The sequence below is a fragment of the Stutzerimonas kunmingensis genome (assembly GCF_002929225.1).
In the GTDB taxonomy this organism is placed as follows: Bacteria; Pseudomonadota; Gammaproteobacteria; order Pseudomonadales; family Pseudomonadaceae; genus Stutzerimonas.
Window position 1 is genome coordinate 57,112 of the sequence record NZ_PISM01000004.1, and the last position, 115,089, is coordinate 172,200.

The following is a 115,089-nucleotide window of genomic DNA, read 5'->3' on the forward strand; positions in this document are numbered from 1 at the left end:
CACACCGAGGATCAAGCGGTAGATCACGAACGGCAGCATGCCGACGCGCTCCAGCAACTTCAGGAAGATGTGGATGCACAGGTAGGCACTCACCGCCGACAGCACCACACCCAGCCCCATCGCCGTCCAGTCAACCGCTACCCCGCCTTCCACCAGGTCGAGTGTGCTCAGCCCGCTGGCAAGCACGATCACCGGGATCGACAGCAGAAAGGAAAAGCGTGCTGCGCCGGAGCGCGACAGGCCCAGCAACAGCCCGGCGGTCATCGTCACGCCCGAGCGCGAGGTGCCGGGAATCAGCGCTAGCGCCTGGGCGCAACCGATCAACAAGATGTCCTTCCAGTTCAGGCTGTGCTCGTCGCGCGGTTGCGTGATTCGCCGGCTGACCACGTCCGACCACCACAGCAGCAGACCGAAGCCGATGGTCGCCCAGGCAATCACCAGCGGCGAGCGCAGCTGGACTTCGATGAAGTCCTTGAACAGCAGCCCAGCGATGCCGACCGGAATCGTTCCAAGGATCACCGCCCAGGCCAGCCGGCTGTCACCGACCCGCTCGCGGCGGGCTAGCGATGCGAACCAGTCGCGGGTCATGCCGAAGACTTCCAGGCGGAAGTACCAGACCACTGCGGCCAGGGTGCCGAGGTGCACCGCCACGTCGAATGCCAGTCCCTGGTCGTCCCAACCCACCAGGTGCGGGAAGAGGATCAGATGAGCCGAGCTCGATACCGGCAAGAACTCGGTTAGTCCCTGCACGATGGCCAGGACGATGATCTGAATTAAATCCATTGTTTGTTTCCTGCGATGTCTTCTGATGCACGCGCGTTGCCAAGGGCAGGCGTGCGTTGAGCGGATGGGTCTGCGCGAGGCGATGCCCCAGGGCCTCCTTCAGAGGCGCTCGACGGCGGATCGTTCCGGTTGGTCGGGCAATTTGCTGGATCGGTCACATTGGCATTGTGGCAGCAGTAAGGGAGCATTGAGCAGTTGAGGGGGGAGGGAGGTACATCGTTTGGCCGTTCCTGGCGGTGCGGCGCTAGAATCACGACCTCGTTCGTCAAGGAGCCGCCTCATGTCCGACCTGCCAACCCTCGCTTTTGCCGGTATCGGCCTGATGGGCCTGCCGATGTGTCGACGCCTGCTGGCGGCGGGGTATCGTCTGGCGGTGTGGAATCGCTCGCCCGAGAAGTGCCAGCCGCTGGTAGAGGTGGGGGCCAGGGCGGTGGCGACGCCCGCCGAGCTCTGTGCCGAGGCCGACATTGTGCTGTTGTGTCTGGCCGACACCGCCGCTGTGCGCGAGGTGCTTTTCGGCAAGGGCGGCATCGCCGAAGGTGGCAAGGCCGGCAAGCTGCTGGTCGATCACTCGAGCCTGGAGCCGACGGCAACCCGCGACATGGCCGCCGAGCTGGAATTTCGCAGTGGCATGCGCTGGGTCGATGCCCCGGTCTCCGGTGGAACGCCGGGCGCGGAAGCCGGCAGCCTGGTGATCATGGCCGGCGGACGCGACGAGGATGTCGAGCGGGTACGGCCGGTGCTGATGAACCTGGGCCAGCGCCTTACCCATATGGGTGGGGTCGGCGCCGGCCAGGTGACGAAGGTCTGCAATCAGATGATCGTCGCCTGCAATGCGCTGGTGATCGCCGAGGTCGTGGCCTTGGCCGAACGTGCCGGAGTCGACGCCAGCCTGCTGGCACCGGCGCTGGCCGGCGGCTTCGCCGATTCCAGGCCGCTGCAGATTCTTGCCCCGCAGATGGCAGCGAGCGAGTTCGAGCCGGTTAAATGGCATGTGCGCACCCTGCTCAAGGATCTGGACACTGCGGTGAAACTGTCCCGTGAGCAGGGTTCGGCGACGCCCTTGAGCGGCCTGGCCGCGCAGCTGATGCGCCTGCACGGCAGCCAGGGCAATCTGGAGCGCGACCCCGCCACGCTGGTGCAGATGTACCGGGAGGGCGGCCAATGAAGATCGCCGCCAATCTATCGCTGCTGTTCACCGAGCTGCCGCTTACCGAACGCATCCTCGCCGCCCGCACCGCCGGTTTCGATGGCGTGGAGATCCAGTTTCCGTACGAAGTGCCGGCCATTCGCCTGAAAGAGCAACTCGAGCGCGCCGGCATGCCGCTGGTGCTGATCAATCTGCCCGCCGGCGATCTGCTGCAGGGCGGACCAGGTCTGGCGGCGGTGCCGGACCGGCAGGAGGCCTTCGACGCGGCTCTGCAGGAGGCGCTGACCTATGCGCTGATGGTTCGACCGGCCAGTGTCAACGTGCTGCCGGGCCGCCTCGCCGAGGGCGTCGACCGCGAGCTGGCGCTGGAGACGCTCGAGCACAACCTGTGGAAGACCGCCGACGCCTTCGACATGCTTGGCATCCGTGTGCTCTGCGAAGCGATCAACCCGCTCGACATGCCAGGCTTTCTGATCAACAGCGCGGCGGATCTGGAGGCTCTGCTGCAGCGCGTCGATCACCCCAACTGCCTGGCGCAACTGGATTTCTACCATATGGCACGCCAGCAGCTGGACCTGCCCAGCTGCATTACCCGGCTGGGCGAGCGCATCGGTCATGTGCAGTTCGCCGACTGCCCGGGCCGCGGCGCGCCTGGTAGTGGTGAGCTGGACTTCGGCGCAGCGCTGCAGGCCTTGCAGGCCAGCGGCTACCAGGGCTGGCTGAGCGCCGAATACAAACCGGGGGAGCAGGGCACCGAAGCCGGCCTGGGCTGGCTGGCCGAGTGGCGCGGGCGCTGAGCCATCGCGGGGCATAAGCGAAGGTGATGTTCGGAGACAGGATCAGGCACAGACTCTAGAGTCATGGTCGAGTCCCGGCTGGTCTGCGGCCGGAATATAAGAACAATCGAGACCGACGTCATGCAGCCTTCTACCCAAGCATCCAACGCCTGGCGCGTGCTGTTTCTGCTCTTTCTGGCGAACCTGTTCAACTTCTTCGATCGCACCATACCGGCGATCATCGCCGAGCCGATCCGCCTGGAGTGGAGCCTCAACGATTTCCAGCTCGGCCTGATCGGCACCGCCTTCACCATCGTCTACGCCATTGCCGGGCTGCCCCTGGGGCGCATGGCGGACCTCGGTTCGCGGCGCAAGATCATGGGCTGGGGGCTCACCGCGTGGAGCGGCCTGACCGCGATTAACGGCCTGGCCTGGAACTTCTGGAGCTTCCTGCTGGTGCGCATGGGCATCGGCATCGGCGAGGCCAGTTACGCGCCCGCCGCCAACTCGCTGATCGGCGACCTGTTTCCGGCGCACAAGCGCTCCCGGGCCATGGGCATCTTCATGCTCGGCCTGCCGTTGGGCCTGTTGCTGGCGTTCTTCACCATCGGTTCCATGGTCGAGGCGTTCGGCAGCTGGCGCGCGCCCTTCTTCATCGCCGCGGTGCCCGGCCTGGTGCTGGCGCTGTTCATCTTTCTGATCAAGGAGCCCAAGCGCGGCGCCGCCGAGACCGTCAAGGTTTCCCAGGAGCCGGTGCAGCAGCCGATCCGCAAGGTGCTGTCGATTCGCACCTTCTGGTGGCTGGTGCTGGCCGGCCTGGCATTCAACTTCGCCACCTATGCCTGCAACGCCTTCATGGTGCCGTTGCTGATGCGTTATCACGGTGTCTCGCTGGTACAGGCGTCGGTCGCCACCGGCGTGATCGTCGGCTTGACCGGCCTGTTCGGGTTGACCCTGGGCGGCTGGGTCGCTGACCGTATCCACCAGCGCTACGCCCGTGGTCGCCTGATCTTCGCCGCTGTGAGCATGTTGATCGCGACCATCGCGACCGGCTATGCGCTGCTGGCCGGCCGCATCGAGGTCGGCATGTTCGTCGCGGTGTTCAGCATTGGCTGGCTGTTCTCCTACAACTTCTATACCTGCGTCTACAAGGCAATTCAGGACGTGGTCGAACCGCGCCTGCGGGCCACGGCCATGGCGCTGTTCTTCGCCGGCCTGTACCTGCTGGGCGGCGGCATGGGGACAGTAGTGGTGGGGCTGCTCTCGGACCACTTCGCCGAAGGGGCGATGCTGGCAGCGGGCGCCAGCGAGATGGCCGAGGCGTTCCGTGCCGAGGGTCTGCACGGGGCGATGTATCTGATACCGGCGTCGCTGCTGCTGACCATGCTGTTCCTGTTCCAGGCATCGCGGACCTTCTGCGCCGATGCCAAGCGCATGACTGCCGGGATGACGGCCGATGCGCCCGGCGCGGAGGCGGTGCCTGCCTGATACATTTGCGTTATGGGGTTTGTGCCCGGACCAGCGATGGCCGGGCATTTTTTTGCCTGGAGAAAGCCATCGAGGGGCTAACCGACGATAGGCCTGCATCGGCGGGCCGCCTCCTTTACACTGCGCGGCCGTTTTTTCAGTACCCGTGGAACACGCCATGCTCAACGCCTCATCCGCCCGCGCCTGCGGCATCGACTTCGGCACCTCGAATTCCACGGTTGGTTGGTGGCGCCCCGGCGTCGATCCGCTGATCGCGCTGGAAGGCGAGCAACCGACCTTGCCGTCGGTGGTGTTCTTCAATCTCGAAGAGCGCAGGCCGGTCTACGGTCGGCAGGCGCTGAGCGAATATCTGGAGGGCTATGAAGGCCGCCTGATGCGTTCGCTCAAGAGCCTGCTCGGCTCCAAGCTGCTGAAAAGCGAAACCACCGTGCTCGGCAGCGCCATGCCGTTCAAGGAAATCCTCGGCCTGTTCCTCGGCACCCTCAAGCAGCGCGCCGAAACGGCTGCCGGCCGGCCATTCGAGGAAGTCGTGCTGGGGCGGCCGGTGTTTTTCGTCGATGACGACCCGCAGGCCGACCGCGAGGCATCGGACACCCTCGCCGCTGCCGCCCGCAAGATCGGCTTCAAGGACGTGTCCTTCCAGTACGAGCCGATCGCTGCGGCCTTCGATTACGAGTCGCGTATCGAACGCGAAGAGCGCGTGCTGATTGTCGATATCGGCGGTGGTACCTCCGACTTCTCGCTGGTGCGGCTGTCGCCCGAGCGTCGGGACGTCGATGATCGACAGGCTGATATTCTCGCCACCGGCGGTGTGCACATCGGCGGTACCGACTTCGACAAGCAGCTGAGCCTGGGCGGGGTGATGCCGCTGTTCGGCTATGGCAGCCGGATGAAGAGCGACGCACCGATGCCGACCAGCACCCACCTCAACCTGGCCACCTGGCACACCATCAATGCGGTCTACGCGCCGGCCTCGCTACGGGCGTTGCAGAGCATGCGCTACGACATCGTCGACCCCACCGGTATCGACCGGCTGTTCCGCCTGATCGAGCAGCGCGCCGGACACTGGCTGGCGATGCAGGTGGAGCAGGGCAAGATCGAGCTGACCGAGGCGGAGCAGTTCGCCATCGACTTCCAGCGTATCGAGCCGCAACTGCAGGTCGAGCTGACCCGCCAGGGCTTCGAAGGCGCCATCGCCGCACTGCTTGACCGCATCGGTGGCAGCATCAATCAGCTGCTGGCGAATGCCGGCGTGCGCCATGATGAGGTCGATACGGTGTTCTTCACCGGTGGCTCGAGCGCCATTCCGGCACTGCGCGACAGCGTTGCCGGGCTGCTGCCCCGTGCACGGCATGTCGAAGGCAATCGCTTCGGCAGCATCGGCAGCGGATTGGCCATCGAGGCGCGCAAGCGCTACGGTTGAAATGAAATCCCGGCGTTGCTGACACAAATCTTCACATTGCCGGGACAACACCCGGCGTGGCGTGCGGGTCTCAATACGGATGCTCCAGCGGAGCGTGTCATTGAGGGATAACGCAAATGGCCTATCGAATACGCCCAGCGCGCAATGCTGCCAAAGAGGTGCGCAAGGCCGCGCTGGGGCGCATCAACAAGGCGATCCAGGCGCTCTGTGTCGAGCCGTCCGAGCGGGCCGAGGGCGTGCACCAGGCGCGCAAGCGCTTCAAGGAATTGCGCGCGCTGCTGCGGCTGGTGCGTGAACCGCTCGGTGCGCATTTCAACGTTGACAATCGTCGGCTGCGCGATGCCGGACGACGCCTGGCCGAGTCACGCGATGCCGCCGCCATGCTGGAAAGCTGGGACGCCCTGGCGCGCACCGATCAGCCACTGTTCGTCAGCGATGCGTTCCGCCAGATCCGTCTGCGCCTGCAGCAGCGCGCCGCGCCGGATGGTGAGGTGCATAGCGGCTTCGACGTGGAAGTGACGCAGGTGCTGGGTGACCTGCGCGCACTGACTCGAGACGTGCAGCACTGGAAATTGCCGGGCAAAGGCTTCGGCTTGCTCGCCGCGGGCTTTCGGCGAACCTATGCCGACGGTGTGCGGGATCTCGCACGTGCGCAAAAGGCGGACTCGGATGAGTTGCTTCACGAATGGCGCAAGCGGGTGAAGGACCACTGGTATCACTGCCAGCTGCTGTCTCCGTGCTGGCCGGATGCGCTGGAAACTCGCGCGGAACAGCTCAAGCAGGTCGCCGACGCGCTGGGTGACGACCATGACCTGGCGGTGATGACTGAGCTGATGCAGGGCGAGCCCGAGCTGTTCGGTACACCAGATACCCGTGAAGCGGTGCAGCGCTGTATCGAACAGCGGCGGGCGCAATTGCAGCAGCGCGCGCTGCGCCTGGGCCGCCGCTTGTATGCCGAACCGCCAAAGGCGCTGGCGGAGCGGGTCGGGGCGTACTGGCGTATCGCACGTAAGGAATCGGAATAATAGGAGCACGCCTCGACGAGGCCATTCTCGGGGAAGCGCGGACCGCCTCGTTCAGGTCGGGAACGAGGGGTCCAACCGCTGGCGCGTTGACCTGAACGGATGGTTTGGACACCGCCTTCAGGACACACGGGCAAAGCGCTGCCGGCTCAGCCGGCGACCAGCACCCGTATTGCCTCCAATCGCAAGGCGGCCTTTTCCAGTGCTGCCAGACCGTCTTCGCGCTGCTGACGCAGGGCTTCGATCTCGCTGTCGCGCACGCTCGGGTTGACTGCCTGCAGGGCTACCAGTCGCGCCAGCTCCTCCTCCAGGCCGGCCTTGAGCTTGCGTTGTGCCTCGGCAACGCGCTCGCTGTGGCGGGGCGCGATCTTGGCTTCGGCGGCGGCGATCTGGGTGGCCAGCACGTCGCGCTGGGCTTGAACGAACTTGTTGGCGCTGGCCCGCGGCACGCTTTCCAGCTGATCGTTGAGCGTATCGAAGGCCACCTTCGAGGCCAGGTCGTTGCCGTTGCCGTCGAGCAGGCAGCGCAGCGCCAGCGGCGGCAGGAAGCGGCTCAGTTGCAGTGCACGCGGCGCCACCACTTCACTGACGAACAGCAACTCGAGCAGTACGGTGCCCGGCTTGAGCGCCTTGTTCTTGATCAGCGCGACCGCGGTGTTGCCCATGGAACCGGACAGCACCAGGTCCATGCCGCCCTGCACCATGGGGTGTTCCCAGGTGAGGAACTGCATGTCTTCGCGGGCCAGGGCCTGTTCGCGGTCGTAGGTGATGGTCACGGCTTCGTCATCGCCCAGCGGGAAGCTGGCATCCAGCATTTTCTCGCTGGGGCGCAGTACCAGGGCGTTTTCCGAGTGGTCTTCGCTGTCGATACCGAACGCGTCGAACAGCTGCTCCATATAGATCGGCAGGGCGAACTGGTCGTCCTGCTCCTCGATGGCTTCGACCAGCGCCTTGCCTTGTTCGCCGCCGCCGGAATTGAGTTCCAGCAGACGGTCGCGACCGCTGTGCAGTTCGGCTTCCAGACGCTCGCGCTCGGCGCGGGCCTCGTCGATCAGCAGCTGATAGGTGTCGTCGTCACCTTCTTCCAGCTGCCCCAGCAGACGCTGTCCGAAGCGGTGCTGCAGGGCGTTGCCGGTCGGGCAGGTGTTGAGGAAGGCGTTCAGTGCCTGGTGATACCACTTGAACAGGCGTTCCTGCGGACTGGTTTCCAGATACGGCACGTGCAGCTGGATGGTGTGCTGCTGGCCGATGCGGTCGAGACGGCCGATGCGCTGCTCGAGAAGGTCCGGGTGCGCCGGCAGATCGAACAGCACCAGATGGTGGCTGAACTGGAAGTTGCGGCCCTCACTGCCGATTTCCGAGCAGATCAGCACCTGCGCGCCGAACTCCTCGTCGGCGAAGTAGGCCGCGGCGCGATCGCGCTCGAGGATGCTCATGCCTTCGTGGAACACCGTGGCCGGAATGCCGGAGCGCACGCGCAGCGCGTCTTCCAGATCCAGGGCGGTCTCGGCATGGGCGCAGATGACCAGCACCTTGTACTTCTTCAGCATCTTCAGGGTGTCGATCAGCCATTCCACGCGCGGATCGAACTGCCACCAGCGGTTGCTCGCCTCGCCGTCGTCCTGCTGGCTCTGGAAGGCCACCTCCGGATACAGCTCGGCATGCTCGCCCAGCGGCAGTTCGAGGTATTCGGCCGGGCAGGGCAGCGGATAGGGATGCAGCTGGCGCTCCGGGAAACCCTGCACGGCGGCACGGGTGTTGCGGAACAGCAGACGGCCGGTGCCGTGACGGTCGAGCAGCTCGCGGATCAGCCGGCTGCTGGCCTCGATGTCGCCATCGGTGGCGGCGGCCAGCAGGGCTTCGCCCTCGGCGCCGAGGAAATCGTGGATAGTCTGGTGTGCCTGCTGCGAGAGCCGGCCCTCGTCGAGCAGCTCCTGCACGGCTTCGGCCACCGGCTGGTAGCTGGAGCTTTCGGCGCGGAAGGCATCGAGGTCATGGAAACGATTCGGATCGAGCAGACGCAGACGGGCGAAGTGGCTGTCCAGGCCGAGCTGTTCCGGAGTTGCAGTCAGCAGCAGCACGCCGGGGATCACTTCGGCCAGCTGTTCGACCAGTTTGTATTCGGCGCTGGCACCTTCCGGGTGCCAGACCAGGTGGTGCGCTTCGTCCACTACCAGCACGTCCCAGCCTGCGGCGAAGGCAGCGTCCTGGGCACGCTCGTCTTCCTTCAGCCATTCCAGCGATACCAGTGCCAGCTGGGTGTCTTCGAACGGGTTGCTGGCATCGCTCTCGATGAAGCGCTCGGCATCGAACAGTGCGACTTCCAGGTTGAAGCGGCGGCGCATCTCCACCAGCCACTGGTGCTGGAGGTTTTCCGGAACCAGGATCAGCACCCGGCTGGCGCGGCCTGAGAGCAGTTGGCGATGGATGATCAGGCCGGCTTCGATGGTCTTGCCCAGGCCCACTTCGTCGGCCAGCAGTACGCGGGGGGCGATGCGGTCAGCGACTTCCTTGGCGATGTGCAGTTGGTGCGCGATGGGCTGCGCACGCACGCCACCGAGGCCCCATAGCGAGGACTGCAGCTGGGCGCTCTGGTGCTGCAGGGTGTGGTAGCGCAGGCTGAACCAGGCGAGCGGGTCGATCTGCCCGGCGAAGAGGCGGTCGCTGGCCAGGCGGAACTGAATGAAGTTCGACAGCTGGGTTTCCGGCAGGGTGCGGGCTTCGTTCTGCGCGGTCAGGCCGTGGTAGACCAGCAGGCCGTCGACGTCGTCGACCTCGCGCACGGTCATCTTCCAGCCTTCGAAATGGGTGATCTCGTCACCGGGCACGAAGCGCACCCGCGTCAGTGGGGCGCTGCGTGTCGCGTACTGGCGCGTTTCGCCGGTCGCCGGATAGAGCACGGTGAGCATCCGCCCATCCTGGGTCAGGATGGTTCCGAGGCCGAGTTCTGCCTCGCTGTCGCTGATCCAGCGTTGCCCCGGTAGATACTGCTGCGCCATGCTGCCTCCCGCTGTGAAAAAGCCGGCTATGGTAACGGAACGTCGCCAGCAGAGCGACGGCCGATGGCGACTGCGTGACGCATGAAGTGTAGCGGTCCTGTTAAAGTTGGCCGGTGCCGCGCCGATTCATCGGTAAAGAGGGGTAACGAGCATGCTGCCACCCATCCCATCAGGCGTATTCCCGGTCAACGCCCAGCAGGACGTGGTCAAGCCGCGCCCGGAGATCGCACCGGTGGCACCCGTGCAGCCGAGCCCGGACGAAAGTGCGGTTACCCTCGACCGACGTCATCCGCAGGAGAGCGCCGAGATGCTGCGCGACGAGCAGCGGCGGCGTCAGCGCCGGGGTTATACCCCGGAGGAACTGGCGACCGGAGAGACTGATGAGCAGGACCAGGCCGAGCTCGAAGAGCTGCCGCGCCAGGGACTCTGGGTTGACGTCGAGGTCTGAGGTGTTCACGAACGACCCGAGCCACGCTTCATCGATCGAGTTGCCGGACGCCGCACTGGACTACTACCCGGGGTGGGTCGACAGCGAAACCGCCGATGCCTGGCTGGAGAAGCTCGTCAGCGCCACGCCCTGGTCGCAGCCCGAAATCCGAATCTATGGCCGCCAGGTTGCAGTACCACGCATGGTCGCCTGGTACGGCGACGCGGACGCCAGGTATCGCTATTCCGGCCTACGACATGATCCGCTGGCCTGGACACCGCTGTTGCGCGACATCCGTGAGCGTCTGCAGCACGAGACCGGTCAGCGCTTCAACGGCGTGTTGCTGAACCTGTATCGCGACGGGCGCGACGCCATGGGCTGGCACAGTGACGATGAGCCCGAGCTGGGCGATTGCCCCACTGTCGCTTCGCTGAGCTTGGGCGCTGAGCGGCGCTTCGATTTGCGGCGCAAGGGCAGTGGGCGGATTCAACACTCGCTCGTCCTCGCTCATGGCTCGCTGCTGGTCATGAGGGGCACGACGCAGCATCATTGGCAACACCAGATTGCGCGGACCAGCAAGGTGCTGCAGCCGCGCGTCAACCTGACCTTCCGCCTGATCGAGACGAGGCCGAGCAAATGAGCAGCGACGAGAAGTTGATCGACTTTAGTGCAGAGCGCGCAAAGCGCATTCACGACCTCAACGACAAGCGCCTCGAGGAGATGCGCAAGACCTTCGAGCAGGTCCTGCCGCTGGGCAAGGCGAAGAAGAAGGGCAAACGCTCTCCGAAGAAGCGCTAATCGCGCCCCCCTTCAACATTGCACAGATCGATTCGCTATTAGCCGCTCGGCTCTCACCACACTTCTGCTGCTGCCCCTGCCGTTTTTCACCTCAAACACCCCTGTTTTCTTGACCTGGATCAGTCGTTGCTCACGGCTGTGCGCGCTGCTTTGTGGCCATTGACCCGGGTCAATTTTTTTAGGGGGGAGCGGGTTTAACTTGAACCCATCGAATAGCGAATCAGGTTTCGGAGGTAGGTCTCATGTTTGTCGATGATGTGGTGCTCGCAGGGGTGGTCACGGTCGGCCTGATGGTCGCCTTCCTCGGAGGCTTCGGATATTTCATCTGGCGGGATGCGCACAAGAAGTAAGCGATTCCCGGCAGATTCAAAGAGCACGCAAGGCATTTAGGCGACCTATGGTCGCCTTTTTTTTTGCGCGCGATTTACCGGCGTGTCTGAGGTTGGACGAATACGATCGTCGTGAACGCCGGTACCTCGAACTCCCCACTGGTGACCTTGGCCTGGCGGCTGATCGGGTCGACCGAACCCTTCAGCACCGGGTGCAACTCGTAGCCGTCCGCGCCCGGCAGGCGAACCGGCCTGTCCGAGGCATTGATCACCACCATCAGCGAGCTGTAGCGACGGTCCAGATCGCGGCCGTCACGCGGACCATCGGCCAGACTGAAGGCGATCACGCCGGGCTGCTGTTCGGGGCCAGTGTTGTGAAACTGTAGGCGCCGTTGCACCTCGCGGGCGCTGTCGAGCTGGAACAGTGCGCTGTCGCTACGGGTTTTCAGCAGCTCGAGGAAACGTCGTTTCGCCGCGACGATGTCGGTGGTGCCCGGTTTGGCCTGCGGGTCGACAATGATCCTGCGAATCAGCGGCCAGTTGTCGCCGTCCTTGTCCGCGCGCGGCAGGCCCTTGTTCCAGTTGTTGTCCTGGTAGCTGAAATCCACCCCGTTGAACCAGTCGCCCGAATCGTAGCTGTCGCGCTGCATGGACTTCGATCGCAGGATGTCCGAGCCGAGATGGATGAACGGCACGCCCTGGCTGAACAGCGGCACCGACAGCGCCACCATGTGCAGGCGCACCCTGTCGGCAACCGACAGGCTGCTGGCCAACTTGTACTGGTTGTTGTCCCACAGCGTCTGGTTGTCGTGCTTGGAGACGTAATTGACGGTTTCCTGCGGGTCCAGCGTATAGCCGGCGGGCTGGCCGTTGTAGTCGATCTCGCTGCCTTTGCGCGTGCTGCCGTCGGCGGTCACGAATTGGAAGTCGCGTAGCCCGCCAGCAATGCCGACGCGGATCAAATCGGTGGCGTGCAGCAGTTGCGCTTTTTCCTGAGCCCCGGCGCCGCTCAGCTCGTTGGGTCGCAGATAGAGCCCGTTGGCGAAGCCCTGGTTGCGGCGAATGCTGTCGCCGCCGTCGAAGGGGCTGCCGCCACGGACTGCATCACGTTGCCGGTCGTTGAAGGTACCGACGCCGGTACCGGCCATGTTCAGCTGGCTGGCATTGATGCCCCGTGCGTTGCCGGCAACCTCGCCGAACTCCCAGCCTTCGCCGTAGAAATAGGTGTCGCGATCGATGCGGCGAACGGCGCGATACGCATCGACGATCTGCTCGCGCATATGGTGCCCCATCAGATCGAAGCGAAAGCCGGCGATCTTGTAGTCGCGTGCCCAGACCTTCAGCGAGTCGATCATCAGCTTGGCCATCATGCGATGCTCGCTGGCGGTGTTCTCGCAGCAGGTCGAGGTTTCCACCGCGCCGGTCGTCGGGTTGCGGCGGTGGTAGTAGCCGGGTACGACCTTGTCCAGAACCGACTTGTCGGCCAGGCCGGAGGCGTTGGTGTGGTTGTAGACCACGTCCATCACGGTGGCCAGGCCGTTGCCGGCCAGGGCCTGCACCATCTGGCGGAACTCGATGATGCGCTGCACGCCTTCGGCATCGCTGGCGTAGCTGCCCTCGGGCGCGGTGAAGTGGAAGGGGTCGTAGCCCCAGTTGAAGTCATCCAGCCCACGCAGGTCGTCGTACAGTGACTGCGCCTGGCCGCTGGCCGGGTCGAAGCCTTCCAGCACCTGGCGGATGCTCGCCGCGCTGCAGTATTGCGCCCAGCGCTCCCGGGCCGCATCCGACAGGTCGCAGAGCTTGGCGAAGGGGTCGTCCAGATTGATCCGCCGAGCGGGGTCTTCGTTGATGGTCGCGATGTCGAACACCGGCAGCAGCTGCACGTGGGTGAGCCCGGCCTTCTGCAGGTCGCGCAGGTGCCGCATGCCGTTGCTGTTCTGGTGGGTAAACGCTGCGTAGGTACCGCGCAGCGCGGCCGGCAGGCTGGTGTCGCTGGCGCTGAAGTCGCGCAGATGGGTTTCGTAGATCACGCTCGCTTCGGGGCGCTCCGGGTGTGGCGGACGCACGGCATCCCAGCCGGCTGGTTTGAGGTCGCCCGCGTTCAGGTCGACGACCTGGGCGTACTGGCTGTTGCGCGACAGGCTCAGGGCGTAGGGATCGCTGACCAACGTCGTCTCGATCCTGCCGCTGCTTGGTCGGTAGGCGGTGACTTCGTACTGGTAGTACTGGCGATCCAGTGAGCGCGGGCCTTCCAGACTCCAGACGCCGAGCCGCTCCCGCATAGACTTTGGATAACCGGGTAGCAGCTGTTTGGCGGCATCGAATACGTGCAGGCGAACCCGCTGTGCGGTCGGTGCCCAGAGCTTGAAGGACACACCTCTGGCATCGAGCGTCGCGCCCAGCTCGCCGTTGTAGGCGAACAGCATGTCGAGGATGCCGGCGGTCTGCACTTCGGTGGCATCGATGACCCGGTCGTCCGCGTCGTAGGCGATTACCACCAGTTGGCTCATCACGGCGCGGCGAATGTCTTTCACACCTGCCGTGATTCGGTAAGCGGGGGCATCGGCCAGGTGCGGGTGCTGCCGCTTGAGGCCATCGCGCAGGCTGGACGGCTGCATCGCCAGGGGCTGCCCGCCGCTGACGGCTCGCGCCTCGCTGTCGATGCGGATGCTGGCGTCGCTGGCATAGCGCAGTTCCAAGCGGCTGGCGCCCGGCGCACCGCCCACCAGTGCGAGCGTGAACGGATCAAGCCAGTGCGCCCGCGCGCCCTTGATCGCCACGGCACTGCCACTCAGCGGCGTGCTGGACAGCTGCGGGTTGCCGCTGACCGTGAAGACACGACGGCCCAGTTCGTCGAAGCGCCAGGTCATGTCGCCACCGCCCAGGTCCTTTTCGTCGCCCTTGTGCATGATCAGATTCAGGCAGCTGGCATTGGCGCTCAGTGGAATGCGGTACAAGGCGCCGTACCGCGGGTCGGTATCCACCGCCGCGAGCGGTTGCGCCCAGCTGGTTTCAGTCGCACTTCCGTTGCAGGCGGGGGTGTTCCATAGATGTGGACCCCAGCCGTTGTAGTCACCATCGGCGCGCTGATAGTAGAGCAGGGCCTCGTCGGGGCCAGGGTCGAGCGGGGTAGCCGAAGCGGATTGCGTGGCCAGCGAGAAGCCGGCAAGGGCGAGCGCCGCCAGGCGCCGATAAGCGATCGAGCGAGTGAGCATGGGTGAGGGTCCCGTTGTTGTTCTTCTTGTACTGCTCGCTGGATGGTCGGCGCGGGGTATCCGATAAGCATCCTCCGTTGGGGAACTGCTCGGGGCGTAGGCCAAGGCCGTAATGGCGTTCTGCTTGTCGCCCGTGCCGGGCAGGAGGGATTGCTGGAAATGCTGAGGGCGCCAAACAGGCGCCCTCAGCTTGCCTCCGTCACGCGACGGGACACTGAACGTGGAAAGGCTCAGCCGATGGTGATCGGCGGCAGCTCCTTCAGTTCGACGGTTTCCTGCTTGCGCGGCGCGAGTACTTCGGCCTCGCCGTCGACCACCTGCTCATCGTTCTGGTTGAACACGCGGGTGGCGATACGCACGCGGTTCTTCGGCAGCTTCTCGAGGATTTCCAGGCGCACGGTCAGGGTGTCACCGATTTTCACCGGACGGGTGAATTTCATGGTCTGGCCGAGATAGATGGTGCCCGGGCCCGGCATGGTGCAAGCCACGGCGGCGCTGATCAGCGCGCCACTGAACATGCCATGGGCGATGCGTTCCTTGAACAGCGTACCGGCCGCGAACTCGGCGTCCAGGTGGACCGGGTTGCGGTCGCCGGACATGGCCGCGAACAGCTGGATGTCCTTTTCCTCTACGTGTTTTTCGAAGCTCGCCTGCTGGCCGACTTCCAGTTCGGCGTAGGGCGTGTTGCTGATGGTGCTCATGGACAGTCCTCAGATGCTGGGGCGGCGCGTCAACTGCTGCGCCTGATCGAATCAGGTTCCGCGCAACCGGCACAGCCCGGTACTTGCGCGCTGGGGCTGCATTCTAGAGGCATGCAGCACGATTGTCCCGAGTGCAGGCCGTCCCGGCAGCGTGACGAAAGATTCACGGCAGTGATTTGTGCGGCTTGGACTGTTGCGTCGCGACGCTGACCTGATAAGTTCGCCAGAGCCCGCTGTGCGCGGGCCAGACACTCTCAGGTAAAGAGGCCAATAACAATGCAGCCTGAATTCTGGAATGACAAACGCCCTGCTGGCGTGCCCAACGACATCGATCTAGGTGCTTACCGCTCGGTCGTCGAAGTGTTCGAGCGAGCCTGCAAGACCCACGCGGACCGCCCCGCATTCAGCAATATGGGTGTCACCCTCAGCTACTCCGATCTGGAGCGCCACTCCGCCGCTTTCGCCGCCTGGCTGCAGCACCACACAGATCTGCAACCCGGCGACCGCATCGCCATTCAGATGCCCAACCTGCTGCAGTATCCCATCGCGGTGTTCGGTGCGCTGCGTGCCGGCCTCATCGTGGTCAATACCAACCCGCTGTACACCGCGCGGGAGATGCGCCACCAGTTCCAGGATTCCGGCGCGCGGGCGCTGGTGTATCTCAATACCTTCGGCCACCACGTGCAGGCGGTGCTGCCCGATACCGCCATCGAGCACCTGATTGAAGTGCGCATCGGCGACATGTTGCCGCCGCTCAAGGGCGCGCTGGTCAATGCGGCGGTCAAGCACCTGAAGAAAATGGTGCCGGATTACAGCCTGCCGCAAGCCGTTTCCTTCAAGGATGTGCTGCGCGACGGCGCACGCCACAGCCACAAGCCCGCGCCGCTGGAGCTCGACCACGTCGCCGTGCTGCAGTACACCGGCGGTACGACCGGTGTGGCCAAGGGCGCGATGCTGACCCACGGCAACCTGGTGGCGAACATGCAGCAGGTGCGGGCCAACATGCAGCAGCTGGACGATCAGGGCCACCCGGTCATCCGTGAAGGTCAGGAAGTGATGATCGCGCCGCTGCCGCTGTATCACATCTACGCCTTCACGGTTAACTGCATGTGCATGACGGTGACCGGCAACCACAACGTGCTGATCACCAACCCGCGGGACATCAACGGCTTCGTCAAGGAACTGCAACGCTGGCAGTTCTCCGCGTTCCTCGGGCTCAACACGCTGTTCGTCGCGCTGATGGCTCACCCGCAGTTCAAGAAGATCGACTTCTCCCGGCTCAAAGGCACCAATTCGGGCGGCACTGCCCTGGTTTCGGCAGTCGCCGAACGCTGGAAGAGCCTGACCGGCTGCACCGTCGTCGAAGGCTACGGCCTGACCGAAACCTCGCCGGTCGTCTGCGCCAATCCCCATGGCGAACATTCGCGCCTCGGCACGGTGGGGCTGCCGGTGCCCGGTACCACGGTCAAGGTAATCGACGACGAAGGCAACGCCTTGCCGCTCGGCGAGCGCGGCGAGCTGTGCATCAAGGGGCCGCAAGTGATGAAGGGCTACTGGCAGCGTCCCGAAGCTACGGCTGAGGTGCTGGACGAGGAGGGCTGGCTGAAGACCGGCGACATCGCGGTGATCGACGAGGACGGGTTCGTCAGCATCGTCGACCGCAAAAAGGACCTGATCATCGTCTCCGGTTTCAACGTCTACCCCAACGAGATCGAGGACGTGGTGATGGCTCACCCGAAGGTCGCCGCCTGCGCCGCTATCGGTGTCGCGGACGAGAAATCCGGCGAGGCGGTCAAGCTGTTCGTCGTGCCCAGCGATCCGACTCTCACCCAGGAAGAACTGCAGGCTTATTGCCGGGAGAATTTCACCGGCTACAAGATGCCGCGGCACTACGTTTTCCGCGATGCATTACCGATGACGCCGGTGGGCAAGATCCTGCGCCGCGAGTTGCGTGAAAGCGCCTGATAACGACAAGCGCAGCCCGCAGAGGGCGGCTCAAATTGAGTGACCGGGACATATGTTCCGGTCACTTTATGTCGAATCAACGCGTTCCTGACTCTGTTCGCTCCTGGGCAAAGCTGCTAACCTCGGGCACGCTTTTAGCCCGATTAGTGGTACAAAAGTTAACAAATCACAACAAAACAGCTGCCATCGCGCAGTAATAAAGCTGTTGCTTAGGAGTGGGGTTCATGACCGATAACTTCTGGAAGGATAAGTATCCTGTTGGTGTCTCCAGCGAGATCAATCCCGACGAGTATCAGAACATCCAGGCTGTGCTCAAGCAGTCTTGCGAGCGTTTCGCCGACAAGCCGGCCTTCAGCAATCTCGGCAAGACCCTGACCTATGGTGAGCTGTACAAGCTGTCCGGCGATTTCGCCGCCTATCTGCAGCAGAACACCGATCTTCAGCCCGGCGACCGTATCGCTGTGCAGCTGCCCAACCTGATCCAGTACCCCATCGTGGTGTTCGGGGCCATGCGCGCCGGCCTCATCGTGGTCAACACCAACCCGCTGTATACCGCGCGGGAAATGGAACACCAGTTCAACGACGCCGGCGCCAAGGCGCTGGTCTGCCTCGCCAACATGGCGCATCTGGCCGAGGAAGTGCTGCCCAAGACCGGCATCAAGCACGTGGTCGTCACCGAAGTCGCCGACATGCTGCCGCCGCTCAAGCGCATGCTGATCAACGCGGTGGTCAAGCATGTGAAGAAGATGGTCCCGGCCTACAGCCTGCCGAAGGCGGTCAAACTCAACGACGCGCTGGCCCTGGGCCGTGGCAAGGCAGTGCGGGACGTATCGCCGAGCAGCGATGAAGTCGCCGTGCTGCAGTACACCGGCGGTACCACCGGCGTCGCCAAGGGCGCGATGCTGACCCACCGCAACATTGTGGCCAACATGCTGCAGTGCAAGGCGCTGATGGGGTCGAACCTCAATGACGGCAGCGAGGTGCTGATCGCCCCTCTGCCGCTCTACCACATCTACGCCTTCACCTTTCACTGCATGGCGATGATGCTCAGCGGCAACCACAACATCCTGATCTCCAATCCGCGCGACCTGCCGGCGATGATCAAGGACCTGTCGAAGTATCGCTTCAGCGGCTTCGTCGGCCTCAACACGCTGTTCGTGGCGCTGTGCAACAGCGAAGACTTCCGCAAGCTGGATTTCTCCACGCTCAAGGTCACCCTGTCGGGCGGCATGGCGCTGCAGCTGGCGACGGCCGAGCGCTGGAAGCAGGTGACGGGTTGCCCCATCTGCGAAGGCTACGGTCTGACCGAAACCAGCCCGGTGGCCTCGGTCAATCCGATCGAGCACATCCAGATCGGCACCATCGGCATTCCGGTTCCTTCGACGCAGTTCAAGGTCATCAATGACGATGGCCAGGATCTGGCGCAAGGCGAGATCGGCGAGCTGTGCATCAAGGGCCCGCAGGTGATGAAGGGTTACTGGCAGCGCCCCGAGGCTACTGCCGAAGTGATCGACGCCGAAGGTTGGTTCAAGTCGGGCGATATCGGTGTGGTTCAGGAAGACGGTTACATCCGCATCGTTGACCGCAAGAAGGACATGATTCTGGTCTCCGGTTTCAACGTCTATCCCAACGAGCTGGAAGACGTGCTTGCCGGTCTGCCAGGGGTATTGCAGTGCGCCGCCATTGGCGTGCCGGACGAGAAGTCCGGTGAGGCGATCAAGCTGTTCGTGGTGGTCAAGCCGGGGGAGAGCCTGACCAAGGAGCAGGTCATGCAGCACATGCACGATAACCTGACCGGCTACAAGCGCCCGAAGTCAGTGGAGTTCCGCGACAGCCTGCCGACCACCAACGTCGGCAAGATCCTGCGTCGTGAGTTGCGTGATGAAGAGTTGCGCAAGCTGGGCCACAAGAAGTAGTACTCGTACCTCGACGAAAAAACCCCGCCTCGGCGGGGTTTTTTCGTTTTTGCGAACAGCGTTCATCGGCAGCGCCCGTCACAGCTTGAATTAGCGCTTGGTAGCGTTCTCCTCGTGATGTAGTCAGTGGCACAATGGCACTAATTAACCGCGTTTTTCATGGGGGATTTCCAGATGCTGTCATCACTACGATTGCGAGTGAAACTGCTCTTGCTTGCCCTTGGCCCGATTCTGCTGCTCGCTGTCCTGCTCAGCGGCGTTGCGGTGATCGAGCTGCAGGATCTGGCTGACCAGCAGGAAACGCAGACCCGCGCCAGTCTCATCCGCGACCGACGCGCCGAACTCGAAAGTTACGTGCAGCTCGCCCGCAATGCGATTGCGCCGATCTATGAGCGCTCCGCCGAAGGCGACCTGCAGGCCCGAGATCAGGCCGTGGCGCTGCTGGAAGGGCTGACCTACGGCCGCGAGGGCTACTTCTGGGGTTACGACGGGCAGTCCGTTCGCGTGTTCCAGGGCGCGACCCGCGAGCGTATCGGTGAGAACTTTTCCGACTTCAAGGACCCGAATGGCGTGTATGCGATTCGTGAACTGGTCAAGGCGGGTCAGAACGGTAGCCACTACGTCGACTACAGTTTCGCCGTGCCGGGCAGCAATGCACTGGTGCCCAAGGTCGGCTATGCCGAGTACCTGCCGAAATGGAACCTGGTATTCGGCACTTCGCTGAACCTGGATGACGTCGAGCGCGATGTCGGTGAGGCTCGGGCAGCCTTCCAGGCGCGCATCGACAGTCTCACGCTGATCATGCTTGGGTCCGCGCTGCTGCTGCTCATCCTCGTTGCCGTGCTCGCGGTGCTGATGAGCAATGCCATTCTGCGGCCGCTGCTGCAGATCAAGCAGAACCTCGACGACATGGCCGAGGGCGATGGCGACCTGACTCATCGCCTGCCGGTTACCAGCCGTGATGAGCTGGGTGAGCTGTCGGCATCGTTCAACCGCTTCGTCGAGAAGATCCACGTGCTGGTGCAACAGGTCGCCGGAACCACCGCGCAGCTGACCGGCCTGGTGGGTGAAGTCGCCAGCCAGGCGCAGCGTTCGGAGCACGCCATGGCCGATCAGCGCAGCGAAACCGACCAGGTGGCCACGGCAATCAACGAGATGTCGGCCGCTGCCCACGAAGTGGCGATGAGCGCCCAGCGTGCCGCCGAAGCCGCGCGCGAAACCGATCAGCAGGGCCTTGCGGCCAAGCAGGTCGTAGACCAGAGCATTCACCAGATTCACGAACTGGTGGGCGAGCTGCGCGGCAGCGGCGAGTCGCTGGAGGGGCTGCAACAGGACGTGAAAGGCATCGTCGGTGTGCTCGACGTGATTCGTGCCATTGCCGAGCAGACCAACCTGCTGGCGCTCAATGCCGCCATCGAGGCAGCCCGTGCCGGCGAGGCGGGGCGTGGCTTCGCGGTGGTGGCTGACGAGGTAAGGGCGCTGGCCAGCCGCACGCAGCAGAGCACCGGCGAGATTCAGGGCATGATCGATCGCCTGCAGAACGCAACTTCGAACACCGTCAGCACCATGCTGCGCGCCGGTGAGAAAGGCGAGAGCACTCGTGATCACGCCAATCAGGCCGGGGAGTCTCTGGATGCCATCTCCGCACTGATCGGCACCATCAATTCGATGAACGCGCAGATCGCCGCCGCCGCCGAAGAGCAGACCGCCGTGGCCGAGGAGATCAACCGCAGCGTGCACCATATCGCCGACGCGGTGGACGGTGTGGCCAGCGATGCCGCCCAGGGCGCGCAAACCGCACGTGAACTCAATGGTCTGGCTGAACAGCTCCAGCGGCTGGTGGGACAGTTCCGCATCTGATCGACAAGCCGCTCTAGGACGGGCCATCGCGAAACCCTGCCATGCAGGGTTTCGTCGTTCATGGGGTAAAGAAAGATCCCGCCAGGTCGACAACCCGAAGGTACTTGCGCAATTGGTGCTTAAGTGGCGCCTGTTTTTTGTCGCAATTTCTCTTGCTACAAGTACCTAAAGGAATCGATCAGAATGCTCTCCAATCTTCGTTTACGAATGAAGCTGCTGTTGCTCACGCTGGGCCCGATTCTACTGCTCTCCATCCTCCTCAGCGGCATCGCCGTCTATGAATTGCGTGCACTGGCCGAACAGCAGGAAGAGCACACCCGCAAGAGCCTCATTCAGGATCGGCGTGCCGAGCTCAAGCATTACGTCGAGCTTGCGCGCAATGCCATCGGGCCGATCCACGAACGCTCCGCCGAAGGCGACATGCAGGCGCGCGATCAGGCGGTGGCCATTCTCGAGCGGATGTCCTATGGCAAGGACGGCTATTTCTGGGGCTATGACTCCCAGGCCGTGCGCATCCTGCAGGGCAACACCAAGGACAAGATCGGCCAGAGCTTCTACGACTACCGTGACCCGAACGGTGTCTACGCCATTCGCGAGCTGGTGCGCGCTGGCCAGGACGGCAGCCACTACGTCGACTACAGCTTCGTGCTCGGTGACAGCAGTGTGCTGGTGCCCAAGGTCGGCTATGCCGAATTCCTGCCCAAATGGAACATGGTCTTCGGCACATCGTTGAACCTGGATGGCGTCGAGCGCGACGTGCAGGCCGCGCGGGCAGAGTTTCAGGAGCGCATCGACGGGCTGGTAGCCATCATGCTGGTTTCGGCGTTCGCGCTGCTGGCGTTGATGGCGCTGCTAGCCGTCTTCATGAGCAATGCCCTGCTCAGTCCGCTGCTGCTGATCAAGCGCAACCTGGATGACATGGCCCAGGGCGACGGCGACCTGACCCAGCGACTACCGATCACCAGCCAGGATGAACTGGGTGAGCTGGCCATGTCGTTCAACCGCTTCGTCGAGAAGATCCATTCGCTGGTACAGCAGGTCGCCGGCACCACCACGCAATTGAGCGGGCTGGTCGGTGCGGTGGCCAGCCAGGCGCAGCGCTCGGAACAGGCCATGGCCGACCAGCGCAGCGAGACCGATCAGGTCGCCACGGCGATCAACGAGATGTCGGCCGCGGCCCACGAGGTCGCGATGAGCGCCCAGCGTGCCGCCGAAGCGGCGCAGCAGACCGATCAGCAGGGCGTTGCGGCCAAACAGGTAGTCGATCAGAGCATCCGCCACATTCACGAACTGGTGGGCGAGCTGCGTGGTAGCGGTGAGTCGCTGGAAGGGCTGCAGCAGGACGTGAAAGGCATCGTTGGTGTGCTTGACGTGATCCGCGCCATCGCCGAGCAGACCAACCTGCTGGCGCTCAATGCGGCCATCGAGGCAGCCCGTGCCGGTGAGGCAGGTCGCGGTTTCGCCGTGGTCGCCGACGAAGTACGTGCCCTTGCCAGCCGTACCCAGCAGAGCACCGGTGAAATCCAGGGCATGATCGACCGTCTGCAGAGCGCCACTTCCAACACCGTCGCCACCATGTTGCGCGCTGGCGAGAAAGGCGAGAGCACCCGTGACCAGGCCAACCAGGCCGGTGAGTCACTGGATGCCATCTCCGCACTGATCGGCACCATCAACTCGATGAACGCGCAGATCGCTGCCGCAGCCGAGGAGCAGACCGCCGTCGCGGAAGAGATCAACCGCAGCGTGCACCACATTGCCGATGCGGTGGACGGCGTGGCCAGCGACGCCGCTCAGGGAGCCCAGACCTCCCGCGAGCTGAATGGACTGACCGTGCAACTGCAGCAGCTGGTCGGTCAGTTCCGAATCTGATTCGACGTTCTCCGGCGGCAGGTGCAACGCCTGTCGCCGTTGCTGAACGGCGCTGTTCGCAGCACCGTTCCGTCAGGCGCCACTGAAGCGCCTCGATGAAGTTCCCTGCAACCCGATCAACGGCGCTACCGGCGGGCGGCTGTCTCAGAACCGAGACGGCGGCCGTTCGGTCTAGCTCCCTATGGCCGCGTCCACTGAAAGCAGTAGGGGACGATGGCGCAAGCCACAGGCGGCCTGCCCATCAATCCGTTGCAAGGATGAGTTACCCATGCACAAAAAAAACAATGCTGTTCGGGTAGTTGCTTCTCTCGCATTACTTACCGGCAGTGTCGCGTTTGCGGCGCCGCAGGTAGACACCCCGCAGTTCAACGACTTCTGGACGCCGGACAAGCCCAACGCGGCGTTGTGTCGTTCGCCCTTGCTGGTCGGCACTCCGGTCGGTTTGCCGCGCTGCATGCAGGCGAGCAACGTCATGAAGCACCTGGAGGCGTTGCAGGACATCGCCACGATGAACGACGGCAATCGTGCGTCCGGTCAGCCCGGTTATCAGGCGTCGATCGACTACGTGCGCAGCCGCCTGCAGCGCGCCGGTTATCGCGTCGAAGTGCAGGCCTTCCCGTTCCTCGCCTTCTATCCCGTCAGCCCCGGCACGCTGAGCGCCGTGGCGCCGCAGCCGGCCCAGTACGTCTGGGAGGAGGATTTTACCTACGCCGATCAGACCGATCCGGGCAATGTCACCGCACCGGTGGTGCCGGTCGACCTGGCTCTCGGCGCTGGCAACACCTCCACCAGCGGCTGTGAGCCCGAGGACTTCGCCGGCTTCCCGGCCGGTGCCATCGCCTTGATGCAGCGCGGCACCTGTCCATTCGGGCAGAAAGCGAGCAATGCCGCGGCGGCCGGTGCGGCTGGCGCCATCATCTTCAACCAGGGGGACACCGAGGACCGCAAGGGGCTGCTGGTCGCAACCCTGGGCGAGGACTACAGCGGCGGCATCCCGGTGATGTTCTCGACCTACGATAACGGCGTGGCCTGGTCGCAGACCTCGGGGCTACAACTGAGCATGAACGTCGACGTGGTGCGCGAGCAGACCGAGACCTACAACCTGCTGGCCGAAACGCGCCGCGGCGATCCGGGCAACGTGGTCATGGTCGGCGCGCACCTGGACTCGGTGTTCGAAGGGGCGGGCATCAACGACAACGGCTCGGGCAGCGCCGCGCTGCTGGAAATGGCGCTGCTGATGAGCAAGGCGCGGCCGGAAAACAAGGTGCGCTTTGCCTGGTGGGGCGCGGAGGAGTCGGGTCTGGTGGGCTCGACCTACTACGTCACGCAGCTACCGGACGAGGAGAAACAGCGCATCAAGGCCTATCTGAACGTCGACATGATCGGTTCGCCGAACTACGCCAACTTCATCTATGACGGCGATGGCTCCGACTTCGGCCTGCAGGGGCCACCCGGCTCGGCCGCCATCGAACGCCTGCTGCGCACCTACTTCCAGCTGCGCAACGCGCCGTCTGAAGGCACCGAGATCGACTTCCGCTCCGACTACGCGCAGTTCTTCGAAGACGGCATCGCCTTCGGCGGACTGTTCACAGGCGCCGAGGACATCAAGACCGAGGAGCAGGCGCAGCGTTACGGCGGCGCAGCCGGCCAGCCGTTCGATCCGTGCTATCACAACGAATGCGACAACCTCGGCAACATCTCCACCGAGGCGCTGGAGTTGCACGGTGACGCGCTGGCCTTCGCCACCAGCTGGCTGTCGCTGTCGACCCGGATGATCGATGACGAGATCGCCGCGGCGACGGAGCAGAGCATCGGCAGCATGCGCATCCAGCAGGTGCAGGAGAAGTCGCGCTGGGGTCACTGGATCCGTTGATCGGCTGAACACCGCGCCGGCATGCCGGCGCGGTCCCTGCACAAACCCTTTCCCTTCGGCCGGCCGGGCAAATCTGCGACAATCGCGCCCTTCTCGAATTGCCCCACGGCTGTCCATGACCGACGCAACGCCCGCTATCGATACCCTGCTGAAGAATCTCGACCAGGCCCTGTTCGCTGATCGCCACCGCCTGCGCCGGCAGCTGCACGAGCTGAGAAAGCAGCCGGACGAGGCCAAACTGGCCCAGTGGCTGGAGCGCTTTCAGGCTTCGGTGGCCAAGGTTGAGGCGCGTCGGCAGAGTGTGCCGCGCATTCGCTACGACGATAGCCTGCCAATCGCTGCCAAGCGCGACGAGATCAAGGCCGCGCTGGAAAAGCACCAGGTGCTGGTGATTGCCGGTGAGACCGGCTCGGGCAAGACCACGCAGCTACCGAAAATCTGCCTGGAGATCGGCCGTGGCGTGCACGGGCTGATCGGCCATACCCAGCCGCGCCGGCTCGCAGCGCGCAGCGTCGCTACGCGGGTGGCAGAGGAAATCGGCACGCCACTCGGTGAACTGGTGGGTTATCAGGTGCGTTTCGAGGATCAGAGCAAGGACAGCTCGCTGATCAAGCTGATGACCGATGGCATCCTGCTGGCCGAGACGCAGCACGACCGCTTCCTCGAGCGTTACGACACCATCATCGTCGACGAGGCCCACGAGCGTTCGCTGAACATCGACTTCCTGCTCGGTTTTCTCAAGACCCTGCTGCCGCGTCGGCCGGATCTGAAGGTCATCATCACCTCGGCGACCATCGACCTGCAGCGCTTTTCGGAGCATTTCGACGGTGCGCCCATCGTCGAGGTGTCCGGGCGTACCTACCCGGTGGAAACCTGGTATCGGCCACTGGCGGCCGAGATCGACGAGGACGGCAACCGGTTGGAGGACGACCTGACCGTCGACCAGGGCATCCTCGCCGCGCTGGACGAGATCGCCGCCCACGAGCAGAGCGTCGGCAAGCGCCCCGGCGATGTGCTGGTGTTCCTGCCCGGTGAACGCGAGATTCGCGACGCGGCCGAGGTGCTGCGCAAGGCCACCTTGAAGTTCACCGAGGTGCTGCCGCTGTATGCGCGGCTGACGCCGGCCGAGCAGCAGAAGATCTTCCAGCCGCGACCGGGGCGCAAGATCGTGCTGGCCACCAACGTCGCCGAGACTTCGCTGACCGTGCCCGGTATCCGCTACGTGATCGATTCCGGTACTGCGCGCATCAGCCGCTACAGCTACCGCGCCAAGGTTCAGCGCCTGCCGATCGAGGCGGTGTCCCAGGCCAGCGCCAACCAACGCAAGGGGCGCTGCGGGCGGGTGGAGCCGGGTATCTGCATTCGGCTTTACAGCGAGGAAGACTTTCTCGGCCGGCCCGAATTCACCGATCCGGAGATCCTGCGCACCAACCTCGCCGCGGTGATCCTGCAGATGCTGCATTTGCGCCTGGGCGACATCCAGGATTTCCCCTTTATCGAGCCGCCGGATGGCAAGGCCATCAGCGATGGCTTCAACCTGTTGCAGGAACTTTCGGCAGTCAACCGCGAGAATCAGCTGACCCCGCTGGGCCGCCAGCTGGCACGCCTGCCGATCGACCCGCGACTGGGTCGCATGCTTCTCGAAGCCGCACGGCAGGGCAGCCTGGCCGAGGTGCTTATTGTCGCCAGCGCACTCTCGGTGCAGGACGTGCGCGAACGTCCGGCCGACCGCCAGCAGGCCGCCGATCAGGCCCATGCGCAGTGGAAGGACCCCGACTCGGACTTCGCCGCGCTGATCAATATCTGGCGCGGTTTTGAGGAGAAGCGCCAGGAGCTGGGCTCCAACCCGCTGCGCAGCTGGTGCCGGAAGAATTTCCTCAACTATCTGCGTCTGCGCGAGTGGCGTGACGCGCATCGCCAGCTGACCCTGATTGCCCGAGAACTCAAGCTTGGTTCGGGCAGGTCGGTGGATGGCTCCGGCCAACCACCGCGTGCCGATAAGGCACGTAGGGTGGAAGACGGCGAAGCCTCTTCCACGCGTCCGGCCGGGGCCAGCGCCCAACCCGCCCCGACCAAGGACACCAAGGTCAACGTCATCCTCCGCCAGCAGGCCGAAGCCAGCGATGAGGCGCAGAAGGCCAAGAGCTACGCGGCGGTGCACAAGGCCATCCTCGCCGGCCTGCTCAGCCAGATCGGCAACAAGACCGAGGAGGGCGACTTCCTCGGCGCGCGCCAGCGGCGCTTCTGGGTGCATCCCGGAAGCAGCATCGGGCGCAAGAAGCCCAACTGGCTGATGGCCGCCGAGCTGGTGGAAACCACCAAGCTGTTCGCGCGCATGGTCGCCAAGATCGAGCCCGACTGGATCGAGCCACTGGCCGGTCACCTGATCAAGAAGAACCACTTCGAGCCGCACTGGGAGAAGAAGCGCGGACAGGTGGTGGCCTACGAGCAGGTGACGCTCTACGGCATGATCGTCGTTGGCCGCCGACCGGTGCATTACGGCCCCATTGATCCGCCAGCAGCGCGAGAGCTGTTCATCCGCGAAGGGCTGGTGCGCGGCGAGATGCACAGCCGCGCCCGCGCGCTCAGCGCCAATCGCGAGCTGCTCGAGCGTCTCGACGAGCTGGAAGCCAAGGCGCGCCGCCGCGACATCCTCGCCGATGAGGAAACGCTGTTCGACTACTACGCTGCGCGGCTGCCGGCGGACATCTACCAGACCGCCAGCTTCGAGAACTGGTACAAGCGCGAAAGCCAGAAAGACCCGCAGCTGCTGATCATGCGCGAGGAAGACGTGCTCGCCCGCGAGGCCAGCGAAGTCACCGCCGCGCAGTACCCGGATTACCTGAACATCGGCGAGCTGCAGTTGCCGCTGGAATACCATTTCGAACCCAACCACCCGCGCGATGGCGTGACCTTGCGCGTGCCGGCGCCGCTGTTGCCGCAATTGCGCAGCGAGCGGCTCGACTGGCTGGTACCGGGGCTGCTGGAAACCAAGGCGGTGGCGCTGGTGCGCAACCTGCCCAAGGCGCTGCGCAAGAACTTCGTACCGGTGCCGGATTTCGTCGGCGCCGCGCTGGCCAAGATCACCTTCAGTGAAGGCGCGCTGCCGGAGGCGCTGGGCCGTGAACTGCTGCGCATGACTGGTGCACGCGTATCGGACGACGCCTGGGCCGAGGCGGCAGCCGGTCTGGAAAGCCATCTGAAGATGAACATCGAGGTGGTCGACGCCCGCGGCAAGTTCCTCGGTGAGGGGCGTGATCTGGCTGAACTCACCGCGCGCTTCGCCGAGGCCAGCCAGGCCGCCCTGGCGCCGCAGCAGCAGAAGGCCGAACAGAAGCCGGTCGAAGCCAAGGGTTTTGCCCAGGTCGCAGAAAAGGCCCAGGCGAAGATGGCCGGGCTGTCGATGACCGTCTATCCGGCGCTGGTGGAAGAGGCAGGGGTGGTCAAGGAAGGCCGTTTCCCGACCCAGGCCGAGGCCGAGTGGCAGCACCGCCGCGCGCTGCAGCGCCTGTTGCTGCAGCAGCTGGCGGAGCCGGCCAAGTACCTGCGCAACAAGCTGCCGGGGCTCACCGAACTGGGCCTGCTCTACCGCGACATGGGCAAGGTCGACGGGCTGGTCGAGGATATCCTCCTGGCGAGCCTGGGCAGCTGCATCCTCGACGGTGAAGCCCAGTTGCCGCGTGATGGCGCAGCCCTGGCGTCACTGGCCGAGCGCAAGCGCGGCGACTGGGCGGCGCATGCCGAGCGTCTGGCGCGCCTGACGCTGGAAATCCTCAAGCACTGGCACGGCCTGCAGAAGCGCTTCAAGGGCAAGATCGACCTGGCCCAGGCGGTGGCGCTGAACGACATCAAGGCGCAGCTGGGCAACCTTGTCTATCCGGGCTTTGTTCGCGAAACGCCTGCCGAGTGGCTGAAGGAGTACCCGCGCTACCTCAAGGCCATCGAGCAACGCTTCGAGAAGATCGGTGCGCAGCTGCAGCGTGATCGCGTCTGGTCCGGCGAGCTGGCCGTCTACTGGGAGCAGTACCAGGCACGCCTGAAGAAGCACCTGCAGGAAGGCAAGCGCGATGCCGAGCTGGCGCTGTATCGCTGGATGCTCGAGGAATATCGCGTCTCGCTCTGGGCACAGCAGCTTGGCACCAGGATGGCGGTTTCGGACAAGCGCCTGAACAAGCAGTGGAGCCAGGTCGAGCCCTGAGGTCGGGGCTGGCACGAATCGTCAATCGCAGGAAGCCCATGGAAACTCGCAACAGGCTGGCGGGCGTCGCCGGCTCGCTCGCCGCATCGACGCTCTTCGCAACGCTGTATTACTACACGTCGCTGCTCGAGCCGCTGAGTGGCCAGCAGATCTACGGCTGGCGCATTCTGCTCACCGCACCCTGCCTGGCGTTGCTACTGCTCGCCATCGGTCGCTGGGGCGAGGTCCGCGAGATCCTCGTGCGCGTACCGGCAGAGGCACGACTGTGGCTAGCGCTGCCGCTGTCTTCGGCGCTGGTCGGTTTGCAGCTGTGGCTGTTCATGTGGGCGCCGATCAACGGCCACGGGCTGGACGTTTCGCTCGGCTACTTTCTGCTGCCGCTGACACTGGTACTTACCGGGCGCCTGGTTTTCGGCGAAACGATCAGTCGCTTGCAACGCCTGGCCTGTCTGCTGGCGGCTGTAGGCGTGGGCAACCAGCTGCTACTGGCTTCGTCACTGTCATGGCCGGTACTCGCCGTTGCCCTGGGTTACCCGTGCTACTTCGTTCTGCGCCGCAAGCTCCGCACCGCCAGTCTTGGCGGGCTCTGGGTGGACCTGGTCATCAGCCTGCCGGTTGCTGCGCTGTTCGTCCTAGGCAGCGGTGACACGTTGAACCTGCTTGCCGGCAATCCCCGCCTGCCATTGCTGATTGCCGGCCTGGGCGCGCTCAGCGCGCTGGCGCTGGGGCTGATGATCAATGCCAGTAAGTACCTCAGCCTGACCCTGTTCGGCCTGCTCAGCTATGTCGAGCCGGTACTGTTGGTGGTCGTGGCGCTGCTGCTTGGCGAGAGCATCGCGCCGGACCAGTGGCTGACCTACGGGGCGATCTGGGCGGCGATTGTGGTGTTGGTCCTCGAAGGATTGCGGGCGCTGCGTCGGGGGCGAGGGTAGCGTTCGGTAGTGATTGATCAGGTGCCGAGGTTTCATCGGGCAGGCGCCGGCTGCTAGGGCAGAAAGCGGCACTGCATGGCCGCCGCTCAAGCCTGTTAGTTGCTAGATCATCTGCTGCACAACCAGCCCGGCGACAATGGCCAGCCCCAGCGCGCCGAGCAGCATGCCAAGGCGCCATGCGGATCTACCTGGCTCACGAGCAGGAGCGGCGGCAACAGGTGCCGCCGCGTGCAGCGGGTTCGGCGTGGCAGGGCGGGGGCGGGAAGGTTTCGGCTGGGGGGCAACCGTGGCGGGCAGGTCGGTGGCGCGGACGAATACGGTAGCGTCTTCGTCGACGACTTCCGGGGTGCTGACCTTGGGCCCGATCACCAGCAGTGTGGTATTGCCCAGCTGGATCTGGTCTCCCGGCTGCAGCACAGCGGTCGTGACCTTCTCGCGGTTCACCAGCAGGCCGTTGGCTGAGGCCAGGTCCTTCACTTCCAGCACATCGCCCTTGAGGTAGAACTCGGCGTGGCGGCGGGACAGTTCCGCATCGCTGAAGCAGAGTTCGCATTTGACCGAGCGGCCGAAGGTCATCGAGCCAGTGATGTGGTACTTGTGGCCCTGGTTCTCGCCCTTGACCACCTGCAACAGCCAGCGCGGGGCGCTCGCCAGCTTGGTGCCGGCCTTGGCCGGATCGACGATCTGCAGTTCCAGCGCGCCCAGGCGCAGGCGGTCGCCGGAACGAATCTGGTAGCGCTCGCCGACCTTCTCGTCATTGACGTAGGTGCCGCCAGGCGTGCCGAGGTCGGTGAGGTAATAGAAGCGGTTTTCCAGCAGCAGTTCGGCGTGAAATGGCGCGACCCCGGTGTCGTTGGCCACCAGCTTGTTGCTGCGGTCCGAACCGAGGGTGAAGCGTTCATCGGCAAGCCAGACCGGACTCTGGCGATTGTCAGCGAAGTGGATCCTGAGCATGGCGCGGTACCTTTTAGCTGCGCGGGCGACGGTCTGAGCCGAACGGCGCTCGGCGAATTATTGGTTGAATATCCGGTTCCACAGGCGCTTGACCGGGTTGGCCGGCGCTTGCGAGGTCTGCGTGTTGGACGGCGCGGCGCGTGAGGTGCTGGCCGTTGTGCGTTTCACCGGGCGCGGGGCCCGGGCCTTGGCAACCCGCTGAGCATGCGCGTCGTGCAGCGCGAGCAGGGGCGCATAGTCCGGGGTGGCTTCCAGCCCCTGCTGGATGTACTCCAGCGCCAGGGCGAACTCGCGGCGCCCGTAGGCTGCTTCGGCTAGCTCGACATACCGCTCGCTGACCTGCACCAGCCCGTTGCGGGCCACCTCGTTTTCCGGCAACCAGCCCAGCACCTGCTGGTAGTAGTGCACCGCGCTGTCTTCGGCGGGTTGCAGCAACTGATCGTTTGCCAGCCGTTGCGCCGCCAGTTCCAGTGCCTGGGCGATGCGCGCATCGAGCACGCGGCGTATGCCGTCGAGGGCCTCGACATTGTCCGAATCCAGGCGCAGGGCCTGGCGGTAGTAGTAGTCGGCATTGTCGAACGCCGGTGCAGTCAGTTGCCCCTCATCCAGGCGTGCCTCGGCGCGCGTGAGGTAGTCGTTGATGCGGCTGTATTGCAGCCATTGATAGCCGCCGGCGGCCAATGCGGCGACTGTCACGATCAGCGCCGCACCGATCACCGCCCAGCGGCCGATGCCACGACGGCGACGGCGGCGTCTGGTCGGCGCCTCGATGAATGCCGCCGGTGCGATGCGGGTCTGGTCCATGTCCGGCTCGGTGAGCGTGTCGATGGCCGCCAGCAGCTCACGGCAATTGCCGAAGCGCTCATCCGGCTGCTTGGCCAGCATGCGGTCGAGCAGTGGCTGGTAGGGCGCGAGCGCCGGCGGCAGTTGCGGCAAGGGCATCTGCAGGTGGTTGAGCACGGTTTGCGGATAGCTGCTGGCGCGGAACGGGTTGGTCCCGGTGAGCATCTCGGCGAGTATCACGCCGAGGCTGTAGATGTCGCTGCGGGCATCGAGTGGCTGGCACTGGGCCTGCTCCGGGCTGCTGTAGGCAGGGCTGCCGACCGCGATGCCGAAGTGGGTGAGCTCGTTATCCAGCTCTACGGCCTTGGCTACGCCGAAGTCGGTGAGCACCACGCTGCCGTCGTCACGGAAGAGGATATTGGCGGGCTTCACGTCTCTATGGACTAGCCCGCCGTCGTGCACCACCGCCAGGCCGCCGGCCAGCTGACGGATGATGTCCAGCGCGCGCGATGGTGAGAAGACGATGCCGCGGTGTTGCGCCAGGTCGCCGCCGCCGAGGTATTCCATGGCCAGGTAGTGCCGGCCATCGGCGATCTGGCCGATGTCGTGGATGGTGATGATCGCCGGGTGGCGCAGCGAGGCGACGATATGGCCTTCCTGGATGAAGCGCTCGGTGAACGCTGCATCTTCCGTGCGCAACAGCACCTTGACGGCCACCTCGCGATCCAGCGACAGCTGGGTGGCCAGATAGACCTCGGCCATTCCGCCTTTTCCGAGCCGCTTGTGCAGGCGATAGCCCGGTATTTCCAGCATCCGATGCATTGTAGAAACTCGCGCTTGCTTACGACTTGAGGGGTTTTAACAGCATGTTGATGAAGCGCCGCCCGCGGGACTCGGCCGCCGGGAGGGGGGCGGTGCGGCCGATGACGATGCAGGAGATGTTGTCGCGGCCGCCATGTTCATTGGCCTGGTCGATCAGCTGTTCCACCAGGTTCTCGAGGGTATCGGCAAAGGTGCAGCTGGCATGGATCTGCGCGTCGGTCAGCTCGTTGGTCAGGCCGTCACTGCATAGCAGCAGCAGCTCGCCGGGCTTGAGGGTGCCGCTGTGGGCACCGACTTCCAGCGGCGCCTCGCGTCCCAGGCAGCGCAGGATGATGTTGCGCCAGGCGTGGCCTTGAGCCTCGGCCGGCGTCAGCTCCCCGGCGTCGATCATCATCTGCACCCAGCTATGGTCCCGCGTAAGCTGCTCGATACCGTTGGAGGTGACCAGATAGGCGCGGCTGTCGCCGACCCAGGTGAGTTCGAAGTCGGCACCCTTGAAATGCGCTGCGACCAGCGTGGTGCCCATGCCGTCGTCCACAGCCGCGTCAAGTACTGCCTGGTTGGCGTGCTGAACCGCTGTCTGCAGCGAATCGCCGCCCTCGATCGCCTGCTGCAGTGCAGACAGTGCCAGGCTGCTTGCAACCTCCCCGCATTGATGCCCACCCATGCCGTCGGCGATGGCCCAGAGCCCCAGCTCCGGCGCGCAGAGCAGTGCATCTTCATTATGGCTGCGCCTGCGCCCTGGCGAGCTTTGCCCGGCGTAGTCCAGCAATGAATCAGAAATGGTAGGTTGCATGCGAGGGCCCTGCGGCACGACGTCGAGCGAGCATGATGCGTGGGGCTCGTAGGGCTGTCATCGACCGGCACCGCGACAAGCGCAAAACTGTTAACTCGCGCAAAGGGCAGCTTTATTTTTCGGCTGTTATCCGCGAATGCTGGTAGCCCGGTATGAGCAAGCGCGTTCACGCAAACCGGCCGGCTAAAAGTTACTACTGCTGGCGCTGCTTCCCTGTAGTCTCGGCTTCCGCTCCTCACTGACACACCTGTCGTCGCTACAACCATCCGTTTCAGTCACGAGGAGCAAACCATGCGCTTGGCCGATTTCATTCTGGAAAACATCGAACCCATCCTTCAGCAGTGGGAAGACTTCGCCAAGACGATGACACCCGCCGCCAACGGCATGGATTCGGTGGCGCTGCGGGACCATGCGGAGCAGATGTTGCTGGCGATCGCCGCCGATCTGCGCACGGCCCAATCGGTGAAGGCGCGGATCGCCAAATCCCATGGGAAGGCGTCGCCTTCACGAGATGCCACTCCCGCGGAAACCCACGCCGACATCCGCTATTCCTCGGGCTTCACGATTGCGCAGGTCATCGCCGAGTACCGGGCATTGCGCACCAGTGTGCTGGTCCTGTGGATGTCGTCCGATGCAGCGTCGAAAGAGCACGAGATTTCCGACATCGTCCGCTTTAACGAAGCGATCGATCAGGCCCTCGCCGAGTCTGTGGTCAGCTATGCGGACGCCGTGGATGCCGCGCGAAATGTCTTTCTCGGCATATTGGGCCACGACCTGCGAAGCCCCCTCGGCGCCATATTGCTGAGTGCTGACGTACTGCTACGCACAGGGGATTTGCCTCCAAAGCCGACCATCAACGTGTCGCGTATCTATACGAGCGTGAAACGCTCCATCAAGATCGTCGGCGACCTGTTGGACTTTACCCGCACGCACTCAGGCGTAGGCATTCCGGTGCGCATGGACAGCGAAGATCTGGCGCACGCGTGTGAAGGCATGGTTGAAGAGGCGAGGGCGTTCAACCCCGACCGACAGATCGTCCTGCAGTCGGAGCCGAGCCTTCCTGGGCAGTTCGATAAATCGCGAATGGAGCAGGTGATTGCCAACCTGATTGGCAACGCCGTCGAGCATGGCGAGGCGGGGACACCGATTACGGTCAGCCTGAAAAGCGATGAGGGGATCGCCGCGCTGACGGTTCACAACGTCGGCCGGCCCATCGCCGAATCGGCAAAAAGCAGCCTCTTCAATCCGATGGTGCGTCACATCCAGAGCGGCAACGCCGAGTACGGTGCGGGCGCGGGGCTCGGCCTTGGACTGTATATCGCATCCGCCATAGTCGATGCTCACCACGGCAGTATCGAGTTCGAGTCGATGGCCGGTAGCGGCACTACGTTCACGGTGCGCATACCCCTGGGCGGCGAGCAGGCTGCATAGTGCAGCCCACCTCAAGCAGCGGCTATCTGCTCAATTCGTACGCGCACATGTTGACTGTTGCCGCCAGATTCAGCGATTCGATGGCGCCACACCCGGGAATCGTGAATGGCTGGGCTTTGAGTGAGGCCAGCTGTTCGCGTGGCACGCCGCGGGCTTCGTTCCCGAACAGGTAGCAATCGAAGGCGCGGAAACTCGCCGATTGCACCGGCTCGCCGCTCATATCCAGGCAGGCGATGCGCTGGAAGCGGGTGTGCAACGAATCCAGCTCCACATCCAGCTCCATCGGCGCATGAAAGATAGCGCCCATGCTCGAACGCACGACCTTGGGGTTGTACGGGTCGACGCTGCCGGGGCTGAGCAGGCAGCGAAAACCACCGAACCACGCCAGCGTGCGCAGGATGGTGCCGAGGTTGCCCGGATCCTGGATTTCATGCAGGTAGATGGCGCGCTCGCCCGCGAGGGGCGCAGCAACCGGCGCGCCTGTCGCTGGCATCGGCACCAGCGCAACGATGCCCTGCGGGGTTTTGGTATCGGCGATCTGCGCCATCTGGCGATCGCTGATCAGGTGGGTCCTGAACGGGCTTTGCCAGTGCTCGTAGGCGCTGGCCACATACAGCTCGCTGCGTTGCAGCAGCGGGTTATGCAAGCCCGCCTTCTGCAGCTCCAGCACCAGATGCTCGCCCTCCACCAGAAAATATCCGAACTCGGCCCGGTACTTTTTCTGGTGCAGCTTTTTGATGTCGTCGAGTTTCATCAGGGCGGCGCTCAGTTGCTCTGCACTTCGGTGTGTTCCACTTCAGCCAGCATCGAGTTGGCCAGCGCCTCGGCGACCTTGATGCCATCCACGCCTGCCGAAAGGATGCCACCGGCGTAACCCGCGCCTTCGCCGGCCGGATACAAGCCGCGCAGGTTGAGGCTCTGCAACGTCTCGTTGTCACGGGTGATGCGCACCGGCGACGAGGTGCGGGTTTCGATGCCGGTAAGCACCGCATCAGCACGATCGAAGCCGCGGATCTGCTTGCCGAACGCCGGCAGCGCCTCGCGGATCGCCTCGATTGCATATTCGGGCAGTGATGGCGCGAGATCGCCCAGGCGCACGCCCGGTTTGTAGGAGGGCTCGACCTCGCCGAACGCGGTAGACGGCACGCCGCGAATGAAGTCGCCGACCAATTGCGCAGGTGCGCAGTAATCGCTGCCACCCAGCTCATAAGCGCGCGATTCCAGGCGCTCCTGCAGCTCCACGCCGGCCAGCGGGTCGCCGGGGAAATCCTGCTCAGGGTTGATGCCTACGACGATGCCGGCATTGGCATTGCGTTCGTTGCGCGAGTACTGGCTCATGCCGTTGGTCACCACGCGGCCCGGCTCGGACGTGGCGGCCACCACGGTGCCGCCCGGGCACATGCAGAAGCTGTAGACCGCACGGCCGTTCTTGGCGTGGTACACCAGCTTGTAGTCCGCAGCACCCAGCTCCGGATGGCCGGCGTACTTGCCCAGCCGGGCTTGGTCGATCATGCCCTGCGGGTGTTCGATGCGGAAACCGATGGCAAACGGCTTGGCCTCGATGAACACGTCCTGGCGATGCAGCATGCGCACGGTATCGCGGGAGCTGTGCCCCAGCGCCAGCACCACATGGCGACTCTTGATCGTCTCGCCGCTGGCCAGCACCACGCCTTCGAGCTGGCCATCGTTGATCACGAGATCGGTCACTTTGCACTCGAAGCGCACTTCGCCGCCGAGGGCGATGATTTCCTCGCGCATGGTCGAGACCACACCGGTAAGACGGAAGGTGCCGATGTGCGGCTTGCTCACATACATGATCTCGGCGGGTGCGCCGGCACGAACGAACTCGTGCACCACCTTGCGCGCGTAGAACTTGGGGTCCTTGATCTGGCTGTAGAGCTTGCCGTCGGAGAACAGCCCGGCGCCGCCCTCGCCGAACTGCACGTTGGATTCCGGCGTCAAGACCTTCTTGCGCCACAGCGCCCAGGTGTCCTTGGTACGGCTGCGCACATCCTTGCCGCGCTCCAGCACGATGGGCTTGAAGCCCATCTGTGCCAGCAGCAGCGCGGCGAACAATCCGCAGGGGCCGAAGCCCACCACCAGCGGGCGCTCGCTCAGATTGGCTGGCGCCTGGCCTACAGGGTAGTAGTTGGTGTCCGGCGCTGGACGCACGTTGTGGTCATCGGCAAAACGCGCCAGGACGGCCGCCTCGTCGCGGGCCTCCAGATCGATGATGTAGATGAACAGAATGACGCTGTTCTTCTTGCGCGCATCGTAGCTGCGCTTGAATACGGTGAAATTCAGCAGATCGGCGTCGCTGATGTTCAGGCGTTTGACGATGGCCTGGCGCAACTCATCGGCGGAATGATCGAGGGGCAGGGACAGCTCGTTGATGCGAATCATGACGGTAATCCTGGCCGGTGACTCCGGCAGAGGAAGAAGAAGGGGCGGGGAGTAGGGCGCGGATTGTACCCGTCGCCGCTCGTGCCTGTCAGGCTGCGCTGATGGCCTTCCACGGCCTCTGTGCTGCGACCAGCGCCCGCGGGGCGGCATTATCGGCTTATAATCGCCGCCACTTTGCGTCCAATGGTTGTGCCTTGCTGCGCCTGTTGGTCCGCGTCTTACCTTGATTCTCCGTGGTTGGCTCTATCATGAAACGATCCAAAAGCAGCCGTCGTTGGCTGGATGAACACGTCAACGATCCCTTCGTCAAACGCGCCCAGAAGGACGGCTTGCGCTCGCGCTCCAGCTACAAGCTGATCGAGCTGAACGAGAAGGACAAGTTGATACGCCCCGGCATGCTGGTCATGGATCTCGGCTCCGCTCCCGGTGGTTGGTCGCAGGTGGCCGGCGGTATCGTCGGTGAAAAGGGTAGGGTGCTGGCGACCGACATTCTGCCGATGGGCGGGCTGGATAACGTCGACTTCGTGCAGGGCGACTTCACCGAAGACGCCGTTTTTCAGCAGATCCTCGACATGCTCGACGGCCGGCAGCCCGATCTGATCGTCTCCGACATCGCGCCGAACATCAGTGGCGTCGCCGCCGCCGACCAGGCCGCTTCGATGTACCTGGTCGAGCTGACCCTCGACATGGTTCGCCAGGTGCTCAAGCCCGGCGGCAACTACGTGGTCAAGGTCTTCCAGGGCGAAGGCTCGGACGACTTCCTCAAGGATGTGCGCAGCTCGTTCGAGAAGGTGTCGATCCGCAAACCGGAAGCATCGCGCCCGCGTTCGCGTGAGGTCTATCTGGTGGCGAAGGGGTTCAAGGGCTAAGGGCACTTTCAGTGCCCTGCCGCGCGTTCCGCTCCCGCTACACCCGAGCTGGCTGATACATCGATGGGCAATCAATGCTGACCTACCTCGTGCGTTATCCCTCGGCAGCGCTGCTGTTTGTCCAGCTGCTCGGCATCCTGCTGTACCCCTTCATGGAAAACACCCCGCTCGGCCGCGCTGCCTTTGGTGCATTCGGCGTTGTGGTGCTGGTCCTGGCGTTGCGCATCGTCAACCGGAGCCCGACGCTGCATTCGCTGGCGTTCCTGATGGCCGCTGCGATCCTCGGACTGACGCTTGCCGTCGAACTGACAGCCATGCCCGGCCTGTACCTGGCGTTGGTCGTGACCGAGTCGATGTTCTACTTCTACGCGGCGGCTGGCCTGATCGGCTACATGATGGAAGACCAGCGCACGACGACGGACGAACTGTTTGCCGTCGGTGCCACCTTCACGCTGCTGGCGTGGGCGTTCGCCTACGCCTATGCGGCCTGCCAGCTCGTTGCCCCGGGCAGTTTCGTCGCTATCCTGCAGCCGGATGAGCCTCGCTCGTGGATGGAACTGCTGTTTCTCAGTGTCACCGTACTCTCCGGTGTTGGCCTCGGTGACATCCTGCCGCTGCGGCCTGTGGCGCGGGCGCTGGTCATGCTCGAGGAAATTGCGGGGCTGATGTATATCGCCCTGGTCGTCTCGCGGGTAATCGGGCTGACCATCCGCCGTTAATGACGCCTCCTGCAACGCCGCCCTTCCGAATGCCCTGTCGCCGAGAGAAACGCCAGGCAAGGCCTTAGCCGATCGCCCGCAAGAACCGTCCAACTCGCTCCAGCACTACGTCCGGCTGCTCGCGATGCGGCACGTGGCCGACGTCGGGCAGCAGCGCCTGTTCGACATGGCCGCCGGCGTGTTGGGCGATCAGTTGCGGGTGGCGTTCGGAGCCGAATTCGTCGTTGTCGCCATGGATGGCCAGTGCCGGGCAGCGGACTCGAGGCAGGGCGTGGGCGAGGGTCCAGGAGGCGAAGTCGGGCGCGAGCCAGGTGTCGATCCACGCGCTGAGTACCCAGTCGCTGCGCTCGCCGTGGTAGCGGCGCAGGCGTTCGCGCTGTGCGGGGGCGGCGAACCAGCTTCTGGCCTGGCGGATGCCTTCCAGCGTGCGGGGTTCGACGAAGGTGACCGCCGACATCGTGATCATCGCCTGGCAGGCTGCGGGATATTGCGCGGCGCAATGCACCGCCATGCTGCCGCCGACGCTGTGACCGACCACCACAAAACGCTCGATACCCAGATGGTCCAGCACTTGGGCGAAGCCATGCGCGGCTTCATCCTCGACGAAGGTCGGCGCAGGCGGAGCGGTCAAGCGGTCGGAGCGACCGAAGCCCAGCCGGTCATAGGCGACCACCGTGCGGCCGGTAGCCTGGGCGAGCGCGGCGGGGAAATCCTTCCACTGTTCGATGCAGCCGAGCGACTCGTGCAGCAGCAGGATCGGTGCGCAGTTCGGGCGCAGCGCGCCGGCGTCGGGGAACCAGCTGCGGACGAACATCTGCCCATGCGTGCTCTGGACCCAGAGGTCTGCCTGGGCGCTGCCGAGCGTTGCGCTATTGGTCATGGAGGGCTTTCCTGAGCGGTGCGGACCACATAGCAGTACTGGTCTTTTACGTAAACGTCAACATGCAGTGACGGATGTATCGACAGTGTGCTGCAGCCTTCGGGCAGGCAATGCAGCCGTAACCCGCACTGGTGCGCGGCACAACGTGCGGGCGTTCTGGAGGCAAATCAGGTCAGCGCAGGGTTGGAGCCTGGCGGCATGGCCCGCTACGGCAGGAGCGCATCAGCTCAGATAACGCTGGAACCAGGCGATGGTGCGTTGCCAGGCCAGCTCAGCCGCCTGCTCGTCGTAGCGCGGGGTGCTGTCGTTGTGAAAGCCATGCTGGGTGCCCGGGTAGATGTAGGCCTCGTAGTGCTTGCCGGCCGCCTTGAGCGCGGCTTCATAGGCGGGCCAGGTTTCATTGACGCGCTCGTCGTGTTTGGCGAACTGGAACAGCAACGGCGCCTGAATTTTCTCCACATCCGCCGGATTGGCCTGACGGCCATAGAACGGCACTGCCGCCGCCAGTTCCGGGTATGCCACCGCGGCGGCATTGGCCACGCCACCGCCATAGCAGAAGCCGGTGATGCCGACCTTTTCGGTGGTGGCTTCGTGGGCCATCAGCCATTCGATGGCGGCGAAGAAGTCGTTCATCAGTTTCTGCGGATCGACTGCGGCCTGCAGTTCGCGGCCCTTGTCGTCGTTGCCGGGATAGCCGCCGACCGAACTCAGCCCGTCCGGTGCGAGGGCGACGAAACCGGCCTTGGCCACGCGCCGTGCGACGTCTTCGATATAGGGGTTGAGGCCGCGATTCTCGTGGACGACAACGATGCCTGGCACCTTGCCCTCGGCCCCGGCCGGACGGACCAGGTAGGCGCGCACCTCACCGTGGCCGTTGGGCGATGGGTAGCTGACGTATTCGGCGATGATGTCCGGATCGGTGAAGGCGACCTGCTGGGCCAACGCATAGTTGGGCGTGAGCGCATCGAGCACCGCCACGGCGGTCATGCTGCACAGCGTGAAGGCCGCGGCGCGGTCGAGGAATTCCCGGCGGCTGAGCTTGCCGTGGACGTAGAAGTCGTAGAGCTCGAGCAGTTCGGGGGCGAAGTCTTTCGCGGTAAGACGTTCCATCGGCGGCTCCGTCGAGTATCGAAAGCGATGCTGGGTGTTTGCGCTGACAGCGGGTGCAGCAGCCAGTGTAGTCAGCCAGGTTGGCGACGCAGCGATTGCTGACGATCTTTACGGCGTTGAGCGCGGCGAGCGCGGGCCGGGTGGCTCGACGGGGGTCAGCTGGCCATCCTTGGCCAGGTGCAGGCGCAGGAAGTCTTCGGCAAGCAGTAGCTGGCCCGAGTAGAGCTCGCTGGCCTCGGCGCGCAGGTGCTCGATGGAGTGGCCGCGATTGGCATTCTTCTGATAGCGCGCGCTGAAGTGGGTCAGCACAAGATTCGGTAGGCCGACCGTTTGCGCAAAGCGCGCCACCGACGCCGCCGTGCTGTGGCCAAAGTCATTGCGCGCGTCGTTGGCCACCGCTTCGGTGTAGGTCGCCTCGTGCACCAGCAACTGGGCGCCGCGGCAGGCCTCGGCAAGCAGTTCGGGACGATCATTGTCGCCGCCGATGACGATGCGTTGCGGCGCACGGCTGAAGCTCAGGTAGTCGTCGCTGCGCAGTATCCGGCCTTCGTGCTCGACATCGAAGCCGCGTGCCAGCTGGCCCCAGAGTGGGCCGCGGGGCACGCCGTCGCGTTCGAGGCGGTCGATGTCCAGCCGCGGATCAGGCCGGGCCTCGGTGAAGCTGTAGCCGTAGCAGGGCACACGGTGGGACAGGGCGGTGGCCTCGATGCGCATGTTCAGGTTGCGCCACTCGCCCAGCGATTCGACCGCGTGAAAGTCGAGGTCGTAGCCCAGCCAGCTCTGGCTCATCTCCAGCGTGGCGCGCACCCAGGTTTCGATGCCCTGCGGCGCGATGATCGTCAGCGCGGCCTTGCGCCCCATCATCCCGGCGCTGGCGAGCAGACCGGGCAGGCCGTAGCAGTGGTCGCCATGTACATGGGTGATGCAGATGGCGCGCAGGTCGTGCAGAGACAGCGGCGTGCGCAACAGCCGGTGCTGGGTGCCTTCGCCGCAGTCAATCAGGTACCAGCTCTTGCCGGTGTCCTCCAGCAAGGCCAGGGCGGTGACATTGCGCGCGCGGGTGGGAGTGCCGGATGAAGTGCCGAGAAATAACAGATCCACGCCGCCGTTCCTTCCTGCCGTTCAACTGATCCGCGAAAGGTTGAGCCTTTGCCGGCGCCGCTGCAATTGCATTTTTGCGACGCCGCGGCCCTGACCAGCTGGCTGGCCGAGCGCCGCGGACCTCGCACTGTCGCAGGGCCGCTTCAGAGGTACTTCAGCCAGGCAATGTCCCTGCGCCGTGCCTTGAGTTCGGCGAACCAGCGCACCGCCGGGAACAGCAGCACCGCTAGCGCCAGGGTGCACAGCCACAGCTGCCACACGGCATCGAAGCCGAAGTGATTGCCGCGGTTCAGACCCCAGATCGCCACGGCGGCGATGTAGAGCAGCTTCAGCACGTACAGGTGCAGCAGGTAGAAGAACATCGGTGCCGCACCGAACACGCTGAGCGGTCGCAGCCAGGTGCGGCCCTGCTTGCGTTCCAAGTAACGCAGCAGCAGCAGGCCGCAACCCAGTGTCAGGCACAGGAACAGCAGCGACGGCGGGTATTTGGTGACGTTGAGCAGGCTCATCAGCGTGCGCAGGCCGTCCTCGCCGACGACCCAGGGCTGTTCGCCGTAGCTGTTGATCAGCCGCAGCAAAACGAAGGTCAGCAGGGCACCTTGAGCCCAGCCGCCCAGGTTGCGCTGGCGTCGCTCGGGGTCGGCGTTCCTGGCGAACCAGGGCCCGACAGCGTAGCCAAGGGCGATCACGCCGATCCACGGCAGCAGCGGATAGGAAGAGCGCAGCCGCAGGTTTTCCGACACCTCGATCCAGCCGCGGTCGTGCAGGATGGCCCAGGGGACGTGCAACGCTGAGTCTGCGGAGAACTGCAGCGGGTCGAGCAGGTTGTGGCTGCCAATGATCGCTAGTCCCAGCACGATCAGCGCAGGGCGCGGCAGCCAAAGCAGCGCCGAGAGCGCCAGCATGCTCAGGCCGATCGCCCAGATCACTTGCAGATAGATAACCTGCGGCGGGAACTGGAACGTCCAGGCGAAGTTGACCAGGGTGAATTCGAGCGCCACCAGGAACAGCCCTCGTTTGAGCAGAAAGCTCGACACTGCACGGCGGTCCTGGTGCTTTTCGCCATAAAGAAAGGCCGACAGGCCGGTCAGGAAGATGAATACCGGTGCGCAGAGATGCGCCAGGGTGCGGCTGAAGAACAACGCCGGCTCGGTGACCGCCACGTCCATCGGGTCGGGCACCTGCATATGCAGCAGGAAGGTTTCGCGGACATGGTCCAGCAGCATGAACAGGATCACCAGGCCGCGCAGCGCGTCGATGGATTGCAGACGCGCCGCGGCTGGCGGAGTGAAATCGGGGGAGGGCATGAGCGGCTCACAGCAGGATGATCGCAATGCAGGCGCAGACTCGCTGCGCCCGCCGAAAGGTGCGATACGTTATAACAAAAGTTGCTGCCTCTCCAGATGCGAATCAACCACGATAGTCGCCGGCGTAAAAGGGCTGAATGCTTCAGCCCTGCTCGCAGTTAACCATCCACGACACGCCGAAGCGGTCGGTGAGCATGCCGAAACGCTCGGCCCAGAAGGTTTTCTCCAGCGGCATGATCACCGTGCCGCCCTCGGCCAGTGCGGCGAACAGCTTTTCGCTTTCGTCCACGCTGGTCGGATGCAGGGAAACCGAGCAACCCTTGATGCCTTCGTACGGCCCGCCGCCACAGGTGTCGGGCAAGGAGTCGGAGGCCATCAGCACACCATCGCCGAGGTTCAGGCAGGCGTGCATGATCCGCTCGCGGTACTCGGCGGGAAACTGCTCGGCATCCGGCGCCTGGGCAAAGGTCATCATTTCCAGCGTGCCGCCCAGCACATCCTTGTAGAAGGTGAACGCTTCGCGGGTGGTGCCGTCGAGGGTGAGGTAGGTGGTGATCTTCATTGCTTGCTCCTTGCGGTCATTGATTGAGTTGCGCGCGCAGGCGGTCTTCCTGCTCGCGCAGTTCGGGGGTGAACTCGGCGCCGAAATCTTCCGCTTCGAATATCTGGCGAATCTCGATTTCCGAATCGCCGATGGCCGACTGCGGGCAACGCTTGACCCAGTCGACGGCCTCCTGCAACGAGGCGGTCTGGAACAGCCAGTAGCCAGCGATCAGCTCGCGGGTTTCGGCGAACGGGCCGTCGGTGACGCTGCACTGGCCGCCGTTGAAACGGAGGCGCGCGCCCTTGTGGCTGGGGTGCAGGCCCTCGCCGCCGAGCAGCACGCCGGCATTGGCCAGGTCTTCGTTGTAGCGGCCCATCGCCGTGAGAACGTCCTCGCTGGGCATCTCGCCGGCTTCGGTTTGTGGGGTGGCCTTGATCATCACCATGAAACGCATCGGTGGACTCCTTCAGTGGAATGGAAAGAGCCTAGACGGGCATACGGCAATTTCCGCCGGCTCCGATCATTGGTCGAACGGGCGCGGTAGGAATCGACAGGTCTTTGAGAAATTCTTTGCTCAGGGCAGCGGATAGGTCAGCAGAAGCAGATGCAGGCTGTTGACCGCACCGTGCAGAAGCACCGCGACCCACAGGCGATCACCGGAGTAATGGAAGGCCAGGCCGTAGCCGAGACCTGCCAGCGTGGCGAGCCCGGCGAAACCGAAGCCGGCCGGAAGGTGCGCGGCGCCGAACAGGGCAGTCGCCAGGCCGATGCCGGCGACCACACCGAAGCGTCCGACCAGTTCACGCTGCAGCAGGCCGCGAAAGATCAGCTCTTCGACCAGGCAGGTGATGCCCAGGTTGATCAGCAGCCAGGGCAGGAACAGCGCCGGCCCTTTCGGTTGCCAGCCCAGCACGCCAGAGGCCAGCGCCAGCAGTGGGACGAGAATCAGGCAGGCGCCTGACGCAAGCAGGGTGAGTCTGATCGAGCGCCAATCCGTTCGTGGCTGGCCCAGCCACCAGGCCAGCAGCAGTGCCGCGACCATCGCCTTGTCCGGGCTGATGCGCAATTGCCAGGGCGAGGCACCGCCCAGATCCTGCGGTGGGCCGAGCGGCAGCGGGCTGAAGCCGGGCAGCAGATGTGCGGCGAGCAACAGGGCGCCGAGCAGCGTACCGAACAGCCACGGCGAGTTGGGGATGTGCGGCTGAGCGACAAGCCAGCCAGCGAATAGCAGAACGGCCAGCGCGCCAACCGGCTCAATCATGCCGAGGGCCAGGCCGAGTGATAGCGCGACGACCGGAATGCAGTAGTGCAGCCTGCGAATCACACTATTGCAGCCGATAACGCGCGAGCTCCTTTGGCGTGAGCACGCGCATGCGCCACGGTTCGATCAGCTGCATGTCGTCCGCCAGCCGCGTATTGACGCCCATGTCCCGCAAGTAGATGCGTGGTGCGCGGTGTGGTCGCTGGCTGATGGACTGCGCCGACTCACCATTGGCGACGTAGGGCCGATGCAGGCCGACATAGCCGCGCACGGTGCGCTGCCGTCCCGCCGCCAGCAGGTAGATGCAACTGCCCTGGCAGACCGCGGTCGCCGGCACCAGGGCGTCGAAGCCCGTCTCGCGCAGCAGATAGCCCATGCGCATGGCTTCCGCTGCGCTGCCGCCGATGTTGTCGAGGATCAGCAGCTTGCGCGCGTGTTTGCCAGGGTGGGCCATGATGCCCTTGAGCAGCGCCTCGTAGTCACCCGGCGCAATCTGTTCGGTAACGCGCGCGACCAGCACCAGGCCCTGATCTTCATGTTCCAGCGGCAGCACCTCGACCTTGGCGTGGGCAGTGCAGGCGAACAGCGCCAGTGCGCAGAGGGTGACGAAGCGAAGCATCGAGCGGGCAGTCCTGAAATGGGAGGTGGCGAAGATACCCGCAGCGCCGGCTTTCGCCTACTGCGACCTTCGCCCCTCGCTCGGGCCTGGATAGCGTGTCAGCGTGCGGCGTCTTCGGCGGACAATGCGCGAATCATCGCCGTCGTCAGATACAGCCGCGGCGCGATGCTCGACAGCTCGATGTACTCATCTTCCGAATGCAGCCCGGCGCCGACCACACCCATGGTTTCCAGCACGGCCGGCTTGTCGCTGTCCGGCACGTAGGCGTAGCCGGCGTCGGTGCCGAAGCGCATGGCGATCCGCTCGATACGCTGGTCGATCTCGCCGTACAGGCGCTGCGCGGTCTCGGCCAGGCGCTCCGATGCGGGATTCTTCGCCAGTGGTGGACGGCCCTTGTCGACGCGCAGCTCGACGCGGGTGTCGTCGATCAGCTTGTTCTCGATGATCTTCTGCGCATCGGCGAGCACGCGTTGGGTCTCGCTGATATCGGAGTAGCGCATGTCTGCTTCGGCGGTCGCCTTGTTCGGGATGATGTTGCGCTTCTCACCGCCGGCGATCATGGTCCAGCTGACCGTGGTGCCCTTGTCCGGATCGCCCAGGTCCTTGAGCTGCACCAGCTGGTGCGCCAGTTCCAGCACGGCGTTGCGACCTTCCTCAGGTGCGGAACCGGCGTGGGAGGATTTGCCCTTCACCTCCAGCATCACCGCATTGATGCCATTGGTGGCGGTGGTCACCGCATCGCGATCCGGCGGCTCGTAGGAGAAGACGTAATCATGCTTGCGGGCCAGTTCGGCGATGATCTTCTTCGAGCCCGCCGAACCCATTTCCTCATCCGGATTGAACAGCACGGTGATCGTGCCGTAGGCGTCGAACTGCTGCGCCTTGAGCAGCTCCAGCGCATGCAGAATCATCGCCACGCCACCCTTGGCATCGGCCACGCCGGGGCCGTAGGCGCGCTTCTCGTCCATGCGGAACGGGCGCTCCGCGGCGGTGCCTTCGGCGAACACTGTGTCGTAATGCACCATCAGCAGGAAGTCCTTGCTGCCGCTGCCTTTGAGGGTGCCGACGATGTTGTCGCCGGCCGATGGCGCGGCCGGGCTGGTGCTGACCTCGGCACCCAGTGCCTGCAAGCGTTCGACCAGCATCTGGCTGACCGTGGTCAGGCCCTCGGCCTGGCCAGTGCCGGTATCCACCGCCACCAGCTGTTTGACGGTGTCGATATAGGCGCTCTGTTCGGCCTTGGCCTGCTCGAGCAACTCGGCAGGTTTGATTTCGGCTGCCATGGCAGACAGTGAAGACAGGCATAGCGCGACTGCAACTGCAATCGGGGCGACGGCGCGTACGTGCATCGGAATAACCTCGGATCGCGGGGGTGATGAGCTTGAGAGCGCGGCCAGGCCCGCAACGTTCCGAAGCATCGCCGCACGGGTCGCAGCCGCGCGGAGAATGCTAATGTCTGCCTTTTCCACTTGCCGGAGAACTCCAGGTGTCCCTGACCACGCCCTACGATCCGCAGAACATCTTCGCCCAGATCATTCGCGGCGATGCGCCTTGTTACAAGCTCTACGAGGATGACGACGTACTGGCCTTCCTCGACCTGTTCCCGCAGTCCTTCGGCCACACGCTGGTGATTCCCAAGCGCTCGGCGGCCTGCAACATCCTCGATGTGGATACCGACGCGCTGGCCAAGGTCATGGCCGTGGTGCAGAAGCTCACCCGTGTGATCGTCGACGAGCTGCAGCCGGATGGCGTGCAGGTCGCGCAGTTCAATGGCGCGCCGGCGGGGCAGACGGTGTTCCACATCCACGTGCATATCGTGCCGCGCTACTCGGGCGAGGGACTCGGCATTCATGCCGCCGGCAAGGCCGATCCGGCCGATCTGGAAAAGCTCCAGGCGCGCTTGCAGCAGCGCATCGCCGAGCAGGGCTGAGCCAGGCTAGGATGTCGTGGCGGGGTCAAGCCCGCTGCGACCATCGCAGCAGCCAACAGGCACCAAAGTACAATTCGTGCCCGGCAGGGGGCTTCGTACCCTGCGGGCATGATGCTTTCATTGCCCTTCCTCACCCCGTTCGTTCTGCGCGCTCGCCGCGCGCTGTTGGCGCTTGTATTGCTGCCCCTGTGGGCACAGGCGCAGGAGCTGCCGGTGCTGACCCTCAGCGTGCTGCAGTTCGGCACGCCGCACTGGGAGCTTGAGCATCTCAAGCGCCAGGGACTGGACCGTGCCAACGGTTTCGAGCTGAAGGTGCGACTGGTGGCCGATGTGCCGGCCTCGCGACTGGCATTGACCAGCGGCAGCGTCGACGGTGCGGTGAGCGATCTGCTCTGGGCGCAGGCGCGCTACCAGGCCGGCACGGCCTACCGCTACGTACCCTTTTCCTCCCAGATCGGTGAGGTGCTGGTGCCCGAAGGCAGCGCCATCCGCACGCTGGCCGACCTGCGCGGCAAGCGCATCGGTGTCGCTGGCGGGCCGGACGGGCTGGGCTGGCAGTTGCTGCAGCATGCCGCGGCCCAGGACGGAATCGATCTGTCCAAACAGGCGACTGTTCAATACGCCGCACCGCCCCTGCTCAGCCAGGCGCTGCGCCGCGGTCAGGTGGATGCGCTGCTGACCTTCTGGCATTTCTCCGCGCGCATGCGTGGCGAAGGTGGTGTGCAGGTGGCGTTCAGTCTCGATGATCTGCTCCGATCATTGGAGCTTGATCCGCACCTGCCGGTGCTCGGCTATCTGTTTCCCGAATCCTGGGCCGTCGAGCATGAGGCGCTGCTGCAGCGCTTCGCCATGGCGTTGGGCCAGACCAAGCACGAGCTCGCCAGCGAGCCGGCGCACTGGCAGGCGCTGCGGTCGCTGATGCGTGCCGACGAGGATGGCGTGTTCGCCGCGCTGCGTGACAGTTTCCTCGCCGGCATTCCGCAGCCGCTGGATGAGCGGCGTATCGCCGACCTGCAACGACTGTTGACCCTCACCGGCGCCGATCCGGCGAAACTGATGCCGGCCGCGTCATTCCAGAGCACGCCATGAACGGCTCGCGCTGGGCCTGCTGGATCGCCCTGCCATGCGCGGTGGCACTCTGGACGCTGATTGCGCTGGTCGTGCAGACGCCGCTGCTGCCGAGTCCGGCCGCCGTGCTCGACACCTTCTGGCGGGCCACGCAGAGCGGTGAACTGCCCGAACATCTGCTGGTTACCCTGCGTCGCGTGCTGTTCGCCTTCGTGCTGGCGATGGCACTGGGCACGCTGCTAGGCGTGTGGATGGGCCGCTCGCGGCTGGCCAATGCCGTGCTCGATCCGCTGCTGGTGCTGTTTCTCAACCTGCCGGCGCTGGTCACCATCATCCTGCTCTACGTCTGGTTCGGTCTGGTCGAAGCTGCGGCGGTACTGGCGGTGGTGATCAACAAGGTGCCGAACGTGGCCGTCACCGTGCGCGAGGGCGCACGCAGTATCGATCCCAAGCTGGAACAGATGGCGCTGGTCTACCGTTTCACGCGCTGGCAGCGGATCAGGCATGTCTGGCTGCCGCAGCTGTTTCCCTACCTGATGGCCGCCACTCGCGGCGGGCTAGCGCTGATCTGGAAGATCGTGCTGGTGGTCGAGCTGCTCGGTCGCTCGGATGGCATCGGCTTTCAGCTGCATATGGCCTTTCAGGTGTTCGACGTGGCGAGCATCCTCGCCTACAGCCTGGCCTTCATCGCCGTGGTCCAGCTGATCGAACTGGCGCTGTTGCAGCCGTTGGAGCGTCGCGCATCGTCCTGGCGCGAAGCGGGTGTGCGCCATGCTTGAGCTGCGCCTGGATGGCCGTCACCCCGTGCTGGGCGTGATCGATGCGCAGGTGCGCGAAGGCGATCGCATCTGTCTGCTCGGGCCATCCGGTGTCGGCAAGACGACGCTGCTCAACGGCATCGCCGGGCTCGATCCGCAGCTGCGGCCGATGATCGAGCAGCGCGCCGGGTTGCGCGTCGGCTACCTGTTTCAGGAGCATCGCCTGCTGCCCTGGCGCACGGTGCGACAGAACCTGGCGCTGGTCGGCGCGAGCGCGGCGGACATCGATCGGCTGCTGGCCGAGGTCGGGCTGAGTGGCGCGGCCGATAGCCTGCCGGATCAGCTCTCGCTGGGCATGGCGCGCAGGGCGGCCCTGGCGCGCTGCCTGGCGATCAAGCCGGATCTGTTGCTACTCGACGAACCCTTCGCCTCGCTGGATGCCGAGCGCGCCGCCGAACTGCGCGCCCTGATCGCCCGCCTGCTGGATCAGAACCCGGGCATGGCGATGATCTGCGTGACCCACGATCCGCGCGATGCCGACGATCTGGCCAATCGCCTGTGGTACCTGAGCGGCGTCCCGGCGACATTGCGCTGCGATGAGCCGCCCGGCAGCCCCGTCGATCTCAGCGAACTGAGCGAGCGCCAGCGCCGCGCCTGAGCGGCATTCAGCCGGCCAGCAGCTGCGTCAGCGCATGCAGCGCCAGACCGACCAGCCCGCCGACCAGGGTGCCGTTGATGCGAATGTACTGCAGGTCCTTGCCGACGCTCTGTTCCAACTGCTCGACCAGCTCACGGCTTTCCCAGTTTTCCACTCGCTGCGCGATATAGGCGCCGATCTGCCCGCGGTAGCGCTCCAGCAGGCCGGGTGCGGCGGCCAGCAGTTGCTCGTTGATCCAGTTGCGCATGGAATCGTCGGCGGCGAGGCCGTCGCCGAGGCCGCGACAGAGGCTGACGATGCGTCGGCCGATGCGTGAGTCGTCGCTGGCCAGGTCGCTCTCCAGCCAGGCCGTGAGTTCCTGCCAGAGATTGCCGAAATAGGCGCTGGTGGCGGGGTGCTCCAAGAGCTGCGCGAGAATGCGCTCGACCTCCAGGGCGTATTGCGGGTCCTGCTCCAGGCGCTCGATGTATTCACTGACGTGTTCGTCGAAGCGCTGGCGGATCAGGTGCTCCGGGTCGGCGGCGATCTCGGCGATCAGCGCTGACAGGCCGTCGACGAACTTGTTCGCCGACCAGCCGCTCACCGGCCGGCTCAGGCCGAGATAGCGCAGGGTGCGGATTTCCCGGCTGATGGCGTCGGCGACCAGCGCGCGGGTTTCTTCGTCCTGCATGATCGAATCGAGGCGGATCAGCAGCTCGTCGAGCATCGCCTGATGCCGGCCCTGGCCGGTCAGCACGCGCAAGGCCTGGGCCAGAGGGGCGGAGAGGTCGAACTTGCGCAGCCGAGTGGTCACCTTGGCTTCGACGAAGGCACGCACGCGTTCGTCATGCAGCGCGGCGATGCCGAAATGCGCGATGCCGGTGAGCCGGCGGCCGACCGCTTCGGCGTTGCTCGAATGACGCAACCAGCCGGCCAGGCGCGAGGCGATGTCGAGTTCCTGCAGCTTGGCCAGCACCAGCGGCGTGGCGAGGAAATGCGTGGTGATGAAGCTGGACAGGTTCTGCCCGATGCGCGCCTTGCTGCGCGGGATGATCGCCGTGTGCGGGATCGGCAGGCCCAGCGGGTGGCGGAACAATGCGGTGACGGCGAACCAGTCGGCGATCGCGCCGATCATGGCGGCTTCGGCGAACGAGGCGACGTAGCCCCAGGCCGGGTGGCTGGCTTCGAAGCGTGTCGCGACGATGTAGAGTAGGGCGGCCAGTAGCAACAGAAGGCTGGCGACCAGCTTCATGCGCGAAACCGGTGACTGCCAGGCGCTGATCATGGAACGCATGCAGGTCCTCGTCGTGTGGGCGAATGGAGTCTCTAGGGGGTAGACAGCGAAGCAGGGCGATGAGGTCGGCGCTTGAATGAAACGCATGATGATGCGGATCGTCAGGCGGTTGGGCTAGCTGGGCTGAAACTTGCCTGCAGGATGGATTCGTACGGCAGCCTGGACCAGGCCGGTGCTGCTGCTTGAGACGGCACGGCTGCGCCGAGGTCCACCCGACGGACTCTGCTGAATCGCCGGGTGGATGTCGCTTCGCGCATCCACCGGAACACGCCCGGTGGATGTAATCGCCGGAGGTGGATCAGACCTCGTCGTCCTCTTCCTCGCGGATCAGCACGTACTGGCCTTCGGCATCGTTCAGGCAGTCCCAGACGTAGAACATCGATACCTGGCCCGGGCTTTCCGTGACGGCGGCGTAGTCGCCGGGCACGGCAGTGAAGTAGACGCCGGAGTCGGGCGCTGCCTGGCAGGCGATGCGGGCGACGACGAAGGCTTCCGGCGCGGTGCCGTCGAAGTAGTCGTCACGGTCCTTGGCATCCCATTCGGCTGGCGCTTCAAAGGGGCCGCTGATGACGATGCGCGCGTCACCAAGATCCTGCTCTTCCGCTTCCTCGTCGTATTCGTCGGGGCGGTACAGGGTGCATTCCAGGGCTTCCGGGTTTTCGAGAATGGCCGCGCGGGATTGTGGGGTGAGTGTCTGCATGGAATCTCCGACTGCGGTTGGGTGTGAGTGGGCAGTGTGGTGGAGCCGCCCGGGCAGTGCAATCGGTTGCATGGTCGCGCCCGCCGATAGTGGCACGGGATCGGTCGGGCAATCCTGCGGCGGCGCCACGGCAACCTTCGGACCGCCGGTGTCGTGCGGTTCGAACGTCGCGTGGTTTGTCGCCTCCAATCGATATCAGCCATCCACCCGCGACAGCCGAGGCAACCATGAAGGCAGATGACCAGCAGGCAGGCGATGAGCCTGATGTGACCATGACCGATGGAGGCGAAAAGAACGCCGGCGAAGACCCGGACTACGACGACCAGCCTTCGCCGCTGGACGATCCTGACGAGCCTGAGACGCTGCCGGACGATCCGGACATCCAGGGAGAAGACGGTTCCGGCGAGCCGAGCTGACCCATCCGCCCACGACAATCGCCGCCCCAGAGGAGTCACCATGAACATTTATCAGGTCAGGCCCACCGAAATGGGCTGGGAGCTGGAAGACCAGCAAACCCAGAAAACCGTGCTGCGAACCCTCACCAAGGACGAGATGTACAGCGCGCTGGATGCCTACATGGACGGCCGCGCCGCGTCGGTCGAGGTATTCGGTCGCGATGGCGAGCTGGAGGAGGCGCGTCCCTATCCGGGGAGCCATCACCTGTAGACATAGCCGCCTGTTTGGTAAGTTCAGTCGGGCAATTTCGGCGCCCATGGCCCCGATACGGTGTTGCCGCTCCTTGCCATAGCCCGCTATGACTCGCCGCAGCGCCTTGTCTCGGAGCCCTGTTCATCCGAACTTGCCTCAACCAACTCACTACACAGACCACTAGGGCAATTTCCTTCAATACCATGCCCTGTCGGGCCCATAGCCTGCCCACCATCTTCCACTGGTAAGCAGAGTACTCATGGACCCCTATCTCTCGATGGCCGCGTTCGCCCTGGCCTCGTCGATCACTCCTGGCCCGGTCAACCTGGTCGCGCTCAACTGTGGCGCGCGTTTCGGCTTTCGCGCCAGTGCTCGGCACATCACCGGCGCAACTGTCGGTTTCACCCTGTTGCTGTTGCTGATCGGCCTCGGGCTTTACGAGCTGCTCGAGCGGGCGCCGATTCTAATGCGTGGCATCCAGTGGGGCGGGGTCGCCTTCCTGCTCTATATGGCCTGGAGGCTTGCAGTCGATGATGGCCGTCTGGAACCCGCTGCGGCCGGCAATGGCCCGTCGCTGCTCGACGGCGCGCTGATGCAATGGCTCAATCCAAAGGCCTGGCTGGCGTCAGTGGCGGGCATGGGGCTGTTCGCGGCAAATGGCGATGTGCTGCGGGTCTGGCTGTTCGCCGGCCTGTATTTCGTCATCTGTTATGGCTCGATTGCCTGCTGGGCCGGAGCTGGCGCCTTTCTCAGCCGCTATCTGCAGGAGCCGGGGCGGGTGCGCTGGCTCAATCGAACGATGGCACTGTTGCTGGCAGGCAGTGCGTTCTATCTAGTGGCGGGCTGAGCCCGGCGCGATGCGATCCCGGTACTGCCCGGGCGTCGCCGCCAGCTGACGTTTGAAGGTGCGCTGGAAGTGCGCCTGGTCCGCAAAACCGGCGGCCAGCGCCACCTCGGCGAGGTCATGACCCTGGCGCAGCCAGTGCTGGCTGCGCTGGATGCGACGGTTGAGCAGATAGACATGCGGGGTCATGCCGTAGTGCTGCCTGAAGGTGCGGATCAGATAGGACGGCGACAGCGCGGCTGCCTGGCAGATGTCTTCCAGACGCAGCGCCTGGGTACAGTGTTCGGCAATGTAGTCGGCCGCCCGTCGCAGCTGTTCGACAGGCTCTGCGCCCGGGCTGGCGGCTGCCGGGGCAAGGGTCTGCTGCAGCAGCGTGAAGTACTCGACCGCCGCGCTCTGCCGCTGCAGCGTGTCCGCCTGCGGGTCGAGCAGGGTGGCGTACAGCCTGGTCAGCCCGGTGAACAACGCCGGGTCGAGGCTCTGGATCGGCGTGTAGGGAATGAAGCGGCCGTCGGCGCTGACGCCCAGTTCATGCTGCAGCACGCCCAGCCAGCCTGTGTCGACGTAGAACATCAGGTACGACCAGGGTTGGCCGTCGATGGGGTTGCAGGCATGCACCGTTTGCGGATTGATGATCACCACGGCGCCGCGGGCGATCCGCTGGCGTGCCGTGCCGTTGAAGTAGGTGCTGGCGCCGGCGGTGATTGCGCCGATGGAAAAGGTCTCGTGACAGTGCGGCGCATAACAGACCCTGCGCCCATCGGCGACCGCCCGCGCCTCGAGGAAGGGCAGGGCGGCGTCGCGCCAGAAGCGTGGCTGGCTGTCGTCCGGATTGTTCACGTTGTGCCTGCCGTCATCGATACGAAACTGTAGTCAGACTCTAGCAATCATTCGGCGCTCTGGCATGCTCGACGACCAGGTTCGCCATTTCAGTCCCGGCCAAGGAGTTTCCATGCGTCTGACCCTCGCTTTCACTGCACTGCTGTCGCTGGCTGGCTGTTCATCCTGGCAGCCCGATGCCGAGGACATCGAACCGGTGCCGGCCGAGCGGGTGCTGGCCTACCAAGAGCCCCTGGAGAACGCCGGTGAGGTGGTGGTGACGCGGGATTTCGGCTTGCGTGGCGGCGGCTGCTACATCGCCGTGCTGATCGATCGTGAGCTGGCGGCGCGCATCCACGTCGGCGAGGTGGTGCGTTTTCAGGTGCCGGCCGGTGCGCGGATCGTCAGCATCGGCACCGATCCGCTGGACGACACGCTGTGTGGCAAGCTCAGCCTGCGCCGCGAGAAACTGGCGCAGGTGCAGGCGGGGCAGACGCTGGAATATCGCGTCATCAGCGACAACCGCATTGGCTTCGATATCGTGCCGGTCGAGCCCTGATGCGGCGGATTACTTGATCACCGTCCGCGCAGTCTTCAGATAGTCCGCGCCGTAGCTGTTGACTTCGTCGGCGCTCTCGGCTTCCGAGGCGATGTGGATTTCCTCCAGGGTGTCGTTCAGCCCGTCCATTTCCTCGACGATTTTCTCCAGCGCCGCTTTCAGCGTGTAGGTCAGTTCGTGGATCTGCGCCATGTTCTCCGGTGTCTGCTCCTGCGCCAGGGCCTGGTCGAGGCGGGTGTTGTATTCGGAGAATTGCTTCACCGCCTCGGCCAAGTTGCTAGGTGGCGGTGCCTCGGCGAAGGCATGGCTGGCGACGATGGTGGTCAGCGCCAGAGCGGCGGTCCGGATAAGCGTCTTCACGACAGGTCCCTTGCTGAATTTGGTCGGGCGCGAAGGTATCACCTGCGGGTGCTGACGCTGTGTAGTAGCGCACAGTCTGCGCTGCGCCATTAGTCGCATGTCTTATCGCATGACCGTCGGGGCAGTGAAGTTCAACGGCGGTGCAGGCGAGGCTACTGCCGCGGCGGTGAACCGACTTTGCTGCGCAATGTGTTGCCCGGCCGCTCTGGCATGCAGCTTGCGATGATTTTTCATTAAAGGGCGACCACGCTTGGCCGATATGATCTCGCGTGCTGGCATTTCGCCTGTGCTCGGCAGGCGTCTGTAGACCCAACAACAAGATCACGCTCCCGCTTCCTCTTCCGCGATTCGCGTCCTGCAACAGGACCACGCGGCACGTCCCTCGCCCGACGCGCCGGTTCGACCGTTATGCCTCACTTTTGCCAATTTGCCGCTCCTCACGAACGGCACGCCATATGGAAAAGAACGAATGATGCAGCAACTGACAATCCGTGCCCGCCTGCTGATTCTGGTCGGGGCCATGCTTGCGGCCTGCCTGGTGATCGGGCTGACCGGGCTCAATGCCCAGCAGCGCAGCGTCGCCGGGCTGAACACCGTGTACCTGGATCGCGTCGTGCCGCTGCGTGACCTCAAGCTGATCGTCGACCTGTACGCGGTGAAGATCGTCGATACCACCCACAAGACTCGCAGCGGCATGCTCAGCTATGGCCAGGCGCGTGACGAGGTGCGCAACGCCCGCGCCGAGATCAACCGTCTCTGGAGTGCGTACCTGAACACCCGACTGGTTGACGCCGAGCGACTGATCGCGACGCGCATCGAAACCCTGATGAAGGCCGCGGACGAACCACTCGATGCGCTCGAGCGTACGCTGGACCGGCACAGCGAAAAGCGGCTGGCGGCGTTCGTCATCAACGATCTGTATCCGCTGATCGATCCCATATCCGAAGGCTTTACCCAGCTGATCGAGCTGCAACTGGGCGAGGCCAAGGCCGAGTACGAACAGGCGCAGGCGCTCTATCAGCGTAATCGCCTGTTGAACATCGGCCTGTTGCTGGCGCTGCTGGTTGGCGGCGGTCTGTTCGCCACGGTGATGTTGCGCAGCATCAGCCGGCCGCTGGAGGAGTTGAAGCAGGCCGCGGCATCGGTGGCAGCGGGTGATTTGAGTCGCACCATCGAGTGTCGCGGCAAGGACGAAATCACCGAGGTGCAGCAGTCGATCCGTCAGATGCAGCGCACCCTGCGCGATACGCTGCAGGACATCCAGGGCTCGGCGACCCAGCTGGCGTCGGCTGCCGAGGAGCTGCACGCGGTCACCCAGCACACCGCCCAGGGCATCCATCAGCAGAACGAGGAAGTGCAGATGGCCGCCACCGCGGTCACCGAGATGTCCGCCGCGGTGGACGAAGTGGCCGGCAACGCCAACCGCACCTCCGATGCTTCGCGCGATGCCGAGACGGTCGCCGACGACGGCCGCCGCCAGGTGACTGCCACGCGGCAGACCATCGACCAGCTGAGCGACAAGCTGCAGCAGACCGCGGCCACCGTGACCCACCTGGCCCAAGAGGCTGCGAGCATCGGGCAGGTGGTGGATGTGATTCGCGCGATCGCCGACCAGACCAATCTGCTCGCGCTCAACGCCGCCATCGAGGCCGCGCGGGCCGGCGAAGCTGGACGTGGATTCGCGGTGGTCGCGGACGAGGTGCGTAACCTCGCGCAGCGCACGCAGAGCTCGACCCAGGAGATTGAACGCATGATCGGCGCGATCCAGAGCGCTACCGAGCAATCGGTGCGAGACATGCAGCAGAGCAGTGAATTCGCTACGCGCAGCCAGACCATGGCCGGCGAAGCGGATCAGGCGCTGGGGCTGATCGCCGAGCGCGTCGGGCAGATCAACGAGATGAACCTGGTGATCGCCAGCGCCGCCGAGGAGCAGGCACAGGTCGCGCGGGAGGTGGATCGCAACCTGGTGGCCATCCGTGACATCTCAGAGCAGAGCGCCACCGGCGCGCAGCAGACCTCGGTGGCCAGCGACGAGCTGGCGCGCCTGGCGACGCAGCTCAACCAGCTGGTCGGGCGCTTCCGTCTGTAAGCGAAGAGATGGGCTGACGCGGTCGGGACATGCATTGTCGCAATCCGACCGCGAACCCGGCTGCACGAATGCATTCCTATGTACGGAGTTTCCCGATTCGTACCGAACAGGAGTCGCGCGTGAAAACAGCCGTGTCCGCCCTGGCGCTTGCCGCCGGTCTAACCCTGAGCCTGCCGCTGCTGGCCGAAAGCCGAACCGCCTACGGCCCGCAGCTGGAAGGCTTCAGCTATCCGCACCCGCTCAAGCACTACCGTTTCGAGTCCCAGGGCAAGGCGCTGGAAATGGCCTTCATGGACGTCGAGCCGCAGGGCAAGGCGAACGGCCGCACGGCGCTGTTGCTGCATGGCAAGAACTTCTGCGGGGCGACCTGGGAGCGCACCATCGAGGTGCTCAGCCAGGCCGGTTACCGGGTCATCGCTCCCGATCAGGTCGGTTTCTGCAGCTCGAGCAAGCCCGAGGGTTACCAGTTCAGCTTCTCCCAGCTGGCGCACAACACCCAGGCGCTGCTGGAGCAGGAAGACATCGAGCAGGTCACTGTGATCGGCCATTCCATGGGTGGCATGCTGGCGGCGCGACTGGCGCTGAACTACCCACAGCGAGTCGAGCAGCTGGTGCTGGTCAACCCCATCGGTCTGGAAGACTGGCAGGCTGAAGGCGTGCCGTACGCCTCGATCGATCAGCTCTACCAGTCGGAACTCAAGACCGACTTCGACAGCATCAAGGCCTACCAGCAGAAGTTCTACTACAACGGCAGCTGGAAGCCGGAGTACGAGCGTTGGGTCGGCATGCTCGCCGGAATGTATGCCGGGGACGGCAAGGAACAGGTCGCCTGGAACCAGGCACAGACCTCGGAGATGGTCTTCACCCAGCCGGTGATCCATGAGTTTTCGCGGATCAGGACGCCGACCTTGCTGCTGATCGGCGGGCTGGATCGTACCGCGCCGGGCGCCAACCGTGCGCCGGAGGATGTCGCCAAGCGCCTGGGCAACTATCCCGAGCTGGGTCGCCAGGCTGCCGCGATGATTCCGGATGCGACGCTGGTGGCCTTCCCTGATCTTGGGCATTCACCTCAGGTCGAGGCACCAGAAGAATTCCACCGTGCGCTGCTCGAGAGGCTGGAGGCGCAGCGCTAATACGTGTCAGCCGCGCTCCGCTGCTTTCACCAGGGGCGGCTGCGCGGCACCCAGGCGTTGCCCGCCCGATTCCAGCAGCGCCTGCAGCGCCCGGCCATAGGCGCCGAGCGCCACGCGCAGGCTGTTGTTGTGGGTGGCGCCCTCGACCAGCAGCAATTGCTTGGGTTGGCGCGCAGCCTGATACAGCTGCTCGCTGAAGCGCGGCGGCACATAGCGGTCATCAGTGCCGTGCACCACCAGCAGTGGCATGCCGATCTGGTCGATCTTCTCCAGCGAATCGAACTTCTGCGACAGCAGCCAGCGCACCGGCAGCGTGGTGTCGGACACGGCTGTCGCCACGTCGGCCAGCGAGGTGAAGGTCGACTCGATGATCAGCGCGCGCGCCCCGGCCGGTACGCTGTCGCGCTCGGCCTGCTGCCCGAGTTCGGCGGCCAGGTCGACAGCCACCGCGCCGCCGAGGGAATGCCCGTAGATGAAGCGCTTGCCGGCGTCCGGCTGCAGCGTCTTCAGGCGCTCCCAGCCGATGCGCGCGTCGGCATAGACGCTGCGTTCCGACGGCAGGTCGCCAAGGCTCTGGCCGAAGCCGCGGTAGTCGATGGCCAGCACCGAGAAGCCCAGCGCGCGCAGCTGTTCCAGACGAAAAAGGTGGCCGGTGAGGTTCCAGCGCGCGCCGTGCAGGTAGAGCAGGGCGGGCGCATCGGCGTTGGCGGCCGGCCACCACCAGGCATGAATGTTCTGCTCGTCACCGAACGCGGAATCGGTCAGCTGCAGCTCCTCTACGCCACGCGGCAGGCCGCTGAACCAGGACGCGGTGCCCGGTTCGATACGGAACACCAGCTCGCGCTCTTTCTGTTCGAGCACCGAACAGCCGACCGGAAGACCGACGGTGAACAGGGTAATCAGCAGCAGGCAGAGCCGCCGGGCTTTGCTGCGGAACAGGAAGAAATGCTGCAAGGTCAGGGTCTCGAAATCGGGAATCGTAGATAGGACCCGCTTGCCGAATGATCTGCAAGGCGGGCCATCGCTTCACTGATTACTGCATGTTGCGCGCCATTGTCGTCACGAGCGGACGGCCGGCTTCGGCCTCAGGAGCAGCAGGTCGCCTGCCCGGCATCGGCGTCCTGTACCGCGCGCTCGATCTTCCAGGCCCAGGCGAACACCAGCAGACCGCCAACGGCGGTAGCCGCGCCGATATAGCCGGTGGATGTCCAGCCGAAACCGGCGGTGATCGCCAGCCCGCCCAGCCACGGACCAAGGGCGTTGGCGATGTTGAAGGCGGCATGATTGGACGCCGCGGCGAGGGTCTGCGCATCCGCGGCGACATCCATCAGGTGGGTCTGCAGCGCGGGCGACAGCGACACCATGGTGCCCACCGCGAATACCGCCGGAAAGATCGTCCACACCGAGTGCGCTGCCAGCGGGAATACCAGCAGCACAGCGCGCTCCACAGTAGCAGCCAGGCGACCGCTTTGAAGCGCAGCCGATCGAACAGCCAGCCGCCGACCAGATTGCCGACGATGCCGCCAAGGCCGAACGCGGCGAGGGCAAACGGAATCCAGCCGGCGCTAACGCCGGTGACGTTCAGCAACGTCGGCGCCATGTAGCTGAACACACAGAACATGCCGGCGAAGCCGATCGAGCTGATCGCCAGCGCCAGCCAGACCTGTGGCCGATTGAAGGCGCGGATTTCGTGCAGCGGGCTGTTGCGCGGTTCGTTGCGGTTCGCCGGCAGGAACAGCGCCACCAGCAGCACCGTCAGCAGGGCGATGGCACCGACCAGGGCGAACGCATAGCGCCAGCTCGCCCATTGCCCGAGCCAGGTGGCCAGCGGGTTGCCGATCAGGATTGCCACGGTCAGCCCCATCAGCACGCGGGCGACGGCCTGGGCGCGTTTGTCCGGCGGCACCATGGAAGCAGCCACCAGCATCGCCACGCCGAAATAGGCACCGTGGGGCAGGCCGGTGACGAAGCGAAAGATCATCAGCGTCGAGTAATCCGGCGCCAGGGCGCTGGCGAAGTTGCCCAAGGCGAAGAAACCCATCAGCAACAGCAGAAGGTGCCGGCGGAACAGCCGTGAGCCGAGGATCGCCAGTAACGGTGCGCCCACCACCACGCCCAGGGCGTAGGTGCTGATCACGTTGCCGACCTGGGGTTCGCTGATGCCCAGCCCCTCGGCCACGTCAGGCATCAGGCCCATGATGGCGAACTCACCGGTGCCGATGGCGAAGCCACCCATGGCCAGCGCCAGCTCGAGCAGCAGCACGGCGCGGGCGGAAAGGGGCGGAGTCGCTGCGGTGGCTGGCGCCGTCATGGTTACCTCGTTGCGTCGAAAAGGGGCGGCATTATTCACGCTGGTTCGCGCAGGTAAAGCCCTACCGCCAAAGAAGGAGATGCACTGGGTGTTTGGGAGTGCGTCGGCGCGCCGGAGTTCGCCCGGCGCGGACGGAAATTCACGGGGCCTGCCGCAGCCAACAGGCCCATCCGGATGGATGGTCGACTGGCGCCGCTTTCCTGGCTCTCGTTCTTGATCGTGGTCACGGTGACCGCCCGGTCGGCTCCGTATTTTGCGCGGCAACTCCCGCGCGCTCGGTTGCCACCCTCAGTCTGGCTTTAGCCAGGCGCCGCGTCCGGAGTGCCACGACGTCGAGCGGCGCCGTGCAGTGCCACGTCACGTCACGTCAGGACATGTCCCATGAAATTGCTGTTTTCCCCCGCCGAACTGTTGATGAACCGGCTCAGCTATCCGATCAAATTCGGTGTGCTGGGGCTGCTGGTCTTCCTTGCCTTCGCCAGCCTGATGCTGACCCTCGCCGGCCAGCTCAACCGCACCATCGAGCGAGCGGAGAGCGAGCTGGTCGCCACAGCGCTGGCGCGCCCCTGGTCGAGCCTGATTGAGCTGACCCAGCAGCATCGCGGCGTGTCCGCCATGCTGCTCGGCGGCAACACGGACATGGCGGATCGGCGCTCCGCCCTGCAAACCCGTGTCGATACCGCACTGGTCGAGATGAGCCAGGCACTGGCCGAGGACAAGCGCGGCACGCGCGAGTGGCAGGCGATCGGTCGAGACTGGGATGGCATCAAGCGGGCCGTGCAGAGCTGGTCCCAGCCGCAAAGCTATGACGCGCACACCGCGCTGATCGCCCAACTACTGGACTTCCAGACCCAGGTGGCGGACGCCTACGGGCTGACCTTCGATCCCGAGCCGCAGACCTATTACCTGATGACCACCGCGGTTAGCCGCATGCCGTTTCTGATCGAGCGGCTGGGCCGCCTGCGCGGTAGTGCGTCGGCGATACTGGCCAGGGGCGAGATGAGCGAGCCGCAACGCACTGCGCTGATTGTGCTGACCGAGCAAATCAAGTCGGCGACCCAGGACATGGAGCGCAGTATCGACAAGGTGGTTGCCGAGCGGCCGGAACTCCAGCCGCCGTTGAGCCGCGCCGTCGCCACCATGCGCGAACGTGGCCAGGTGATCGATGCGGTGGTGCAGGACATGGTGGTGCGTGCTGACTTCAGCAGCACCTCGTCAGCGCAGTTCTTCGACATGACCACCGAGGCGATCAGCATCGGCTATGCGCAGATGCGCGACGTGCTGCTGCCAAGCCTGGACGGCCTGCTCGAACAGCGTATCGAGGACGCCCGACAGGTGCTGCTCGGCAACCTGACCGTGCTGCTGGTGGTGCTGGCGGTGATCGGCTATCTCTCGGTGGGTGCCTATCTGTCGGTGATGGCCAGCATCCGCAGCCTGCGCGCCGGCAGCGGGCGGCTCGCCGCTGGCGATCTGACAACCCATATCGATCTGGCTGCGCGCGACGAGCTGCGCTTCGTCGCCGGCAGCTTCAACGACATGGCTGACGCCATGCGCGGGCTGATCGGCAGCATCAAGAACAACTCCGACCATGTCGCCGACTCGGCGCGCAGCCTGGTTACCGCCTCGGGGCAGATCCATGTCGCCTCGCAGTGCCAGAGCGACGCCGCATCGAGCATGGCGGCGGCGGTCGAAGAAATGACCGTCGGCATCGAGAGCATCGCGCGCAACGCGGGCGAGGCCGATGCACTGGCGCATCGCTCTGGCGAACTGTCGCGTCAGGGCGGTGAGATCGTCGCCGCGGTGGTCGATGAAATCAGCCAGATCGCCGTATCGGTGGGCGACTCGGCGCGTACTGTGGCCGAGCTGGGCGAACGCTCCGGGCAGATATCGGCCATCGTCGGGGTGATCGGTGACATCGCCGCACAGACCAATCTGCTGGCGCTGAATGCGGCGATCGAAGCGGCGCGGGCCGGTGACCAGGGGCGCGGCTTCGCCGTGGTGGCCGATGAGGTGCGCAAGCTGGCCGAGCGTACCGCCAATTCCACCAAGGAGATCGCGCAGATGGTTGCGGCCATCCAGCAAGGCACAGAGGGCGCGGTACATGGCATGGAGCAGGGTGTGGTGCGAGTCAATGAGGGCGTCGCACGCGCGCAGCGGGCCGGCGAGGCCATGGGTGGCATTCGCGAGGCGGCCAATCAGGTGCTGTCCACCGTGGCGGAGATCTCCAATGCCTTGCGCGAGCAGAGCGCGGCGTCCGCCGAGATCGCCCAGCAGGTGACCACCATTGCGCGCATGGCCGAGGAGAACGGTGAGGCGGTAGGCAGCAATCACCACACTGCCAGCCGCCTCAGCGACCTTGCTGGCACCCTGCTGGACAACGTCAGCCGCTTCAAGGCGAGTTGAGCACGTGTGCAGCGACGGCGCCACGTGGCGCCGTCGGCCTTAACGCCAGGCGGTCACAGCAGCTCTATGCCGAAGGGGCGCATGAGCAGCGCGAACAGCCCGAAACAGACGACCGTGATGCCTGCGCTGGCCAGCAGTGCCAGCCAGAACCCCAGCCGTGGCAGCAGCAGCGGAAACGCCAGGAACATCGGCAGGGTCGGTAGGACATACCAGAAGGTATGCCAGGCGTGGTTGGCGATTTTCTCCGGCGATTGCTTCTCCAGGTACAGCCAGATCAGCGTGAGGAGGGTGATGAGCGGCAGCGCGGCAATGAAGCCGCCGAGCTTGTCGCTACGCTTGGCCACCTCCGATACCAGCACGACCATGGCAGCGGTCAGCGCGTATTTGGTGATGATCCAGGACATGGGTTTCTCCCGTACGAGCCGCAGCCCTGGCCGAGTTTGGCCAGTGCTGCGGTGGTTACGCCGAAAACGAAACTCAGAACACCTGTTCGATGGTGATGTATTCGCCATCGGTGCGCAGGGTGAGTTTCACCGTCTCGTTGGTGCGGTTTCGCCAGAACCAGCCGTGCTTGCCGTCGAACGCGGCGACCAGTTCACCCTGCAGCTCAGGCGCATTCTTGCCCTTGCCATAGCCATGGTAGAAGCCCTTCGGTGCCTTGTAGGGATCGCCGTGGGTGTCGTAGTTGAGGCGCCCGCCATTGGCCGTCCAGTGGAAGTTCGCCTTGGCGCCTTCCTTCATTTCCAGCTTGATCTCGGTGGCCTGGTTGGGCTTGAGTGTCAGGTTCACCTCGTGCTGCTGGGTGGCGACTTTTGGTGGCTCCGGTTGCGCAGGCGTTGGCGCCGCCGCCGGGGCTGGCTCGGCCTGTGCCGCCACCGGTTCATCCTTGTCCGGCGTAGTTGCGGCAGGTTCGGCTGGAGCGGCTTCGGCCGGCGGCTGCGCTTCGGTCGCGGCTTCCTCGGCCAGGGTCTGCTTCAGTTCGCCCATCTGGGTCAGGCCCAGCAGTCGGCCGGCACCGGTCGGATCGATGGCGTACTCGGCGGGCATCACCACGGTTACCAGCAGCACGCCGGCGGCGATCAGGGCGATGAGGGTGGAGCGCAGCAGCTGGCCGCTGCTGGGCAGCTCGCTCAGGTCGGGATGTTGGTTGTTGTACATGGGGCAAATTCCTTACGAAGACAGGGCCAGGCCGGTGAGCTGGTAGCCCATCAGCAGGAAACCGGCGCTCATCATGGCGACGTTGGCGGTGTAGGCGTGGCGCCAGAAGCCGGCGGTGCGCCGCCAGTAGCCCATGGCAATGAGGATGGCGCTCAGCGCCAGCAGCTGGCCGACCTCGACGCCGACGTTGAAGGCGATCAGGTTGGCGATCAGGCCATCGGCGGCAATCTCGTATTCGAGAATCTTGGTCGCCAGGCCGAAGCCATGGATCAGGCCGAACACCAGCGTCGCGGCGCGGGTATCGGGCTGATAGCCGAACCAGCGTTGAAAGGCGCCGAGGTTGTCCAGTGCCTTGTAGACGACCGAGAAACCGATGATGGCGTCGATCAGATAGGCGCTGACGCTGATCTCCATCAGCACGCCGAGCAGCAGGGTGACCGAGTGGCCCACTGCGAACAGGGTGACGTAGAGCCCGACGTCCTTGAGTCGGTAGAGGAAGAAGATCACCCCGAAGAGGAACAGCAGGTGGTCGTAGCCGGTGATCATGTGCTTGGCGCCCATGTAAATGAACGGCAGCAGCATCACGCCGGAGCTTTCCTGGATGAAGCCCTTGTCGCCTTCGGCCACACCATGGGCGAGTGCGTCGGGCACGAGGAAGAACAGCAGCATGCCGAAAACCGGCAGCAGCGAGTGGCGCAGGCGTGCGTAAAACGCAGCGAGCCCGCGCAGGGATTGCGAATGCATGGAATGGTCCTGAGCTGGTGAATAGAGGTCGCCTGAGGCGACCGCGGTCGCAGCAGGATCAGGCGCGAGGTGGACGCTCGATGCGTGACACCGGCCCTTCTGGCAGCGCGCGCCGTGGCCAGGCTGGCAGGTCGGTGCGCTCGGGCTGCGCAGACAGGCTGAGCAGAAGCATGGGATGGGGTGTTTCGTGGATGTGATCGCCAAGCACATGCACGTGTTGCAGCTGGCACAGCGTGCAGTTGCCGGGCCGCCATTCATGGCTGGGAGCGTGATGATGGTGATCGTCGTGCCAGTGGGCGCCAGCACCATGCTGAGCCGCGCCGTTCAGCCACGACAGCGCATGGCCGCCCCAGCCCATCAGCATGGCGATGAGCAGTGCGGATACCAGCGGGGTCTTGAGGCGTTGGCGGATCATCAGCGATCTCGTGTTGCAGGCGTCGCACGCAAAGCAGGGTATGCCGTTTCGCCTGACACCGCGCGCTGCGCATCGTCAGGTCGACGCGATTCTGGCAGCCATCGTCGGATCTGTCTGCGTGTACTGCCATTGCTCAATGGGCTAATTTTCCTTCCGCCTTGGTAGTAGTCGGAGCGCCCGCGGACGCTGGGCACCGGTGCCACTGTGGCTGCTCATAGCGGCCAGATCCAGAGAATCGCCGGTACGGCGCAGAGCACCACCAGAATCGACAGCGGCAGGCCCAGCCGCCAGTAGTCGCCGAAGCGGTAGCCGCCCGGTGCCATCACCAGCGTGTTTGACTGATGCCCGATGGGCGTCAGGAAGGCACAGGAGGCACCGATCGCCACGGCCATCAGGAACGGATCAGCCGAGACGTCCATCCCACGTGCCAGGCTGATCGCCACGGGTGCGGCGAGCACTGCCGCCGCGGCGTTGTTGACCACGTTGGAGATCAGCATCACTGCCACCATCAGCAGCGCCAGTGTCGCCGCCGCTGGCAACGACTGGCCCAGTCCCAGCAGGGTTTCGGCAATCAGCTGCGAGCCTCCGCTGCTTTCCAGCGCCTCACCGACCGGTAACATCGCCGCGACCAGCACGATGACCGGCATGTCGATGCTGTCGTAGATGCCGCCCACGGGAATCAGCCCGACCAGGATCATCACCAGCGCGCCGGTGACCAGCGCGGTGGCTGCCGGCACCAGGCCGAAGGCAATACAGGCCAGCGTGATGGCGAAGATGGCACTGGCCAGCAGCACGTTACGCGGTGTGGTGATGCTCAGCCCGCGGGACGCCAGCGGCAGGCATCCCAGGCTGTTCAGGCTCGACTGCAGCGCGTCCTCGCGGGCTTGCAACAGCAGGATGTCGCCGCTAGCAAAGCGAATCTTGCCGAGGCGCTGGCGCAGCCGCTGCCCCTGGCGGGCTACGGCCAGCACGTTGACGCCGTGGCGCTCGCGCAGGTCGAGGCCGCTGGCGGTCGTGCCCACCAGTATCGAGCCGGGGGAGACGATGGCTTCGGCCAGGGTCAGCTCACCGTGCCGGCTCTTGTGATTCTTCTCGGTCTTCTCGTCCTCGACCGCCTGCTCGGCGGCCTCCTGCTCTTTCTGTGCTTTCTCCTCCTGCTCGTCGACATGGGCCGCCAGCGCAACGCCGGTGACGTCGAGCAGCGCCTTGAGGCTGTCCGAGTCGGCCTCCACCAGCAGGATGTCGCCCTCGCGCAGCACCTCGTAGGTCGAGGGCATGCGCTGACGCTCATCGCCGCGCACCAGGGCGATCACCTGCACATCGGCTTCGTCCTCCACCGCATTGATCAGCGCGTGCAGCGTGCGTCCGGCGTATTTGCAGCTTTCCGGTACCCGCACTTCGGTGAGGTAGGCGCTGATCTCGAACAAATCGCCGTTGCCTTCCTGTTCCTGTCGCCGCGGCACCAGCCGCCAGCCGAGCAGGGCGATAAACAGCACGCCGGCGACGGTCACCGCAGCGCCCACCGGGAGAAAGGCGAACATGCCGAACGGTGCCTCGCCAGCCTCGGCGCGATAACCGGCGATGATCAGGTTCGGCGGGGTGCCGATCAGCGTCAGAGTGCCGCCGAGCAACGAGCCGAACGCCAGTGGCATCAGCAGATACGACGGTGAGCGCCCGCTCTGGCGCGACATCCAGATCGCCACCGGCATGAACAGCGCCAGCGCGCCGACGTTGTTCATGAAGCCCGAGCTGAGCGCGACGATTCCGGTCAGTGCGGCGACCTGCGCCCATGGGCGTTCGCCGACCTGCATCAGCCGCCGTGCTACGGAATCCACCACGCCGGCGTTGAGCAGGCCGCGGCTGAGGACCAGCACCGCGGCCACCGAGATCACGGCGGGATGGCCGATGCCGGAGAACACCTCGTCCGCCGGCACGACGCCGGTCAGTGCGCAGGCGAGCAGCGCGCCGAGGGCGACCAGGTCGTAGCGCCAGCGATTCCAGACGAACAGCACCAGCGTTGCCGCCAGTACGCCAAAGACGATCAGCTGTTCGCCGGTCATGAACTTTTCTCCAAGCCGCCAGGAACCCGCAGCGCGTCGGCGCCTTGGTTCGGGGCGGTAATGCCAGTGGAAACCAGGATGAGGTATTGCGCTGCAGGCCACCAGGCTGCAGTGGTAATGCGGCTGTCATAAACAGACTGCGGTCGCTGCGCAAAGGTGCCGGCAGGTTATGGCAAAAATGTGCGCTGCGGGGCAAGGTGGCGGCACAACAATTCGAAAGGTCCTTGCCATGCCCGAGTCCGTTGCCCTGCACTGCACTGATGGTTTCACCCTCGCCGCGCAGCTGTGGCGGCCGGCAGGCGCCGAGCGCGGCGCGGTGATCATCAGCTGCGCCACCGGGGTGCTTTCGCGCTATTACGCACGCTACGCGAGCTTTCTCACTGAGCACGGTTTTACTGCACTGACCTACGACTTTCGCGGCATCGGCGGCTCACGACCGCAGCGCCTGCGCGGCATGCAGATGCGCTGGCGCGACTGGGGCGAGTATGACTTCGATGCCGCGGTGCGCTATATGCGTGAGCGTGATCCGCACGGGCTGCTGGTTGCAGTGGGGCATAGCGCCGGTGGCTTCATGCCGGGCTTTGCCGAAGCCGCCAGCGGGGTGGACCGCTACCTCAACGTGGCCGGGCAGTACGCCTACTGGCGCGACTACGCCGCTGATCAGCGCCTGCGTATGTACGCCAAATGGCACCTGTTCATGCCCGCGGTTACCCGGCTGTCTGGCTATTTTCCCGGCCGGCGCTTCGGCTGGCTGGAGGATCTGCCGGCGGGCGTCGCGCTGGAATGGTCCCGGCGCGGCGCGCGCCTGGAAGACAGCTACCCGCCTGACGAACACGAACTGCTGTTTAGCCGCTTCGCCGCGATTCGCGCGCCGATCCTCGCGGTCAGCACCAGTGACGACGAGTTCGCCACGCCGGCCGCCATGCGCCGCGGGCTGGGCTACTTTCGCAACAGTCCGCGCCAGCTGGTGCAGCTCAACCCGCGTGCGCTGGGCTTCGAGCGCATCGGCCATTTCGGCCTGTTCCATGATCGGCATCGCAACGGTTTCTGGCGCGAGACGCTGGAGTGGATCGCCGAGGGCCGCAATCCCTGGCTGGCCGATGCGGTCATCGAGGCGGGTGCAGCGCCGAACAGCGACGCAGCCATTCCCTTCGGCGCGCCGTCGGGCTATAAGCCTGGCCCATGAACAAGACCGCCCTTCAGCAGCAGATCATCGCCACCCTCGAAGCCGACCGCGAGGTCGCCAGGACCGTGCTCGCCGCGACCCACGAGGCCGCCACCCATGCCGAGAGCAAGGCCGAGAACAAGTACGACACCCGTGGCCTGGAAGCGGCCTACCTCGCCGACGGGCAAAGACGACGTCTGCACGAGATCGAGACAGCGCTGGCCGCCTACCGCAACCTGCATCCGACCATCGGCTCGGACGAGTACGTGCGGGTCGGAGCGCTGCTTTGCCTGGAGCACGATGGCGTCGAACGCTGGTTCTTCCTCGGCCCGGATGCCGCGGGGCTGAAATTGCAGCATGAAGGCCGGGAGATTCTGGTGATCTCGCCGCGTTCGCCGCTGGGGCACGGGCTGCTGGGGCGCCGGATCGGTGACGAAGTGGAGCTGCGGGTCAACGGCCAGCCGCAGTGCTACGAGGTGCTGGAGATTCACTAGGGCAGCTGCTTGTTTCGGGCTGGTCTGGGGTAGGCGCGATTCGCGGTCAAGAACGCTCCCACGCTGCGCCTACCGAGTCTGGAAACGTAACCACCCGCTAGCTGTGGCTCAGTCTGCGGTTGCCGGCTTGCGTCGGCGAGCCAGTTTGCGTGGTGCGGCGCTGCGTTTCTTCTTCCATGGTTTTCCGCCGCGGCCGGTGGCCATCGGCGGGCCGCTGATGGTCATGCGCAGCCCGGCGCAGCGTTCGACCAGCTTGCTCATCCACGCCGACTGTTTGGCGACGAATTCTTCCAGCGGCATCTCGCCGCTCTGCACCATGTCCAGCGCCTGCTCCCAGATCGCCGTAGTCCCGGGATCGGCGATCGGCCGCGGCACGGCATCGATCAGGCTGAACGCCGCTGGTGTCGCCGCCAGCGCCTTGCCCTGGCGAACCAGATAGCCGCGGTCGAGCAGGCCCTGGATGATGCCCGCGCGGGTCGCCTCGGTGCCGATGCCGGTGGTGTCCTTGAGTTTCTGTTTCAGCCGCGGGTCGTCCACCAGCTTGGCGACGTTCTTCATGGCCTTGATCAGGTCGCCTTCGGTAAAGGGCTTAGGCGGCTGGGTCTGCTGGTCCTTGAGGTTGATCTCGCCCACCGCGTAATCCTGGTCCTGCTGCAATGCCGGCAGGCTTTGCGGTGCTGGCGCTTCGCGACTCCCGCGTGTCGGTGCCAGTGCTTCGGGCATGGCGCGTTTCCAGCCCGGTTCAACGATGCGCTTGCCCACCGCCCGCAGCGCCTGGCCGGCGCAGTCGAAGTCAGCCTGGGTGCGGTCGTACTCGTGGTTGGGCAGGAACTGCGCCAGGTAGCGCGCGCGGATCAACTCATACACCGCGCGCGGGCGCCCGGCCAGGCGTTCCAGACCACGCGTCGCGGCGGTGGGGATGATGCCGTGGTGGGCGCCGACCTTGGCGTCGTTCCAGGCCCGCGAGCGGCGCGACAGGTCCAGATGCGGCTGCAGCGCCGCGAGCGTCGGGTCGGCTTGAGTCAGCGCAGCGACGATGGCCCGCGCCTCGCCGTGCTGGCTCAGCGGCAGGTAGCCGCAATCGCTGCGCGGGTAGGTGATCAGCTTGTGGGTTTCGTACAGCGCCTGGGCGATGTCGAGGGTTTCCTGGGCACCGAGCCCGAGCTTCTTCGAGCAGACTTCCTGCAGCGTGCCGAGATCGAACGGCAAGGGTGCGGCCTCGCGCTGGCGCTCGGTCTTGAGCTTCAGCAGACGGGCGCTGGCGGCGTTGCGCATGGCGTCCGCAGCCTGCTGCGCACGAGCCTGATCGAGGCAGCGGCCCTGGTCATCGCAATGGTCGTCAGGCGCCTGCCACTGCGCGGTGAACGCGGTGCCATCGGCGAGCAGCTGCACGTCGATGGCCCAGAACGGCACCGGTATGAAGTCGGCAATGCTGCGGTCGCGGTCCACTACCAGACGCAGCGTTGGCGTCTGCACCCGGCCCACCGGCAGCACGCCCTGGTAGCCGGACTGGCGGCCGAGCAGGGTGAACAGCCGGCTCATGTTCATGCCGATCAGCCAGTCGGCACGCGAGCGGCCGAGGGCGGCATGGTAGAGATTGAAAGTCTCGGCGCCGGGCTTGAGCGCGGCCAGCGCCTTGCGGATCGAGGCATCGTCCAGGGCCGACAGCCACAGCCGGCGGATCGGCCCGCGATAGCGGCAATGCTCGACCAGCTCGCGGGCGATCATCTCGCCTTCGCGGTCGGCGTCGGTGGCGATCACCAGTTCGCTGCATTCGCCGAGCAGGCGCTTGACCGCCTTGAACTGGCTGGCGGTCTTCGGCTTGACCAGCATCTTCCAGCGCGCCGGCACGATCGGCAGGTCGGCCAGCACCCAGCGCTTGTAGCGCGGGTCATAGGCATCCGGCGGGGCGGTTTCCAGCAGATGGCCGATGCACCAGGTCACCGTCACCCCGGCGCCCTGCAGGCAACCGTCGCCACGCCGGTTGGCGCCGAGCACCTTGGCGATGTCGCGGGCCTGGGAAGGTTTTTCGCAGAGATAGAGTTGCATGGAGGCTGTGACGGCAGCGGTCGATGGCGCGAAGCATGTGCACAAACGGCGCTTCAGGCAATCTTTATCTGTATGTGCATACAGTTGTTGTGCGCCGATACCGGTCGTTCTTGAGCATGATCAAGTCTGGCGGCGGCGAGGAGGCTTAGCCTGTGGCCACTGCAACAACGCCAGAAAAGGCACGCGCAATGGCCAAGAAATTTCCCCTCGAACCTTCCCACCCCGAACGTGTGTGCTGGGGCTGCGACCGCTATTGCCCGGCAACTTCGATGGCCTGCGGCAACGGCGCGGGCCGCACCCAGCATCCGGCGGAAATGTTCGGTGAGGACTGGTATCTGGACGAATGCTGGGGCATCGACCCGGAGCTGATCGCCAAGACCCGCAAGGAGTCGTCGAGCTGATGTTGCGCGGAGTCCTGCGCTAGGCGCGGTCGGCGAAACGCTGCACCACCACACTGCCAATGATGTCGCCCTCGACGTTGACTGCCGTGCGCACCGTGTCCAGCAAGCGGTCGATCGGCAGCAGGATCGCCACCGCCTCGGCCGGCAGGCCGACCGCCTGCAACACCATCACCATGGTCACCATGCCGGCGCTGGGAATCCCCGGCGCGCCGGTCGAGGCGATCATCGCCGTGAAGAACACCACCGCCTGCTGCGCCAGGCTCAACTCGATACCCATCAGGTTGGCGACGAACAGCGCAGCTGCCGCTTCGTAGAGTGCTGTGCCGTCCATGTTCATGGTCGCGCCCAGCGGCAGCACGAAGCCGGCGATGCCCGGGCGCACCTTGAGGTTGTCCTCCGCGCAACGCAGGGAGATCGGCAATGTCGCCGCACTGGAGCTGGTGGCAAACGCCGTGATCAGCGCCTCGCGGGTTCCACGGAAAAACCACAGCGGCGATTTGCCGGTCGTGAGGAAGAGAATGCCTGGCAGCACCACGATGCCGTGAAACAGCGTGGTGGCGAACACCAGCACGATGAAGCCGCCGACGGCGCTGAGCAGCGCCACATCCTGCTCGGCCACCAGCTTGATCAGCAGCGCGAGGATGCCCAGCGGCGCCAGGCGCATGATCCAGCTGATGATGCGCATCATCAGCTCGAGAAATTCCTGCAGCACCACGAGGATATTGCGGTAGCGGTCGCCCCCGGCCACCAGCGCGATGCCGATGAACATGGCGAACACCACGACGGCCAGGATGCTGCCGTTGGCCAGCGCGGCGAAGGGGTTCTGGAACAGGTTGGCGAAGAAGTGCAGGAAGAACTCCGGCAGCGTCAGCTGACGCGCCTCGAAGTCGTTCATCGCCTCGGCGAACAGATCCAGCGACAGCCCCGCGCCCGGCTTGAAGATGTTCGCCGCGACCAGCGCCACCAGCATCGCCGCACTGGTTGTGAGGGTGAAGTAGACCAGGGCGCCGCCCCACACCCGGTGCACCTGATGGTGCGCCTGCAGATTGGCCACGCCGACCACGATGGAGGTGAAGATCAGCGGGATCAGCACCATCTTCAGCAGGCCGATGAAGATGCTCCCGGCCAGGGTGCTTGCATAGAGCACGCCCTCGCGTACGGGCGCGTCGGTCGGCAGTGTGCCGGTCAGCCAGCCGATGGCCACGCCCAGGCAGGCCGCGACAAGAATCTGCAGGTTGAGACTGGGCAAAGGGGTGGCTCCTCGGATCGGTAGCGGTGGCGCTAAGCAAAAGAATGAACGCGGCGGCAAAAGTTCGCATCGCGCGGGGCGCAATCATACAGACGCAACGCAACCGACGTGCCAATGACCTGGCGTCGGCCGGCCGCTGACAAAAGCCACGCAGCTGCGTTTTCATGACCGGGCAGGTAGAAGAGGCGCGAGTCATGAGCGATCAGGACATCGAACAACGCATCGCCCGCGACATCGCCAGATGGCAGCGCGGCGTGCAGGAAAAAGGCGAACCGCTGGTGGTGGACGAAGGCTGGCTGCAGACGCCACCGGGCCTGCGCTTGCCGTTCTCGGTGCTGAAGAGCGCCGGGGTGCCGCCCCGGGAAGTGGAATTGCTGGCGCAGCGTGCCGCGTTGCGCGAACGGCTGGAGGCCTGCAGCGATACGCAGCAGTGCGCGCGGCTGGAGCGCGAGCTGAGCGAGCTGGAGCAGCACATTGCCTTCCGGCTGGAGGCGTTGCAGCGCCTGGGCCGCGGTTGAGCGCTGGTGACTGGTGTTCGCACGGCGCTGGAGTAGCATGCGCATTCGGTCAATTCCTAAGGGGAGAAGCACGTGGCTACAGCACGAATCGGATTTCTGCCGGCGGCGTTGATCGCCGCGGCAGTGGCCTTCGCCGGCTGGTCGGTGGGGCAGGGCGTGGAGCGTTTCCGCATGGCCGACCGCACTGTGACGGTCAAGGGCCTGGCGGAGATGGACGTGAAGAGCGACTTTGCGGTTTGGACGCTGGGCTTTCGCCGTGGTGGCGATCAGTTCGCCGAAGTGCAGAAGGGGCTGAGCGAGGATCGCCAGCTGGTGCTGGATTTCCTCCGCGAGCAGGGCTTCACCGACGCGGAGATCGAAGTGCGACCGTTGCAGGTCCAGGATCTGCTGGCGCGTGAATGGGCTTCGCGCGATGTGGCGCTGCGCTTCAATGGCCAGGGTCAGGTGCTGGTCAAGTCAGAGCGCGTCGACGCGGTGGGCAAGGCGGCCAATGCCATCGATCCGCTGATCTTGGCCGGTGTTCAGCTGGATACCGAGATGAACGGCTTCGCCGGGCCGCGCTATCAGTTGCGTGGCTTCAATGAGCTCAAGCCGCAGTTGCTGGAAGCCGCCACCAGCAATGCCCGTGAGCAGGCGACGCGTTTTGCCGAGGATGCCGGTGCCACGCTGGGGCGCTTGAAGAATGCCAACCAGGGTGTGATTCGGGTTATCGATGACGATGGCAGTGATATGGACAGTGGGCGGACCGTGGGGAAACGGCTGCGGGTGGTGAGTACGTTTGAGTACACGTTGGATTGATATTGAGCTGAGTCCCTGAATGACGCGCCAACCGCCTGCCAAGGCGGATCAATCGCACTGCCCAGGCGCTTTCAAGCCCGGTAGCCAAGACAGTGAGCCGAATAAGCTCGCTAATCGGCTCACAGACGAGCAGCCCTCATGAATGACCCGCTCTGGATCTGGCAGCAGCCAATCAGAAGTGCGCAATGCCGGCTCGTAGAAATTGGGTCGAGGCCTGCATCGCTGCGGCTGCTCTTGAACCAGTAAGGAAGTCGTCCAGTCTTCTTCCTGCCAAGCTGTGGCCAAAGTCTCGAAAGCCACCGCCACGCGCCATCTGAGCGATCTTGTCGAGAAGGGCTGCCTTGCCCGACTGCCCGCTGGCGAGCGCAGCACGCGCTACCAGATACAGCAGCCGGCACACCCTTAAGGCTGACCCCGCAGAGACAAAGGGGCGTACGGAGGTGCGCGACACTGTCGTGCCATTACGCCAAGTTTCGCTACTATCCGGTTAATTCAGAATCACCCAGGGATAGGAAATGGACTTCACCCCCATCATCGCGCAGGCCTGGGGCATGTTGGCTTGGTTCATCCCGGCCGCCCTTCTGATTAGCCTGCTCAAGTCGCCTTGGGCCAAGGGCCATATTGGTGAACTGCTGGTGCGGCTGTTTGCCCATTGGCAGTTGGACAAGCAGACCTACCGCCGCCTGCACAATGTCACCTTGAACACGCCAGACGGCACCACGCAGATAGACCACGTTTTTCTTTCGCCGTACGGCATTTTCGTACTGGAAACGAAGAACATGAGTGGCTGGATCTTCGGTAGCGAAAAGCAGGCGCAGTGGACGCAGAAGCTCTACAAACGCACGTTCAAGTTCCAGAACCCGTTACGCCAGAACTACAAGCACCTCAAGGCCCTGGAAGCCACCCTTGGCGTTAGCCCCGAGCACCTGCACTCGGTCATCACCTTTGTCGGCGGCAGCACCTTCAAAACCGAAGTGCCTGCCAACGTGACCCAGGGCATCGGCTTTATCCGCTACATCAGGTCATTCCAGCAGCCGGTATTCAGCGAGGCTGAGGTCGTCGCCATGCTGCATGCCCTGCAAACCGACCGCCGAGCGGCAACCCTCGCCACCCACCGTGAGCATGTGCAAAACCTCAGGCGCCGTAGCGATCCAACCGCAGAACGACAATGCCCGAAATGCGGCAGTGCGCTGCTGATCCGCACCGTGAGGTCGGGGGCAAAAGCAGGGCAGCAATTTTGGGGATGCTCAGCGTTTCCCAAGTGCCGGACGATGCAGAGTCTTTGAAATGCAGAAAGGCTTGAAGCGTAGTTCTGTGCCCAGCTACTCGTTTTTAAGATGCCCAGCTGTCGCTGACGGTCTCGGCATCAGAGCCAGGGCTTGCTGGTTGTTTGGTTGTTTTTGCACGAACCAACAGGCGATACCGACCGCCCCTTGCGCGGCGACCCTCGGAGCAACGATGGAATGAGGGAAGTCTCGCGTAGCGAGACCCGGATGGCAGGGGCAAGACTTTTTGGTTGCTTTTGGCGGGGCCGGCCATCCGGGCGGCTGCCAAAAGGAACTCGCCCAGCAGGGCGAAACCAAGCTCTCAAGAAACTCACCAACCGGCCTGGTTCCGCATAGTCAACTCGCCCGACAAATCAATGCCCCGGCTGCCAAGGTTGCCCCAGCGACACCGGCGCATACAGCCGCGTGCGGATCGCATCCCGCGACAGCAGCACCAGCACCAGAATGGTCGCCACATACGGCAGCATCGCCAGCAGGTTGCCGGGGATCGCCAGGCCGAGGCCCTGCGCCACCAGGTGCAGGATGCTGGCCAGGCCAAACAGGTAGGCGCCGAGCAGGACGCGGCTCACCCGCCAGCTGGCGAAGACCACCAGGGCCAGGGCGATCCAGCCGCGGCCTGCGGTCATGTTTTCCGCCCACATCGGCGTGTACGCCAGCGACATGTAGCCGCCGGCAAGCCCAGCCATTCCGCCGCCGAACATCACCGCCAGGGTGCGCACGCGCAGTACCGGCAGGCCCATGGCGCTGGCGGCGTTGGGGTTTTCGCCGACGGCCTGGATGATCAGGCCGATGCGGCTTTTCAGCAGCACCCAGGCCACCAACGCAAACAGCCCGAAGGACAGGTACACCAGCAGGTCCTGGGCGAACAGCATGCGGCCGATCACTGGAATTTCGCTGAGCAGCGGAATTGCGATCGGCTCGAAGCCGGCCAGCGGCTTGCCGACCCAGCTGGCACCGACGAAGGACGACAGGCCGACGCCGAAGATGGTCAGCGCCAGGCCGGTGGCTACCTGATTGGCGTTGAAGCCCAGGGCCACCATGGCGAACAGCAGCGAGAGCAGCACACCGGCCAGGCAGGCGAACAGCACGCCGAGCCAGAGGTTGCCGCTGGCGAAGGCGACGATGAAGCCGATCACCGCGCCGAAGAGCATCATGCCCTCCTGGCCGAGGTTGAGTACGCCGGTTTTCTCGCACACCAGCTCGCCGAGGGCGACCAGCAGCAGCGGCGTGCCGGTGCGGATCATGGCGTAGAAGATATTGGTCAGCAGATCCATGTCCATCGGTCAGGCCTCGAACTTCAAGCGGCGGGCAGTGGGTGAAAAGGGCAGTAGCGCAGCGCGGACGATCATGTGGCCGGCTCCTCTTTGGCGCTGACAAGCGCTGGTTTGCGCGCCCACAGCTTCAGGCGCGGGCGGTAGAGGATCAGTACGTCGCAGGCGAGCAGGAAGAACAGCACCATGCCCTGGAACAGCTGAGTGATGGATTGCGGCAGGTTGGCGGCCATCTGCGCGTTCTCGCCACCGAGGTAGAGCAGCGCCATCAGCAGACTGGCGAAGACGATACCGATGGGGTTCAGGCGACCGAGGAAGGCCACGGTGATCGCCGCGTAGCCATAGCCCGGTGAAACTTGCGGCACCAGTTGGCCGATTGGCCCGGTGACTTCGGCGACACCGGCCAGCCCGGCCAGGCCGCCGCTAATCAGCAGAGCGATCCATACCAGTTTCTTGTCGCGGAAACCGACAAAGCCGGCGGCGCGCTTGTCCAGGCCGAGCACCTTGATCTGGAAGCCAAGAAAACTCTTCTGCAGCAGCACCCAGACCACCACCAGTGCCAGTAGCGCGAAGTAGAAACCGCCATGCACGCGCAGCCCTTCGATCAGTTCGGGCAGCCGGATGGCGTCGCCGAACATCGCCGACTCGGGGAAGTTGAAGCCTTCCGGGTCCTTCAGCGGGCCGTGCACGGCGAACAGCAGCAGGTTCAGCGCAATGTAGTTGAGCATGATGCTGGTGAGGATTTCGTTGGCGTTGAACGCCGTCTTCAGCCAGGCGCAGAGCCCGGCCCAGGCGGCACCGCCAAGGGTGCCGAGCAGCAGCGTCAGTACCAGTGCCCAGCGCGAATCCCAGTCGATGATGTTGACCGCCAGCGCGCTGCCGGCCAGGGCGCCGATGAGCAGCTGGCCTTCGGCGCCAATGTTCCAGATGCGTGCGTTGTAGACCACCGCCAGGCCGAGGGCGCAAAGCAGGATCGGCAGCGCCTTGACCAGCAGTTCGGAGACGCCGTAGAGATCGCCGAGCGGGTCGATCAGCAGCACCTTGAGGGTTTCCAGCGGCGGATGGCCGAGCAGCGCGAACAGCAGCGCGCCGCTCAGCAGCGTCAGCAGTGCCGCCAGCAATGGCGAGAACCAGAGCATGGCCCGTGAGGCCTCGCCGCGGGGTTGCAGGGATAACAGCATGATGGATTCTCGTCAGGCGGCAGAGGTGGAAACAGGGGTGTCGCTGGTATCGAACTGGCCGGCCATCCAGCGGCCGACTTCGACCGGGCAGGTGCTGGCAGTAGCGCGCTGTGGCGACAGCCTGCCGTCGCTCAGGGCGGCGATGCGGTCGCTGATCTGGAACAGCTCCTCCAGGTCTTCGGAGATCACCAGGATCGCCGCGCCGGCATCGCGCAGTTCGATCAGCGCGCGGTGGATCGCCGCGGCCGCGCCGACATCCACGCCCCAGGTCGGGTGCGCGGCGATCAGCAGCTTCGGCTGCTGCAGGATCTCGCGCCCGAGGATGAATTTCTGCAGGTTGCCGCCGGACAGGCTTGCCGCCGGGGTTTGTGCATCCGGCGTCTTCACGGCGAAGCGCTGGATGACCTGTTCGGCGAAGGCGCGCACCTTGCCGCGGCGGATCATGCCCTGCTCGACCATGCCGGTCTGTTGATAGGCGGTGAGCAGGCCGTTGTCGGCCAGGCTCATGCTCGGCACCGCGCCGTGACCGAGGCGTTCGGCCGGCACGAAGGCCATGCCGTGGCGACGGCGGGCGTCGGGGCGCAGGTGGGCGACGTCGTCACCGAGAAAGCGGATGTGCATGGCCTCTGCGGCAGGCAGGCGCTGTTCGCCACTGAGCAGGGCGAGCAGTTCGTCCTGGCCGTTGCCGGCGACCCCGGCGATGCCGACGATCTCGCCGGCGCGTACCTCCAGGTCCACCTCTTCGAGGGACACGCCGAACGGATCGGCGTTGTGCCAGGACAGCCGCTCGACCCGCAGGAACGGCGCGCGGCCCTCGCTCTTCGGGTATTCGGCTTCCAGCCCCTCGGCATCGCCGACCATCAGCCGCGCCAGTTCCAGGTCCGAGCAATCGGCCGGCACGCACTCGCCGGACACGCGGCCGGCGCGCAGCACCGTGGCGCTCTGGCACAGCGCGCGCACCTCGTTGAGCTTGTGGCTGATGAACAGGATGCTGCAGCCCTCGGCCGCCAGCCGGCGTAGGGTCACGAACAGCTCGTCGGCCTCCTGCGGGGTGAGCACCGAGGTCGGTTCGTCGAGAATCAGCAGGCGGATGTCCTGCATCAGGCAACGGATGATCTCCACCCGCTGACGCTCGCCGATAGACAGGCTGTGCACCAGCCGTTGCGGCTCCAGCGGCATGCCGTAGCGCTGCGAGACCTCGCGGATCTTCGGCTCCAGCTGCTTCGGCGTGCCGGCCCTGGCGCCCAGCGCCAGGGCGATGTTTTCCGCCACAGAGAGCGTCTCGAACAGCGAGAAGTGCTGGAACACCATGCCGATGCCGCGTTCGCGGGCCTGGGCCGGGTCGCGCATGGTCACCCGTTCGCCCTGCCAGTGGATTTCGCCGGCGTCCGGCTGGGTCACGCCGTAGATGATCTTCATCAGGGTGCTCTTGCCGGCGCCGTTCTCGCCGAGCAGGGCGTGGATCTCGCCCGGCTGGATCGACAGGTCGATACGGTCGTTGGCCAGGCAGCCTGGGTACTGTTTGGTGATGCCGCAGAGCTGGAGGCGCGCGGTCTGGGATTCGGGCATGGAGGCGTCCGCTGGGTTTTTCATGACCAGGGTGTAGCAAAAAGCTGGCCAGGCAGTCAGGAATTGAGATGCGACGCGGCCACGGCAGCTGCGCCACCGGTTGGCCATGCGACGATGTTAGCCGGTGCATCGCTTTGGTGCTTCACTCGGTGACATCGTCGTGTCGATGCACTGCCATGGGGCGGGACGACCGCGGACCGGATGGGCTGCTAAGCTAACCGTCCTTTTCCGCTCCCACCGGTTTGCCTGCAATGAACCAGATGGACCTTCATTCCGCCGAGGAAACGATTGCCCAGCGTGCCGCCCTGGCGCGGCTGATCGATGGCCTCTTGCGCGACGACGGCATGCATCCCACCGCGATTGACGACCTCTATCTGATCCGCTGCAGCGCGCCGAGCGAACTGGTGCACGGGCTGCACAAGCCGGCGCTGTGCATCATCGTGCAGGGCAGCAAGGAGGTGCGCCTGGGCGACGAGCTGTACACCTACGATGCGCTGCACTACCTGGTGGTATCGGTCACCGTGCCGGTGGCCGGTCGCGTGCTGGAGGCCTCGTCCGGCGAGCCGTACCTGTGCATTCGCCTGGATATCGACCCGGCAATGGTCGCCACCCTGGTGGCCGAAAGCGCGCCGTTGAGCCAGCCCGTGGAAGGGCCGGCGCGCGGGGTCTATCTGGACCGCATCGATGCGCCGTTGCTGGATGCCACGCTACGTCTGGTGCGACTGCTCGCCAGCCCGCAGGACATCCCGGTGCTGGCGCCGCTGGCCATGCGCGAGATCTTCTACCGCCTGCTTTGCGGTCGCCAGGGCCGCCACCTGCACGAGATCGCAGTGCGCGACAGCCAGGGCCATCGCGTCACCCGCGCCATCGAATGGCTGAACCGCAACTACGTCGAGCCGCTGCGTATCGAGGAACTGGCGCAGCGGGTCAACCTCAGCAGCTCGACGCTGCATCACCGTTTCAAGGCGCTCACCGCGATGAGCCCGCTGCAATACCAGAAGCAGCTGCGCCTGCAGGAGGCGCGGCGGCTGCTGATCGCCGAGGGGCTCGACGTTTCCAGCGCCGGCTACCGGGTCGGCTACGAAAGCCCCTCGCAGTTCAGTCGCGAGTACAGCCGCCTGTTCGGCGCCTCGCCGGTGAAGGATCTGGCCCGGCTGCGCAGCACGGCGTAACTCAGCGCGGCGCCGGGTCCGGCACCTCGCGCAATGCCTGAGCGGCATCGATGGCGCGGGGAAAGCCGGCGGTCACGGTCGTCAGGTAGACCACCTCCTTCAGCTCCTCACGGGTGACGCCCAGGCGCAACGCGTAGCCGGCGTGGACTTTCATGTACTGCAGATTGCCCTGAGCGGCGAAGGCGGCGATCACTGCCAGTTGGCGGGTGCGATCATCCAGCTCGTTGCGTCCCCAGACATCGCCCAATGCGTACTGGGTGATGCCCTCGGCGAGAAAGGGATAGTCCTCGCGCAGCGCTTCGAGTACCGGTTGCCCGGCACCGCCGGACAAGTGATCCATCACCTCGACGCCACGTTCGTGCCGCTCGTTGCCGGCGGCTTCCAGCGAGGCGAAGGTCAGCGAGCCGAACACGGCCAGGCAGGCCGCGGCCAGGGTGTTGCCTGTACGAAGGGTCATGGCGGCGTCCTCAGTAGGGGCTGGCGGTGGGGCGCACCACCAGCTCGCTGACGTCGACATCGGCCGGCTGGTCGATGGCATAGGCGATGGCGCGGGCGATGGCTTCGGCCGGAATGGCGATGCGGCGGAAGTCGTCCATGGCCGAGCGGGCGCTGTCATCGGAAATGCTTTCGGCCAGTTCCGATTCGGTGACGCCCGGGGACACCAGGGTCACGCGGATATCGCCACCGACCTCCTGGCGCAGGCCTTCGGAGATGGCCCGCACCGCGTACTTGGTGGCGCAGTACACCGCTGCGGTCGGGCTCACCGCGTAGGCGCCGATGGAGGCGATGTTGACGAACTGGCCGGCGCGCTGGCGCTGCATCAGCGGCAGGCCGGCGGCGATGCCGTGCAGCACGCCACGGATGTTGACGTCGATCATGCGGTCCCACTCGTCCACCTTCAGTGCGTCCAGCGGTGAAAGCGGCATCACCCCGGCGTTGTTGACGATTACATCGACGCGGCCGAAGCGCTGTTCGGCGAAGTCGACGAAGGCCTGGGTGCTCTCGCGACTGGTCACGTCCAGCGCGCGGCAGGCGGCGATGCCACCGCGTTCGCCGATCTCGGCGACGAGCTTTTCCAGCCGTTCGAGGCGTCGCGCGCCCAGCACGACGGTTGCGCCCTGGGCTGCCAGCAGGCGCGCCGTGGATTCGCCGATGCCGCTGCTGGCGCCGGTGATAAGTACGATTTTGCCGGTGATGTTCGACATGGGGTTGTCCTCCGCAGGTGGATTCGGGCGACGTCGTTGACGCCGTGATTCGAATACTGCGAGGGACGACGGTGGTCGCGTTATGGCGATCCTGCCGGGCGCTTGCCTGATTCTGGCGGGACCTACCAGATGCCTTCGTGCAGGGCAGCAGCCTCGTCTTCCAACAGCGGCCCGACGACTTCGACCTTGCGCTGGCCGGCCTCGAAGACGATGCGGCAAGGCAGGTCCAGCGTCGGGTTCTCCGGATGGTTGCCGGTGATGTCCTTCAGGCTCCGCTCGGAAAGGCCATAGACCACGCGACCCAAGCCGACCCAGTAGGCGGCCCCGGCGCACATGGCGCAGGGTTCGGCGGAGGTGTACATGCTGCAGCGCGAGAGGAATTCCGGCGTGTAGCGGGTCGAGGCACGGGTCATCAGCACGCGCTCGGCGTGGCCGGTCATGTCGTGGTCGGGCATGTAGGCGTTGCCCTGTTCCAGCAGCACCTCACCGTCCGGCCCGACCAGAATGGCGCCGAACGGGTGGGTGCCGTTTTCCAGTGCGCGGCGGGCGACGTCGAAGCTTTTGCGCAGCAGGGCGAGATCGTCGAGAGACATGGCGTTATCCAGACTGAGATTAAGAAGTGGTGGGCTTCAATGCCCACCCTTGGGCAGGCTCCAGGGAAAGCAGACCTTCTGCAGCAACCCGATCAGGTGGAATAGCACCAGGCTGATTACCACCAGCATCATCAGCGCAGCGAAGGCTTGCGGCACCTGGAACATCGAGGTGGAAAAGTTGATGAAGTAGCCCAGGCCTTTTTCCGCAGCGACAAACTCGGCGACCACCGCACCGATCACCGCCAGGGTGATGGAGATGCGCAGCGCCGAAAACAGGTGCGGAATCGCATAGGGCAGGCGGATGTTGCGGTACTCACGGGCCTTCGATGCGCCCAGTGAACGCGACAGTTCCACCAGCTCCTCCGGTGTCGCCAGCAAGCCAGTGACGCAGGACACCACGATGGGAAAGAAGGCGATGAGGAAGGTGATGAACACACGCGGCAGATCGCCGGCGCCCATCACCACCACAATGATCGGCGCTACCGCGACGATGGGCGTGGACTGCACGATCACCAGCAGCGGATACAGTGTGCGCGACATCACCCGTGAAGAGGCCAGAGCGATGGCCAGCGGGATGCCGATCAGAATCGACAGGCCGTAACCCATCAGCGTCACCCGCAGGGTGGCGAAAATATGCTCGGCCCAGGTGCCGAGACCGACCTTCTGCGTCGCCGCGAAGATGGCACTGGGCGAGGGCAACACGAAGCTCGGCAGCTTGAGCAGGCGGCAGGCCGCTTCCCAGACCAGCAATAGCACGAGCAGGGCGAGCCAGGGCGCGAAGCGGTCGGCCTGCGCCTTCATGCGCAGTGCCTTGGGCTTAATGGTCGGCATGGCGCGAGAAGACTTTGCGGCGGATATGGTTGGCGAGCTCATTGAAACGGGGCTCCGTGAGGGTTTCCATGGACCGCGGGCGCGGCAGATCGACATCGATGATTTCCTGCACGCGGCCGGGGCGCGCCGACATCACCAGGATGCGGTCGGCCAGCAGCAGCGCTTCGGGAATCGAGTGGGTGATGAACAGCACCGTCTTCGGACGCTGGGTCCAGATGTTCAGCAGCTCCAGACTCAGCTCGTCGCGGGTCAGGGCATCGAGGGCCGAGAACGGCTCGTCCATCAGCAGGATTTCCGGGTCATGCAGCAGCGCGCGGGCAATCGCCGCGCGCTGCTGCATGCCGCCGGAGAGTTCGTCCGGACGCTTGTTACCGAAGTCCTTCAGTCCCACCAGTTCCAGCAGCTCCTCGCCGCGGGTGATTTCCTGCGCGGTGACGCGGCCGTACTTGTGCCGCATGGGAAAGGTCAGGTTGTCGCGGATGTTCAGCCAGGGCAGCAGGGTCGGTCGCTGGAAGACGATGCCGATCTCGTCACGCGGGCCGTCCACCGGACTGCCGTAGATGCTGACCTGGCCGTGAGTTGGCCGTACCAGCCCGGCGAGGATGCGCAGCAGCGTGGACTTGCCGCAGCCCGAGGGGCCGAGCACCGCGATGAACTCGTGGCGGCCGATGTCGAAACTGGCGTTGTCCAGCGCCACCACCTCGCTGCCATCGGAGGAGGTGAAGACCTGGCTGACCCGGTCGAAGCTGATGTTGGGGCGCGGTGTGGCGGGCAGGGCGGCGGCGTTCATGGCATCACTCGCTCAGGCTGGTGTCGATGGCGCTGGCCGGGTCGAGGCTGTCGATCTGCATGCCCTGCGCCTTGGCGACCCATTCCCAGGTAGTGGCCAGGCGCTTGGCGTCGAAACCGGTGCCCTCTGCGGCACTGATCTCGTTCTGCATCAGCGGTACCGAGGCGGCGAATTGCTCCTCGGCCTGCTGCTCGTCGACCTCGGCGACCAGCTTCTTCAGCGCGGCGGCCGCTGCAGCCGGGTCGGCGATGGCGTTCTTCTGTGCCTGCTGGTAGGCCTTGACGAATTTCTTCGCGACCTCGGGATGGCTCTGCACGAAGCGCTGCGACGCTACCAGCGACAGGCCGTAGCCTTCGAAGCCGTATTCCGACCAGGGGATGGTCTTCAGCGTCTTGTCCGCTTCGCCGAGGGCACGGACGAAGCCAGGCGCGACGGTCAGCCAGTTGATGGTGGCGTCCACCTTGCCGGTGGCGAGCATCGGCGCCAGTGCGCCGGGGTCTAGCTTGAGCAGCTTGACGCTGTTCGGGTCGATGCCGTTGCGCTCCAGCAGCAGCGGCCAGACCACGTTGGAGGCGGAGAAGGTCGGCGTGGCCACGGTCTTGCCGACGATGTCCTTGAAGCTGTTGATGCCCGAGCCTTCGGTGGTGAAGAAGGCGTCCGGTTGCTTGTTGTAGATCGGCGCGACGGCGACCACCGGCACCTCGCCCTGGGCCTTGGCCTGCAGCAGCGAGGCCAGGCCGGCCGAGCCGAAGTCCGCGCTGTTGGTGGCCAGCTTGGTCACCACGTCGCTACCACCGCGGGCACTGGCGATTTCCACTTCGATGCCTTCTGCGGCGAACAGGCCCTGTTCGACACCTAGGTAGATCGCCGCCTTGTCGCCGGCTGGCAACCAGTCGTTGAGCCAGCGCACCTTGTCGGCGGCCAGGGCGGATTGGCTGAACAGCGCGAGCAGGGCGCTGGCGAGCAGGGTTTTCTTGAACATGGTGAAGCTCCTTGAAGGTTCGGCGTGATAAGCGCGATGCAATAAACGGGTCAGTGCACCGGATGTGGATGGCGAGCGAAGAAATCCAGCAGGGCGGCGAGCAGCAGGTCGGGCATGGCCAATTGCGGCGCATGGCCGCAATCGAGCACCACCCGCTCGGCGCCAGGCACCAGCTGCTGCATGCGCTGTTGCACCCGTGGCAGCACTGATCGATCACGCGCGGCTTCGATATACAAGCGCGGCAGACGTCCGAAACGCTCGGCGCTCCACTGCGCGGCGATGTCGCGACCGCCGTCGGGCTGCACCGTCAGGCGGCGCGCGGCACTGATCGCGGCCTGTGCCGGTGCATCGTGAAAGAACACCGCACAGGCGGCATCGCTGGGTACGCGACTGCCGCCGGGCACCGCTTCGAGATAGGGCCCGATGCCGCTGACCTCGGGAAAGTCGCGGGCGAGTTCGGCACAGAGTTCGCCGAAGCCCATGCCGCTGGGCAGCATCATGCCGGCGACATAGGCGACCCCGGCGATGCGCTCGGCATAAGCCTCGGCCACGGCGGTGGCGGTGACGCCGCCGCCGGAATGCGCCACCAGCTGAATCGGGCCAGGCAGCGTCTCGATCAGCGCTCCAATGTGCTCGACGTAGCGCTGCAGCGAGACATCGGCGAGCGGCGTGGCGTCGCTACCATTGCCTGGTAGATCGACCGCGTGCGGTCGGTGCCCGGCGCTGCGCAGGCCTTCGAGCAGCGAATCCCAGACCCAGCTACCGGCCCAGGCCCCGTGGATGAGGACGATGTCAGCCATAGGTCCTCCGGTACATCTCGCGGTGGTGTTCCTCCACTGTCACGGCGGGGTAGCGCGGCGCCTCGCCGGGCGCGAGGCAGGTCGGCAGGCACTCGACCAGATGGTCCGGGTTGCCGCTGAAGAAGAACGGCACGCTGTAGCGCTCGCGTCCGGAAATGTTGACCACCCGGTGTAGCGTCGAACGGTACTGATCGTTGGTCCAGCGGGCGATCATGTCGCCCAGGTTGACCACATAGGTGCCGGGCACGGGCGCTGCGTGAATCCAGCTCATGCTGTGGCGATCCCAGACCTGCAGGCCGGGGTTCTCGTCCTGCAAAAGCAGCGTCAGCCCGCCGAAATCGGTATGCGCGCCGCAGCCCTTCTCGCCGGGCGCGGCATTGGCCGGCTGTGGCGGATAGTGCAGCAGGCGCAGGGTGCTCATGGAGTCGCGGCAGAAGCCGGCGAAATGTTCCTCCGGCAGTTGCAGCGAGAGCGCGATGGCGCCCATCAGCCGTGCCGCGAGGGCGTTCATCGCATCGCGATAGCGCTCCATGGTCGGGCGAAAGTCCGCAAGCTCGGTTGGCCACTGGTTGGCACCGTGGTTGAAGCGACCGGCCAGTACCCGCGGGTCGTCCTCGGCCAACTCCTCGCCGATATAGAAGCCTTCCTTGAGATCGGCCGGCGCACCGGCTTCCAGCACCTGACCGCGCAACGGCTCATAGCCGCGATTGGCCTTCGAGAACACCTTGTCCAGCGCACGCTTGCCTGCTTCCGGCTGGGAAAAGAAGACCCGCGCCTGCTCGAACACCGCCTGTTGTAGCGCCGGGTCGACGCCGTGGTTGGCGACGCAGAAGAAGCCGACCTCGCGACAGGCCGCGCCGATGCGTTCGGCCACGGCAGTGCGCTCGGCAAGGTCGGGAGAAAACAGCCCGGCGATATCGATCAGCGGCAGCGCGGCGGCTTCGAGATGGCGGGCACAAAGGGACTGGTTCATGGCTCGATCCTGCTCTGCCGACGCGAAATGGCGGTCGGCGAGCGCAGTATCTGGCGGGTCATGCTGTGCGCAAAAGCAGAGAATATCGAGCAAGCCGATGCCGTTTCGGCAGCACCTTCCGGTGCTTCAAAATGAGGCGGAAGGTGTTTCTGAAAGGTGCACTGCGAGCGGCCGGCGTTGTGTAGTTTTCAAATCTGACGCAGAAATTATGCGGCGTTCGCGCACCATATAGGTGCGGTTATCCCGCCGCAGAAAAGGCAATTATTTTTTCGGGCAAACAGGAAGGCGTCAGTCATGAGCGCCTTCCGCCTCGCTCTAGGGTGTATTGACCGCGTCGAGAAGGGCCTCGGCCAGGGTCTGGCTGGTGAAGGGTTTGGCTAGCACACGCAGCCCGTGCTCGGCAGCGAGACGCTCGGTGTAGCCTGTCGCGAGGATGATGGGCAGTTCGGGATACAGGCCTTGGGCTTCCGCCGCAAGACCAACCCCGTCCAGCCGTCCGGGCATGACGATATCCGAAAGAAGCACATCGATAGGCGGGCGCGTGCCATCGGCGAGCCTGGCCAGGGCTGAATCCGCGTCCTGCGCCTCGTCGACCAAATAGCCCAGTTCCTCAAGCATCGACATCACCACCTCGCGCACCTCGGCGTCGTCGTCGACCAAGAGCACCCGTGTGGTTCGGTTGGCACGTTCCGGTGCCTTCTCTACCGGGCCAGCCGGTTCGCTGCGGTGTTCGACGCGTGGCAGCAGGAGGCGGACGCGCGTGCCCCTGCCGACTTCGCTGTCGATCGCTACCGCGCCGCCTGATTGGTGCGCGAAGCCATAGACCTGCGCCAGACCGAGGCCCGTTCCCTCGCCGATGGCCTTGGTTGTGAAGAAAGGCTCGAATGCCCGCGCCTGGACCTCCTTGCTCATTCCACAACCTGTGTCGAGGACGTCGACGGCGAGATAGGTCCTTGTCCCCAGGCTTGGCAGGGCGATGTCTCCATGCGCCACGTCGTGCAGGCTGATGCTCAACGGACCGCCGTCTGGCATGGCGTCCCGTGCATTGATCGCCAGGTTGAGGATGGCCAGCTCGCATTGCACCGGGTCCAGCGCCGCCGGCCAGGGGCGGTCCGGCAAGTCGAGCTGTAGAACGACGTTATTGGGCAACGCGCCGGTCAGCAGTTCGTGCATGCCGAGAATCAATGCGCGCAAGTCGACCTGCTCGACATCTCCGGTGCGGTTTCGACTGAAGGTCATCAGGTGCCGCGTAAGGCGGGTAGCCCGTTGAGCCGAACGCTGGCATGCCTCGATGGCGCGCTTGGCTCGGGGGTTTGGGCTCAGCATGTCGGCCAGCTGCAAGCCGACGGTCATGCTTTGCAGAAGGTTATTGAACTCGTGCGATATACCCGCGGTGAGGTTGCCCAGCGCTTCAAGTTTCTGGCCCTGCAGCAGCGCCCGATGCGAGCGTTCGGCCTGGGCGACGGCTTCCTCGACCCGCTCTGCCATTTCCTGGCTCGAGCGGTGAATGGTCTTGCTGGCCTGGGCAAGTACCTGCGCGGTCCGGTCGGTCTCGTCCATGCCGGTCCGAGGTGCCTCGAAGACTTCCCCTCGGGCCAAGGCGCCGGCTGCCTGGTCCAGTTGAGTCAAGGGGCGGGTGATGGTGCGGCCGAGCGCAATGGCCAGTCCGATCGCCAGCGCGAGCACCAGCAGGATGCCGATGGCCGCGGTTCCGATGGGTTTCAATACGCTTGCGAGCAGGTCCTCACGGGGAATGCCGATCAGTACCGTCCAGCCTGAACTTTCACCACGGCTGATAAAAGAAACCACGCGTTGATTGTCGCGGGTGACGGAAATCAGCTTGCCTTGGCGAGTCGCTAGCCCGCGTAAATCGGCGACGAAGTTGTCGTCCGCGGCTTCACCTACATGTCTGCTGGGGTCCCGGGTGCGCGCAACGATAGTGTGTGTCTGGTCCAAAACGGCACCAAGCCAGCGCTCGGGAAGCTCCTGAGCTTGCAGCAGGGCTTCGATGCGGCTGACCGGAAACTTCATGGTCAGGTAGTAGACGACTCGGCCGTCACGCATCACCGGGCGGTGAATGGCGACGCTGTGCACGCGCGTCAACGGGTCGCGAAACATCGGACTGACGTCTAGCAGCGGGGTGTTCTCGAAGCCTGGCAGGCTCGGTGGCATCGGCAACGGCGCGCCAAAAGGGTAGTCCGTATCAGCCAGGGGCACGCCGTTCGGGTCGAATATGCTTACGCCGGTGGCTATCGGTTGAACGGTCTGCTGTAGACGTTCATGAAACGCACGCAGATCGCCACTCACCAGTGTTGGCGAGGCGGCCAGCGTCGTGACCACTGCGCCGAAGCGATCAAGTTCGCGCTCAACGGCAAGACTTACGCCGCGAGTGGTCTCGTACATACTTTGGTCGATCTGCTGTGACTGCGCTCGGTAAACCGAATAGGTTGCAAACAGCGCGAAGGCCAGCGCCGGTGCGATGACGGCGATGACCAGCCAGATGAGACGGGCGCGTATCGACACGAAGCAAGTTCCTGATCGGAGCAAGAGTCAATGCGGGTTCGGCATCATGTATGAGCCCGTTGCTTTCGTCGGGCCTAGTCAGAAGACCGCAGGCGCGCCGGCTTGTTACGACGTTACAGACCAATGACGGCATCGAACCAACCGAACTTCAGCGGGAACACCTGCGCGTCGCCTCGGCTGAAGGTGGGCTGACGGATTGGCCGACCCGCCTGGAACGCCCCGTAAGGAAGGGGTGGATCAGTGAACTTCCACACCATCGATAGCGGTGCGCAACGAGATTGCCAGTTCTTCCAGCCGGTAGGGCTTGGCCAATACGTGCACGCCTTCTGCGGCGGCAGATTGCTGTGCGGCTTCGGCGTAGCCGCTGGTAAGCAGCACGGGAACACCGAGGGCGCGGGTGCGGATCTCTCGGGCCAGTTCAACACCGTTCATGCCGCCCGGCATCATCACGTCGGAGAATACGATGTCCACCTGACAGCCGTTCTGCAGCGCGCCCAGCGCGTCTGTGGCACTGGCGGCATGGGTGACGCGATAGCCGAGATGTTCGAGCATCTCGCCGACCAGGGCCGCGACTTCTTCATCATCGTCCACCAGCAGTACGGTACCGGCCGAGGCGTCGGGGCTGTCGTCTTCGACAGGCCGTTCGCCGTCGGGCTGATCGGGCACACGCGCCGAACGTGGCAGCAGCATGATCACGCTGGTTCCGCGATCGCATTCGCTTTCGATCCACACGGTGCCGCCGGACTGCCGCGCGAAGCCGTAGACCTGTGCCAGCCCGAGCCCTGAGCCTTTGCCTATCTCCTTGGTGGTGAAGAAGGGGTCGAATACGCGGGTGCGAACCTCCTCGGGAATGCCGGTGCCCGAGTCGGTCACCGTGAGGCGGACAAAATCGCCGGTGATGCCCAGCACCGTTTCGCCAGGTGCATTGCTGGCTTCGATCAGGATCGAGCCGCCGTCGGGCATGGCGTCGCGGGCATTCACGGCCAGGTTGAGGACGACCAGCTCCAGCTCGCCAGGGTCCACTTCGACCGGCCAGAGATCCGGCTCGAACTGCACTTCCACGTGCACGTCGCCGCTCAGGCTGCGGTCGAGCAGCTCGCGCATGCGGCCGATGCGCAGCACCAGGTCGACCGACTCGGGTTCCAGTGACTGGCGGCGGGAGAAGGCGAGCAGTTGCCGGGTGAGGGCGGTTCCGCGTTGCGCGGCCTGGCGCATGCCATCCATCAACCGCTCGCGGCGTGCAGGGTCGGCGCGGCGGTTGAGCATGTCGAGGCCGCCGGAAATCACCATCAGCAGGTTGTTGAAGTCGTGGGCGATGCCGCCGGTGAGCTGGCCGATGGCTTCGATCTTCTGCGCCTGGCGCAGGGTTTCTTCGATCTGCGCGCGCTCGGCCATCTGTGTGCGCAATTCCTGGTTGGCCTTTTCCAGTTCGCTGGTGCGCTCGACGACCAGCGCTTCGAGTTGATTCGAGGCGCGCTCACGGGCTTCGAGCAAGGCTCTGACTTCGTACTGGCGATGCCGCCCGCGCAGGGCGGCTTTCACCGCGCTGGTAAGGGTGATGCTCTGTACCGGGCGTTCCAGCAGGGAAACGTTGCGCAGCGCCGCCACCATGCGCTGACGCCATGCGGCGACTGCCGGCTGTTGATGCTTGCTGGTGAGGACCACGAATGGAAAGTCGGACCACGCCGGTTGCTGATCGACCCAGGTGGCCAGTGCTTGGAGGTCCTGACCGAAGAGGCCTTCTTCGGCGATGAAAACGGCGTCGGCATCGGTTTCGGCGCGACGTAGCACCTCATCGACACTGTGGCAGACAACGGCGTCCATGCCGCTGCGGCTGAGCAGTTCGGCCGAGGCGGGACCGTCCCGGCCGATGGGGGCATAGACGACTACGATGGGGCCTTCTCGTTTAGTGGGCGTCGTCATGCTCGTCTGTCAGTAGCTGAGTCGCATCACCGGTGTATTCCGGTGTGCCCGATAGGATGCCGCTGAAGTGGCTGAGCGGCGGCCCGACCTCGAGGCCGGCGCTACTGAGGCGGTACTCACGGACGGTGTTTTCATGCCGTCCGCTGCGCTTTTTCACCACTGACAACGCCCGGCGAACGACGCCGGCATGCTCGAAGTAGCGCTGCATGATAACCGCATCGCTGAGATAGCTGATATCCACAGGCGTATCCATTGGGCCGACCAGGCCATGCTGGGCGAGCACCATGATGCTGATCACGCCTTTCTGGCCCAGATAACTCAACAGCTCGTGCATCTGCAGAATCAGGAATCGGCCATCAGGCATCGCGTGCAGATAGCCGTTGAGGCTGTCCAGAATCACCAGGCCGGCCCCCCGCACCTCTACGCCCTGGCGGACCGCGGCGGTGAACTCGCCGGGCGACAGCTCGGCCGGGTCGACCTGTTGCAGATGCAGCAGCCCCTGTTCGATCCACGGTTCCATGGGCAGCCCCAGCGCCCGCCCGCGCGCCAGCAGTGTGGCGATGTTTTCGTCAAAGACGAAGAAGGCGACCTGCTCGCCGCGTTTGCACGCCGCGACCGCATAGCTCAAGGCCAGCGAGGATTTGCCCACGCCGGCCGCGCCGACCAGCAGCGCGTTGGTGCCGCGTTCCAGGCCGCCACCCAGCATCTTGTCCAGTGCCGGATTACCGGACGAGGCCAGCTCACCGGAGAAGGACGAGTGGTGCTCGGCGGCGATGAGCCGGGGATAGATGCGCAGGCCGCCCTTGCGGATGGCGAAGTCGTGGTAGCCGCCGCGAAACTGGATGCCACGCATCTTGATCACTCGCAGACGCCTGCGCTCGGCACCGTAGTCGATTGCCACCTGCTCCAGCATGACCACGCCGTGGGAGATGGAATGCAGTTGCAGGTCGCCCACTTCCGAAGTCTGGTCGTCGAGCAGGATCACCGTGCAGTTGCGGGTGGTGAAGAAATGCTTGAGCGCCAACACCTGCCGCCGGTAGCGCAGAGGGCTTTGCGCCAGCAGGCGCATTTCCGAGAGGCTGTCGAAGATCACGCGACTCGGATTGGTTTCGGTGACCCGATCGAACACCTGCTGCGTGGTTTCACTCAGCTCCATCTCCACGGGGTGCAGCACCGTCAGTTCGAGGTCCGGGTCCAGGCTGGTTTCCGGCGTGACCAGCTCGAACACATCGATACCGTCGAGGGACCACCCGTGCCGCTTGGCGACCAGCTCCAGTTCGTCCTTGGTTTCCGAGAGGGTGACATAGAGAACGCGCTCGCCCTGGCGGACCCCTTCGAGCAGGAACTGCAGCGCAATGGTGGTCTTGCCCGAGCCCGGGCTACCTTCGTACAGGTACATGCGGTTGGGGTCGAGGCCGCCGCCGAGAATGTCATCCAGCCCCTCGCTGCCAGTGGAAATGCGAGGGGGTTCATCGTCTGGTTGGAAGGAAAGATTAGTGAAATCGGTCATTCCGTTCTCCTTAACGCAGGCGCCGCTGCGTGCTTCGTTCCCACTCCTGCATGTCCATATCGGGACGGAGGCGGAGGGGAACAGGCCCGTTATTCGCCTGGTGGGCAGGTCGGGCTGAATGCCGCTCGAATCGTCGCCTGATGCGCTTCTGATGTGCCGAAAATTGCGCGTTTGGCGGTCGACGTTCGAGGGGCGCAGTCATTTAATCCGACTCGCCAGCCGCCTGCCCGTTCCGCATGAGTGTGCTCGGCACCTCCGCTGCAGCGCGCTCTCCAGGCGGCGCGACCATCTGCTGCGCGGTCCCCCCGGCCGCTTCGCTCGTTGCCCTTGAGCTACTTCGAACCCCTCCGCTGCGCAACAGACTGCAACCATTGAACCTTGGATCATGGGCCGGGCTGCCCCATGATCAGCCTTTGCCTTCGCGGGTCGCCTGCATGTCTCGATTCTCTCGTCCGTCGGCTTCGGCACTGGGTCGCTTTCTGCAACTGGGCGGCACTGGCGCGCGCATTGCCGGCAACCTGCTGGTGCAGCGCATCACGCCAGGCAAGGCGCGTATCGACTGGGTGCCGGTCGGTGAACTGCTCGGTGATGCGCTTGGGCAGATGAAGGGCCCGGTGCTGAAGCTCGGTCAGCAGGCCTCGCAATGGCAGGACCTGCTGCCCGAACCGATCAGCGCGGCGCTGGCGCGCTTGCAGAACCAGGTGCCCTCGCTGCCATTCGATGCGCTGGAAGCCAATCTGCAGCGCCTCTATGACGGCAAGCTGTACGAACTGTTCGAGTCCATCGACCCGGAGCCCGCGGCGGCGGCCTCGCTGGGCCAGGTCCACCGCGCTCGGGATAGGCAGGGCAGGGCGCTGATCATGAAGGTCCAGTACCCCGGCATCCGCGCCATCTGCGATGCCGATCTGCGCCAACTACGCCGCTTGATGCCGCTCGGGCGACTGTTCGGCACGCCGCCCGCGCGTCTCGATGCGGTGTATATCGAGCTGCAACGGGCCATTGCCGAGGAACTCGACTACGAGGCCGAGCGCGCCAACCTCGAAGCCTTCCGCGAGCACTTCAGCAACTGGCCGGGCATCCGCATTCCCTTTGCCGCGGGCGAACTCTGCCGGCCCGGTGTGCTGGTGCTGGAAGACCTGCCGGGCCGCTCCATGGCCGAGGTCGAACAGGCCCCGGCGGAGGTGCGCCAGCGCCTGGCCGAAACCCTCTGCGAATGGCTGGCCGAGCAGGCATTCGGTCTGCAACGGCTGCATACCGATCCGCATCCCGGCAACCTCGCCTGGACCGAGTCCGGCGAGCTGGTGGTCTACGATTTCGGCAGCGTACTGCGCCTGGAACCGCGTTTGCTGGCGGGCTACGTACAGATATTCGAAGCACTGCGCAGCGTTTCCAGCGAGGCGTTGGAGCCGGGATTCCAAGCCCTGGGCGGGCGCCAACCGGGGAGCACGCCGCCGCACGGCCTGTATCGACGCATCCACCTGATGTTGCACCCGCTACTGCAACCCGGCGCGCAGTGGGACTTCCGCGAGGCGGCGCTGCATCAACGGCTGTCCGAGCTGTTCCCCCTGATGATGTCCGCACTCGGCAGCCTGCAACCGGCTTCCGGCACCTTGCTGATCAACCGCACCCTGGAAGGCCATTACTGGAACCTCTACCGGCTCGGCGCTTGCTTGCCCATCGCCGACCTGCTCGCCGAACATATCGAACGCTGGCGCAGCGAAGCCGACGCCCGTCGACCGTAAATCTGGAGATCGTCATGCCGTTGGATTCATTCCCCGAAGGGTTTCGTGCGCTGGTCATCGGCGCATCCGGTGGCATCGGCGCCGCACTGGTCGATGCCTTGCGCAGCGATCCGCACTGCGCATCGGTCATTGCGCTGAGTCGCTCGTCCGAGCCGGCGCTCGACCTGACCGATCCCTCCAGCATCGAACAAGCCGCGGCCAGCGTGGCGGGGCAGGGGCCGTTTCATCTGATCATCAACGCCGCCGGCGTGCTGCACGGTGCCGACTTCATGCCGGAGAAGCGCCTGGCCGATCTCGACCAGGCGCAGCTGCTCGCCACCTTCCAGATCAACACCTTCGGCCCGGCCATCCTGCTGCGTCACTTCAGCGGGCTGCTCGACCGCCAGCGCGGCGTGCTCGCCATGCTCTCGGCCAAGGTCGGCAGCATCGGCGATAACCGCCTCGGCGGCTGGTACAGCTACCGCGCCTCCAAGGCCGCGCTGAACATGCTGATCAAGACTGCTTCCATCGAGGTGCGCCGTAGCCAACCGAATGCGGTGCTGCTGGCGCTGCACCCGGGCACGGTGAACTCACGGCTGTCGCAGCCCTTTCGGGGCGAAGAGATCGGCCGTCCCGCCAGCGATGCCGCGCGGGATCTGTTGCGGGTAATCGATGGGCTGGGGCCTGAGGCCAGTGGTGGGTTTTATGCGTATAGCGGGGATGAGTTGCCCTGGTAGGGGTAGCCGCTGGGGCGGATGCTCGCGGATAGCCAGCAGCCCGGTGCACCAGCTAGCGTTGAGCGATCCATGATCTCTCATTGGAAGCGTCGATGCAGATCCGGAAAGATGTCTTGGGCGAACCAGGAGGGTAGCCCGGGTTCGACCGTTCGCGACTTCGGCGTACGGCTGACCACGATGCCGGCCTTGATCAATCGTGAAAGCTCGTCGATGGCAGGTCGTGACGAAAGCCCGGTGAATGTCTTGAACTCACTACGCGGCAACGAACCCTGCAGCAGAAGCGCCAATACAGCTGGTGCGCTTTCCTGGCGTATGCCCACATCGAGCAGTTTCTCATTCGTCTTGAATGCTCTGATGACCCGCTCCCGAAGCTTGTCGCGGTTTAAGGCTTCGGTCATGTAATCCACTTGGTCGTGACACACGTCGAGCATGAACTCGATGAATGCGAAGTAGTGCTTCTGGGACATCTGGCCTCGACCGTCGTAGTCACCTTCCCGGGGCCTGTCGGCCATGGCCAAGGTTCTATAGTAGTCCTCGTGCCGGCGGGCGAGGCCACGTGACAAAGACCAAAGATGAGGTTGCAGGCCAAGCTGTACGAGCTGCAGGTGCGTGATCATTCGAGCCACACGGCCGTTGCCATCCAAGAACGGGTGTACCCACGCTAAGCGGTGATGATTAGCGAGCGTAGCAATCAGACGGCGCCTAGGGTCCTGGCTAGCTCCATAGAACCTCTGAAGATGTTCCAGCATTGCCTGGACGGCAGCAGCAGCGGGGGCGGCATGGTTTCCAACGACTACCTCGTCTGCTGGCTGGCTACGCAATTTGCCAGGTACCAGCACTCTGCCATCTGACAGGCGACGGCTGTTTTCATCTGTCCCGTCAAACAGGCGAAAATGCACCGCGCTGATCAACTCGGGTGAGAACATGGCGTGGAACTCCGGAGCCTTGAGGCGCAGGGCACGCTCGAACACGCGTTGGACTTCCATATGCTTGACCGCAAGATCCTTAAGGAGCTGGCGCTCTCTCTTGGGAGCGTTCTGCGCCTTCTGCATCGCCGCGGGCTCGGTGTACTGCCCTTCTATCAGGTTCGAATAGTAGGTGTTGGTGATGAGCAATAGCTTGCCCAAACGAGCAGCAGTTTCGGGGGCAACTCGGCCAGCAAGAAATGCTACCTTTGCTGGCAGCGAATCCGCCTTCTCGATGATGGAACTCGGCAGCTGTTCCGGGAGCACAGGATCAAGCCAGGTCTTGGATGTAATGAGCGTCATGACGATGACATTTCGCTTCGGTCAGGAAATTCGGCAAGTCTAGCACTCATCGCTGCACATTTTTTTTCACAAATATCCAGTCTGCATGCCCCGCCAATATTGAGGCTTGGCTTTTTCAATCAAGCTCCGCCTGCATATTTATAAGCACATTTCGAAAGCACCAGTCATCTCTCAGCCCGGCGCGGCATTCTCCCCAGGCCGATATGCACCTACGCCTCGTCCCCATTGTCTATGTTGATGATTACCGCCCAGGCCATCGCCGGGGCGGCGGTGACCACAAGAATAAGGATGAGCACGATGCGTTTGCTTCAGATCAGCAGGTTGACCCTTGGCGTGGCGATCGTCGCTACGGGCCACATTGCCCACGGCGCGCTTCTGGAAGGCGGGGCGGTCGCCGCACCCGACGAGTACAGCGCCAACGTGGCCGCCCAGGTGCTCAAGGCCGGCGGCAATGCGGTGGATGCCGCGGTGGCGACCGCCTTCACCCTGGCCGTCACCTACCCCGAGGCGGGCAACATCGGCGGTGGTGGCTTCATGACGCTGTATATCGAGGGCAAACCGTATTTCCTGGACTACCGGGAAGTCGCGCCCAAGGCCTCCAGCAAGACCATGTACCTCGACGACAAGGGCGAGGTGATCGAGAACCTGAGCCTGGTCGGCGCCAAGGCGTCCGGCGTGCCCGGCACCGTGTTGGGCATGTGGGAGGCACACCAGCGCTTCGGCAAGCTGCCCTGGAGCGAGCTCATCACCCCGGCGGTCGGCTATGCCCGTGCAGGCTTCACAGTGGCCGACCAGCAATTCCAGTACCGCGAGGACGCCATCGGGCTGTTCAACGGCACGACCAACTTCGAGGATTACTTCGGCAGCATGCGGCCCGGTTCCACCTTCCGCCAGCCGGAGCTTGCCGAGACGCTGGAGCGCATCGCCGACAAGGGGCCTGACGACTTCTACAGAGGTCAGACCGCCGACTTGCTGGTTGCGCAGATGAAGCGTGACGACGGGCTCATCACCAAGGAGGACCTGGCCGACTACCGCGTCAAATGGCGCGAGCCGATGCGTGTCGACTGGCACGGCAACAGCCTCTACACCGCGCCACTGCCCAGCTCCGGCGGCATCGCCCTGGCGCAGCTGATCGGCATGAAGGAGCAGCGCGCCGCCGACTACAAGGGTGTCGAACTCAACTCGGCACGTTACATCCACCTGCTGGCGGAGATCGAAAAGCGCGTGTTTGCCGACCGTGCCGACTACCTCGGCGACCCGGACTACTCCGACGTACCGGTCACGAAGCTGACATCGACTGATTACCTGAAGCAGCGCGCGGCCGAGGTCAATCCAACTGCCATCTCCGAGACCGAGAAGGTGCGCCCGGGCCTTGAGCCAAGGCAGACGACTCACTTTTCCATCGTCGATGCCGATGGCAACGCGGTCAGCAACACCTACACCCTCAACCTGGATTACGGCAGCGGTGTGGTGGTCAAGGGCGCCGGCTTCCTGCTCAACAACGAAATGGACGACTTCAGTGCCAAGCCGGGCGTCGCCAATGCCTTCGGCGTGGTCGGTAGCGACGCCAATGCCATCGAGCCAGGCAAGCGCATGCTGTCGTCGATGAGCCCGAGCATCGTCACGCGTGACGGCAAGGTCAGCCTGGTACTCGGTACACCGGGCGGTTCGCGCATCTTTACCTCGATCTTCCAGGTGCTGAACAACGTCTACGACTTCGACATGCCGCTGGAAAAAGCCGTGGCCGCGCAACGCGTGCACCATCAGCTGCTGCCGAAGGACACTATCTACTACGACGCCCATGCACCGCTGACCGGCAAGGTGGCCGACGAGCTGAAAGCCATGGGCTACACGCTGGAGGATCAGGGCTGGTTGATGGGTGATATCCAGGCGATACGCGTCGATGGCACGCGCCTGCAGACCGGCTCAGACCCGCGCGGTCGTGGAGTGGGGATGGTCGTCAAGCCTTGATGGGCGAGGAAGGCCGCGGGTAGGAGAGCGCAGCCGCGTTTTGACACGTCATGCGCCGCAGGACCGCGGCGCATCGATGTTCAGCCTTTCGATGTGCCTATCCATCGGGTCATGCGGCGTCAAGCGTGCCCTCAGAGGGCAAACGGGCATATCGCTTGTCCTGCTCACCCGTTGGAAATTCCAAAGGCCTATGTCGAGTCTGCTGCTCCTACCCCTCAGTCAGCGCCTGCAACCGCTCTAGCTATTTGGTTTGAACGTCATTCGCCGTCTGGCTGTCCGACTTCGGGACAGGGGTTCCGTGGCCCTGGCGCTTTATTTTGTTGCGAAGTTTGTGCAGCTAGGCGCGCATTCCGAGGCAGTTCGGCATGGCGGTCAGCGTGCTCCGCCGGGCCGTTTTCCGAGTGGAACTTCCTAAGCCGCGCGACCCCGATCCATTGGTTCATAAGGAGTCGAGATGCCTACAAATCCCCCCAACGGATTGACCCGACGCAAGCTGCTCACTGCATCGGCCGCTACCGTGGCGGCCGGAGTCGCCGCGACCGCGAAGGCCGTTACCGTCAACGGCGTACCGCAGTGGCTGCCCTTCGACCATAACGGCCCGCTGCATTACGAGGCCAAGGGCTGGCAGTTCTTTACTCTTGAGGAGGCCCGGGAGGTGGAGGCGATCGTCGAGCGCCTGATCCCTGCCGACGATCTTTCAGTCAGCGGCAAGGAGGCGGGTTGCGCGGTGTTCATCGACCGCCAGCTGGCCGGCCACTATGGCCGCTATGAGCGGCTCTATCAGCATGGTCCGTTTGTGCCTGGCGTCGAACCGCCCTCGGACTTGGTGCCTGCCGAGCGCTACCGGGTCGGTATCGAACAGCTGGGCAGGCATTGCCAGGCGACGTTCGGCAAGCGTTTCAGCGAGCTGGAAGGTGACCAGCGCGATGACGTGCTCAGGAAGATGGAGAGTGGCGATATCGCCTTCGAAGGCATCGAGTCAGAGGTGTTCTTCGAACAGATTCTGCAAAACGCCATGGAGGGATTCTTCGCCGACCCGATCTACGGCGGCAATCGCGACATGGTCAGCTGGAAGATGCTCGGCTTCCCCGGTGCCCGTTACGACTATCGCCCCTACATCGACCGGCATAACGAGAAGCTGGATCTGGTACCGCTGTCGATCATCGGCAGTTCCTCATGGAGTCGCAAGGGATGAAGGATATGACCAAAAAACTGCCTTCAACCGACGTCGTGGTGGTAGGGCTCGGCTGGGCCGGGTCGATCATCGCCAAGGAACTCGCCGATGAGGGCCTGACGATCATGGGGTTCGAGCGGGGTGCCTGGCGTGATACCGCCAGCGACTTCAATATCGCCTCGGTGACCGACGAGCTGCGCTACGTGATTCGCCAGGAGCTCATGCTGCGCACCCGCCAGAACACCTGCACGATGCGCAACAAGCCAAGCGAAACCGCGCTGCCGATGCGTACCTGGGGCTCCTTTCACCCCGGCAACGGCACCGGTGGAGCGGGTAACCACTGGGCTGGCATCACCTTTCGCTTTCAGCCGGAAGAGTTTCGCCTCCGGAGCCATCTGGTCGAGCGTTACGGCGAGGCGTCCATCGAAGGGCTGGCCCTGCAGGACTGGGGCACCACCTGGGAAGAAATGGAGCCGCACTACGATGCCTTCGAGCGTGTGGCCGGCGTGTCCGGCAAGGCCGGCAACATAGGAGGCAAGGTCGTCGATGGTGGCAATCCGTTTGAGGGCGCGCGGTCCAGGGAGTACCCCAACCCGCCGACCAAGCAGACCTTCGCGCCCGTGCTGTTCGCCGATGCCGCACGTGACATGGGCTACACGCCGTTCCCGGTGCCTTCGGCGTTGGCTTCGCAGGCCTATACCAACCAATACGGCGTAACGATGGGGCCGTGCACCTTCTGCGGGTTCTGCACCAACTACGGCTGCGCCAACTATTCCAAGGCAAGCGCCATCGTCAACGTGCTGCCATCGCTAGCACGCATGCCCAATTTCACCGCCAAGACCCATTGCGAAGTGCTGGAGGTAACGAAGGACAGCACCGGCAAGCGCGCCACTGGCATCGTCTATGTGGATGCCAACGGCGACCGATGGGAACAGCCGGCGGATATCGTCGTGGTCGCCGCGTTCACCTTCGAAAACGTACGCCTGATGCTGCTCTCCGGCATCGGCCAGCCCTACGACCCGCTGAGCAACACCGGTACCACCGGGCGCAACTACGCCTACCAGACGGCCAACAGCGTGCAGCTGTTCTTCGACGACAAGAACTTCAATCCCTTCATCGGTGGCGGCGCCATCGGCATGGGCATCGATAACTTCAACAACGACAATTTCGACCATTCCGGGCTGGGCTTCGTCGGCGGCGGCAGCACGCGGGTGACGCCCATTGGCGCAGCGCCCATCAATTCCCGTCCGGTACCGCCTGGCACGCCCAAGTGGGGCTCGGAGTGGAAGAAGACGACGGTGCAGTACTACGCCAACAGCATGTCCATCGGTTGCGAAGCGAGCAACTACAGCACCCGCAACAACTACCTGTCGCTGGACCCGAACTACACCGATCCGCACGGCCGACCTCTGCTACGGATTACCTTCGATTTCACTGACAACGACCTGCGCATGGCGCAGTACGTCACCGACAAAACGGCCGAGATCGCCAGGGCGCTGAATCCGAAAATGATAGTCGCCAGCCCGCGCAAAGGGCCGTGGTCCAACACGTCCTATCAGTCCTCCCACGTGGTCGGTGGTTTCGTCATGGGGGCTGATCCTTCTACCAGTTCGGTAAACAAGCACCTGCAGGTCTGGGATGTGCCGAACCTGTTCGTGGTCGGCGCATCGGCCTTTCCGCAGAACCCCGGCTACAACCCAACGGGCACCGTCGGCGCACTGGCATTCAAGGCAGCGCATGCGATCCGCACCTACTACCTCAAACGTCCCGGGGAGATGATCAGCGTATGAAGCCTCTCCTGAACACCGGCCTCGCGTTGCTCGTCGCGACGAGCGTCAGCGCCTACGCCGTCACCGCTCCGGACGCCTACGAACTCGTGGAAAAAGGTCGCTACATCGCCACGCTCGGTGATTGCACGGCCTGCCACACATTGCCCGGCAAGCCGCTTTTCTCCGGTGGCGTGGCGATCGAAACGCCGTTCGGCGAACTGGTGGGCGCCAACATAACCCCTGATCCGGCAACCGGTATCGGCCGCTGGACCTTCGAAGACTTCCAGAACACCATGGCCCGCGGCCACGGGCGCAACGGCAAGCAGCTCTATCCGGCCATGCCCTATGCCGCGTATACGAAGGTCACGCGCGAGGACAACCTGGCGCTCTGGGCCTACCTGCGCACCGTGCAGCCGGCGCAGAACGAGGTGGAAACGAACCAGCTGCCGTTTCCTTTCAACGTGCGCCTGAGCATGAAGGCGTGGAACTGGCTCAACTTCACCGAGGGCGAATTCGAACCCGACGCGGACAAAAGCGAACAATGGAACCGCGGCGCCTACCTGGTGCAGGGGCTTGGGCATTGCGGCAGTTGCCACACGCCGAAAAACCTCATCGGCGGCGACAAGAGTGATGGCTCGCTCAAAGGCGGGGAGTTGCAGGGCTGGATGGCGCCGAATATCTCCAACACGGCGCATGTTGGCCTGGGTGAATGGACCGAGGACGACATCGTGCAGTACCTCAAGACCGGTGCCAACCGCTACGACATCGCGTCCGGGCCAATGGCCGAGGCGGTGGAGAATTCCACACAGTACTGGCGTGACGAGGACCTGAGGGCTGTGGCGGTCTATCTCAAGGACCTCGACCACGAGCACGAAAAGCCCGAACCGCTGGACCCCAACGACCCGATCATGACAGCTGGCCGCGGGCTCTATGAAGTCCGCTGCTCGGCCTGCCATACCCCCGACGGCGAAGGCATTCCGACGTTATTTCCCAAGCTGGCCAATGCGCCGCTGGTCAATGCGCGCGACGCGGTATCAATGATTCGCGTGGTACTTGCCGGCAATCGCGCCGGCAGTACGGACGCGGCACCTACCGGCCCGGCCATGCCGTCGTTCGCCTGGAATCTCTCGGATGAGAACATCGCCGACGTGCTCACTTATGTGCGCAACAGCTGGGGCAATGCGGCCCCGGCAGTCAGCGCCGATGAGGTGCGCAAGCAGCGCGAGGCGCTGCAAAGCCAGTGAACGTGTCGCTGGAGGTGTGCCGATGCTGGCGCGAGTATCAACGCCGCACAGTGCGGCGTTGAAACAGGAGGGTTACTGCGGGCGGTAGATGGCGCACAGCTTGTTGCCGTCAGGGTCGCGGACGTAGCTGAGGTGCAACGCGCCGAGGCTGGTTTCGCGCAGGCCCGGCGGGTCCTCGCAAGTCGTGCCGCCATGGGCGACGCCTACATCGTGAAACGCCTTGACCTGCTCCGCCGAGCTGCACTTGAAGCCAATCGTGCCGCCGTTGCCGACGGTCGCTTCCTCACCGTTGATGGGCTCGGTGACACCGAACAGGCTGCCGTCGTGGCGGTAGAACAGGCGGGTATGCCCGGACGGCGCCACATTGCGCAGCGGCTCGCCTGCGCCGAGTACGCCGAGCACGGCATCGTAAAACCGCTTCGACCGTTCAATATCATTCGAACCGACCATTACATGGTTGAGCATGGGGGCCTCGCTATGTGGTTTGGAGTTGTGCGGGTATTGAGCAGGCACTCTAGCATTGGGATGGAAAGGGTGGGCGATGGTGGGTTGGGCGATGAGCGCTGATGTTCGCACGGCCGTCAGCGACTGCTGTCGGCCAAAAAATGGACATCCAGAGTAGCAAAAGTAAGTCTGCCCAATTTGAGCTTTCCCAAATTCGCTAACAACAGCTGGGACCACCTATACCCTAGAGTATCTGTAGACACCTTTGATATTTTCAGCGAGATAAGAGCCTGTGGAGTCGGCTGCCATCAATCCATGGTAAAGAACCTGCGGAACATCAAAGTATTGGTACAGCGCACCATTTTTAAATTCGACCTCTAGAGTTTGGCTGTCTTCGTCGTATCCAACAGACTCTACATTCGAGGATGACACCGGCTCTCTATCCATAAACTCTCCGTCAAGGTTTAACTTTATTAATCGTGGGGTTTTGAGCACGCCAAGTTTCTACAAGCTCCTTATAGTTTGGGTCACTCTCCATCTTGAGCCCCCAACCGCCTGGAGCAAATGATTCATCTGCAGGTAGCTCATCGTAAACAATTGGATCCTGACTATCAGGACGTCGGTTTTTGGGCGGCGGTTGAATAAATGTTCTCATCGGAAGTTTAACTGCCTCTCCCAAGATGATCGCTTCGCCAGTTCGTAGAATAGGTAGCATGCCAGTTAAGCCATCCAAGTTATCAGAAAGAGCGGATGTTATGTGTGCACGATCCGTAGAGTTTGTGAGCCGGAGGGCGAAAAATGTACCGCACTGAGAGAGGATTGTGGGGGCGATTTCCGATGGCCGCTGGCTAACTATCATGGCACCGATGCCATATTTCCTCCCTTCCTTAACGATCCGCTGAACTATTTTAGAGGCCATTCCTTTGAAGTTGTCATTCAAATAAATGTGCGCCTCCTCCATCACAATGAGAAGTGGCCTATGTCTGCCGCCCTGAGATAAATTTCTGGCCCAAAATAGAGCCTCATAAAGTATCCTAAGCACAGCTCCAATTGTGGTTTGCAAAATATCTGCGGGAACGCCTGATAGATCCAAGATGGTAGTTGTCTTACCGCCAATCCAACTTTCTAGCAAACCATCCAGATCAGCTGAAATTTTACCGTCCTCCCCCGGACTCCACTCTCCAGGTTTGAAGATGAAGTCATAGCGGGGTATGCGTAATTTGGTTCCAAGTAGAAGGATGTTTTTGCCAATATTTAAAGCGCCGGGCAAATAGTGTATTTTTTCTTCGTTTGCCTCGGTAACCACATTCTTAAAAATTGGAGGTATTCCAGCGGAAGGATCACCCTTCAGTTCGTTACCGGCTGCGTCTAGCTCATATGCCAAATTGTCTATCGGTTTTCCGGGGCGCCCCTTGTAATAGGTGGCGAACGTCTCAACGAATAAGTCATACCACAAATGATGGATGCTAAATGGAATTGGAGAGTCAACACTTACCGTGTCAACTGAAGCTCCATCCTTCGGATATTTTGCCAGAGAATTTACCTTAAGCTGGTGAACCCTCTCCATTACTACATTTTTTTCTTTTTCGGTATTAAACTCGCCGAAACTTATTTCGCAAAGTTCATCGAAATTTAGCGCCCAAAAAGGAATCTGTAGTTCGCGCTCTGAAAGCTTCGATGACTTAAATGAGTTGATTTTGAATATATCTGCTTTTTCTCTCAAGGTAGAGCCATATTCTCCGTGAAGGTCAAGCATTATTATTCTGGATGATTCATATTTCTCGGGATCAGAAAGTGCGTTCATTATGCTTGCTACTGTTGTGGACTTCCCTGACCCAGTAGTGCCCACTATTGCGGAGTGGCGAGTGACTAGCTTATTTATATCAACAAGCGCAGGTATCGATTCGGCGTTAGAAATATGTCCCAATTTAACAAAGTAGGGGCGATCTGGTTGCCCATATATCGTCTTCAACTCTTTCTCAGAAACAATGTGAACCTGATCGCCGATTGTTGGGTACTGAGACAGGCCGCGTTGAAATGAGCCATTTCGTTCCCCCTCGCCAACCAGTTGCACTTTCATCCAGCGATTATTTTGCTCTTCGCTATTGATTTTATTCTCAGGGGCTGCGCTTGCACCAACCTGGCTGATAATTCCAAATAGATCTGAGAAGCCAATAGGTATTCTGATGAAACTCCCAATTTGTCCGACCCTGTAACCTTGACCGTCAATATAAATAAATCCAGTGAGAGAGTGTTTGGATAGCGAAATGCTTACTGTCGTTCCATTCACATCTTGAACATCGCCCAAGTATGTTTCTTTGCTGGCCATCATTGAACCCCAGGCGACCCAATAATTCGCCTTAGAAAGTTCGTAAATTGCGCAAAATCACCGAGCTTTACGAGGTGCTGCGTTTTTATTGCCGGATCTTCAGGCCTCACAGTTGTTAAGAAAGCACGAATATTAGTATCCGTGTCATCACCATCATAACGCGGGCACCATTCCCCCTCATTTGTGCCAATGATTGCTCTATCAAATGTCCAAACATTTAGATTGTGCTGATTTCGAGAAAGCTTATACGCTTCAGGGTATCTTTCTGTCGAGGTTCCACCAGTCAGATCAATATTAAAGCTGTTATGCATTAGCCCAAGGACCATTGCTGTTGGATTGGATTTTAATGCATTCACTATTGTGTCGTTTAAATGGCCATCATTGAAAGAATACCCGGACATTATCAGAAGCGATGACTTCTTTCTGATGAATCTGTTTAATTGGTCGATAAGTGCGAGGTATGGCATTTTTCGACTTTCTTCATACTTCAGATGCGATGGATAAATTAAGTGGGAGGCGTCTTCTTTTACTTCAGATGAGCGATAAACTCTTTTTTGTTCAGCCAAAGTTTCTTTGTACCAATTAATGGAGCCATGAATTTTCCATAGTCGCGTCCAGTGCACTGGGATCAAGTTTTCTTCCAGCGCTCTTAAGTCAAAGAATGATCTTCTCGCCCCTACAAATCCATCAAAATATTCAACCTCGAGATCTTCAAGCGCTTGCTCCATGAGTAAATCATAATTTGTTGTGAATATTTCAATCGGAGTTTTTCTGTCGATTGACCTTATCCACTTACAAAGATGATGGTATGGCGTGTTTTGGTTTGGTAGTAATACATTTATTTTGGTGACAATTGTTTTGCATATTTTAATTTCGAGTTGCAAGAGATCCTGCTCACTCAAACCTCTAACGCTTCCACCCTTTGACACTGCCAACAGGCTACGCAAAAAACTTAGCGTATCTTCAATATTATTAGGGTTCCTACCTGCCTTTACCAGTTCGCCTAATAGCAATTGAAATTTTGCATCATCACTCAGCTGCAGATTTATATGTTCGGTTAAATTAGCTACGTCAGGAATTAGCGGCCAGCCACCCTCTGGCATGGGTACAGAGAGTGGACATCCAGCTGACAGAAAAAAACCAATTGACTCATTGTCTTGGGAGAGCGACTGGCGGAGGTATTTTAAGTGCCTAATTGGATCGTGATCAATTTCCATACAGTTCAAAATCCTTTGTTTTTTTATCGTTACTATGTACCAAAAGCCGATTTTTCCGAGGGCTTATGGTTTAAAATAAATTTCATATCGCAACAAAAAATAGCAGCCGACGTGGACGGGCACAAGGGACCAAAGTGGCTAAATGCTATTGTGGGCTATTAAGCCTCATTGACTAGCGTGAATAATGATTCATGTAATTGTAATCTTTTGAAATATATGGTTATTTCGCTATTTGTCTTGCAAACGATGAATCCCGAGAATTTGGTCGCCGCACTTTAAATCGCCCCTGGCATCGTAGGCACCTCTCAAGCCGGAGTGATCGAACTATCAGAGGAGAATCCGTCCGTTTCTGGTCGATTCTGTTGAAAAAGTAGGTTCAGCGGCAGCCGGCCGGTCGGATGTGCCTGCTGTCGAAGTGGCTGGAAGCCACTTCAAGTTGCCTTTCGGCGTTTCACTGAGCTTCCTTGCCCAGGTCTGAGATCGCCGTCGGTGAAGGCGCCAAGGCCTCGCTGAGCGCCTTCGATCACCTGATCCGGTCGTCCGCGCCGGCCTGAATCGAAGCGCAAAAAGAAGGGGAGCAGCCGCGAGGTTGCTCCCCTTTTTCGTTTCTGGCGCTCGGCGGGACGCTCAGGCAGAAGCGAACGCCTGCCGGCGCGCCGGGTCTCAGGACGTACATGCCGAGCAGTCCATGGAGCTGTCCACAACGATGATGAATGCGCAAACGCTGCAGAGCTCACGCCGGGTCGTGCTGACCTATGCCAACCGACCACGCGAGCCGCAGCACGAGAAGGTCGTCCACGCGGCCTTGGCCGAACGCCTGGCGACCTTGCTGGGGACGAGTTACGGCGGTGAGTACGATCCAACGCGTCGCTATGACGCCCATCCCTACCTGATACCGTCGGGCACCGTCGTCGGCCTCCGCGAAGCCCAGGAGCTGGGGCTGAACGAGGAGGGTGACCTGTTTGGTGGTGTCGTGCCGCAGGCCTTTGTCGAAACCAAAGCGATCACCCACCCGCTGGTGCGTCCGGACGCCGTGGCGCCGGTCGGCTGGTCGCGGGACTTCAGTACCCAGGTCAAGGGCAGCGTGCTGGCCGGCTACAGCGCCTTCAGCATCGAGGATGCGCGTGACGCCGGGCGGCGCCTTTTGCACGAAGGTCCGGTGCGGATCAAGCCGGTACGCGCCACGGGTGGCCGCGGGCAGCAGCGCGTCGATGATGCCGATACCCTCGATGAGGCCTTGTTTGCGCTCGATGAAAAGGAGCTGGCCCAGTACGGCCTGGTCCTAGAGGCGCATCTGGATCGCGTCATCACCTTCAGTGTCGGCCAGGTACGTGTCGGGGGCCGTCTGGCCAGTTACTACGGTACGCAGCGCCTGACTCGGGACAACGCGGGCAACGAGGTGTATGGCGGCTCGGATCTAGTGGTCGTCGATGGCGACTTCGAGGCGCTGATGGCCCTTGATCTGCCGGAGACGACACGTCTGGCCGTGCGTCAGGCGCAGGTCTACGACGAGGCAGCCTCGGCCTGTTATCGGCATTTCTTCGCCTCGCGACGCAACTACGACATCGCTCAGGGCGTCGATGGCCGGGGCCGGTCACGTTCCGGCGTGCTCGAGCAATCCTGGCGTATCGGCGGTGCCAGCAGCGCTGAAGTGGCTGCCCTGGAAGTCTTCAGGCAAGGCACTTCGGCGCGCGCGGTGAAGGCGTCTTCGCTGGAGTTCTATGGGCGCGAGCAGAGCGTGCCGGCCGGTGCGCAAGTTCTGTATCGGGACGAGGACGCCGATGTGGGTTTCATCACCAAGTGTGTAACGGTGGAGGACTATGGCGACGCATAGCGAGATGGTGAACATCCTGGTAGGTGATGAGCATATCGCCGGGACCTTCCTCTCACCGCCGGAGAAGATGCCAGGCGTGCTGTTCGTGCACGGTTGGGGCGGCAGCCAGCAGCGTGACCTGAACCGCGCGCGCGGTATCGCCGGGCTTGGTTGCGTCTGCCTGTCGTTCGATCTGCGCGGCCATGCGCAGACCCGCGCGCAACAGGAAACCGTGACGCGGGAGCAGAACCTCAATGATTTGCTCGCCGCTTACGATCTGCTGGCCCAGCACCCGCATATCGACCCCTCCGCGATTGCAGTGGTCGGCACCAGCTATGGCGGCTACCTCGCAGCGATTCTCACCGCGCTGCGTCCGGTGAAGTGGCTGGCCCTGCGCGTGCCGGCGCTGTACCGCGACGAGGAGTGGCAGGTGCCCAAGCGGCAGCTCGATCGCGACGTCCTCAACCAGCTGCGCAGCCGGCGCGTGCTACCGGACGAGAACCGCGCGTTGGCCGCCTGCGCGGCGTTTCGCGGCGACGTGCTGATCGTCGAATCCGAGCACGATACCTTCGTCCCGCACGAAACCATCATGAGCTATCGTGCCGCCTTCCACGGCACCCACTCCCTCACCCATCGCATCATCGACGGTGCCGACCATGCGCTGAGCAACGAGCGCTGCCAGGAGGCCTACACCTCGATTCTGGTGAACTGGGCGACCGAGATGATCATCGGCGCGCGTCTCGACGAAAAATCTCCTGAGGGCTTCAAGGCGGTCGACGAGTAGCAGGTCAGCACTCGCCTCCAACGGCCCTTGGGGCACGCAGCGGAGAGCACTGCGTCAGTCCGCTCACTCGGGATGTGTCGGTGGCGGCGTGGGGCCGACGAAACGACTCCAGCGGCGGTCGAGCACCTGCTGCTTGAGCACTTCGATGACGTCGACCAGCAGTTCTTCCAGCGCCAGGTCGGTATTTTCGTCCTGGTAGACCCAGGCATCGAAGAACTCGTCGGCGAGATTGCCGGCCAGTGCCTGGAACTGCGGGCCACGCATGCCTTCCACGGCGCCCTGCAGCAGCCGCGCGGCGATGTCGCTGAGTGCATCGTCGAGCGTGCTGGCCAGGCGGTTGCCCAGTGGCAGGCGCCGCAGATTGTGCATCTCGGGATTGTTCTGCAGCGCCTGGTGAATCAGTTGGCTGACATAACCTTCGATGGCGCCGCGATTGTCGCGGTAGCCGGTCTCCAGCATGTCCTGCAGGCGCCGCGAGATGTCGTTGAGCAAGCGCTGTTTGCGCGGCCGCACCACTTCCTGCAGCAGCCGGCGCGAAAGGTCGTCGCTGGCGCCGATCTCCTGCTGCAGGCGGCCGAACAGGCGCACCATCACCCGGTCGGAAAGCTCCTCGATCAGCAGGTAGTAATAACGGCTGAAAAGGCCGTAGATGGCCCAGCCGCGCATGTCGATCAGCCCCAGGCGCTGCAGGCGGATCAGTAGCGCGCCGACACGCAGTACGCGCAACCAGCGCAGCCCGGCCAGGGGAATGCAGCCGAGCACGTCATACCAGTGCGCGAACGGGTAGTAGTACCAGCGTGCATAGCGGCGCTCGAACAGTGCCACGGTCCAGCCGAGCAGCACGTCGAGGACGAAGATCGCGACGAAGCCCAGGTCGATGTACTGGAAGTTGGCGTGGACACTCTGCTGGTAACGCGCGTGCAGCTCTGGCGCGAGGTCCGCCAGCACTGCGCTGACAGGCTGCAGGGCGAACAGGCTGTCGAACAGAATCAGCGACAGGTTGATGCACACCAACAGGACGATGAAAACTTCCCAGACGGCGTGCAGCTGGTCGCGACGGCGGGCCTGTCGCGCCACGACCGGCTCAGTCATCCGCGGCAGGTGAAGCAGCGGCTGGCTGCCAGAGTATTTCACCACAACCCTGGCGCCGAGCGATCAGGCGGGCGGCGACGAACAGCGCATCGGAGAGCCGGTTCAGATAGGCCAGCAGCACCGGGCGTACCGTTTCGCTGGCATTGAGCTGCTGACAACGACGCTCGGCAGTGCGCGTCATGCTGCGGCACAGGTGGGCGAGGGCGATCAGCCGGGAACCGCCTGGCAGGATGAATTCCTTCAGCGGCCCGAGCTCCTGGTTCCAGCGATCGATGGCCTGTTCCAGCCGCTCGATTTCGTTGTCCTGCAGCGCCTGGTAGTCGGGCATCGCCAGCTCGCCGCCGAGGTCGAACAAGCGGTGCTGGCAAGGCGCGAAAACGCTGATCAGCTCGTCGAGCGCTGGCCATTGCACCTGCGCATCGGCCAGTTCGGCCAGCAGCAGGCCGAGCTGACTGTTGAGGGTGTCGACCTCGCCCATGGCCTCCACGCGAGGATGGTCCTTGGCAACCCGACGGCCGTCGCCGAGGCCGGTTTCGCCGCTATCGCCGGTGCGGGTGTAGATTTTCGACAGTCGATTGCCCATGTATCGGTTCCTTGGTTCAGGTCGCCATCTGCTCGCCAGGCGAGTTCAGTGGCAACCGCAGGGTGAATGTGGTGCCGTGGCCTGCGTGGCACTGCTCCTCCATCTGCCCCTGATGGTTGTTGGTGATGATGAAATACGAGACGGAAAGACCCAGCCCGGTTCCCTGGCCGACTTCCTTGGTGGTGAAGAATGGCTCGAAGATGCGCTTGCGCACATTCTCCGGGATGCCACCACCGTTGTCCTCGACGTGGATTTCCGCCCACGGCGGATTCAGGCGCGTGCGCAGGATGATCTGTCCCGGCTCGTCGCTCTGATGGGTATGAATGGCCTGAGCGGCGTTCTTCAGCAGGTTGAGCAAGACCTGCTCCAGCTCGTTGCCGATGCACGGTACGCGGTCTATCCGCGGGTCGAAGTCACGGACAATATCGATGGCCTTGAAATCGAAACCGTCGATCAGTGCGAAGTCGTTGCCGGCGATCTCCAGTGCCTGATCGATCAGAACGGGCAACTGGCAGTCCGCCAGCTGACGGTTGCTCATGCGGCTGAAGCTGAGCATGTGGCTGACGATCTTCGCCGCTCGCGAGCCGGCCTGCTGGATACCATCGAGCAGCTGCGGCACTTCGCGGCGCTGTAGGTACTGGTTGACCGCTTCCAGGCGCACGCCGGTTTCCTCTGCGGCCTCGCGATTGCGCTCGAGCTCGGGCGAGATCCGGCGGCGGATGTTCTGTGCGTTGTGCAGGATGGCGCCGAGAGGATTGTTGATCTCGTGGGCCATGCCGGCCGCGAGGCTGCCCACCGAGAGCATTTTCTCCGACTGCACCATCATTTCTTCCATGTTGATGCGCTGGGTGATGTCGTCGATGCGGATCACCACACCGCGGCCACCTGCGCCGGTCAGCGGGTAGCAGGTCAGCGCATAGTGGTGCGGCTCGTCGTTGCGCATCCAGGTGACCCGCTCGATCTTCGCCACCACGTGCTGTTCCGAAGTGCGCCGGATCTGCGCGAGAAACGGCTTGAGCGGCTCGAAAGCGACGAACACCGGCTGGTTGAGGGCGTCATCCAGCGGCGTTCCGGAGAGGGCGCTGGCTTCGTGGTTCCATTGAGTAACGTAGAGCTGTTCGTCGAGTGCGATCAGCGCCGAGGGCATCGAATCGATGATGCTGTTGAGGTACTTCTGAAAGCCGGTCAGCTTCTGCTCGATCTTGCTGCGCACCTGCACTTCCAGCTCTAGCTTGCGGTTGGAGTGGCGGGTTTCCTCGGCCAGGCCCTGGGCATGATCGAATGCCTCCTGGGCATCGTCACGGGCGCGCTTGAGCTGCTGCTCGCGGGCCTCCATGCGCGACAGCATGGTGTTGAAGGCATCGGCCAACCGGCCGATCTCGTCCTGGTTGCCGGGCTTGGCGCGCAGGGAATAGTCCTCCTCGCGGGTGACCTGGCGTGACAATGCTTCGAGTTCGCGAATCGGGCGGGTGATGAGTTGACGGATCTGCCGGGCGACCAACACCCAGAGCAGCAGGCTGGCGACGAGAATGGCCAGGCTGGCGGTCAGCGTACCGGTGTAGAAGGCGCCGGGCAGCTCGCTGCTGGCGACCATCAGCAGATGCCCGGCACTACCATCGGCTTGCGGCAGCCTGACCAGCAGGTTGGCGCGAATCTCGCTGGCACGCCAATGCTCGACATCGCTGAGCTGTTCGGGCAGACGCAATCGGTCGCCTTGCTGGAGTTGCGCGAGGCTGTTGCCGTCGCGGTCGTAGATCATCGCGGCTCGCAGCGGCGCATAGCCGTCCAGGCGTTTGAGCAGCTTGCTGGCGGCTTCTGGCGAAGACAGCGCCCGCGCGCTCAGTTCTTCGGTAGCGAACAGCTCGCCGAGGGTGTGCATGGCCTGCGGCGCAACGCTCTGCCGTGAAATCCAGTAGGCCGCGCTGATGAACGTCAGGTTGGAAACCAGCAGAACGGCGGCAAGCAGGACGAGCAGGGCCAGCAGCAGTTTGCGACCGACCGGAAGGTTTTCGAGGCGCTGACGCAGGATCATTGGCGGGACACGGCATAGCAGAGAGTTTCTGCAGGGTAGCCGCGGCTCAGTCCGTGGGCAATCCGCGCTGGCTCAGGTGTTCACGCAGGTGGCGGTGCAGCTCGTGCAGCCGGGGTAGCGCGAGCCCCAGCGAGTCGGCGCTGCGGCAGGCATGGCCGAGCAGGTAGGCGATCTCGGTGCGCCGGCCCAGTCGAACGTCCTGATACATCGATGAATAGTTGGCCGCGGTGGCGTCGATCACCCGCAGTACCTCGCCTTGCAGATCGCTGGCCGCGGCTGGCTGACCGCTGGCTTCGAGCAGATCGACGAGTTCTTGGCAAAGCCCGGAGAGCTGCTCGCGATGCTGCAGCAGCTCGCCATTACGGCAATCGTGGAGCACCGTCAGCGGATTGATCGCACAGTTCAGTGCCAGCTTGCGCCAGAGCCGCGCCAGGATGTCCCTGGACCAGGTTTGCGGGATGCCCGCTCTGTTCAGTTCGTCCAGCCAGGCCGGTGCACTGCCGCCGTTCGAATCGCCCAGCCAGTTCTGCCCACGGCCGGCGAACACGACATGGAAATCGTCTTGTCGATAGGCCCCTTCGGTACTCGACACGAAGATGCAACGCGCCTGCGGCCAGCGTTCGGCGATGGCCTGCTGGCTGCCGAGGCCGTTCTGCAACAGGAGTATTTCGCAGCCAGAGGAGAGGCGGGACGCCACCTGAGCGACCGCGGCTTCGGCGTCGTAGGCCTTGCATGCAACCAGCAGGCGCTGGATTGGTTCGCTCGCATCAGGCAGTTCTGCCGGGATGGCGTAGAGCCGAGATAGATCTTCGGCAGTCAGCGTGAGTCCTCCGGCGCGCTGGTAATCGGCGAGGCGCTGGGCAGAGCGCAGGATTATCCGTACTGTTGCGTCCGCTCCAGCCAGGCGGGCCGCCCAGAGGCTGCCAAGTGCGCCTGCGCCGAGGACGTGCCAGCTCACCCTCAGGCCGACTGCTTCAGGCGCAACGGCACGATGCGGCCGGTGCTGTAGGCGCTCGGCAGCAGGGCGGCCGCGCGCTCGATGATGGTTTCAGGCGCGATCGGCAGCGCATCGGTGTCGAGGCTGATCAGACTGATTCCCGCCTTGATGGATACGAAACCCTCGCTGGTCTTCAGCGCCCTGAGGTTCAGGCCTTCATGCAGGCGCTTGAAGCTGCTTGGCGAGCACCCCTTGAGATCGTTGACCAGGGCCAGCAGGCCGAACTGGCTTTCATTGATTCGGCACACGACATCCAGCGGGCGGACGAGCTGCTGCAGGCGTGTGCCGATGGCGCTGAGGATTTCCGCGTAGACCGCATCGCCATAGCGCTCGCGCAGCGCATCGGCGTCGGGCAGGCCGATCTGCAGGTAGTACAGCGCCGTGCCGCGGTTCTCCATCTGGCGCAGGCTGGCCGCCAGGCGCTGGTGCATGTAGCGGGCGTTGCCGAGATGGGTCTGCGGGTCCTGCAGGCTCTGCCCTTCGAGGCTCGCGACATTCTCTGCGAGCTGGTGATTCTCCTGCTTGAGCCGTTGCAGCGAGCCGCATAGACGGTCGGCGGCGAAGATGCGCGGCAACAGCTGCTCGTTCATCGCCGACTTGCTGATGAAATCGTCAACGCCGTGGTCGAACGCCTGCCCCAGGGCGTTCTCGCTGTCACGGCCGGTGAGCAGGATGATGTAGCTGTAGTGCCCGCTCTGGGCGTCGCGCTGGCGAATCTGGCCGGTCAGCTCGAGGCCGTCCATTTCCGGCATCAGCCAGTCCGCCAGCAGGACATGCGCGGGGCGTTGCGAATGCTGCACCAGTGCGTCGGCGGCGCTGCTGGCGAAGCGGATATCCTGGTAGCCGGCCTTGCTCAGCGCGCGACCGATCATGACGCTGGAGAATTTGGCGTCATCGACGACGAGAATGCTCAGGAGAGGGTTGGGCATGGCAAGCTCAATCTATTGAAGGGGGACGTCCTGTCACTCCTTGCCGTAGGGCGGGCGCTGACACGTCGAATCGTTATAATGACCGCGCTTTCTTAACCGTCAAGACATACGCGCTCGGCTCATGCGGCCGGTCGCGCTATACAGTGGAGGAATCCCCATGCCCTCGTTCGACGTGGTGTCCGAACTGGACAAGCACGAAGTCACCAACGCGGTCGATAACGCGATCAAGGAACTGGATCGTCGTTACGATCTGCGCGGCAAAGGCAGCTTCGAGCATAAGGATCTGACCGTGCAGCTGACGGCGGACGCCGAGTTCCAATTGGAGCAGATGCTCGAGATCCTCAAGTTGAGCCTGGTCAAACGCAAGATCGATATCCAGTGCCTGGAGATCAAGGACGCCTACGCTTCCGGCAAGAGCACCAAGCAGGAAGTGGTGCTGCGCGAGGGCA

100 protein-coding genes and 3 pseudogenes (2 of these 103 cut by a window edge) are annotated in these 115,089 nt (G+C 63.9%); 48 read left to right on the forward strand and 55 right to left on the reverse strand.

What is annotated here, in order from left to right:
• On the reverse strand, positions 1-783 hold the 5' portion of the coding sequence (locus tag CW305_RS01345; protein ID WP_104096903.1) for an undecaprenyl-diphosphate phosphatase. Its footprint begins 30 nt before the window's first position; the window shows 783 of its 813 coding nt (coding positions 1-783); the start codon lies at positions 781-783; its stop codon lies beyond the left edge, outside the window.
• Positions 784-1,063: 280 nt separating this feature from the next.
• On the opposite strand from CW305_RS01345, the gene CW305_RS01350 reads away from it, so the two are divergent.
• The 5 genes from CW305_RS01350 to CW305_RS01370 all read left to right on the forward strand — a co-directional run bounded on the left by CW305_RS01350 (position 1,064) and on the right by CW305_RS01370 (position 6,645).
• Complete coding sequence (locus tag CW305_RS01350) at positions 1,064-1,951, forward strand: NAD(P)-dependent oxidoreductase (RefSeq protein WP_104096904.1); 888 nt, start codon at positions 1,064-1,066, stop codon at positions 1,949-1,951.
• The gene (locus CW305_RS01355) at positions 1,948-2,730 is read left to right on the forward strand and encodes a hydroxypyruvate isomerase family protein (protein WP_023444479.1); all 783 of its coding nucleotides are present in this window, start codon (positions 1,948-1,950) and stop codon (positions 2,728-2,730) included. The genes CW305_RS01350 and CW305_RS01355 overlap by 4 nt, the downstream gene beginning before the upstream one ends.
• 120 nt (positions 2,731-2,850) lie before the next feature.
• The gene (locus CW305_RS01360) at positions 2,851-4,197 is read left to right on the forward strand and encodes a spinster family MFS transporter (RefSeq protein WP_104096905.1); all 1,347 of its coding nucleotides are present in this window, start codon (positions 2,851-2,853) and stop codon (positions 4,195-4,197) included.
• Between the two features lie 157 nt (positions 4,198-4,354).
• Positions 4,355-5,620, forward strand: coding sequence for an Hsp70 family protein (locus CW305_RS01365; RefSeq protein ID WP_104096906.1), 1,266 nt, complete (start codon positions 4,355-4,357; stop codon positions 5,618-5,620).
• Between the two features lie 116 nt (positions 5,621-5,736).
• A complete protein-coding gene (locus CW305_RS01370) occupies positions 5,737-6,645 on the forward strand; it encodes a CHAD domain-containing protein (protein WP_104096907.1) in 909 nt (302 codons plus the stop codon).
• Positions 6,646-6,791: 146 nt separating this feature from the next.
• On the opposite strand, the gene rapA is transcribed toward CW305_RS01370, so the two are convergent.
• Positions 6,792-9,641 (reverse strand): RNA polymerase-associated protein RapA, encoded by a 2,850-nt coding sequence (rapA, locus tag CW305_RS01375; protein ID WP_046620658.1) that lies wholly within the window; start codon positions 9,639-9,641, stop codon positions 6,792-6,794.
• A gap of 151 nt (positions 9,642-9,792) precedes the next feature.
• Here rapA and CW305_RS01380 point away from each other — a divergent pair, with 151 nt between their 5' ends.
• From CW305_RS01380 to ccoM, 4 genes are all read left to right on the forward strand, one after another.
• Entirely contained in the window at positions 9,793-10,089 is a 297-nt protein-coding gene (locus tag CW305_RS01380) for an aspartate-semialdehyde dehydrogenase (protein ID WP_090521698.1), read from the forward strand.
• Position 10,090: 1 nt separating this feature from the next.
• A complete protein-coding gene (locus CW305_RS01385) occupies positions 10,091-10,708 on the forward strand; it encodes an alpha-ketoglutarate-dependent dioxygenase AlkB family protein (RefSeq protein WP_104096908.1) in 618 nt (205 codons plus the stop codon).
• Positions 10,705-10,866, forward strand: coding sequence for a hypothetical protein (locus tag CW305_RS23320; protein WP_014821192.1), 162 nt, complete (start codon positions 10,705-10,707; stop codon positions 10,864-10,866). Before CW305_RS01385 ends, CW305_RS23320 begins: the two co-directional genes overlap by 4 nt.
• A 242-nt stretch (positions 10,867-11,108) precedes the next feature.
• Positions 11,109-11,216 (forward strand): cytochrome c oxidase subunit CcoM, encoded by a 108-nt coding sequence (gene ccoM / locus CW305_RS23850; RefSeq protein ID WP_023444473.1) that lies wholly within the window; start codon positions 11,109-11,111, stop codon positions 11,214-11,216.
• Between the two features lie 74 nt (positions 11,217-11,290).
• On the opposite strand, the gene pulA is transcribed toward ccoM, so the two are convergent.
• Positions 11,291-14,410 carry a pullulanase-type alpha-1,6-glucosidase gene (pulA, locus tag CW305_RS01390; RefSeq protein ID WP_104096909.1) on the reverse strand — a complete coding sequence of 1,040 codons (3,120 nt, stop codon included), beginning with the start codon at positions 14,408-14,410 and terminating at the stop codon, positions 11,291-11,293.
• Positions 14,411-14,640: 230 nt separating this feature from the next.
• Positions 14,641-15,111, reverse strand: coding sequence for a MaoC family dehydratase (locus tag CW305_RS01395; RefSeq protein ID WP_014821189.1), 471 nt, complete (start codon positions 15,109-15,111; stop codon positions 14,641-14,643).
• 276 nt (positions 15,112-15,387) lie between these two features.
• Between CW305_RS01395 and fadD2 the strand changes: the two genes are divergently transcribed.
• The 7 genes from fadD2 to rarD all read left to right on the forward strand — a co-directional run bounded on the left by fadD2 (position 15,388) and on the right by rarD (position 29,724).
• Complete coding sequence (gene fadD2 / locus CW305_RS01400) at positions 15,388-17,076, forward strand: long-chain-fatty-acid--CoA ligase FadD2 (protein ID WP_104096910.1); 1,689 nt, start codon at positions 15,388-15,390, stop codon at positions 17,074-17,076.
• Between the two features lie 224 nt (positions 17,077-17,300).
• Positions 17,301-18,992 (forward strand): long-chain-fatty-acid--CoA ligase FadD1, encoded by a 1,692-nt coding sequence (gene fadD1, locus CW305_RS01405; RefSeq protein ID WP_104096911.1) that lies wholly within the window; start codon positions 17,301-17,303, stop codon positions 18,990-18,992.
• Between the two features lie 174 nt (positions 18,993-19,166).
• Complete coding sequence (locus tag CW305_RS01410; RefSeq protein WP_101274673.1) at positions 19,167-20,852, forward strand: methyl-accepting chemotaxis protein; 1,686 nt, start codon at positions 19,167-19,169, stop codon at positions 20,850-20,852.
• A 183-nt stretch (positions 20,853-21,035) separates the two neighbouring features.
• Complete coding sequence (locus CW305_RS01415) at positions 21,036-22,721, forward strand: methyl-accepting chemotaxis protein (protein ID WP_014821185.1); 1,686 nt, start codon at positions 21,036-21,038, stop codon at positions 22,719-22,721.
• Between the two features lie 268 nt (positions 22,722-22,989).
• Positions 22,990-24,594, forward strand: a complete 1,605-nt coding sequence (locus tag CW305_RS01420; RefSeq protein ID WP_104096912.1) for a M28 family metallopeptidase — start codon at positions 22,990-22,992, stop codon at positions 24,592-24,594.
• Between the two features lie 115 nt (positions 24,595-24,709).
• A complete protein-coding gene (gene hrpA, locus CW305_RS01425; protein WP_104096913.1) occupies positions 24,710-28,792 on the forward strand; it encodes an ATP-dependent RNA helicase HrpA in 4,083 nt (1,360 codons plus the stop codon).
• Positions 28,793-28,830: 38 nt separating this feature from the next.
• Complete coding sequence (rarD, locus tag CW305_RS01430) at positions 28,831-29,724, forward strand: EamA family transporter RarD (RefSeq protein ID WP_104096914.1); 894 nt, start codon at positions 28,831-28,833, stop codon at positions 29,722-29,724.
• 102 nt (positions 29,725-29,826) lie between these two features.
• Here the strand turns inward: rarD and CW305_RS01435 are convergent, their stop codons facing one another.
• Genes CW305_RS01435 through CW305_RS01445 form a run of 3 tightly spaced genes read right to left on the reverse strand, consistent with a single transcriptional unit; the run spans position 29,827 to position 33,079 of the window.
• Complete coding sequence (locus CW305_RS01435; RefSeq protein ID WP_104096915.1) at positions 29,827-30,678, reverse strand: FHA domain-containing protein; 852 nt, start codon at positions 30,676-30,678, stop codon at positions 29,827-29,829.
• A 57-nt stretch (positions 30,679-30,735) separates the two neighbouring features.
• Positions 30,736-32,283 carry a serine/threonine-protein kinase gene (locus CW305_RS01440; protein ID WP_104096916.1) on the reverse strand — a complete coding sequence of 516 codons (1,548 nt, stop codon included), beginning with the start codon at positions 32,281-32,283 and terminating at the stop codon, positions 30,736-30,738.
• 19 nt (positions 32,284-32,302) lie between these two features.
• The gene (locus CW305_RS01445) at positions 32,303-33,079 is read right to left on the reverse strand and encodes a PP2C family protein-serine/threonine phosphatase (RefSeq protein WP_104096917.1); all 777 of its coding nucleotides are present in this window, start codon (positions 33,077-33,079) and stop codon (positions 32,303-32,305) included.
• Positions 33,080-33,370: 291 nt separating this feature from the next.
• Here CW305_RS01445 and CW305_RS01450 point away from each other — a divergent pair, with 291 nt between their 5' ends.
• On the forward strand, positions 33,371-34,510 hold the full coding sequence (locus CW305_RS01450; protein WP_014821177.1) for a sensor histidine kinase: 1,140 nt from the start codon (positions 33,371-33,373) through the stop codon (positions 34,508-34,510).
• 22 nt (positions 34,511-34,532) lie between these two features.
• Here CW305_RS01450 and CW305_RS01455 read toward each other — a convergent pair whose 3' ends face one another.
• Entirely contained in the window at positions 34,533-35,264 is a 732-nt protein-coding gene (locus CW305_RS01455; RefSeq protein WP_104096918.1) for a TrmH family RNA methyltransferase, read from the reverse strand.
• Between the two features lie 11 nt (positions 35,265-35,275).
• On the reverse strand, positions 35,276-36,913 hold the full coding sequence (locus CW305_RS01460) for an NAD(P)/FAD-dependent oxidoreductase (protein ID WP_104096919.1): 1,638 nt from the start codon (positions 36,911-36,913) through the stop codon (positions 35,276-35,278).
• A 248-nt stretch (positions 36,914-37,161) separates the two neighbouring features.
• Between CW305_RS01460 and rlmE the strand changes: the two genes are divergently transcribed.
• On the forward strand, positions 37,162-37,782 hold the full coding sequence (rlmE, locus tag CW305_RS01465) for a 23S rRNA (uridine(2552)-2'-O)-methyltransferase RlmE (protein ID WP_003300908.1): 621 nt from the start codon (positions 37,162-37,164) through the stop codon (positions 37,780-37,782).
• Between the two features lie 74 nt (positions 37,783-37,856).
• Complete coding sequence (locus tag CW305_RS01470) at positions 37,857-38,501, forward strand: ion channel (protein ID WP_042926566.1); 645 nt, start codon at positions 37,857-37,859, stop codon at positions 38,499-38,501.
• A gap of 64 nt (positions 38,502-38,565) precedes the next feature.
• Here CW305_RS01470 and CW305_RS01475 read toward each other — a convergent pair whose 3' ends face one another.
• The 9 genes from CW305_RS01475 to CW305_RS01515 all read right to left on the reverse strand — a co-directional run bounded on the left by CW305_RS01475 (position 38,566) and on the right by CW305_RS01515 (position 46,672).
• Positions 38,566-39,381, reverse strand: a complete 816-nt coding sequence (locus CW305_RS01475; protein WP_104096920.1) for an alpha/beta fold hydrolase — start codon at positions 39,379-39,381, stop codon at positions 38,566-38,568.
• A gap of 222 nt (positions 39,382-39,603) precedes the next feature.
• The gene (yghX, locus tag CW305_RS01480; RefSeq protein ID WP_104096921.1) at positions 39,604-40,491 is read right to left on the reverse strand and encodes a YghX family hydrolase; all 888 of its coding nucleotides are present in this window, start codon (positions 40,489-40,491) and stop codon (positions 39,604-39,606) included.
• A gap of 108 nt (positions 40,492-40,599) precedes the next feature.
• A complete protein-coding gene (locus CW305_RS01485; protein ID WP_104096922.1) occupies positions 40,600-41,592 on the reverse strand; it encodes a ribonuclease Z in 993 nt (330 codons plus the stop codon).
• 143 nt (positions 41,593-41,735) lie between these two features.
• Positions 41,736-42,899, reverse strand: a complete 1,164-nt coding sequence (locus tag CW305_RS01490; protein WP_104096923.1) for an acetyltransferase domain-containing protein — start codon at positions 42,897-42,899, stop codon at positions 41,736-41,738.
• A gap of 142 nt (positions 42,900-43,041) precedes the next feature.
• Positions 43,042-43,461, reverse strand: coding sequence for a VOC family protein (locus CW305_RS01495; protein WP_041013269.1), 420 nt, complete (start codon positions 43,459-43,461; stop codon positions 43,042-43,044).
• A 16-nt stretch (positions 43,462-43,477) separates the two neighbouring features.
• Positions 43,478-43,897: a YciI family protein gene (locus CW305_RS01500; protein WP_044313759.1), complete on the reverse strand. Its 420-nt coding sequence runs from the start codon at positions 43,895-43,897 to the stop codon at positions 43,478-43,480.
• A gap of 120 nt (positions 43,898-44,017) precedes the next feature.
• A complete protein-coding gene (locus CW305_RS01505) occupies positions 44,018-44,767 on the reverse strand; it encodes a CPBP family intramembrane glutamic endopeptidase (protein ID WP_044313760.1) in 750 nt (249 codons plus the stop codon).
• Position 44,768: 1 nt separating this feature from the next.
• On the reverse strand, positions 44,769-45,323 hold the full coding sequence (locus CW305_RS01510; protein WP_014821166.1) for a COG3904 family protein: 555 nt from the start codon (positions 45,321-45,323) through the stop codon (positions 44,769-44,771).
• Between the two features lie 98 nt (positions 45,324-45,421).
• Positions 45,422-46,672: a M20/M25/M40 family metallo-hydrolase gene (locus tag CW305_RS01515; RefSeq protein ID WP_104096924.1), complete on the reverse strand. Its 1,251-nt coding sequence runs from the start codon at positions 46,670-46,672 to the stop codon at positions 45,422-45,424.
• A 137-nt stretch (positions 46,673-46,809) separates the two neighbouring features.
• On the opposite strand from CW305_RS01515, the gene CW305_RS01520 reads away from it, so the two are divergent.
• From CW305_RS01520 to CW305_RS01535, 4 genes are all read left to right on the forward strand, one after another.
• Positions 46,810-47,253, forward strand: a complete 444-nt coding sequence (locus CW305_RS01520; protein WP_104096925.1) for an HIT family protein — start codon at positions 46,810-46,812, stop codon at positions 47,251-47,253.
• Between the two features lie 108 nt (positions 47,254-47,361).
• Positions 47,362-48,342, forward strand: coding sequence for an ABC transporter substrate-binding protein (locus CW305_RS01525; RefSeq protein WP_181063841.1), 981 nt, complete (start codon positions 47,362-47,364; stop codon positions 48,340-48,342).
• Positions 48,339-49,100, forward strand: coding sequence for an ABC transporter permease (locus CW305_RS01530; protein WP_041013276.1), 762 nt, complete (start codon positions 48,339-48,341; stop codon positions 49,098-49,100). Before CW305_RS01525 ends, CW305_RS01530 begins: the two co-directional genes overlap by 4 nt.
• Positions 49,093-49,737, forward strand: coding sequence for an ABC transporter ATP-binding protein (locus CW305_RS01535; protein WP_104096926.1), 645 nt, complete (start codon positions 49,093-49,095; stop codon positions 49,735-49,737). Before CW305_RS01530 ends, CW305_RS01535 begins: the two co-directional genes overlap by 8 nt.
• Before the next feature lie 7 nt (positions 49,738-49,744).
• On the opposite strand, the gene CW305_RS01540 is transcribed toward CW305_RS01535, so the two are convergent.
• Both CW305_RS01540 and CW305_RS01545 read right to left on the reverse strand, forming a co-directional pair.
• Complete coding sequence (locus tag CW305_RS01540) at positions 49,745-51,010, reverse strand: DUF445 domain-containing protein (protein WP_104096927.1); 1,266 nt, start codon at positions 51,008-51,010, stop codon at positions 49,745-49,747.
• Positions 51,011-51,308: 298 nt separating this feature from the next.
• Entirely contained in the window at positions 51,309-51,710 is a 402-nt protein-coding gene (locus tag CW305_RS01545; protein WP_014821159.1) for a hypothetical protein, read from the reverse strand.
• A 227-nt stretch (positions 51,711-51,937) separates the two neighbouring features.
• Between CW305_RS01545 and CW305_RS01550 the strand changes: the two genes are divergently transcribed.
• From CW305_RS01550 to CW305_RS01560, 3 genes are all read left to right on the forward strand, one after another.
• A complete protein-coding gene (locus tag CW305_RS01550; RefSeq protein WP_014821158.1) occupies positions 51,938-52,126 on the forward strand; it encodes a hypothetical protein in 189 nt (62 codons plus the stop codon).
• A 40-nt stretch (positions 52,127-52,166) separates the two neighbouring features.
• Positions 52,167-52,376: a hypothetical protein gene (locus CW305_RS01555; RefSeq protein ID WP_014821157.1), complete on the forward strand. Its 210-nt coding sequence runs from the start codon at positions 52,167-52,169 to the stop codon at positions 52,374-52,376.
• A gap of 241 nt (positions 52,377-52,617) precedes the next feature.
• Positions 52,618-53,205 (forward strand): LysE family translocator, encoded by a 588-nt coding sequence (locus CW305_RS01560; protein WP_046620720.1) that lies wholly within the window; start codon positions 52,618-52,620, stop codon positions 53,203-53,205.
• Here the strand turns inward: CW305_RS01560 and CW305_RS01565 are convergent.
• Positions 53,191-54,042 carry an AraC family transcriptional regulator gene (locus CW305_RS01565; RefSeq protein WP_104096928.1) on the reverse strand — a complete coding sequence of 284 codons (852 nt, stop codon included), beginning with the start codon at positions 54,040-54,042 and terminating at the stop codon, positions 53,191-53,193. The genes CW305_RS01560 and CW305_RS01565 overlap by 15 nt on opposite strands.
• 112 nt (positions 54,043-54,154) lie before the next feature.
• Here CW305_RS01565 and CW305_RS01570 point away from each other — a divergent pair, with 112 nt between their 5' ends.
• Positions 54,155-54,580 (forward strand): hypothetical protein, encoded by a 426-nt coding sequence (locus tag CW305_RS01570; protein ID WP_003283889.1) that lies wholly within the window; start codon positions 54,155-54,157, stop codon positions 54,578-54,580.
• A gap of 9 nt (positions 54,581-54,589) precedes the next feature.
• Here the strand turns inward: CW305_RS01570 and CW305_RS01575 are convergent, their stop codons facing one another.
• Positions 54,590-54,940: a DUF6746 family protein gene (locus tag CW305_RS01575; protein WP_104096929.1), complete on the reverse strand. Its 351-nt coding sequence runs from the start codon at positions 54,938-54,940 to the stop codon at positions 54,590-54,592.
• Between the two features lie 469 nt (positions 54,941-55,409).
• Between CW305_RS01575 and CW305_RS01580 the strand changes: the two genes are divergently transcribed.
• Together CW305_RS01580 and CW305_RS01585 are read left to right on the forward strand one after the other, a co-directional pair.
• Positions 55,410-57,029: a methyl-accepting chemotaxis protein gene (locus tag CW305_RS01580; RefSeq protein WP_104096930.1), complete on the forward strand. Its 1,620-nt coding sequence runs from the start codon at positions 55,410-55,412 to the stop codon at positions 57,027-57,029.
• 119 nt (positions 57,030-57,148) lie between these two features.
• The gene (locus tag CW305_RS01585; protein WP_104096931.1) at positions 57,149-58,162 is read left to right on the forward strand and encodes an alpha/beta fold hydrolase; all 1,014 of its coding nucleotides are present in this window, start codon (positions 57,149-57,151) and stop codon (positions 58,160-58,162) included.
• A 6-nt stretch (positions 58,163-58,168) separates the two neighbouring features.
• On the opposite strand, the gene CW305_RS01590 is transcribed toward CW305_RS01585, so the two are convergent.
• Together CW305_RS01590 and CW305_RS01595 are read right to left on the reverse strand one after the other, a co-directional pair.
• Positions 58,169-59,116, reverse strand: a complete 948-nt coding sequence (locus CW305_RS01590) for an alpha/beta hydrolase (protein WP_104096932.1) — start codon at positions 59,114-59,116, stop codon at positions 58,169-58,171.
• A gap of 131 nt (positions 59,117-59,247) precedes the next feature.
• Positions 59,248-60,473: pseudogene (locus CW305_RS01595) on the reverse strand (MFS transporter).
• Between the two features lie 381 nt (positions 60,474-60,854).
• On the opposite strand from CW305_RS01595, the gene CW305_RS01600 reads away from it, so the two are divergent.
• A complete protein-coding gene (locus CW305_RS01600; protein WP_104096933.1) occupies positions 60,855-62,876 on the forward strand; it encodes a methyl-accepting chemotaxis protein in 2,022 nt (673 codons plus the stop codon).
• Positions 62,877-62,929: 53 nt separating this feature from the next.
• Here the strand turns inward: CW305_RS01600 and CW305_RS01605 are convergent, their stop codons facing one another.
• The 5 genes from CW305_RS01605 to CW305_RS01625 form a co-directional block, all read right to left on the reverse strand.
• Complete coding sequence (locus tag CW305_RS01605; protein ID WP_014821149.1) at positions 62,930-63,280, reverse strand: DUF3147 family protein; 351 nt, start codon at positions 63,278-63,280, stop codon at positions 62,930-62,932.
• 73 nt (positions 63,281-63,353) lie between these two features.
• A complete protein-coding gene (locus tag CW305_RS01610; RefSeq protein WP_104096934.1) occupies positions 63,354-64,034 on the reverse strand; it encodes a transmembrane anchor protein in 681 nt (226 codons plus the stop codon).
• Between the two features lie 12 nt (positions 64,035-64,046).
• A complete protein-coding gene (locus tag CW305_RS01615; protein WP_104096935.1) occupies positions 64,047-64,778 on the reverse strand; it encodes a HupE/UreJ family protein in 732 nt (243 codons plus the stop codon).
• A gap of 58 nt (positions 64,779-64,836) precedes the next feature.
• Positions 64,837-65,193: a hypothetical protein gene (locus tag CW305_RS01620; RefSeq protein WP_104096936.1), complete on the reverse strand. Its 357-nt coding sequence runs from the start codon at positions 65,191-65,193 to the stop codon at positions 64,837-64,839.
• A 212-nt stretch (positions 65,194-65,405) separates the two neighbouring features.
• Positions 65,406-67,253 (reverse strand): SLC13 family permease, encoded by a 1,848-nt coding sequence (locus CW305_RS01625; RefSeq protein WP_104096937.1) that lies wholly within the window; start codon positions 67,251-67,253, stop codon positions 65,406-65,408.
• A 229-nt stretch (positions 67,254-67,482) separates the two neighbouring features.
• Here CW305_RS01625 and CW305_RS01630 point away from each other — a divergent pair, with 229 nt between their 5' ends.
• Positions 67,483-68,439: an alpha/beta hydrolase family protein gene (locus CW305_RS01630; protein ID WP_104096938.1), complete on the forward strand. Its 957-nt coding sequence runs from the start codon at positions 67,483-67,485 to the stop codon at positions 68,437-68,439.
• A complete protein-coding gene (locus tag CW305_RS01635) occupies positions 68,436-68,912 on the forward strand; it encodes a GreA/GreB family elongation factor (protein ID WP_023444431.1) in 477 nt (158 codons plus the stop codon). The genes CW305_RS01630 and CW305_RS01635 overlap by 4 nt, the downstream gene beginning before the upstream one ends.
• A gap of 108 nt (positions 68,913-69,020) precedes the next feature.
• Here CW305_RS01635 and CW305_RS01640 read toward each other — a convergent pair whose 3' ends face one another.
• The gene (locus tag CW305_RS01640; RefSeq protein WP_104096939.1) at positions 69,021-70,961 is read right to left on the reverse strand and encodes a DNA topoisomerase III; all 1,941 of its coding nucleotides are present in this window, start codon (positions 70,959-70,961) and stop codon (positions 69,021-69,023) included.
• 188 nt (positions 70,962-71,149) lie between these two features.
• Between CW305_RS01640 and CW305_RS01645 the strand changes: the two genes are divergently transcribed.
• The gene (locus CW305_RS01645; RefSeq protein WP_003300856.1) at positions 71,150-71,362 is read left to right on the forward strand and encodes a DUF3079 domain-containing protein; all 213 of its coding nucleotides are present in this window, start codon (positions 71,150-71,152) and stop codon (positions 71,360-71,362) included.
• Positions 71,363-71,381: 19 nt separating this feature from the next.
• Here the strand turns inward: CW305_RS01645 and CW305_RS01650 are convergent, their stop codons facing one another.
• Entirely contained in the window at positions 71,382-72,611 is a 1,230-nt protein-coding gene (locus CW305_RS01650; RefSeq protein ID WP_042926552.1) for a dicarboxylate/amino acid:cation symporter, read from the reverse strand.
• A 194-nt stretch (positions 72,612-72,805) separates the two neighbouring features.
• Here CW305_RS01650 and CW305_RS01655 point away from each other — a divergent pair, with 194 nt between their 5' ends.
• From CW305_RS01655 to CW305_RS01670, 4 genes and pseudogenes are all read left to right on the forward strand, one after another.
• Positions 72,806-73,129 (forward strand): hypothetical protein, encoded by a 324-nt coding sequence (locus CW305_RS01655; RefSeq protein ID WP_101274699.1) that lies wholly within the window; start codon positions 72,806-72,808, stop codon positions 73,127-73,129.
• 72 nt (positions 73,130-73,201) lie between these two features.
• On the forward strand, positions 73,202-73,927 hold the full coding sequence (locus CW305_RS01660) for an SIMPL domain-containing protein (RefSeq protein WP_041013295.1): 726 nt from the start codon (positions 73,202-73,204) through the stop codon (positions 73,925-73,927).
• Between the two features lie 268 nt (positions 73,928-74,195).
• A pseudogene (locus tag CW305_RS23630) lies at positions 74,196-74,333 on the forward strand (DUF4172 domain-containing protein); the annotation flags it as partial.
• A 109-nt stretch (positions 74,334-74,442) separates the two neighbouring features.
• On the forward strand, positions 74,443-75,213 hold the full coding sequence (locus CW305_RS01670) for a nuclease-related domain-containing protein (protein WP_014821138.1): 771 nt from the start codon (positions 74,443-74,445) through the stop codon (positions 75,211-75,213).
• 353 nt (positions 75,214-75,566) lie between these two features.
• On the opposite strand, the gene CW305_RS01675 is transcribed toward CW305_RS01670, so the two are convergent.
• The 3 genes from CW305_RS01675 to CW305_RS01685 form a co-directional block, all read right to left on the reverse strand.
• Positions 75,567-76,493 (reverse strand): ABC transporter permease, encoded by a 927-nt coding sequence (locus CW305_RS01675; protein ID WP_014821137.1) that lies wholly within the window; start codon positions 76,491-76,493, stop codon positions 75,567-75,569.
• Positions 76,494-76,558: 65 nt separating this feature from the next.
• Positions 76,559-77,665 (reverse strand): ABC transporter permease, encoded by a 1,107-nt coding sequence (locus tag CW305_RS01680; RefSeq protein ID WP_104096940.1) that lies wholly within the window; start codon positions 77,663-77,665, stop codon positions 76,559-76,561.
• A gap of 12 nt (positions 77,666-77,677) precedes the next feature.
• Positions 77,678-79,234, reverse strand: a complete 1,557-nt coding sequence (locus CW305_RS01685) for an ABC transporter ATP-binding protein (protein WP_014821135.1) — start codon at positions 79,232-79,234, stop codon at positions 77,678-77,680.
• A gap of 251 nt (positions 79,235-79,485) precedes the next feature.
• Here CW305_RS01685 and CW305_RS01690 point away from each other — a divergent pair, with 251 nt between their 5' ends.
• Complete coding sequence (locus CW305_RS01690; RefSeq protein WP_031297319.1) at positions 79,486-80,406, forward strand: AraC family transcriptional regulator; 921 nt, start codon at positions 79,486-79,488, stop codon at positions 80,404-80,406.
• 1 nt (position 80,407) lies between these two features.
• Here the strand turns inward: CW305_RS01690 and CW305_RS01695 are convergent, their stop codons facing one another.
• From CW305_RS01695 to CW305_RS01745, 11 genes are all read right to left on the reverse strand, one after another.
• A complete protein-coding gene (locus CW305_RS01695; protein WP_090521491.1) occupies positions 80,408-80,863 on the reverse strand; it encodes a carboxymuconolactone decarboxylase family protein in 456 nt (151 codons plus the stop codon).
• Positions 80,864-80,873: 10 nt separating this feature from the next.
• Positions 80,874-81,611 carry an SDR family oxidoreductase gene (locus CW305_RS01700; protein WP_104096941.1) on the reverse strand — a complete coding sequence of 246 codons (738 nt, stop codon included), beginning with the start codon at positions 81,609-81,611 and terminating at the stop codon, positions 80,874-80,876.
• Positions 81,612-81,733: 122 nt separating this feature from the next.
• Positions 81,734-82,204 carry a nucleoside deaminase gene (locus tag CW305_RS01705; RefSeq protein ID WP_014821131.1) on the reverse strand — a complete coding sequence of 157 codons (471 nt, stop codon included), beginning with the start codon at positions 82,202-82,204 and terminating at the stop codon, positions 81,734-81,736.
• Between the two features lie 36 nt (positions 82,205-82,240).
• Positions 82,241-83,035: an ABC transporter permease gene (locus CW305_RS01710; protein WP_104096942.1), complete on the reverse strand. Its 795-nt coding sequence runs from the start codon at positions 83,033-83,035 to the stop codon at positions 82,241-82,243.
• On the reverse strand, positions 83,022-83,825 hold the full coding sequence (locus CW305_RS01715; RefSeq protein WP_104096943.1) for an ABC transporter ATP-binding protein: 804 nt from the start codon (positions 83,823-83,825) through the stop codon (positions 83,022-83,024). Before CW305_RS01715 ends, CW305_RS01710 begins: the two co-directional genes overlap by 14 nt.
• Before the next feature lie 4 nt (positions 83,826-83,829).
• Entirely contained in the window at positions 83,830-84,807 is a 978-nt protein-coding gene (locus CW305_RS01720; protein WP_104096944.1) for an ABC transporter substrate-binding protein, read from the reverse strand.
• Positions 84,808-84,857: 50 nt separating this feature from the next.
• Positions 84,858-85,607 carry an alpha/beta fold hydrolase gene (locus CW305_RS01725; protein ID WP_104096945.1) on the reverse strand — a complete coding sequence of 250 codons (750 nt, stop codon included), beginning with the start codon at positions 85,605-85,607 and terminating at the stop codon, positions 84,858-84,860.
• A complete protein-coding gene (locus CW305_RS01730) occupies positions 85,600-86,580 on the reverse strand; it encodes an isopenicillin N synthase family dioxygenase (RefSeq protein ID WP_104096946.1) in 981 nt (326 codons plus the stop codon). Before CW305_RS01730 ends, CW305_RS01725 begins: the two co-directional genes overlap by 8 nt.
• Positions 86,581-86,895: 315 nt before the next feature.
• A complete protein-coding gene (locus CW305_RS01735) occupies positions 86,896-89,103 on the reverse strand; it encodes a hybrid sensor histidine kinase/response regulator (protein ID WP_104096947.1) in 2,208 nt (735 codons plus the stop codon).
• A gap of 237 nt (positions 89,104-89,340) precedes the next feature.
• Complete coding sequence (locus CW305_RS01740) at positions 89,341-91,026, reverse strand: ATP-binding protein (RefSeq protein ID WP_014821124.1); 1,686 nt, start codon at positions 91,024-91,026, stop codon at positions 89,341-89,343.
• A complete protein-coding gene (locus CW305_RS01745) occupies positions 91,010-92,536 on the reverse strand; it encodes an ATPase domain-containing protein (RefSeq protein ID WP_014821123.1) in 1,527 nt (508 codons plus the stop codon). The genes CW305_RS01740 and CW305_RS01745 overlap by 17 nt, the downstream gene beginning before the upstream one ends.
• 434 nt (positions 92,537-92,970) lie before the next feature.
• Between CW305_RS01745 and CW305_RS01750 the strand changes: the two genes are divergently transcribed.
• The gene (locus CW305_RS01750) at positions 92,971-94,278 is read left to right on the forward strand and encodes an ABC1 kinase family protein (protein ID WP_014821122.1); all 1,308 of its coding nucleotides are present in this window, start codon (positions 92,971-92,973) and stop codon (positions 94,276-94,278) included.
• 14 nt (positions 94,279-94,292) lie between these two features.
• Positions 94,293-94,994 carry an SDR family NAD(P)-dependent oxidoreductase gene (locus tag CW305_RS01755; protein WP_104096948.1) on the forward strand — a complete coding sequence of 234 codons (702 nt, stop codon included), beginning with the start codon at positions 94,293-94,295 and terminating at the stop codon, positions 94,992-94,994.
• Positions 94,995-95,071: 77 nt separating this feature from the next.
• Here CW305_RS01755 and CW305_RS01760 read toward each other — a convergent pair whose 3' ends face one another.
• Positions 95,072-96,262, reverse strand: a complete 1,191-nt coding sequence (locus CW305_RS01760) for a Fic family protein (RefSeq protein WP_003285380.1) — start codon at positions 96,260-96,262, stop codon at positions 95,072-95,074.
• Positions 96,263-96,559: 297 nt separating this feature from the next.
• Between CW305_RS01760 and ggt the strand changes: the two genes are divergently transcribed.
• The 4 genes from ggt (at position 96,560) to CW305_RS01780 (ending at position 102,420) form a co-directional block, all read left to right on the forward strand.
• Positions 96,560-98,233: a gamma-glutamyltransferase gene (ggt, locus tag CW305_RS01765; protein WP_104096949.1), complete on the forward strand. Its 1,674-nt coding sequence runs from the start codon at positions 96,560-96,562 to the stop codon at positions 98,231-98,233.
• 454 nt (positions 98,234-98,687) lie between these two features.
• Positions 98,688-99,428, forward strand: a complete 741-nt coding sequence (locus tag CW305_RS01770) for a gluconate 2-dehydrogenase subunit 3 family protein (RefSeq protein ID WP_026006460.1) — start codon at positions 98,688-98,690, stop codon at positions 99,426-99,428.
• Between the two features lie 5 nt (positions 99,429-99,433).
• Positions 99,434-101,197: a GMC family oxidoreductase gene (locus CW305_RS01775; protein WP_104097404.1), complete on the forward strand. Its 1,764-nt coding sequence runs from the start codon at positions 99,434-99,436 to the stop codon at positions 101,195-101,197.
• Positions 101,194-102,420, forward strand: a complete 1,227-nt coding sequence (locus CW305_RS01780; RefSeq protein ID WP_104096950.1) for a cytochrome c — start codon at positions 101,194-101,196, stop codon at positions 102,418-102,420. Before CW305_RS01775 ends, CW305_RS01780 begins: the two co-directional genes overlap by 4 nt.
• A 72-nt stretch (positions 102,421-102,492) precedes the next feature.
• Here the strand turns inward: CW305_RS01780 and CW305_RS01785 are convergent, their stop codons facing one another.
• From CW305_RS01785 to CW305_RS01800, 4 genes are all read right to left on the reverse strand, one after another.
• A complete protein-coding gene (locus CW305_RS01785; RefSeq protein WP_104096951.1) occupies positions 102,493-102,885 on the reverse strand; it encodes a VOC family protein in 393 nt (130 codons plus the stop codon).
• A 216-nt stretch (positions 102,886-103,101) separates the two neighbouring features.
• Positions 103,102-103,311: a KTSC domain-containing protein gene (locus tag CW305_RS01790; protein WP_104096952.1), complete on the reverse strand. Its 210-nt coding sequence runs from the start codon at positions 103,309-103,311 to the stop codon at positions 103,102-103,104.
• A gap of 10 nt (positions 103,312-103,321) precedes the next feature.
• Positions 103,322-105,193 (reverse strand): ATP-binding protein, encoded by a 1,872-nt coding sequence (locus CW305_RS01795; protein WP_104097405.1) that lies wholly within the window; start codon positions 105,191-105,193, stop codon positions 103,322-103,324.
• Positions 105,193-106,410: an SIR2 family protein gene (locus CW305_RS01800; RefSeq protein ID WP_104096953.1), complete on the reverse strand. Its 1,218-nt coding sequence runs from the start codon at positions 106,408-106,410 to the stop codon at positions 105,193-105,195. Before CW305_RS01800 ends, CW305_RS01795 begins: the two co-directional genes overlap by 1 nt.
• A 479-nt stretch (positions 106,411-106,889) precedes the next feature.
• Between CW305_RS01800 and CW305_RS23635 the strand changes: the two are divergent.
• From CW305_RS23635 to CW305_RS01810, 3 genes and pseudogenes are all read left to right on the forward strand, one after another.
• A pseudogene (locus tag CW305_RS23635) lies at positions 106,890-106,964 on the forward strand (hypothetical protein); the annotation flags it as partial.
• A 152-nt stretch (positions 106,965-107,116) separates the two neighbouring features.
• A complete protein-coding gene (locus CW305_RS01805) occupies positions 107,117-108,244 on the forward strand; it encodes a DUF3182 family protein (RefSeq protein ID WP_104096954.1) in 1,128 nt (375 codons plus the stop codon).
• Positions 108,231-109,007, forward strand: a complete 777-nt coding sequence (locus tag CW305_RS01810) for an alpha/beta hydrolase family protein (RefSeq protein WP_046621066.1) — start codon at positions 108,231-108,233, stop codon at positions 109,005-109,007. Before CW305_RS01805 ends, CW305_RS01810 begins: the two co-directional genes overlap by 14 nt.
• A gap of 63 nt (positions 109,008-109,070) precedes the next feature.
• On the opposite strand, the gene CW305_RS01815 is transcribed toward CW305_RS01810, so the two are convergent.
• From CW305_RS01815 to CW305_RS01835, 5 genes are read right to left on the reverse strand one after another with little or no spacing between them, the layout of a single operon-like run.
• Complete coding sequence (locus CW305_RS01815; RefSeq protein ID WP_181063842.1) at positions 109,071-110,099, reverse strand: ion transporter; 1,029 nt, start codon at positions 110,097-110,099, stop codon at positions 109,071-109,073.
• Positions 110,092-110,682, reverse strand: a complete 591-nt coding sequence (locus tag CW305_RS01820; protein ID WP_003299844.1) for a cob(I)yrinic acid a,c-diamide adenosyltransferase — start codon at positions 110,680-110,682, stop codon at positions 110,092-110,094. The genes CW305_RS01815 and CW305_RS01820 overlap by 8 nt, the downstream gene beginning before the upstream one ends.
• Positions 110,683-110,698: 16 nt before the next feature.
• Positions 110,699-112,714, reverse strand: a complete 2,016-nt coding sequence (locus tag CW305_RS01825) for a sensor histidine kinase (protein WP_104096955.1) — start codon at positions 112,712-112,714, stop codon at positions 110,699-110,701.
• 46 nt (positions 112,715-112,760) lie between these two features.
• Positions 112,761-113,672 (reverse strand): putative 2-dehydropantoate 2-reductase, encoded by a 912-nt coding sequence (locus tag CW305_RS01830; protein WP_104096956.1) that lies wholly within the window; start codon positions 113,670-113,672, stop codon positions 112,761-112,763.
• A gap of 2 nt (positions 113,673-113,674) precedes the next feature.
• Positions 113,675-114,640: a response regulator gene (locus CW305_RS01835; RefSeq protein WP_014819368.1), complete on the reverse strand. Its 966-nt coding sequence runs from the start codon at positions 114,638-114,640 to the stop codon at positions 113,675-113,677.
• Positions 114,641-114,797: 157 nt separating this feature from the next.
• On the opposite strand from CW305_RS01835, the gene CW305_RS01840 reads away from it, so the two are divergent.
• Positions 114,798-115,089, forward strand: the 5' portion of a protein-coding gene (locus CW305_RS01840; protein WP_003299849.1) for a YajQ family cyclic di-GMP-binding protein. Its footprint extends 188 nt past the window's final position; only the first 292 of its 480 coding nucleotides appear in the window; its start codon is at positions 114,798-114,800; its stop codon lies beyond the right edge, outside the window.

Coding starts and splice junctions, on each gene's coding strand:
- CW305_RS01350 (WP_104096904.1), top strand. CDS start 1,064: ATGTCCGACCTGCCAACCCTCGCTTTTGCCGGTATCGGCCTGATGGGC.
- CW305_RS01355 (WP_023444479.1), top strand. CDS start 1,948: ATGAAGATCGCCGCCAATCTATCGCTGCTGTTCACCGAGCTGCCGCTT.
- CW305_RS01360 (WP_104096905.1), top strand. CDS start 2,851: ATGCAGCCTTCTACCCAAGCATCCAACGCCTGGCGCGTGCTGTTTCTG.
- CW305_RS01365 (WP_104096906.1), top strand. CDS start 4,355: ATGCTCAACGCCTCATCCGCCCGCGCCTGCGGCATCGACTTCGGCACC.
- CW305_RS01370 (WP_104096907.1), top strand. CDS start 5,737: ATGGCCTATCGAATACGCCCAGCGCGCAATGCTGCCAAAGAGGTGCGC.
- rapA (WP_046620658.1), bottom strand. CDS start 9,641: ATGGCGCAGCAGTATCTACCGGGGCAACGCTGGATCAGCGACAGCGAG.
- CW305_RS01380 (WP_090521698.1), top strand. CDS start 9,793: ATGCTGCCACCCATCCCATCAGGCGTATTCCCGGTCAACGCCCAGCAG.
- CW305_RS23320 (WP_014821192.1), top strand. CDS start 10,705: ATGAGCAGCGACGAGAAGTTGATCGACTTTAGTGCAGAGCGCGCAAAG.
- ccoM (WP_023444473.1), top strand. CDS start 11,109: ATGTTTGTCGATGATGTGGTGCTCGCAGGGGTGGTCACGGTCGGCCTG.
- pulA (WP_104096909.1), bottom strand. CDS start 14,410: ATGCTCACTCGCTCGATCGCTTATCGGCGCCTGGCGGCGCTCGCCCTT.
- CW305_RS01395 (WP_014821189.1), bottom strand. CDS start 15,111: ATGAGCACCATCAGCAACACGCCCTACGCCGAACTGGAAGTCGGCCAG.
- fadD2 (WP_104096910.1), top strand. CDS start 15,388: ATGCAGCCTGAATTCTGGAATGACAAACGCCCTGCTGGCGTGCCCAAC.
- fadD1 (WP_104096911.1), top strand. CDS start 17,301: ATGACCGATAACTTCTGGAAGGATAAGTATCCTGTTGGTGTCTCCAGC.
- CW305_RS01410 (WP_101274673.1), top strand. CDS start 19,167: ATGCTGTCATCACTACGATTGCGAGTGAAACTGCTCTTGCTTGCCCTT.
- CW305_RS01415 (WP_014821185.1), top strand. CDS start 21,036: ATGCTCTCCAATCTTCGTTTACGAATGAAGCTGCTGTTGCTCACGCTG.
- CW305_RS01420 (WP_104096912.1), top strand. CDS start 22,990: ATGCACAAAAAAAACAATGCTGTTCGGGTAGTTGCTTCTCTCGCATTA.
- hrpA (WP_104096913.1), top strand. CDS start 24,710: ATGACCGACGCAACGCCCGCTATCGATACCCTGCTGAAGAATCTCGAC.
- rarD (WP_104096914.1), top strand. CDS start 28,831: ATGGAAACTCGCAACAGGCTGGCGGGCGTCGCCGGCTCGCTCGCCGCA.
- CW305_RS01435 (WP_104096915.1), bottom strand. CDS start 30,678: ATGCTCAGGATCCACTTCGCTGACAATCGCCAGAGTCCGGTCTGGCTT.
- CW305_RS01440 (WP_104096916.1), bottom strand. CDS start 32,283: ATGCATCGGATGCTGGAAATACCGGGCTATCGCCTGCACAAGCGGCTC.
- CW305_RS01445 (WP_104096917.1), bottom strand. CDS start 33,079: ATGCAACCTACCATTTCTGATTCATTGCTGGACTACGCCGGGCAAAGC.
- CW305_RS01450 (WP_014821177.1), top strand. CDS start 33,371: ATGCGCTTGGCCGATTTCATTCTGGAAAACATCGAACCCATCCTTCAG.
- CW305_RS01455 (WP_104096918.1), bottom strand. CDS start 35,264: ATGAAACTCGACGACATCAAAAAGCTGCACCAGAAAAAGTACCGGGCC.
- CW305_RS01460 (WP_104096919.1), bottom strand. CDS start 36,913: ATGATTCGCATCAACGAGCTGTCCCTGCCCCTCGATCATTCCGCCGAT.
- rlmE (WP_003300908.1), top strand. CDS start 37,162: ATGAAACGATCCAAAAGCAGCCGTCGTTGGCTGGATGAACACGTCAAC.
- CW305_RS01470 (WP_042926566.1), top strand. CDS start 37,857: ATGCTGACCTACCTCGTGCGTTATCCCTCGGCAGCGCTGCTGTTTGTC.
- CW305_RS01475 (WP_104096920.1), bottom strand. CDS start 39,381: ATGACCAATAGCGCAACGCTCGGCAGCGCCCAGGCAGACCTCTGGGTC.
- yghX (WP_104096921.1), bottom strand. CDS start 40,491: ATGGAACGTCTTACCGCGAAAGACTTCGCCCCCGAACTGCTCGAGCTC.
- CW305_RS01490 (WP_104096923.1), bottom strand. CDS start 42,899: ATGCCCTCCCCCGATTTCACTCCGCCAGCCGCGGCGCGTCTGCAATCC.
- CW305_RS01495 (WP_041013269.1), bottom strand. CDS start 43,461: ATGAAGATCACCACCTACCTCACCCTCGACGGCACCACCCGCGAAGCG.
- CW305_RS01500 (WP_044313759.1), bottom strand. CDS start 43,897: ATGCGTTTCATGGTGATGATCAAGGCCACCCCACAAACCGAAGCCGGC.
- CW305_RS01510 (WP_014821166.1), bottom strand. CDS start 45,323: ATGCTTCGCTTCGTCACCCTCTGCGCACTGGCGCTGTTCGCCTGCACT.
- CW305_RS01515 (WP_104096924.1), bottom strand. CDS start 46,672: ATGCACGTACGCGCCGTCGCCCCGATTGCAGTTGCAGTCGCGCTATGC.
- CW305_RS01525 (WP_181063841.1), top strand. CDS start 47,362: ATGATGCTTTCATTGCCCTTCCTCACCCCGTTCGTTCTGCGCGCTCGC.
- CW305_RS01530 (WP_041013276.1), top strand. CDS start 48,339: ATGAACGGCTCGCGCTGGGCCTGCTGGATCGCCCTGCCATGCGCGGTG.
- CW305_RS01535 (WP_104096926.1), top strand. CDS start 49,093: ATGCTTGAGCTGCGCCTGGATGGCCGTCACCCCGTGCTGGGCGTGATC.
- CW305_RS01540 (WP_104096927.1), bottom strand. CDS start 51,010: ATGCGTTCCATGATCAGCGCCTGGCAGTCACCGGTTTCGCGCATGAAG.
- CW305_RS01545 (WP_014821159.1), bottom strand. CDS start 51,710: ATGCAGACACTCACCCCACAATCCCGCGCGGCCATTCTCGAAAACCCG.
- CW305_RS01550 (WP_014821158.1), top strand. CDS start 51,938: ATGAAGGCAGATGACCAGCAGGCAGGCGATGAGCCTGATGTGACCATG.
- CW305_RS01555 (WP_014821157.1), top strand. CDS start 52,167: ATGAACATTTATCAGGTCAGGCCCACCGAAATGGGCTGGGAGCTGGAA.
- CW305_RS01560 (WP_046620720.1), top strand. CDS start 52,618: ATGGACCCCTATCTCTCGATGGCCGCGTTCGCCCTGGCCTCGTCGATC.
- CW305_RS01570 (WP_003283889.1), top strand. CDS start 54,155: ATGCGTCTGACCCTCGCTTTCACTGCACTGCTGTCGCTGGCTGGCTGT.
- CW305_RS01580 (WP_104096930.1), top strand. CDS start 55,410: ATGATGCAGCAACTGACAATCCGTGCCCGCCTGCTGATTCTGGTCGGG.
- CW305_RS01600 (WP_104096933.1), top strand. CDS start 60,855: ATGAAATTGCTGTTTTCCCCCGCCGAACTGTTGATGAACCGGCTCAGC.
- CW305_RS01605 (WP_014821149.1), bottom strand. CDS start 63,280: ATGTCCTGGATCATCACCAAATACGCGCTGACCGCTGCCATGGTCGTG.
- CW305_RS01610 (WP_104096934.1), bottom strand. CDS start 64,034: ATGTACAACAACCAACATCCCGACCTGAGCGAGCTGCCCAGCAGCGGC.
- CW305_RS01615 (WP_104096935.1), bottom strand. CDS start 64,778: ATGCATTCGCAATCCCTGCGCGGGCTCGCTGCGTTTTACGCACGCCTG.
- CW305_RS01620 (WP_104096936.1), bottom strand. CDS start 65,193: ATGATCCGCCAACGCCTCAAGACCCCGCTGGTATCCGCACTGCTCATC.
- CW305_RS01625 (WP_104096937.1), bottom strand. CDS start 67,253: ATGACCGGCGAACAGCTGATCGTCTTTGGCGTACTGGCGGCAACGCTG.
- CW305_RS01630 (WP_104096938.1), top strand. CDS start 67,483: ATGCCCGAGTCCGTTGCCCTGCACTGCACTGATGGTTTCACCCTCGCC.
- CW305_RS01635 (WP_023444431.1), top strand. CDS start 68,436: ATGAACAAGACCGCCCTTCAGCAGCAGATCATCGCCACCCTCGAAGCC.
- CW305_RS01640 (WP_104096939.1), bottom strand. CDS start 70,961: ATGCAACTCTATCTCTGCGAAAAACCTTCCCAGGCCCGCGACATCGCC.
- CW305_RS01645 (WP_003300856.1), top strand. CDS start 71,150: ATGGCCAAGAAATTTCCCCTCGAACCTTCCCACCCCGAACGTGTGTGC.
- CW305_RS01655 (WP_101274699.1), top strand. CDS start 72,806: ATGAGCGATCAGGACATCGAACAACGCATCGCCCGCGACATCGCCAGA.
- CW305_RS01670 (WP_014821138.1), top strand. CDS start 74,443: ATGGACTTCACCCCCATCATCGCGCAGGCCTGGGGCATGTTGGCTTGG.
- CW305_RS01675 (WP_014821137.1), bottom strand. CDS start 76,493: ATGGACATGGATCTGCTGACCAATATCTTCTACGCCATGATCCGCACC.
- CW305_RS01680 (WP_104096940.1), bottom strand. CDS start 77,665: ATGCTGTTATCCCTGCAACCCCGCGGCGAGGCCTCACGGGCCATGCTC.
- CW305_RS01685 (WP_014821135.1), bottom strand. CDS start 79,234: ATGCCCGAATCCCAGACCGCGCGCCTCCAGCTCTGCGGCATCACCAAA.
- CW305_RS01690 (WP_031297319.1), top strand. CDS start 79,486: ATGAACCAGATGGACCTTCATTCCGCCGAGGAAACGATTGCCCAGCGT.
- CW305_RS01695 (WP_090521491.1), bottom strand. CDS start 80,863: ATGACCCTTCGTACAGGCAACACCCTGGCCGCGGCCTGCCTGGCCGTG.
- CW305_RS01700 (WP_104096941.1), bottom strand. CDS start 81,611: ATGTCGAACATCACCGGCAAAATCGTACTTATCACCGGCGCCAGCAGC.
- CW305_RS01705 (WP_014821131.1), bottom strand. CDS start 82,204: ATGTCTCTCGACGATCTCGCCCTGCTGCGCAAAAGCTTCGACGTCGCC.
- CW305_RS01710 (WP_104096942.1), bottom strand. CDS start 83,035: ATGCCGACCATTAAGCCCAAGGCACTGCGCATGAAGGCGCAGGCCGAC.
- CW305_RS01715 (WP_104096943.1), bottom strand. CDS start 83,825: ATGAACGCCGCCGCCCTGCCCGCCACACCGCGCCCCAACATCAGCTTC.
- CW305_RS01720 (WP_104096944.1), bottom strand. CDS start 84,807: ATGTTCAAGAAAACCCTGCTCGCCAGCGCCCTGCTCGCGCTGTTCAGC.
- CW305_RS01725 (WP_104096945.1), bottom strand. CDS start 85,607: ATGGCTGACATCGTCCTCATCCACGGGGCCTGGGCCGGTAGCTGGGTC.
- CW305_RS01730 (WP_104096946.1), bottom strand. CDS start 86,580: ATGAACCAGTCCCTTTGTGCCCGCCATCTCGAAGCCGCCGCGCTGCCG.
- CW305_RS01740 (WP_014821124.1), bottom strand. CDS start 91,026: ATGACGACGCCCACTAAACGAGAAGGCCCCATCGTAGTCGTCTATGCC.
- CW305_RS01745 (WP_014821123.1), bottom strand. CDS start 92,536: ATGACCGATTTCACTAATCTTTCCTTCCAACCAGACGATGAACCCCCT.
- CW305_RS01750 (WP_014821122.1), top strand. CDS start 92,971: ATGTCTCGATTCTCTCGTCCGTCGGCTTCGGCACTGGGTCGCTTTCTG.
- CW305_RS01755 (WP_104096948.1), top strand. CDS start 94,293: ATGCCGTTGGATTCATTCCCCGAAGGGTTTCGTGCGCTGGTCATCGGC.
- CW305_RS01760 (WP_003285380.1), bottom strand. CDS start 96,262: ATGACGCTCATTACATCCAAGACCTGGCTTGATCCTGTGCTCCCGGAA.
- ggt (WP_104096949.1), top strand. CDS start 96,560: ATGCGTTTGCTTCAGATCAGCAGGTTGACCCTTGGCGTGGCGATCGTC.
- CW305_RS01770 (WP_026006460.1), top strand. CDS start 98,688: ATGCCTACAAATCCCCCCAACGGATTGACCCGACGCAAGCTGCTCACT.
- CW305_RS01775 (WP_104097404.1), top strand. CDS start 99,434: ATGACCAAAAAACTGCCTTCAACCGACGTCGTGGTGGTAGGGCTCGGC.
- CW305_RS01780 (WP_104096950.1), top strand. CDS start 101,194: ATGAAGCCTCTCCTGAACACCGGCCTCGCGTTGCTCGTCGCGACGAGC.
- CW305_RS01785 (WP_104096951.1), bottom strand. CDS start 102,885: ATGCTCAACCATGTAATGGTCGGTTCGAATGATATTGAACGGTCGAAG.
- CW305_RS01790 (WP_104096952.1), bottom strand. CDS start 103,311: ATGGATAGAGAGCCGGTGTCATCCTCGAATGTAGAGTCTGTTGGATAC.
- CW305_RS01795 (WP_104097405.1), bottom strand. CDS start 105,193: ATGGCCAGCAAAGAAACATACTTGGGCGATGTTCAAGATGTGAATGGA.
- CW305_RS01800 (WP_104096953.1), bottom strand. CDS start 106,410: ATGGAAATTGATCACGATCCAATTAGGCACTTAAAATACCTCCGCCAG.
- CW305_RS01805 (WP_104096954.1), top strand. CDS start 107,117: ATGATGAATGCGCAAACGCTGCAGAGCTCACGCCGGGTCGTGCTGACC.
- CW305_RS01810 (WP_046621066.1), top strand. CDS start 108,231: ATGGCGACGCATAGCGAGATGGTGAACATCCTGGTAGGTGATGAGCAT.
- CW305_RS01815 (WP_181063842.1), bottom strand. CDS start 110,099: ATGACTGAGCCGGTCGTGGCGCGACAGGCCCGCCGTCGCGACCAGCTG.
- CW305_RS01820 (WP_003299844.1), bottom strand. CDS start 110,682: ATGGGCAATCGACTGTCGAAAATCTACACCCGCACCGGCGATAGCGGC.
- CW305_RS01825 (WP_104096955.1), bottom strand. CDS start 112,714: ATGATCCTGCGTCAGCGCCTCGAAAACCTTCCGGTCGGTCGCAAACTG.
- CW305_RS01835 (WP_014819368.1), bottom strand. CDS start 114,640: ATGCCCAACCCTCTCCTGAGCATTCTCGTCGTCGATGACGCCAAATTC.